Below are 115,343 nucleotides of genomic sequence, written 5' to 3'. Positions count from 1 at the left end.
CCATCTGCCCCATCGAGGACAACAACCAGCCCTTTTGGGATCATGCGGCGGCAAACCTGCTGTCGTGTCTTATCGCCTACGTCACCGAACAGCTACCCGCCGACGAGCAGACGATCAGCTCGGTCATCAAGCTGATCGAGCACCTGCAGGACGGTGCCACGGGTCGATTGTTTGACGACCTGATCACGACCGACCCCCAAAGCTATGCCCTCTCGCTATGGCGGCGCTACGCCATTACGCAAAATGCCGAGCGCATGCACGCGAGCATCGTCGGCATCCTTGCCGAAAAGGTCATGTGTCTGGGATTCGACGGTGCGGCACAGCTCTATCGTGAGTGCCATCAGGTGGACTTCGCTTCCATGGGACACACCCCCTGCGCCCTGTTTGTAACCGTGAGCGATATTGACCGCAATCTCGATCCGCTGACCGGCCTCTTTATTTCGCAGGCGTTTATGGGCCTCATTCGTGAGGCCGATAGGCAACCCGGCGGCAGCCTGCCCGTGCCCGTGCGCTTTATGCTCGATGACTTCGCAAATCTGCAGATCCCCCAGATCGACAACGTGCTCTCGATTATCCGAAGCCGCAACATCTGGGCAACGCTGCTGCTGCAGTCGACCAACCAGCTCGATGCGCTCTATGGCGAGGCACGCGCACGCTCCATCATGGGCAACTGCGACACGCATCTGGTGCTGGCGTTCCAGGATCCCGAGAGCGCCCGGGTGTTTTCCGACCGCACCGACGCACTGCCCAGCACGCTCATGGCGACGCCGATCGATCGCTCGTGGCTCTTTGTGCGCGGCCACACTCCCGAACAGGTCGAGCGCTTTAGGCTCGAAGACCATCCGCTCTACGGGGAGCTGCCCGAGGCGCAGCGAGACCATGCGGAGGCCGAGCTCTAGACGCAGGGCCCTCGCAGCACGCGACGCTCCGGCGAAGATCCTTAAAGGCCGTGCGCCCCGGGGCCACGGCAAAGCAAAGGGGCCCGCATCCGATGGGATACGGGCCCCTGGCTATAAGGCGCGATGCGTTAACAGCAGCGACTACTTGCGATGCGCGCGATAGAACTCGATAAGCGCTTGAGTCGAAGCGTCTTGCTCGGCCTTGGCGGCGTCGTCGTGGAAGGCAGGGGTGATCTGCTTGGCAAGCTGTTTGCCCAGCTCAACGCCCCACTGGTCGTAAGAGTCGATGCCCCAGACCGTGCCCTCGACAAATACGATGTGCTCGTACAGGGCGATGAGCTCGCCGAGCGCAAACGGGGTCAGCGTGTCGCCGAAGATCGAGGTCGTCGGGCGGTTGCCCTCAAAGCAACGGGCCGGGACGATCTGTTCGGGCGTGCCCTCGGCACGAACCTCGTCGGCTGTCTTGCCAAAGGCGAGTGCCTTGGTCTGGGCCAGGAAGTTGCCCAGGAACAGCTCGTGCACGTCCTGACCGCTATCGGTCGCAGGGTTGGCGGTATTGGCGAAGGCGATGAAGTCGGCCGGAACCACCACAGTGCCCTGGTGCAGCAGCTGGTAGAAGGCGTGCTGACCGTTGGTGCCGGGCTCGCCCCAGAAGATCTCACCGGTATCGGAGGTCACAGCGCTGCCGTCCCAGCGGACGTGCTTGCCGTTAGACTCCATGGTGAGCTGCTGCAGGTAAGCCGGGAAGCGGTGCAGATACTGGCAGTACGGAAGCACGGCGTGGCTCTTGGAGCCGAAGAAGTTGACGTACCAGACATTGAACAGGCCCATCAGCGCGACGGCATTGTTCTCGAGCGGCGTATTGCAGAAGTACTCGTCGATGGCGTGGAAGCCCTCGAGGAACTGCTGGAAACGCTCGGGGCCGAGCACGACGATCAGCGACAGGCCCACGGCGGAGTCGACGGAGTAGCGGCCGCCGACCCAATTCCAGAAACCAAAGGCGTTAGCGGGGTCGATGCCGAAGGCCTCGACCTTCTCGAGTGCGGTGGAAACGGCGACGAAGTGCTTGGCCACGGCCTCGGCGTTCTGCTCATCGGAGCCATCGATGGCGCCCTGAGCCTTGAGCTGCTCGAGCATCCAGGTCTTGACCTCGCGGGCGTTGGTGAGGGTCTCGAGCGTGGTGAAAGTCTTGGAAACGATGATCACGAGCGTGGTCTCGGGATCGAGGCCCTTGAGCTTCTCTGCCTGATCGTTGGGGTCAATGTTGGAGATGTAACGGCAGTCGATACCGGCGTCGGCGTAGGGACGCAGGGCCTCGTAGGCCATGACCGGGCCCAGGTCGGAGCCACCGATGCCGATGGACACCAGGTGCTCGATCTTTTTGCCGGTAACACCCTTCCACTCACCGGAGCGCACGCGCTCGGCGAAGGCATACATGCGGTCGAGGACCTCGTGCACGTCGGCGACGACATCCTGGCCGTCAACGATGAGCTGGCCCTTCTCGCTTGCCGGGCGGCGCAGCGCGGTGTGCAGGACGGCGCGGTCCTCGGTGGTGTTGATGTGCTCGCCGGAGAACATGGCGTCGCGGCGCTCCTCGAGCTTCACCTCGCGGGCAAGATCGCACAGCAGCTTGACGGTCTCATCGGTCACCAGGTTCTTCGACAGATCGAAGTGCAGGTCACCGGCGTCAAAGCTCAGCTTGTTCACGCGCTCGGCATCGGCGGCGAACCAGGCCTTGAGGTCGATACCTTCGGCCTCGAGCTTCTCTTGATGAGCCTCGAGTGCCTTCCAAGCGGCAGTCGACGTAGCATCGATAGGTGCGGCAACAGTTGCCATAGAGTCCTCCTCAGCATACGGGCGCACGCCTCCATGCGCCCGGACATTCAGATGCCACTATTCTAGCGCAGGTCAAGACTATAATCAGCGAGCGTTGCCAATCGGCCCCCAAACGGCAACCGACCAAAAAGGGACAGGTTTATTTTGGCAGGTCAAACGCTTTACCAACCAAAAATAACCCATCCCTTTATGCCAAATACTAGGCCGCGGCGCACACGCTGCCGAGCAACTCACGCAGAGGAGACCCAATGCCCTCCAGCAGTTCGGGCGCGATGATGGCAAAAACGGGAACCTCGCCGACGCCCACGACAGCAGGCACCTTGCCCTCCGAGACAATGCATCCATAAGGGACAAAACCGTCTTCGCCGGCATCGAGCGCCGCCATGCGACGCGCGAGTTCGCGCGCAAAGCCGGCAGTATCGGCATCGCCAATCGCTAGGACAAAGTCCACGCCTTCGTCGGTCGCCAGGGCCACGGCTTCGTCGATCAGCTCGTCTCCCCCGTCGCCCTCAACCGAGCCGCAGCGGAAAAGCACGCGCTCGAGCAGAGCTCGATCAAGCGAGCCGAGTGCCGCCGAGACAAGCTCATCACGCGTGTGCTTGTCGCCTCCCAGCACGACCAGTGCCTTAGTGCCGCCATAGTGGGCAACCAATCGCCCGCACCAGCGAGCCACATCCCCATCCGCAACCAAGCGTGTCGGCATACCAAACCCATAATTGACCATCTTTCCCACAACCCTTCCGTGCGTATAGGCGGTATCGATTGTTAGGCTCATGCTACAAAGCAAGGTTTTCCGAGCTGTTTCGCACTCTTTAGAGCTGCGTTAAAAACCCGATGCAGCCGAACGACCATACCTACCAAAAAGGGACAGGTTTTGACGATGTCCGGACGAGCGGGTATTATCGAACAAGTATTCGATAAGAACATGTGTTTGATGGGAGGACGCGTGGGACACGAGCGTCACACCTATATCTGCATCGACCTCAAGACGTTCTACGCCAGCGTCGAGTGCGTCGACCGCGGGCTCGACCCGCTCACCACCAACCTGGTCGTTGCCGACGAATCGCGCGGGCGCACGACCATCTGCCTTGCCATCACACAGGCCATGAAAGACCTCGGAATCCATAACCGCTGTCGCCTGTTCGAGATTCCCGACGGTATCGACTACATCAAGGCCGTACCGCGCATGCAGCACTACATGGAGGTGTCGGCGCAAATCTACGGTATCTATCTGGAATTCGTCAGCCCACAGGACGTGCACGTCTACTCCATCGACGAATGCTTTATCGACGTGACGCCCTATCTGGACCTCTATCACACCGACGCTGAAGGCTTCGCCTGCATGTTGCGCGACGAGGTCCTGGCGCGCACCGGCATCACGGCAACGGTTGGCATCGGCCCCAACCTATTCCAGGCCAAGGTGGCACTCGACATTACCGCCAAGCACGTACCCAGCCGCATCGGCATACTCGATGACGAGACCTTTCGCAAGGAGATCTGGCCCCATCGCCCCATCACCGACATCTGGGGCATTGGGCCCGGCGTGGCAGCACGACTCGAAAAATACGGCGTCTACGATCTGATGGGCGTCGCGGCGCTCGACGAAAACCTGCTCTACGACGAGCTCGGCGTCAATGCCGAGTATCTTATCGACCACGCCTTTGGGCGCGAGCCGACAACTATCTCCGATATTCAGGCCTATAGCCCGCAGGCAACCTCAACTACCACAGGACAGGTGCTCTCGAAAGGCTATGCCTATGAACAGGCCTACACCGTCTTGCGCGAGATGGTCGACAACGCTGTGCTGGACTTAGTCGATAAGCACGTGGTGTGCAACAGCATCTCGCTCTTTGTAGGCTACGCGAGCGAGCGCGCCGACATACGCCGCCTCGACGCCAGCGGCACAGCACAATATGTAGACGGATGCGGGCATTTGCGTTCGAGCACGTCGAGCATCGAACCCGCCGCAACCGACGGCCCCGAGCTCGCGCCCCGCGCGCCCAAGCCCGTCCAACGCGACGACGAACGCCGACGTTTGGTGCGAGAGGCACAGGCGATTGACGGCATCTTTGTGGGCGAACACGGCGGCAAGCCGCGTGGTGGCTATGCCGCGCTCTTTGCGCACTCCAACGCCTCGCGCAAGCTGCCCGAGCGCACCAATTCGTTTAAGAAGATCATGGGCTATTTCGATGAGCTCTGGGCGCAGACTGTCGATCCCAAACGACCGGTCAAGCGCATCAACCTGGGATTTGGCAACCTCATGCCCGAGGAATTTACCACTATCGACCTGTTCAGCGATGTTAAGGCCGATGAGCGCGAGCGCGACCTGGCGCGCGCCGTCCTGGCCGTGAAGGGCAAGTACGGCAAGAACGCGCTCGTCAAGGGATTAAGCTTCACCGCCGGCGCCACCGCACGCGAACGCAACGATCAGGTAGGAGGACATCGTGCCTAAGTCCCAACAACAGCCGATGCGGCCACCGACGCCTTTTGAACGTCTAGCGGACCCCGAGGGAAGACGTCGATCCGCCGACCCCAAGCTCACCGCCAACGGCGCCGTCCGCGCCGGCCGTGCCGCGCAGTTTATGCCCTTTGCCGCCCTCACGGGATACTACGAGCTCGTGCGCAAACAAGAGATCACTGTTGAGCCCAAATGCGAACTCACGGAAGAAAAAGCCCTCGAGCTTTCAAAAAAGCTCGAGGGCCTCAAACGCGGCGACCTGGTGCGCGTCACCTATTACGATATGTACGGCTATCGTAGCCGCACGGGCATTCTCGACGAAGTGTTACCCGCATTCAAGCTGCTCAAACTCAGGGATATCGCCATCAACTTCGACGATATCCAAGGCATCGAGCTGCGTGGTCGAGCCTAGCAACGAGAACGCTTGCGCAAGACGAGAGCAATGCCAAGCACTGCGGCAGCTGCAACCAGCAATCCCAAGACCAGCGTGAGGGTCGAGTCGCCAGCGTGAGGCAGCGAGCCGTCCTTCGGAGTCTTCTTAGTGGTCGTCGAAACGGTCATCGCGGTGCTGCTCGACTGGTCGTTGCCCCCCGTCTGGCTGCCACCAGGCTGATTGCCGCCACCCGGCTGCGAAGGATCGGTGGGTTTCGTCGGATCCGGAGTACCGGGATCAATCGGATTCTCCGAATTCTCCTTGCGCTGGATCCAAACCTGGCAACCATAGAACGGGTTGGCGGTACCAAGGCACAGACCCTGGTTGGTCACCGCAAAGGTGCGCAGACCATGGTTATACGGATCGTTAAAGCCGTTAGTCGTCAGCGTCGTAAAGTTCACGCCGTCCTCGGTCACATACATATCAAAGCCGCGCTCGGCATCGCGCAGGTAGTACATGCACGTAAGGACACTCTGCAACTTCTTGAGGTTCTCCGCACTCAGCAGCTTATCGAGCGCATCCTGAATATCACCCGGCAGCTCGGTGCCATAGGCATCCTCGTACTGCTGCTTCAGGCTCTCATAGCTATCGAGCATGTCCTGATACTGATCGGCAAAGGACTTGAAGTACGCAATCTCGCCATCGATCTTCTGGACATAAGCGGCATCGTCCTCAACGTCCTGGGACATCGTCGCGGCCTGATCGCAAAGGTCGCCCGCGGCATCCTCCAGCGCATCGCTCAGATCGCCAAAGCCCTTAGCAACCTCGGTCTTCTCGTCATCGACCTCGACGGCCTCAGCCTTCTCGTCATCGACCTCGACGGCCTCGTTTGAATCATCGTCCGCAAGCGTGTTCACGGGAACGATGGGGTCGTCAGGCGATTTCTTGTCGAGCAGGTGATTGAGCAGGTCCCTAAGGCGCTGAACCTGAGAGGCCCACTCCTCGGGCGTCATATCGATAATGTCACCATTAGAGAACTGGCCGATCGGCTCAAGCAGGCTCGCGGTATCAAAGGTACCGATATACAGCTTGCCGTCGAACTTCTGCATGCGCCAAATGTACTGGTTCTCGTTTCGGCCAAAGCCCGAAGTCAGGCCGGAAATACCGCCCTCGGGGAACATGTCGGTGCGATCGCCAACGACGAGCTCCATGTTCTCGTCCTTGTCCATGCGATAGATGTTGACCGACTGCTCAAGATTGGCATTCACAAACGAGCAGTCAACGCCGCCCATGCTGCTCTTGCCGCTCTCGTCAGAATTGGACTTATTAAAGAGAATGCGCTCGAGGGCGATCTCCTCGTCGTTATATTCACCGATATAGAGGTAGTCGTTGTAGACGATGAGGTTGGCAGCACCAGAACGGGTGCGGGCAGGATCGATGCCAAAGCAATACTTTGCACCGTCCGCCTCCTGGTCACCGACGATCGGAGTCCACGAATAGCTGCCGTCGGCGTTCTTGTCGCCACGGACCATGGCAAACGACTGCATGGAATTATCATCGGGGGCATTCTCGGGCGTACCGGTGCAGATGGTCGCATAGAGATGGCTATTGTACGAGACCATATCCCAAATGGCGCCGCCGTAGATGCTGTCCTGATAGCGAATCGCCGGATAGTTAAACAGCGTCTCCGAGTTGGCTATCTCGGTGAAGCTCTCCTGGCCCTTCGAGGGGTCAGACGACGTCAGGATTGTCGACACAAACTTACCGGCCGCGTCTTTACCCACGTTGCTGATGACGAGCTGGCCATCATGGACGCACATACCGCGGATACCGGTTGAGATGCCCTGCTTGTAGGCAGCGCCGTAATCCTGCATGCTCGAAAGACCCTGATAGACGACCTTGTACTCATCCGTCTTAGGATCGATCTCATATACAGCAGGCAGACCGCTTTTGCCGCCATTGGTCCTAACGCTGCCGCAGAAATAGAGTTTGCCCTTATAGCTCACGGCATTGCGGAACAAAGGAGCGACGCCGTTGAGCGAATCAGAGAGCAGCAGCTTGGTCTCACCGGTCTTGGTATTGATCTTGACCAAGATGCCGCCGCTGTCCTTGTCGGCCGTGCCGTCCTCCTTCTGCTGTCCATAGAAGAAGGTGCCGTTAAACATGGCCTCCAGCGTCAGGCGCATGGTCTCGGCATCAAAGGAATCGCCCAGCGTGCCGTTCATGAGCGTCAGCGTGTTGCCCATCGCCGCATAGCAGGTGCCCACATAAAGCCAGTCACCATAGCTCGCAGCCGCCCAAGTGTAGCTCTGGCCGCGATCGCCTTCATTGTTGGCCGTGTTACCATCGGCGCCCGGAACGGCAACGGCACCGTTACCCTGGTAGTCGACGATGCCATCCGGCTGCGACGTTCCTACCGTAGGATGCGAGAGCTTCTCAAAGGAATACCCATTTCCCGCATTGTAGGTAACGGCACCCGAAGCATCTTCGGCGTGCGCCGGCAGCGGCGATACCAAGATAGCGGCAAGCGCTGCCACCAAGCCAAGTGTTCCCACTCGTCTCATAAGGCTATAACCTCCCCTGTCCTAAAGCCCAGCTTTAGCATTCTTCATTTCTGTCCACGGTTAATTGCAATCTGAGCACAGCAATAATCATCGTATAAATATACACCTGTAATTTTTTGGACGGGTTAATAGATGCTCGATTGGTAGCGAATTCCGCGCAAACCGTCACCAAACTCCACTTTTGCCGCATCTAAAGGTTATTTTTTGCGCAAACTTTTGGATGCCGATAGTCACAATGAGCAGGAGTCCGGTATCCACCGGAGAGGGCAACGCCTACATTTTCATAACGTAATAGCCCGCGCCCCTCACCGCCGTCTCGAGTGTGTCGCGATCAACCGGGAGCTTCGAGCGTACGCGTGCTGTGTGGTCCGCGTACGTTACCGTTGCCCACACGCCGTCCAGCGCATTGAGGGCATTGGCTACATTCTGAGCGCAGCCGTCACAGCTCATGCCGCCGATAAGCAGCTCATCGCAATAGGGGTAGTGAGACTCGACAGTGTCTGCCACCACAACCCTCTTGGCTTTCTTTCCGCTTGCGCCATCACTGCAGCAACTCTTCCCATGCGTCGACGCCGCAATACGGCGCAGCCCAAAGAACATACCAATAGCAATCACGCCCAGCACGATGATATTTGCTGGGTTGAGCAAGTCGCTCATACGCTCCCCTTCCTTACGATCCATTTCAGAGATACCCCCGTGGGGTGTCCCATCTTACTCCAAACTCATGTCAGTTCAGTCAATTAGTTTCCCTCTTCAAACTTTTTAGTTGACCTAGGCTTACTTTCGTGTATAAGTTTTCCTAGGCTAACAAATGAGGACTCGAAAGGGGCAACGTGACTCGAACCATTGACATCCCAACATATCAAACGGCTGTCGTACGCAACTGCTCCCCTACGCTCGCAGGTATCAAGCCGGCTTCGCTCTTTACCTATCCCGGCGTTTACGCCAACCAAAACGGAAAACTCGGCGTCGCTCAAATCGAAGAGCGACGCTCTTGCCTGCTCGCCGTCATAGCCCAATGCAACCGCGAGGTCCAATCGCTCGGAATCCATATGAGCGTTTTGGTCTGGCGCCCCTGCGGAGCGCTCATCTATGTGTGCCGCCCTGCGAACCTCATGCGATATCTCTCCGACCCCCGCGCCGCGACGGCGCTTGCCGCGGAAGGCTACGACGTCCGCGACCTGCCCGCGTCCCTTATGCATCTCGCTGCGCGCATCACGCTGGCAAGCAGCAATGCCGCAGAAAGCGCCTATGACGGCAACGTGTGCACGCTCGCGCGGAATAGACACTGCGATACGGGTTGCACCTGTGAGTTCCCGCACGAAATAGGCTACTTCCTGGGGTACCCCTACGACGACGTATACGAGTTCATCGCCCAACATGGCGAGAACTACAAGATTTTTGGAGCCTGGAAGGTCTATACGAATGTCGAGCAGGCGCTTGCGACGTTTGATGCGTACCGAGCCTGCACCCAACACCTCACCTTTATCTATCAGCAGGGCTGCAGCTTGGCGCAACTTGCCCAGGCGACCCGATAGAACGCACAAACCGCGGCCGCACGCCGCACAACCGAAAGGACTCAACATGAGCAAGATCGCCGTCGTCTATTGGAGCGGCACAGGCAATACCGAGGCCATGGCAAACTTTGTCGCCGAAGGCACCACGTCCGCGGGCGCCGAGGCCGAAGTCATCTCCTGCGCCGATTTCTCTGCCGACAAGATCGCCGGCTATGATGCCTTCGCCTTCGGCTGCCCCGCCATGGGCTCCGAGGAGCTCGAGTACGATGAGTTCCAGCCGATGTGGGACGAAGTCAAGGAGACCCTCGGCGATAAGAAGGTCGTCCTCTTTGGCTCCTATTCGTGGGCCGAGGGCGAGTGGATGGACAACTGGAAGGCCGACGCCGACGAGGCAGGCGTCAACGTGGTCGATTCCGTCATCTGCTACGATGCACCCGACGATGAGGGCGAGGCGGCCTGCCGCGCCCTTGGAGCCGAGCTCGTCTAGCGGCAATGAGCTCCGCCCGTAACACGCTCTGCACCAAAACACATTCGCGTCCCAACAAAAACGGGAGCCGGATCACATCCGGCTCCCGTTTTCTGCTATGTCAGTCATATAAAGCGGCTACGAGATATTGCCCAAAAACGCCTTGGTGCGTTCGCTCTTGGGATGGTCGAAGACCTCGCTCGGCGTACCCTCTTCCACGATAACGCCACCGTCCATAAAGACGACGCGGTCGGCGACGTCGCGGGCAAAGCCCATCTCGTGCGTCACCACAATCATGGTCATACCGTCACGTGCCAGGTCGCGCATGACGCCCAATACATCGCGGACGAGCTCGGGGTCAAGCGCCGACGTGGCCTCGTCAAAGAGCATGACGTGAGGGTTCATCGACAGGGCGCGAGCGATGGCCACGCGCTGCTGTTGACCGCCCGAAAGCTGACTCGGCATAAAATCGATGCGCTCGGCCAGGCCGACCTTGGTCAGCTCCTCGACGGCAATCTTCTCGGCCTCTTCCTTGCTGCGCTTGAGCACCTTTTGCTGCGCAAGCATGACGTTCTTTTTGACCGACAGGTGCGGGAATAGATTGAACTGCTGAAACACCATGCCCAAGTGCGTGCGTACCTTATTGAGGTCGACGCCCTTGGCACACACATCCACGCCCTCAACGACAATCGAGCCGCTCGTAGGTTGCTCCAGACGATTGATGCAGCGAAGCATCGTCGACTTACCCGAGCCCGAGGGACCTAGGACTACGACGACCTCGCCCTTATGCACATCAAGATCGATGTCGCGCAGGACCACGTTGTCGCCAAAGGCCTTCTGGAGATTCTTGATGCTGACAACGACCTCGTTCGAGTTATTGGTTTCGCTCATGATAGAACCTCCTTACAGGCCGGCGATATGATCGGCGGGCGTCGCGACAACCTGTCCGGCGCTCTTGGCGGGACGCTTCTTTTTGGTTTCGGCCGTCCCCAGAAGCCTCGCCTCAAGACCGCTCACCAAGCGCGCAAGCGGCAGTGTAATGACCAGATAGAACAGGGCGGCAACCACATACGGCGTAATGGAACCCGTCGTGGCCACGATGGTGCGGGCGTTCATGACGATCTCGACCACACCAACGGCGGCTAGCAGTGACGTGTCCTTGTAGAGCAGGATGAACTCACTGGTCAACGTAGGCAGAACATTGCGGAACGTCTGCGGAATCATAACGTAGAGCAGTGTCTGGAAGGCATTCATGCCCAGAGAGCGAGCAGCCTCATTTTGGCCCTTGGGGATCGATTGAATACCGGCACGGAAGATCTCACACAGGTACGCAGACGAGTTCATGGCCATGACGATAACGCCCAAGACATAGTCGTCCACCTTGACGCCGGCCAACGGCAGACCAAAGAACGCGATATAGATCTGCAGGAACGCCGGCGTACCGCGGATGATATTCACATAGATGCCGGCAAGGCAACGCAGAATGCGCGACTTGGAGATGCGCATGAGCGACAAGGCAAAGGCAAAGGGAATTGCCAGCGGAAACGCCACGAGCACGATCGAGAGCGACATAAGGAAGCCTTTGAAGACGATCGGCAGGCTCTGGACCAAAATGACCGGGTTCAGGAACAGACGAAGGAACATGTTGGAATTCCATGCCTCGACCCACGGCTGCTCTTTAAGATCGGCCAGGAAGTTATCGAATGCCGTCACGCCCTTAATCTCCACCGACGGAATCTTGGAGATCTTCTTGGTCGAGCCATCGGCCAAAGTGTAGGTGCCGCTAAAGGCCTCATCGCCACCCTCGACGGGGAAGGTCACGCCGTAAACCTCGACACGGAAAAAGCCGCCGGCAGGCGCCGTCTCGCCAAAGTCAATCTTGAGCGTCTGGCCGTCAGCCTTGCACGTGGGCTTCATGGGCGTACGATCCATGAGGTCCTCGCCCGAGAGCATCGTCAATCGCGTGTCATCGGTACCAAACGTCGTGCCGTCGACAAACGTCAGCGAAAGACCGCTCAGCTCCTCATCGGCATCGGCCTGGACCTCCCAGGTAATGCGCGTCTCGGTACCGCCGACCACAGCGCTGCCCGAACCGGTGTTGGGTCGGGCGGTAATCTTTGCGGTCTCAAGCGCCTGGGCGGTCGTAGGCGCATATGCCCCCGCGCACACCAGCGCGAGCGCCACGGCCATGACGCAGACTAGCTTTTGGAGCAAGGCGGGCAGTGGAAAACGCTGCTCCGCGGCCCCTTTGTTCAGTCGAGACAAGGTGGCTCCTATCGTAGAAGTTGCCGGCAAAACGAGACGGAAATGCTCTCCGTCAAGAGAAGCGCAAAGGCCCTCTCCGCCAAAACGGAAAGGGCCCGCGCGCAATCAAGTAGCTATTTTACTTGATGTTGTACTTAGCCATGAGGGCGTCGACGGTACCGTCGTCGGTCAGGTCCTTGATGGCCTGGTTGATATCGTCCTTGAGCTTGGTGTTGCCCTGGTTGATGGCGATGGCGTACTCCTCGCCGGTGCTGATCTGCTTAATGGTCTGGCAGGTGTTGAACTGCTCGGCGGTCAGCTGGCTGGCAACGGAGCGGTTGGTGACTACGGCGTCGCCCTTATCGGACTGCAGGGCGCTGAAGCACTCGGTGGCGTCCTTGTAGGGGACAATCTTGGCCTTGGGGAAGTTCTCCTGGGCAAAGGACTCGGCGGTCGAGCCAGACTGGACGATGATGGTAGCGTCGGCGTTGTTGAGCTTCTCGCTGTAGTTATCGGCCGTGATGTCGGTGTTATCGACCTTGGTCACGATAGCCTGATCGTCCATGTAGTAGGAATCGGAGAAAGTGACTTCCTTCTCACGCTCGGGCGTGTCGGTGATAGCCGCGATGGAGACGTCATACTTGGCGCCCGAAGCGACGCCCGGAACCAGCGTGTCAAAGTCGTTATTGACGTACTCGACATCCAGGCCCAACTTGTCGCCGATAGCCTTGATGAGCTCAAGGTCAAAGCCCTGATAATCGCCGTTGTCATCCTTGTACTCAAACGGAGCGTACTCGGCAGAGGTGCCGACGGTCAGCGTACCGTCCTTGACGAGCGCGTACTCCTTGGAGCCGTCGACCTTCTCGACCTTAGCGTCGTCAGAGCTGCTGGAGCCGGCATCAGAACCAGAGGTGGCGTTGGACGAGCCGCAACCCGTCAGTGCGAGGGCGAGCGCCATGGCGCCCGTGGCGGCAAATGCGCCAAGCTTCTTGATCTTCATAATCAGTCTCCTTCCGGTGACCCCGTTTGATTCAGAGGTCTGCAAAAACTGTTGGCTATTATGCACCCGTAAGTGCGAATCTGCAATTAGAAAACTGATTGAAACAAACCCATAACGTGAATGGAGCACTCCACTTTATGACAGTCATTACTGCTGCAACGACCTTAACAGTTTGATTTCAGCCGCATAACCTGCAAGTTCGTTCGGTGTCTCCAAAATAAACGGCAGCGAACGCAAGCGACCATTCGATACAATATTCTGCATAACCTGCATACCGCCGCCAAACTCTTCACTACCCAGGTAGCCCTTGCCGATGCACTCGTGGCGATCCTTATGGGCGCCGCAGGGATTCTTGGAGTCATTGATATGCACGGCGCGCAAGCGCTCGATACCCACCACACCATCGAACTCGTCGAGTACGCCGTCCAGATCATGGATGATGTCGTAGCCAGCATCGCTCACATGGCAGGTGTCCAGACACACGCCCAGCTTGTCCGATAGCTCTGGGCGTCTGGCAGCTACACCCTCGATAATGCGCGCCAGCTCTTCAAAGCTACGGCCCACCTCGGTACCCTTTCCCGCCATGGTCTCGAGCAGCACCGTCGTCTGCTGGCCCTCAAACATCACCTGGCACAGGGTGTCGACGATCATCTGAATGCCGGCATCAGTCCCCTGCCCCACATGCGCGCCGGGGTGGAAGTTGTAATAGTTGCCGGGCAGTGCTTCCAGACGCTGCAAGTCCTCGGCCATTGCCTCCAGGGCAAACTCGCGCGCCCGCTCTTTGGCAGAACAGGGATTGTAGGTATAGGGGGCATGAGCCACGAGTGGGCCAAAATCATTTTGCGCCATAAGGTCACGCAGGGCCGCCACATCATCCATGTCAAGGTCTTTCGCCTTGCCGCCGCGCGGGTTGCGCGTAAAGAATGCAAAGGTATCGGCGCCAATGGATAGCGCCGTCTCCCCCATTGCCCGATAGCCCTTCGTCGTCGAAAGATGACACCCAATCGTCAGCATCTCCAGCTCCCCCTCATCAGTTGCGGTGGAATAGTTCCTGTCGATGCCTTATTCTGCCGCAAACAGGAACTATTCCACCGCAACTTATAAAAGGGGCATCAGAGATGCTGGCCACCAAGCACCACGGTCGCCGGCGTCATGATCCCCTACGTGCCAGCGCCAAGTCCTAGAGGGCTAGACGGATTGCATCGATAATACGCGCGCAGCGCTGTGTGGCGGTAAGGGACATAACGGGACTCTCGAGTTTCCCCGCCCGGATGAGCTGGGTCGCATGCTGGATTTCGCCGTAGAAATCATCGACCTCAAACGGGGCATTTATTTCGAGCATTCGTCCATCGGAGTACTTCACATGGGCGAGCTCGGGGCGATGGAGACGCTCGATTTCCAACGAGCCCCGCTCACAGGCAATCGTTAAGCGGCTTTCATATGCTGCTTTGCCGTCGCACGCCATATGAATGGGTATACCGCCGACACTCATATGGATCTCATCGGCCCAATCCACGCGGCCGCCCGATACGCCACGCCAGCGAACTTCACGAGACGAAACCTCGCACGCGCCCGCGAGTAAATCCTCAAACCAACCGACCGCATAGCAGCCCATGTCATATAGACAGCCGCCCTGCAACGGATCAAGCAGATAGCCCGAAGGAGACTCGCCGTAATCGAGTTTTTGCACGCTTTCGATCGAGACGATGCGGCCGAGGTCGCCCGACGCAAGCAAGTCCTTCACGCGAGCATGCATCGGACAAAACCGATTTTTCATCGCCTCCATAAACGGCACACCGCACTCGCGGGAAACGGAGGTGATCGCACGGGCCTCTTCTTCATTCAAAACGGCCGGCTTTTCGCACAGCACGGCCTTTCCCGCGCGCAGCGCCCGACAGACCCAATGCGCATGCATGCCATGTGGAAGAGCCAAGTAGATTGCGTCGACATCGGGGTCGGCAATCAGCGTATCATAAGCCGCATCGCCGCTATCGTCAGCCGTGGCATAACTGTGCGCGGCATCAATCGAAAACGCACTGCAAAACTCCTCAACATGCGAAGGAGTGCGACCGGCGGCAGCCACAAGCCGTGCCCCGTCCACCTCCTTGAGCGACGCTGCAAATCGATGCGAAATGTTCCCAGCGCCCAAAACGCCCCAACGAACCTCACGTAAATCATCACATGAATCCCGATGGCCCACGACAGCCCCCTTCAGTTGCGGTGGAATAGTTCCTGCTTGGCCCCTATTCTGCCGCAAACAAGAACTATTCCACCGCAAGTTATAAAAGGGGCATCAGGAGCGCGTTTTGCAAAAGGCTTTAAGCGCGGCCGTTACGGGGCCAGGCTGGAAACGTCGGCGCACATCATCGAGACGCTCGGGAATATCGATGTGCTGTGGGCAGTGACGTGCGCATTTACCGCACTTGACGCAATTGCTCACCAGCTTGGGCTCGTTCGTCCGCACCGCGCTCGCCGTAAAGTATTGAGACAGCCCCGTAAACCAACTATGCGCGTAGCTCGCGTTGTAGGCACCAAAGCAGCCGGGAATATTGATGCCCTTGGGGCACGGCATGCAGTAGCCGCACCCCGTACAGGGCACGCGATTCGATTTCTCAAACTCTCCCAGCACACGTGCGATGGTATCGAGCTGCTCTGTCGTCATCGAATCCGGCAGTGCGCGATCCGCCAATGCCGCGTTCTCGTCCACCTGCGCGGTATCGGTCATGCCCGAAAGCAGCATCGTGACTTGAGGATGGTTCCATACCCACGAAAGACCCCAAGCAGCCGGCGTCTTCAGGTACGGATCGCGTACGCCATCGAGCACGGCGCGGGCCCGCGGAGGCAGCTTGCCCGCCAGGCGTCCACCCAAAAGCGGTTCCATCACAAACACCGCGAGCCCGCGCTCGGCCGCTGCCATGAGTCCCGCCGTTCCCGCTTGATAGCGCTCTCCAGCGTAGTTGTACTGGATCTGGCAAAAGTCCCAGTCATACGCGTCAAGCATCGTGAGGAAATCCGCCGCGCCGCCGTGATACGAAAAACCAATCTGGCGAATACGCCCCGCAGCCTTTTGACGCGCGATCCAGTCCTCGATGCCCAACGCCACCACACGTTCCCACTGGGCGGGCGAGGTGATGTTGTGCATGAGGTAGTAGTCGATATGGTCAGTCCGCAAACGGCGCAGCTGCTCGTCGAAGAACCGATCGAAATCCTCCGCGCATTTGCACGAAGCATGTGGCAGCTTGGTCGCGAGCAAAACCTGGTCGCGTAGGCCTAGGCGCTCAAGCGAAGCGCCCACGCAAGCCTCGTTGCCGGGATAGAGATAGGCCGTATCCAGATAATTAATCCCCTGCTCCACCGCACGAGAAATAATCGCATCGGCTGTCTTCGCATCCGGATGTCCCGGCGCACCGGGAAACCTCATGCAGCCCAGACCCAGAGCAGATATTCGGTTACCGCTTTTGGGGTCAACGCGGTATTGCACGGACCCTCCCTTCGCCATCAGCGCCCCGACAAGGCGAAACCCAACGGTCACGCCATCGAAACACATTGGAATCGCAATCGAGAACGTATCGTAACGCAGCAGAAATCGAGCTGTCACGGCACCGCTTTAACATCAGCAAAAAGTCCGATGAAAGGAGGAGAGCGTGACCACGCGTGAGGACACCTACCCCCTACCCCGGCGAGCAGTACATCCTCTCGGTCGACCGCTATCAGATCGAGGTCATGGACCATCTGGACGAGCTTCCCGCCACAGGCGCTGTCATCTTCTGCACCTTCCCCAAGGTGCGCGATGGCGTCGGATACCCTGCGCGCGTTTTTGCGGTCTGTCCCGCGGCATAAGTTCCCATGAGTTTGTTCTTCTAAATTCCGCCTCCGGTGCACGCCACATGCTCCAGCGGCATACAATCCACCAGGCGCCCCTCATGCGGGCGCCTTTTAGTGGGGAGATGATTCACATGCAGATCAACAAGGTCGCCTTTATCGGCAAGGGCGGCGTCGGCCTGCTCTACGGCAGCATGATTGCCACGGCCCTCGGCAATGACGCCGTCGAATACGTTATGGATGACGCCCGTTTTGAGCGTCACGTGGGCGATGCGCTCACCGTCAACGGCAAGCCCTGTGCGCTCAAGTCCATCCGCGCCAGTGAGGCAACGCCCGCCGATCTGGTCATTCTCACGGTCAAGACGACGGGACTCAACCAAGCGCTCAAGACTATGGAGCGCGTCGTGGGGCCCAACACGCTCATCGCCTCGCTGTGCAACGGCATTACGAGCGAGCAAAAGATTGCCGAGCGCTTTGGCTGGAAGCATACCGTTCTTGGTATTTGCCAAGGCATGGACGCCGTGTTCCTCAACGGAGAGCTCACCTTTACCAATGCGGGCGAAATCCGCTTTGGCGCGGCGGCCGGTACGGACCCCGCAGCCATCACCGCCATCGACGAGCTCTACACACGCTGCGGCATCGCCCATACCGTCGAGAGCGACATTGCACACCGCATGTGGGCCAAACTCATGCTCAACGACGGCATCAACCAGACCTGTATGGCCTACGGCGGGACCTACGGAAGCGCCACGGAGCCGGGCTCCGAGCAGCGTCGCTGCTTTGTTTCCGCCATGCGCGAAACGCTTGCGGTCGCCAACGCCGAGGGCATTGAGCTGACCGAGGCAGACCTGACGCAGATGGTGCACCTCATCGAGGGAATCGACCCCGCCGGTATGCCCTCGATGGCTCAAGACCGCGTCGCAAGGCGCAAAACCGAGGTTGATGAGTTCGCGGGCACCATCTGCCGCCTCGCAGCCAAACACGATATCCAGGTGCCGCAAAACGATTGGCTCTATCGACGCATCCGCGATATCGAGAAAAGCTGGTAGCGCCAACGCACCGCATTCAACAGCCTTAACAGCAAAGCCGCCGCAAGGAAACCGTTCCCCCTGCGGCGGCTTTCATCTTCGTCTATGACCAGCGGCCAATCTCACAACAGTTAGCGTTGCGACTCCGGCACCTCGTCCTCGTCATCGCGGCAAAGCAGCACGCCGGCGCTTCCCAGCAGCGCCACTGCGATCAGCGCGCCAACCACGATTGGAGTAGCCCCGCATGCCCCCTGCATGCCCGCAACGAGCGCGGCCGTAGGACCAAGGCAGCCAAGCACCAATGCGACGGCGGCAACGGCGATATCTCGAGCGTTCACAAGACCACTTCCTCCAAGAGAAAGACCTTAATTCTCAAGAACCAGTGTGCCCCGCGCCCATATGCGCGGCGTACTGCCACGGTAAGCGCTCTGTTAGCTCAAGCATGCACAAAAAACGGACGCCCTTACGTTGCCCAAAGGCTCGGTAAAGACGCCCGCCCGTCATGTCCTATTGGCTTATAGCAGATTACCAACCGGTATAGTAGTCGGTGGTTCCGGCTGCGCAGCCGGAGTCATAGACCTTGCACTCGCCCTTGGAACCGGTAAACGTGGAGCCCTGAGCCTTATCGCCCGCGGCAACGACGTAGTAACCATCGGAATCGCGCCAAAAGCCCTCGGAATCCTGAGTCCACTCGCCCGTGCGGTGATGGTAGAGCACGTTGCTGCTGTAATAGGTCTCACGACGACCGTTATAGTTATTGACGCCGCTCGAGCGCGTCAGGCCCGAGCCGTTCGCGTAATACGCAGCAGACGCGTAAGACGAGCCGGAGCCGGCGTTGTAATACAAAGCCTGAACGGCCTCAGCGGCCTCGGCTTCGGCGGCCGCAGCCTCGAGCGCCTCACGCTTGGCATCCTCAAGCGTCGTGCGCAGCTCATCGAGCTCGGTCGATTTGGCGTCGACCTCCTCCATCGTCAAAAGACCGCCCGCACCATCGATACAACCTTGCAGTACAGCGCGCTCGTCATCGGTGGCATAGTCACCGTACATGTTCATGATGATCTGGGCGCGGACCTCCAGGGAATCGCGCTTGGCCCCCATAGAGGCGTTCCACTCCTGCATGGAGCCAAAGCCGTCGCCGCGATAGTCGACGGGCTGCATCAGCGTCGCCTCGGACGGCGTGGATCCGACCGTGTCGGACAGTGTTGCCGCGTGGGCATCGGTTGCGCCGGCGCCCGCTAAAAGTGCCACGGTCAGAGCGGCGGAAAGGGCGGCGGCTTTCGGTTTTCGTGAATCAATCCTCATGTAGCTGGAAACCTCCGTAGTGCGTTTTTGCTGCGTTTGAGCTGCGTGTGATTCGATCGCGCTGCATAGTACCCCGAGCAAATCGCGACCTGCGGTTTTTCTCAAAAGGTGCACGTCATTTGCGTAAAACTCACATCCTCTCAACAGGAGTTTTCCACATCTCGATTGCATAAAGCATGTCAAAAACCCTGTAATAGCGCCCTTCCTATGCAAAAAAGGCGCCTGCGCAACCATTGCTTGCGCAGGCGCCTTGAGCAGGCATTTTATGCAGTTATACCTATCGAGTCGCAAGGGGTCCTTGCACAAGTCGCCCTACTCGTCCAGTGCGGCAAAGGCCTGCTTCAGGTCCCAAATGATGTCCTCAGCGTTCTCGGTACCGATGGAAAGACGGATCGTGGAGGGCGTGATGTTCTGCTCGGCGAGCTCCTCGGCAGAGAGCTGGGAGTGCGTAGTCGTAGCCGGGTGCACGACGAGCGACTTGACGTCGGCCACGTTGGCGAGCAGCGAGAACACCTGCAAGTGGTCGATGAACTTCCATGCAGCCTCCTGGCCGCCCTTAATCTCAAAGGTAAAGATCGAGGCACCACCGTTGGGGAAATACTGCTTGTAGAGCTCATGGTCGGGGTGCTCAGGCAGGCTCGGGTGGTTCACCTTGGCGACGTGGCTGTCACAAGCCAGGAACTCAACGACCTTCTTGGTGTTCTCGACATGGCGGTCGACGCGCAGCGACAGGGTCTCGGTGCCCTGGAGCAGGATCCAGGCGTTAAACGGGCTAATGCAAGCGCCCTCGTCACGCAGCAGGATGGCGCGGACATAGGTCGCGAAGGCGGCAGGGCCGGCAGCCTCGGCAAACGAGACGCCATGATAGGAGGGATTGGGCTCGGCGATCTGCGCATACTTGCCACTCGCCTTCCAATCGAAGTTACCGCCGTCGACGATCACACCGCCCAGCGAGGTGCCGTGGCCGCCGATAAACTTGGTTGCGGAGTGGACGACGATGTTGGCACCATGCTCCAGCGGACGGAACAGATACGGGGTGCCGAAGGTGTTGTCGACGACAACCGGCAGACCATGCTTCTTGGCGATCTCGGAGATGGCGTCGATGTTGGGGATGTCGGAGTTGGGGTTACCGAGCGTCTCGAGATAGATGACCGTGGTGTTGTCCTTGATGGCGCCCTCGACCTCGTCCAGGTTATGGGCATCGACGAAGGTGGTCTCGACACCAAACTGGGAGAGCGTGTGCTCCAGCAGGTTGTAGGAACCGCCGTAGATGGTCTTCTGGGCGACCACGTGGTCACCAGCCTGGGCAAGTGCCTGCAGGGTATAGGTGATGGCAGCGGCACCGGAGGCGACGGCAAGACCGGCCACGCCACCCTCGAGCGCGGCGATACGGTCCTCGAAGACGCCCTGGGTGGAGTTGGTCAGACGGCCGTAGATGTTACCGGCGTCGGCAAGACCAAAGCGGTCGGCGGCGTGCTGGGAGTTGCGGAACACATAGCTCGTGGTCTGGTAGATAGGCACGGCACGGGAGTCGGATGCAGGATCGGCGCTCTCCTGGCCAACGTGCAGCTGCAGGGTATCGAAACCAAAGGTGTGCTCGGGGTTGTTGATAAACTGGCTCATGATGATCTCCTTGATCGAACAAAAGTAATAAGAGTAAGAGAAGTAAGTCGCTGTCTCCTGATCACGCCGACGGGCGCAAACAGGAGCCCGGCATTCGTCTTGGTAAGCAATTCATATGCGGGCCTCCTTTCGCATCCCTGTTCCGTGGTCGGCTTAATTACCTACTGCCTTTGTGTGTTTTGAATAGTACGAGCATTGTTTCCCTCGGTCAATCACTTAAAAGCGCTAATCTGTTATCTGTTTTATAGATAGCAATCGAGAGGATGGCGTCGATGACCCTTCAGCAGCTTCGTTTTCTGATTGCCGTGGCAGAGTCCGGCTCAATCAACGCTGCAGCTCAGCGCCTCTATACCGCTCAGTCCAACATCTCAAACGCCGTCAAAAGCCTGGAACAGGAGCTCCATCTGGAGATCTTTACGCGCTCCAGCCGCGGCGTCACGCTCACCAACGACGGCACCGAGCTTTTGGGCTATGCGCGCCAGGTCGTAGAGCAGGCCGACATGCTCGAGGCACGCTACGAGGACGGCGGCACACCCCAGGCGCGCCTTGCCGTCTCGGCCCAGCACTACGCGTTTTCGGTTGAGGCCTTTGTCAACGTCGTCGAGCGCTGCCGCGACAGTAAGTTTGAGTTCATCATGCGCGAGACCACCACCTCGCAGATCATCGACGACGTCCGCGCATTTCGCAGCGATATCGGCATTCTGTACCTGGATGACTTTAACGCCCGCGTTCTGCAGAAGGCCTTCGCCGATGCCCGCGCAAGCTTCCATCCCCTCTTCGACGCGACGGTCCACGTCTTCGTTAGCGAACGCCACCCGCTCGCACGCCGCCCTCAGCTGTCCCTTGCCGACCTCACGCCCTATACGCGCTACAGCTTTGAGCAGGGAACCTCAAACTCCTTCTATTACGCCGAGGAACCTTTTAGCTATATCCCTTGCGACCGCAACATACGAATCTCGGACCGCGGAACACTTACTAACTTACTTATCACGTCGAACGGTTACACCCTGTCGACCGGTGTCCTTTCCAATGAAATGCAGTGGGGTATGGCATCGATCCCGTTAGCAGACGCCCCAACGATGCACGTAGGATATATCATGCACGACGAGCGCAAGCCCTCTCCTCTCTTGCGGCAATACCTCGACGAGCTCAACCGCATCATCCATGCCGACCAGCTGTCGGAAGACGGGGTAGAAATCGTAGATTGCTAGCCCGCGGCGGGCATGGCGCTACAATGGTCACTCACACGAAGCGTACCCAACGAAAGGAACCATGTGAAGGTCATCATCTATACCGACGGCTCGGCCCGATCAAATCCGGGACGCGGCGGCTACGGCGCCGTGCTCAAGTACACCAACCCCGCCGGCAAGACCTTCACCTCCGAGCTTTCGCGCGGCTACGCCAAGACCACTAACAACCGCATGGAGCTCATGGCGGTCATCGTGGCGCTCGAGGCACTTAACCGCCCCTGCGAGGTCGAGGTCCATTCCGATTCGCAATACGTCGTCAACGCCTTCAACAAGCACTGGATCGACGGCTGGAAAAAGCGCGGGTGGAAAACTGCCAACAAGCAGCCCGTCAAGAACCGCGACCTGTGGGAGCGTCTGCTTGCCGCAAAGAGCAAGCATAAGGTGGAGTTCATCTGGGTTAAGGGGCATGCCGGCCACGAGCTCAATGAGCGCTGCGACGAGCTCGCCACCACCGCGGCCGACGGAGCCAACCTCGATATCGACGCCGGCTTTAGCGAGAGCGACCTGTAACGGCGTTTTCGCACGCCATTTCTTGCCCTCTCGCGCTACACTCATCCTGTAAACCGAACGGCACGAGGGGGATACATGCTGCGTATAGCGACCATCGGCACATCCATGATTACCAACGACTTTATCCAGGTCGTCAACGCCAACGACCAAGCTGCGTTTGTGGGTACGCTCTCGCGCGATGCCGATCGCGGTACCGCCTTTACCGCCGAGCGCGGTGGCGAGCGAAACTTCACCGCGCTTGACGAGCTTGCGTCCGCCGACGACGTCGACGCCGTCTACATCGGCAGTCCCAATGCGCTCCACTACGAGCAAGCGCTCGCCTGCATCGCCGGTGGCAAGCATGTCATCGTCGAGAAGCCCTTCTGCGCCACCGAAGCGCAGGCGTTGGAAGTCTTCCGCGCTGCCGAGGCAGCAGGTGTCGTGGCCCTCGAGGCCATGCGTCCCCTCCACGATCCCGCCTTCCACGCCATCGAGGATGCCCTGGGCGAGATCGCCCCCATCCGTCGCGCCTCATTGCGCTTTGGCAAGTATTCTTCGCGCTACAACGAAGTTCTCGCGGGGCGCGCCACCAATATCTTCGACTGCAATATGGCATCGGGTTCCCTCATGGACATTGGCGTCTACGCCGTCGAGCCCATGGTCGAGATTTTCGGCATGCCCTCCGGCCTTACGAGCATGACTACTCTGCTCGACCCCACCACGCGACAGCTCACGCACGGCCCCATCGATGGCTGCGGTTCCATCCTCGCCAGCTACGGCGGTGGCCGTATCTCCGTCGAGCTCGCGCACTCCAAAATTACGAATGACCTGCTGCCCTCGCAGATCGAAGGCGAGCGTGGCACTATCCAGATTGACCATCTGTCCACGCCCCGCAACGTCCGCATCGACTATCGCGGCGACGTCGTACGCGGCTCGGCGACCGAGGCACCGCGCGAACAGGGCGACAACGGCCGCGTGCTCGACCTGCCCAAATCGAGCAACACTATGGAATACGAACTCACAGACTTTATCACCGCTATCGACGGCGTTCATCACGTTAAAGATGAGATTTGGGAAACACCGGCTGGGCGCCATGAGCTTGGCCACTATCGCGATGTCACGCTTGTCTCACTGCGCATCATGGATGCCGTGCGTCAGCAGGCCGGCATTACCTTCCCCGCCGATTCAGTCAAGCAGGCCTAGCGATGGGCTTTTTTGACAAGTTCTTCTCCGGCGGCAGTCGAGAGCCTCAAAAACCATCAAACGTTGAGCTCGAGCTGCGCCGCAGGCTTACTGTGCTCGCAAGCGACGAGGCCACTCAAGACACCCCCCTGCGCTACTTCCTGCGCTGGGCGGGGCAAGTCCAGGGCGTTGGTTTTCGCTTTACCAACACCAACCTCGCGCAGGCACGCGCACTCACCGGCTGGGTGTGTAACATGGAAGACGGTTCGGTCGAAATGGAGGTACAAGGCGCGCCCGCGGATATCCTGTCTCACCTCGAAGCGCTCCATGCCTCCTATGAGCGCATGGGAACGCGCTTTCGCCTCGTAGACGCCCAAGTCCGAGCCCCACTTGCCAATGAAGACGGTTTCAGTCCTCATTATTAGTATTGTGTGCTAAATACGGTATCATTTACCTACGACCGTTGATAGAAAAGAGGCGAGGCGCATGGCGATGCAAAGAAGAAACACCAAGCAGCGGAAGCTGGTTCTTGATGCCGTGCGCCAAAGCTACAACCATCCCACCGCCGATGAGATCTACAACGCCGTGCGCGAACAGGACGACAGAATCAGCCGCGGTACGGTCTACCGCAACCTCAATCTCTTGGCCGATGCCGGGGAGATTCTCTCGATCAAGACGCCGGGCGGCAGCCGCTTCGATCGCACCGTCGAGCCGCATGCGCATATTATCTGCACCTCGTGCAACCGCGTCATCGATGTGCCGCTCCCCTTCGACGCCCGGCTCGATGCCAAGGCGTCCGAGCAAATCGGTTGGAACGTCACCTCGCACTACACCATCTTCGAGGGCCTCTGCCCCAACTGTAGGTAGATTTTGGGACATGCCTACTCGGCAAGCAGGCGACGCAGTTCTTCTTCGACCGTGTGCACATAGCGGACGCGGTCATTAATGCCGCGCATGCTGGGATTGCAGCTTTCCATCAGATAGGGATGGCCCACCACGTTGAGCATGTCGCGGTCGTTTTCGTTATCGCCAAACGCCATCATCTCATCGGGCGAAATTCCCAGGGCACGACCGTAATCGGCAAGCGCGGACCCCTTGCCCGAATCAAAGCCGATAAAGTCGGTCCATTCGGTTCCCGACGTCATCACATCGACCCGGTCGCTAAAGCGACGCACAAAATACTCCAGCGCCGCCGGCTGCTCTGTCTCGGGCGTTTGAAACGCAATCTTAATGACATCCTCGTCAATGTCCTCGGGACGGTCGACCACCGCCACATCGCAATGGACCTCGTAACGCAAATGGTCGACGAACGCATCGTTGCCGCTTATGGTGTAGAGGTGCCCCTCGCAGGAAAGGGTTACATCGGCATGGGGGTAGGCGACTACGGCATTCGCGATATCCATCGCCAGGTCACGCCCCATAGAGCGCTTGACAACGGCACGCCCCTCGCTCATGACCAGGGCGCCGTTTTCGCACACATAGACAAGCTCGTCTGCCACCGGGGCAAACAGGTAGCGCAAACTCGCATATTGACGGCCACTCGCCGGCATAAACACAATGCCGCGACGGTGCAGCTCGTCGATGAGCTCAAATGCCTCGGGGCGTGGCTCGCGCTCCCCCGGATGCAGCAACGTGCCATCCAAATCGCAGGCGATCAGCTTGATTCCCTCAAGACCCATATGTTCCCCCAAAGCATCCCATCAACAGCAAGACGGACTTTGAATAGTTGCCTCTCAAAGTCCGTCTTACGCATACGCACGTTAGCCGCGCGCCTTCTTTACGATCGTAAAGTCTGGAGCCATACTCACAACAACATCCGCCGTGCTCGATGCAAAGCGTCGACTGGCATCGAGCTCGCGTGTGACCACCGAGAGCCGAACGCCCTCGATGCCCCGGAGCATGCGACCCAAAACCGGTTGCACCGGCGTATACATGCGCACGGTATGCTCGTCCGAGTCACCCCGGAAGAGCGGCGCGTGCATATTGCCGATCTCCCAGCACGCATGCGCGAGCGCAATCGGATCCATGCGGTCGACTTCGACCAAATAGACCTCGGCACTGCGCAGGCGCACGACAACCACTACGGGCACCGTGCCCGTGCGGTCGATAGCGAGCACGTCGCCGTCGGCAAGGCGTTCGCCATCAGCGGCATCCAGCCGGACATTCACCGTGCGCCCCAGCTCCGTCACGCCCACAAACGTGCGCGTATCAGCCTGGTCCCAATCGAGTAGCAGCTCGTCAACCTCAAAAATGCCACCCATCTCCCGACGAAGCAGGAGTTCATAGGACGGGTCGTTGAGATTTCCCAAGCGCTCCGTAGCTACCAGGTCCCCGGACATCAACTAGTCCTCGACCTCGACGAGCTCGATATCAAAGTTGAGATCCTTGCCGGCGAGCTCGTGATTGGCGTCAAGCGTCACGGCCTCGGGCGTCACGTCGATGACGACGGCGGGGACAGGCATGCCGCTCGGCGTGGACAGGAAGAGCTTCATGCCCTTCTCGATCTGCTCGATGTTGGGAACCTGCTCGGCCGGGAAGGTGATAACCATCTCGGGATTGTGCTCACCGTAGGCATCGGCCGCAGGAATGTGTACGGACTTCTTCTCGCCCACCTGCATATCGATAACGGCGGCGTCGAAGCCCTTGATCATCTGACCGGCACCGCAGGTGAACTCCAGCGGCTCGCCGCGATCGTAGGAGCTATCGAACTGCGTGCCGTCGTCGAGCGTGCCACGATAATGGGTCTTGACCTTCTTGCCCTGGTTGGACATGGTAACCTCCGTAATAAGGGCGGCGCACAACGCGGGCCGCCGTGAACATATGGCGCTAACTATACCCTAGTCATACAATTCAAAGACAGTTTGCAAAGAAACGCTGCAACCGGAGGAACCATGGCATATCCCGTATTTGACTTACATTGCGACACTGCCGACCGCATCGGCTGGACCACGCTCGATCTCGACCTGCGCTTTACCGCGGGCACCGACGGCTATTTCCCCGGCGACGAGACGCATCCGCAGGATTTCGACCTTATCGAGGGCAACGCCTGCGCCATCTCGCTCGCAAAGATCGGCAAAACTCCTTGGGCACAGTGCTTCGCCACGTTTGTCCCCGACGAGATTCCCACCGCCCACGCCGCGCGCTTCCAGGCGCAAATCATGGCGCATATGAGCGGCCAGGCCATGCTCAACCACGACCGCATGGTCAATGTGCGCAGCGCCGCAGACATTCGCCCCGCGCTCAAAGACGGCAAGGTCGCCTGCATCCACACCATCGAAAACGCCACGTTCTTTGCCGAGGACCCCGCGCTGATCGAGGTACTCAAGAGCCTGGGCGTACTCATGTCATCGCTCAGCTGGAACGCGCAGGGACCGCTCGCGAGCGGCCACGACACCCACGCCGGCCTCACCGCCGCTGGCATCGAGGCGCTTACGCAGATGGAGCACGCCGGCATGGTGCTCGACGTCTCCCACCTCAACGATGAGTGCTTTGACGAGGTTGTCGCCCACGCCACGCGCCCCTTCGTCGCCAGCCACTCCAACTCCCGTGCGGTTTGCGGCGTCAAACGCAACCTCACCGACGACCAGTTCCGCACCATTCGCGACATGGGCGGCATCGTCGGCCTCAACTACTGCAGCGAGTTCCTTTCCAACGACGCAACCGACAAGACCGCCGCAGACGTCACCTTCGACCAGCTGGCGGCACATATCGAGCATTGGCTCGACCTGGGCGGCGAAAATGTCATCGCGCTCGGCGGCGACTGGGACGGCGCCACGGTACCCGCTTTCCTCTCCGATGCCAGCATGATGCCCGAGTTCCAGAACATGCTCTCCAAGCACTTTGGCAAGACCGTGATGCAAAAGCTCTGCAGCGACAACGCGCTTGCCTTCTTTGAGCGTTATTAATTTCACATCCCTTGAGCGGGCCGGCATGTCAAGCGATCGACATGCCGGCCCATCCCCAATCTGAAGGATCACTTTTGACGCAGCAGTTTACGATTTCCGTATCCCGACCGGATGGCACATCCATCCCCGTCGTCGTTACCAAAAAGCGCGTCAAGAACTTCAACCTACGCGTCACATCGAGCGGTGAGGTCCACGCCAGCGCACCGCTCGGCGCCAGCCGCGAGCGTATCGAAGCGTTTGTGAAGCGCAACAGCGCCTGGATTATCGGCAGACTTGCCCAGCGCGAGCAACGTCAGGCGACGGCGAGAGAGCCGCTCAGTCCCTCGTCCATCATTGCACTTTGGGGCAAGCCCATCACGGTACAGGATGCGCTCGACCACAACTTTGCATCACCCGCACCGCGACCCAAGCAGGCTACCTTCGCAAGTTTTATGGGTACCGATGAGCCAAGTGGGCGCACGCAGGCAAAGCAGCTCACGGCTCTCGACGGCCTAACGTCCGATGAGCTCCAAGCCCACATCGACCAGCTCTATATGTCCGAGGTCACATCAGCGCTGCGCGATATGGTGCACGCATACGAAATCGCAATGGGTGTCACCGTTTCCCGCGTTTCCGTACGCAGCATGAAAACGCGCTGGGGCTCGTGCACGCCCAAAACCGGTGCCATTCGCATCGCACGCGAACTTGCCGCCTACCCCGTCGAATGCCTCGACATGGTTGTCGCCCACGAGCTCGTCCACTTGCTCGAGCCAAGCCACAATCAGCGGTTCCACGCCCTCCTCGACACGTACTGCCCCAACAACAGAGCTCTGTCGCAGCGGCTCAAAAAACCGCCCATAGAGACGTATTAGAACCGGTTAGCGCACGCGCTCGATCTCGACGCCGCAGCTTGCCAGGGGAAGACCGACGGGCGCCCAAGGCTTATCGAGCTTAACACGCACGCCAAGCAGCAAGGGGTAACGACGTAGTAGCATCGAGGCCACACCCTCGGCCGCGGCCTCGATGAGCTTAAACGTATGCTCGCGCAGATAGCCGTCGACATCGTGGCACACCGAGCCGTAATCAATCGAGGCATCCAGGTTATCGTGCTCCCCTGCCGCGCGCAGGTCGGCATAGAGCACCAAGGACACGACAAACTTCTGCCCCAGGGCGTTCTCCTCGGGATACACGCCGTGGTTGGCAAAGACCTCGAGACCGTCGATAGTAATGCGGTCGGCATGGCGCAGGTCGTCATAGCTCACATGAGGCACTGCCGTTGCGGTGGAAATCTCGCCCCTGCCACGACGGGCGAGCTCGGCGCCCTCGGTCTTGGTTGCATTCTCAGGTAGCTTTTTGTTAGTCATCGCGATCGTCTCCTTCGTTCAGAACCCCGACCGCGCATACCGACTACACGCGAATCGACAGGTTCTTTTTATCATCGCTCCAGTTGCAGGCATTGCGCGCAGGGCATGCAAAGCAGGCGCGCGACGCTTTGTCGGCTGCATAAAGCAGACGCTCAAGCGGCTGGCTGTTCACGCGCAGCTTTCGATGACCCAGAATGGCCGTCTTAATGGCTGCGGCATCTGCCGGCTCAAACGCCACGTCTTCGGGCATGCCGCCGAGAATCGCATCAGCGACGCGTTCGCTTGCAACATCATGGGATATACCCGATTCATACTGTTCATCTTTGCCGATATCGTGAAGAAGTGCCGTGGCATAGATGACCTCGCGGTCAAATTCGAGTTGCTCCTCAAGATTCTTGATCCACATAATGCGCGCGACATCCAGCAGATGGTCAATACCGTGGCGGCAAAAGATGCGCCCCGATTCCAACTGCGCAATGTTGCCCAGATGCCGCCGGAACAGCCCGTTGGCACAGATGTAGTCAATGCGAGGCATGGCACCAAAGGGGGTCAGGCCCGAAGCCATAAAGCCACGACGCGGCGTTCCCTCATCGGTCTTCGATGCAAAGTCGTTGACGACCCTCATGGTTAGCGGCCCAGCATCCTAAAGAATCGCTCCTCGAGCGACGGATCAGTCTCAAAGACACCGCGACGAGCAAGCGTTACGGTCTTGGTGCCGGGCTTTTGCACGCCGCGCATGGTCATGCACATATGCTCAGCTTCCATCATCACAATCGCTCCTTGGGGAGCAAGATATTCCATGAGGGCATCAGCAACCTGTGCACACAGCTTCTCCTGCAGCTGCAGGCGACGGGCATAGACCTCAACCGTGCGAGCGAGCTTAGAGAGTCCGGCAACGCGACCGTTAGGGATATAGCCGATCGCAGCCTTGCCGTAAAACGGCAGCAGATGGTGTTCGCACAGCGAGTAAAACGTAATGTCGCGCTCGACAACCAAATCGTTCGAAGCGACGGCAAAGGTTTTGGACAGGTGCTCCTCGGCGCTCTGGTCCATGCCGCCGGCAATCTCACCATACATGCGGGCGACGCGCGCCGGCGTCTCCAGCAGGCCCTCACGAGTTGGGTCCTCGCCCATGCCCTCAAGCAACAGCCTTATGGCGGCCTCGACTTTTTCCTGATTGACCATCTGGGCCTCACTTTTCCGATTTTGCGTTCGCGCTATGGTACCACGCCCTCCGACATCGGCCGCAAGCTACATAGTATGGGTCGAATAGACCGGATCGTCCCGCCAAAGCTCCACAGCATCGCAAAGCGCAACGCCCTCACGCGCGGCACGAGCGCGCGTGGCGTTCATGTCGATCACCCGCTGATTACTCGAACCCCTAAAGCGCAACGAGATATCGTACAGGTCTTGAACAAACGGGCCGTCCACCAGCATGTCGAGGCAGGCAAGGATACGGTCCGTCACCTCGGTATGGTGACAACCGCCCGGCATAAGCTCCTCGAGCACGTCGCCGGTAAAGCACCAAATGGTCTTCCCCGACTCCACAGGATAGGCAGCACGCACGCGTTCGATAAATTCAACGAGACCCGCCTGATTCTCGGGCTCCATCGGCTCCCCGCCCAGAATCGTCAGTCCATCAATAAAGGGATGGTCGAGACTCTCGATAATCTTATCCTCGACGGCGCGATCGAATGGCTCGCCCGCGGCAAAGTCCCACGCGACGGAGTTAAAGCAGTTCTTGCACCCACGACGGCACCCACTCACAAACAGAGAAGTACGAACACCTTCCCCATCAGCAATGTCGAAATACTTAATGTTCGCGTAGTTCATAGATAACTCTCCCGGGAAGCCGGGACATATCATCCCGTCCTCAAACATTCTCGGCCTGCGGCCTGCGAAACTGCGGGCGGGACGATATGTCCCGGCCTCATGCAAAGGGTAACTCAATGAACGAAGCGAACATCGAGTATAGGGTTCGAGGTCTAATAAAAACTTTGTTGCAGCTCAACCGTCATCACAAGCAAAGCGTTGTTGCAAGTCAACTCATTTCCGCTAAGAACTTCGAGGGGTGAGCAGGCCGCATACTGCATCTCAGCTACATCAACTTGGCTGAACCGAGAGGGCCGCTTGGGCTTTTGCTCGATATGAGTTCCGCACGCAAAGAAGGCCACTTAATGTGGCCTTCGTCTTGCGCAGGACTGTCCGAAATAGCGAGCAAATGCCCAAGCGGCCCTCTCGGCTCAGCCCCGGAGCGGTATTAGAGATGCAGCACGCGGTCGCGGATCTCCTCGGTTCGACCCTGGTTCCAGAATTGGGTACCGATGTAGCCGCACGTGCGACGGGCGACGTTCATCTTCTCCTGATCGCGGTTGCCGCAGTTGGGGCACTCCCACACCAGCTTGCCGTCATCCTCGACAATCTTGATCTCGCCGTCATAGCCGCACACCTGGCAGTAATCGCTCTTGGTGTTGAGCTCGGCATACATGATGTTGTCGTAGATGTACTGCATCACGCGAATGACAGCCTTAAGGTTGTCCTGCATGTTAGGAACCTCGACGTAGGAGATGGCACCGCCCGGCGAAAGCTGCTGGAACATGCCCTCAAACTTGAGCTTATCGAAAGCATCAATCTCCTCGGACACATGGACGTGGTAGCTGTTGGTAATGTAGCCCTTGTCCGTCACACCCGGAATAATGCCAAAACGGCGCTGCAGGCACTTGGCGAACTTGTAGGTCGTCGACTCAAGCGGGGTGCCGTACAGCGAGAAGTCGATATCGCTTTCGGCCTTCCACTCGGCGCATTTGTCGTTCATGTGCTGCATGACGGCCATGGCAAACGGCGTGCCTTCCTTCTCGGTGTGGCTGTGGCCCGTCATGTACTTGACGCACTCATACAGACCGGCATACCCCAGGCTGATGGTGGAATAGCCGCCCACGAGCAGTTTGTCGATCGTCTCGCCCTTCTTAAGGCGCGCCAGGGCGCCGTACTGCCACAGAATCGGTGCGGCATCCGAAAGCGTGCCCATCAGGCGCTCATGACGGCACAGCAGGGCACGATGGCACAGCTCAAGGCGCTCGTCGAAGATCTTCCAGAACTTGTCCATGTCCTGATGCGAGCTCAGTGCGACATCGGGCAGGTTGATGGTCACAACACCCTGGTTAAAGCGGCCATAGTACTTAGGTTTGGTCGGGTCATAGTTCAGCGCGTTGGCAACATTGTTAAAGCCGTTGCCCGAACGGTCGGGCGTCAGGAAGCTGCGGCAACCCATGCAGGTGTAGCAATCGCCATTGCCGGCGGTCTCACCCTTAGACAGCTTGAGCTCACGCATCTTCTTCTCAGAGATGTAGTCGGGCACCATGCGCTTGGCGGTGCACTTGGCAGCCAGCTGGGTCAGGTAGAAGTACGGGGAATTCTCGTGAACGTTATCGTCCTCGAGCACGTAGATAAGCTTGGGGAATGCCGGGGTAATCCACACGCCAGCCTCGTTCTTAACGCCCTCGTAGCGCTGACGAAGCGTCTCCTCCACGATCATGGCAAGGTCGTGCTTCTCCTGAGGCGTACGGGCCTCGTTGAGATACATAAAGACCGTCACGAACGGCGCCTGGCCATTCGTGGTCATAAGGGTCACGACCTGATACTGAATCGTCTGGACGCCGCGACGGATCTCGTCACGCAGACGGTCCTCAACGACCTCACGGACCTTCTCGGCAGACGCAGAGACGCCAAGCTCCTCGAGCTCGCGGGCAACCTCGCCGCGAATCTTCTGACGGCTCACCTCGACAAACGGAGCCAGGTGGGTCAGCGAAATCGACTGACCGCCATACTGGGAAGAGGCGACCTGGGCGATAATCTGCGTCGCGATATTGCAAGCAGTCGAGAAGCTGTGCGGCTTCTCGATCAGCGTGCCCGAGATAACGGTGCCGTTCTGGAGCATATCCTCCAGGTTCACCAGGTCACAGTTATGCATGTGCTGGGCAAAGTAGTCCGAATCGTGGAAGTGAATCAGACCCTCGTTGTGAGCATCCACGATCTCCTGGGGCAGCAGCACGCGCTGCGTCAGGTCCTTGGAAATCTCGCCGGCCATGTAGTCGCGCTGAACGGAGTTGACGGTCGGGTTCTTGTTAGAGTTCTCCTGCTTGACCTCTTCGTTGTTGCATTCGATCAGCGACAGGATTTTGTCGTCGGTCGTGTTCTTTTGGCGCTTCAAGCTCTGAACATAGCGATAGATGATGTAGTGGCGGGCAACCTCGTAGCAGTCGAGACGCATAATCTCGTCCTCGACCAGATCCTGAATCTCCTCGACCGATACGGTGTGGCCGGCATTCTCACATGCCTCGGCGACGTTTTGCGCCGCATAGATCACCTGGCGGTCGGTAAGGCGAGAGCCTTCCTCGACCTCCAAGTTTGCGGCGCGGATCGCATTGACGATCTTATCGATGTCAAAGGTAACCTCGGTGCCGCTGCGCTTGATGATCTTCATCCTCTTGCCTCTTTCGCATCGTAGCCTCATTGCGCTTCAGAGCCAAACGATGCCCGGCAGGGCTTACCCTGTCTTGCGGCGCCGTCGCGCAATCTGTGTTTTCGATAACCATAGGCCCTCATGCGGACAATCCTCGCAGCCAATCAAGGGGCTCAAAGATCCATCCAAATGGGGCGAATAAGGTCCTCGTTCTCTGTCCGTCATCTATCATACGACAAAGAGGCATCTATATCCTGTATTCTTTTTTTAGGTCAAACACAACATATAGTGTTTCAGCAGGTCAAAGCAATTGGTCAATTTGCAGACGCATTATAAATGAAGACCTCTTGGCAGGCTGCTAAAACGTTATCAACCCAACTACCTGCACAGCAGTTTTGAAACCCCCTCAACCGTGCCGCCGCCAAATAGCACCAAAACCAAGCCGCTCACGCCAAAAGAATCCAAAAGATTATGCTTGACCAACATGTTGCGGTCATGATGGGCCAGGACACATGCAATCTGCCGGCACCCCTACGGGATGCGAAGACCATCGCGTACGGACCTTGGATCAATATTTGATGACTTATTTGGCGGCGTGCTTGGTGGCAAAAAACAAAACAGCCCAGAGGACATAGCCTCTGAGCTGCGAACATTTGGTGGGCGTTAGAAGATTTGAACTTCTGACCTCTTCCGTGTCAGGGAAGCGCTCTCCCCCTGAGCTAAACGCCCAAATGGAGCGGACAACGGGGCTCGAACCCGCGACCCCAACCTTGGCAAGGTTGTGCTCTACCAACTGAGCCATGTCCGCTTACGAGGATTAATCTTACGTGATGCCCGCATCCTATGCAAGAACTTTTTTTGAAAAGTTTTGCGACGCCCTCGCGAACCTCGCGAAGACATCAGCCACCACGGAAGGCGCAGGCAAACGCAAACTCGCCGCAAGAGGCCCTTACATCTCACCGAGCATGATCCAGGCAGAGCTGTCCTGCGCGAGTCTGCCGTCTGCAAGCGCTGATGAGGTGAGCAGGACCCTGCCCGCCGGCAGCTCCACGGGTGCTGCACCGAAGTTCGTCACGCACGCCCAGCCGTTATCGCGGCGATAGGCGATGACGCCGCCCTCAGCGCCCTCGGCACCATCCGCAAGACCGGTGCGCCCGTCAAGATCGAGCCACGCAAGATCGTTGGCGCACCCGCGCAGCTTGCGCCGCAGCCAGAGGGCGTCACGATAGAGCGCAAGCATCGATGTCGGGTCCGTTTCTTCCCTATCGGCAGCATAATCGGAAAACCATGCAGGCTGCGGCAGATGGGGCGCCGCATCAGCGTCCGCCGGCGAAAACCCAAACGATCCGCCCTGCGCGGGATCGTCCGCCGCTACCCACGGCAGGGGCACACGACAGCCGTCGCGCCCCTTCTCGCGCTTCGGTCCGCGCGTATTGGTTGCACTGGGATCTTCGAGTGCAGTCCACGGGATATCAGCCACCTCAAAAAGACCGAGCTCCTCACCCTGATACACGTATGCCGAGCCCGGAAGCGCCAGTTCAAGCAAAAGAGCCGCCCGCGCGCGGCGCTCGCCGAGTTCACGGTCCTCGTCATAAGACGACCCGTCGCGTAAGAGCCAGTCGAGCGCAATCTGGTGGTAGCGCGTCGCCTTGATTTGCGGCAGGGCATAGCGCGTCGCCACGCGCGGCACGTCGTGGTTGGAGAGTACCCAGGTCGAGGCGGAATCGGATTCGATAGCTGCCTTCAAGCCCTCCTCGATTGCAGCGTGCATGTCATCATAGGTCCAAGTGGCCTTGGCAAACTCAAAGTTGAATGTCTGGCCAAGCTCGCTGGGACGCGCATAGAGATACTGGCGCTCAGGCAGCACCCACGCCTCGGCAACGGCGCTGCGCGGCGGATTATAGCGGTCGAACACGCGGCGCCACTCGCGATAGATCTCGTGGACCTCGTTGCGGTCCCACAGCGGATGGGCGCCGTCGTCAACCATGTCATCGCCCTCGGCGAGATGCCACCGGTCGAGGTCATCGCGGTCGAGATCCTTGGCGAGACCGTGCGCCACATCGATGCGAAAGCCATCGACGCCTCGATCGCTCCAAAACGCCAGGACGTCGCAAAAGAACGCGTGAACCTCGGGGCATGACCAGTCAAAGTCCGGCTGCTCGGGCGTAAACATGTGCAGATACCATTGACCGTCCGCAACACGCGTCCAGGCGGGGCCGCCAAAGTTGGCATTCCAATTGGTGGGAGGCAGCTCGCCATGCTCGCCGCGACCATCGCGGAAGATATAACGGGCGCGCTCGGGCGATCCGGGGCCGGCGGCAAGAGCGGCTTTGAACCAGGGGTGCTGGTTGGATGAATGGTTGGGCACGATATCGACGATGACCTTGATGCCGCGCGCGTGAGCCGCAGCGATCATGTCATCGAAGTCGTCAAGCGAGCCGAGACGTGGGTCGACATCGCAGTAGTCCGCCACATCATAGCCGCCATCGACAAGAGGCGAAGGGTAAAACGGGCTCAGCCAGATGGCCTCGATGCCCAGCCGCTCAAGATAGTCCATCTGCTGGGTAATGCCCGCGATATCGCCCAGACCCGAACCGGTCGAATCCTTAAACGAACGCGGGTAGATCTGATAGATCGCGGCATCGGACATCCATGAGCGCGAAGAGGACTTTTCTGCAGCCATGGGGTGAGCCTCCCTTGCAACGAGGTTTTGCGAGATGCCCACGATGATACGCCCAAAGCTGTCATTCGAGGCAAACAACGCCACAGCCACACCCCAAAACGCTCGCTCCCTCTCGGGCTCGAGCCTCCTGGGACGAATCGATCGATTAGTGAAAAGAACGGAAGACTCACTCCCCCGGCCACAACAGCGAGCGGGCTCCGGGTGCCCCAGGTTGCCGCGAAAGAGGAGGGAAGCGTACTTTATGTACGCGACCGACGATTGAGGGGGCAAGATGGGGTGCCCGGGGCTCGCGCAGCGTCAACAAAAAACGCGGTTCGTTAGAACCGCGTAAGATAGTTGGAGCGGACAACGGGGCTCGAACCCGCGACCCCAACCTTGGCAAGGTTGTGCTCTACCAACTGAGCCATGTCCGCATATGTAAAACAAAACGGGCGCCGGAGCGCCCGGATGTTGCCTGGAGGCGAAGCCCGGATTCGAACCGGGGGTAAAGGCTTTGCAGGCCTCTGCCTTACCACTTGGCCACTTCGCCGAAAAAGGACCGCCTAAACGGTCCGGAAATGCAATGGAGCGGACAACGGGGCTCGAACCCGCGACCCCAACCTTGGCAAGGTTGTGCTCTACCAACTGAGCCATGTCCGCTTGCGGGTTATTAATTTACGCGAGTTATCCAAAAGACGCAAGTACTTTTTTCAAAAAAGTTGCCGGCCGCGTGTTCTTGATGGCTAAACGCGCTAAAGCGATTGGCTAGGCACGCGATTCCAGTGCTCCGCTAAATAGCTTCACCATCTGCACGCGCGTGCCGGTGCCGTCTGTGCGACGAGCAACCTCCACGTTATCGACAAGCATACGCATAAGCTTGATACCACGGCCGCGTTCCTCAGATGCGACCGGTTCGCTCGCTCCATCGATAGAATAGCCGGCACCCCGATCAAGCACCTCAACCACGACGCGATCGCCATAGGCCTGAACCGTCAGGACGCACCCGATACCGCCCGCATGGTCATAGGCATTACCCAGCGCCTCCCCCGACGCCAACGCGACATCGTAGCGCTCGTCGCGGCGCAACGGAAGCGATTCAAGGAGTTCGGCGATGCGATGTCGATAGTATGGAAGATTCTCGATACCCTGTCGGACCTCGACGCTCTTGCTCCATCGTGGCAACTCTCCCACCGGAATAGCGGGAATCGACTCACGCGCCGGACCCGCAACATGAAGGATGTCGACAAGTCGGGCAATCTCCAAAAAGCGAATGACCTCATCGGAGGCGTTAACGAGCGAAAGCAGGCCCTCTCGCCTCATGAGCTCTCTGGCACGTGTAAGCAAAAACGCCAAACCCGTCGAGTCGATAAAGCCCACGGCCTGGCAATTGATGACAACGCGACGCACGCCCCGGTCGATCAGATTATCCAACCGTGGACGCAGCACGGACACCGAGGCGATGTCGACATCACCCGGTGGCGTCAAAACCGCTATGTCATTCCACTCATTCATACGACCATGGTTCCCCAAAAGAGCTCGCTCGATGCATACATATCTGCAGCTGCGCAGATTTTGCCCGTCAAGTATCGCGGTCTACGATCGACCCCGTAAAAACTCAAGGGAAACCAGCGCAATGTCATCGTCCAGCGCCGACTCGGTAAAGCGGTCAAGCTCTCCCAAGACCTTACCGCAGATTCCCGATACACCCTCACCCGAGACAGAGAGCAAAAGGTCACGAAGGCGCTGCTCGCCAAAGAAAGCACCCGAGCGATCACGTGCTTCGATTGCTCCGTCGGTATACATGAATAGCATGTCACCAGGAGCGAACGTAAACACGCCTGTCTCGTACACCATGCTCTCAAAGGCACCGATCACGCCCGATTGGCACCCAAGGAGCTCCACTTCTCCCCCTCGGGTTTCTCCGCCGCCAAGCGGCGTCGACGACGGTCTAATGACCATAGTGGGAGGATGTCCCGCAGAGCAGTAGGTAGCGCGACCCGCTTTAAGATCAATCTTGGCGATAAACGCCGTCACGAACGTCTCGACCCTCGAAAAGCCCATGAGCATGCTATTGAGCGAGCGGGCCATACGGGCGGGCCCAGCACCCTCCCAGGCATAGGCCGTCAGCGCCGTCTTGACGAGCGCTGACATCGACGCCGCCTCGATTCCTTTGCCGGATACATCGCCCAAAATCATAACGGCGCAATCGTCGGGAAGACGGACAAGAGTATAGAAGTCGCCGCCAACCAACGCCGAATTCGTTGCCGAAAGGTATACCGAATCGGTCGCGATACCCGGAACGTCACCAAGCGAATTTCTCATGCCAATCTGGAGGGTCTGAGCGATATGGCGCTCCTCGCGCTTTTGAGATTCGCCTTCGTAGATCAGTTCAAAGTCATGCGCCAAGTGCACCAAGTAGTCATATTCAAGGTCATCAATTGGCTCTTGACTACCGTCACGAAGCAGCAGCGCGCGCGTCGTCGGGCCCTTCGCAACAGAAGCAGGAACGATCGCGTCGTTGCTGTGCCTGCCATCACCCTCAGAGCGCGGGCGCCCCGCCTCGATGCCAGTGTCGACGTAGAGACCCTGGCAAGGCAGACCATGCGCCCTAAGCCAGCCTCCCATAGGCATCGATTCGTCAACGCGAGTTATACGGACATGTTTAAGGTCCTCAGCACTCGTACCGCCCAAAACAGATGCCTCAAAGCCAGCGGGGCCAGCCCCCAGACGTGCCGCTGGCGCCGTCGTGGAAAAGAAAAGCTTCTCGGGATCGTCCGGCAAAGCAACGCGACTGCCGCCTTCAAAATCTATGACGTAGGAGTCCAGACTGGCATCATACTCAACAGGGCAAAAATGGCAGTTGAGCATATTGCAAATCTCGGACGATACCGCCTGGGTAGCCGCGGCGGAGTCGTCTAGAAAGGTAAACAACTCATCACGTAAGACATTGAGCGAGCGGCCAAGCTCGGCCGTGCGACGAGAACGAAGGCTCGATGCCATGCCGACCAGCTGGATAGACAGGTAATCGCAAATGACCTCGAGTACATTAACGTCATAGGCAAGCGGTGCCTGAGGGCGCTTCCAACCAACTTCCAGCACGCCAAGGATCTGCGTACCGTAAAAAACGGGAAGACAGATCTCGCTGCGGTACGGAGGCATATCCTGCACGCGCAACAGGTGCTTAGAACGATTGTCCAGGTCCATGAACATACCGGAGGCGGCCCTATCGCCCTCAAGGTCCTGTTGAATCGATAAGCGACAGGCACGCGACTCGCGAAGAACATACGTCGGAATGCCAGCGCCATACGGCAAAAACTCGGGCAGGTAGCTGTTGTGCAGCTCCTTGGAGACACCGCGAAGCTTAAAACCGCCGCTCTCAGAAAAATAGATAGCGGCACCCGAAGCATCGAGCGTTCCTACAAGCTGGTTCAAAACGATATCTAACAAACTGGGCAGCTCATCGGAGCCCACCGTGCTCATAATGACCGACAATGTACCCGAGAGACGCTTATTCGCCACTCTAAGCTCCGAAAGCGCACGCTTGAGCTGGCGGTCGTGCGAGTACTGCTCTTCGATGCTATGAAGCGCCACCAGAACACGCGGCGCGCGACGCCCAAAAATACGAGGCGGTGTAACCGAGCCGGCACAAACCAAGACGGGAATAAAGGAGCCGTCACTCAGCTTGAGCATCAACTCGCTCTCGGTTCCATTGGTCTCAAAAGGAAGACGATGCTCTGACGCGCGTTCAAATGCTGATGAGTACAAGAGGTCTTTAACGTCCCCGTTGATCACATCGGAACGCTCCTCGCACATCAAGTCGAGCAAGCGGTTATTCACATGCAGAATGGTTCCGTCGAGCTCACAAATGATGACAGCATCGCTCGTGATCTCGACCAGTTGGGCAACGTCCGCCCACTCGTTGCGCTCAAGCGTTTCCATCGTGAACCTCACCGTCTATCGGTAACAAAAAAGCCTCCGAAGAGGCTTCTCAAATGCGATGGTGTCGGAGGCGGGACTTGAACCCGCATGACCAAAAAGCGGTCACTAGCACCTCAAGCTAGCGCGTCTGCCAATTCCGCCACTCCGACATGCTATGTTGTTGATTCGCGGTTCGTTTTGTTGGACCCGCGCGTTCAACGAGGAAGATAATAACCTATGTTTCGAGAACTGCGCAAGCACTTTTTTGAAAAAAGTTTACGAATTTGTAAATGCGCAGGTAGACTGACCTGTTCGGGCAGGAATGAGGTTGCTTTCCAACGCGTCCTCGGGCATGCGGCATTATTTTGATCCGCGCTTCGCGCTACAAAATAATACCGCCCCCTGCGGAATGCGTTGGAAAGCAACCTCATTCCTGCCCTAGGGGCACGTACTCCAGGCACCGTTCTCAAACATGTTTTGAGGGCTGATGCAAATTTAGTGGCTCTGCTTTGCCGAGCCCTTATATGGGGAGGCCGGAGCCAAGGCTCCGGCCTCACACAATTCCCTATCAGATTAAGCGAGCGATCAGGGAATCGCACTCCCCCTGCCGAGTTAACGTAGGGCCCGCCCTGGTGTTACTTTTCAGAACACTCCGCAGGACGCAAGAAACCCCCGCCGCACGAAGTGCGCAGCGGGGGTTTCTTGCATGTCCGAGGACGTTCTGAAAAGTAACAACAGGGCGGGCCCGGACGAGAACAAACAACTACAGGTCGATGTGCGATTCCTTGATCGGGAACGGCTCCGCGAAGTGACAGGCGCAGCAGTGGCCCGGGGCAACTTCCTTAAACTCAGGAAGCTTCTCGGAACAGATGCCCTGCGCGATCGGGCAGCGCGTGTGGAAACGGCAACCGGTCGGCGGATCCAGCGGTGACGGCGGATCACCGGCAAGGATGATGCGCTTACGGGTCTTCTGGATATCCGGATCGGGAACCGGCACGGCAGACAGCAGCGACTGCGTGTACGGATGGTGAGGCTCGCTATAGAGCGTCTTCCAGTCCGAAACCTCGACCATCTTACCCAGATACATAACGGCAACGCGATCGGAGATGTGCTGTACGACGGACAGGTCGTGTGCGATAAACAGATACGCGGTACCGAACTTGTCCTGCAGTTCCTTGAGCAGGTTCAGAACCTGGGCCTGAATGGACACATCCAGAGCGGATACCGGCTCGTCACAGATAATCAGCTTGGGCTTCAGCGCAAAAGCGCGGGCAATACCGACACGCTGACGCTGGCCGCCCGAGAACTCATGCGGATAGCGGTTGATGTGCTCGGGGTTCAGTCCAACGACGTCGAGAAGCTCACGGACGCGCTCAATGCGCTCCTCCTTGGTGCCCACGCCGTGAATGGTCATGGGCTCGGAGACAATCTCACCGATGGTCATACGAGGGTTGAGCGAAGCATAAGGATCCTGGAAGATAAACTGCATCTCACGACGCATGTCCTTGATCTCATGCTTGCTCATCTCGGCAACATCTTTGCCCTGGAAGAACACCTTGCCGGCGGTCGGCTTGGTCAGACGCATGATAGTGCGGCCCGTGGTGGATTTACCGCAACCAGACTCGCCAACCAGACCAAAGGTCTCGCCAGGATAAATCTCAAAAGAGATGTCGTTTACAGCAGAGACGACGCGCTTGGAAAAACGCTTGGCGAACATGCCGGACTCTGCGGGAAACTCCTTGGAGAGGTGCTCGACCTTCAGCAGTGGAGTGCGCTCGTTATTGTCTGCCATTTACGCCTCGCCTCCCTTCTTGGAATCCTTGCGCGTACGGGACGTCTCAGGAGCGTTCTTGAGGAACTCGGGGTCACTGGAATAGTGGCACGCAGAATAGTGACCGGACTCGGTGACAACGCGCTCAGGGCGCTGCTTGCGGCACTTGTCCGTCGCGTAGGGGCAACGAGGAGAGAAGACGCAGCCCTCAGGCAGGTTCATGAGCGAAGGCGGGTTGCCGTGAATCGGCGTCAGCGGCTTCTTCTCTTCGATTGCCTGCTCCGGGATGGAGCGGATAAGACCCCAGGTGTAGGGGTGGCGGCTCTCGTAGAAGATTTCCTCAGCAGTACCGAACTCAACGGGGCGGCCGGCGTACATAACCATGATCTTATCGGCCATATCGGCGACAACACCCAGGTCATGGGTAATCATGATGATGGCGTTGCCGTTCTTCTCCTGCATCTCCTGCATGAGCTCGATAATCTGAGCCTGGATGGTAACGTCCAGGGCAGTCGTGGGCTCGTCGGCAATCAGAATATCGGGATCGCAGGCAAGGGCCATGGCAATCATGACTCGCTGACGCATACCGCCAGAGAACTGGTGCGGATACTCATTGACGCGCTTCTCGGGCTCGGGGATACCCACGAGGTCCAAAAGCTCGGTGGCACGCTTGAGCGCCTCCTGCTTGGAGTAGCCACGGTGCAGACGAAGACCCTCGCCCACCTGCCTGCCGATCTTATAGACCGGGTTCAAGGAGGTCATAGGATCCTGGAAGATCATCGCGATATCGTTGCCGCGAATGTGCTGCATCTCTTCCTCGGTCATTTCGAGGATGGAGCGGCCGCGATAGCGAACGTCACCGCCCTCGATCTTTCCCGGAGGCATCGAGATGAGGCCCATGATGGTCATGGCGGTCACGGACTTACCGGAGCCGGACTCACCGACGACGCCCAGGGTCTCGCCGCGATCGAGCGTGTAGGAGACACCGTCGACAGCGCGAACAACGCCATCCTCGGTGTGGAAATACATCTTAAGGTCATCGACCTCGAGCAGATGCTGGCCCTCAGGAACCGGCTGGTCCTTCAGGTCCACATAGTTCTTGTTCTTCTTCATCCTTATGCGTCCTTCATCTTGACGTCGAGGGCGTCGCGCAGACCGTCACCCAGCAGGGTGAAGGCGAGCACCGTCGAGAGAATTGCCAGACCGGGCATGATCATCATCCAGGGAGCGGTCAGAAGATACTGCTGACCGTCCTGAATCATGGAGCCCCACGAAGGCGTAGGCGGAATAACGCCCATGCCGAGGAAGGACAGAGCGGACTCGGTCAGAATGGCGCCACCAATGTTCATGGTCGCGTAGACCACGATGGAGGCGACGGAGTTCGGGAAGATGTGACGCACGACGATACGAGCATCAGATGCACCCATCGCGCGCGCTGCATCAACATAGTCGTTTTCCTTGACCGTCAAGATTGCAGAGCGGAAGACGCGCGCAATCGAAGGCCAGCCAAGAATGCCGATGGCGATAAAGACGTTCTGAAGACCACGGCCGATAACGGCGATCATGGCGACAACGAACAGCACGTACGGGAACGCCAGGAAGATGTCCGCACAGCGCATGATGATCGTATCCCAAATGCCGCCGTAGAAACCGGCCAGGGCGCCCATGACCAGACCGATCAATGTGGAGATGGCGGTGGCCATGATACCGACAGAAAGCGAAACGCGTGCACCGTAGATAACGCGGACGAGAATGTCGCGACCGAGGGCATCGGTGCCAAACGGGTGCTCGGCACACGGAGCCAGTAGCGATGTCTCGGCCATGGTGGTCGAATCGGAAGCCGTCGGCGAACCGAGCCAGGGCTTAGCCCACAGATCTGCGGTCAGGGCAACCACAACGACGATGATGATCCAGCAGACACCGATAACGGCGAGCTTGTTCTTACGAAGACGCTTAAAAGCGTCGCCCCACAGCGTGCGGGACTTGGCGGGAGCAGATGCGACCTTGGTGGCGGTAGCCTGCTCCTGAGACTGAGAATCAGTTTCCTGCATGAGACGTACCTCCCTTAGGCCTTATCCGACGGACCGCCAAGGCGGATGCGCGGGTCGAGGAATGCATAGCTAATGTCGACGAGCAGGTTGATCACCATGACGACGACAACGATGAGCGTAACGCCGCCCATAACGATGGGCCAGTCACGCATGCTAATGGCGCGATAGACCTCATAGCCGATACCGGGCCAGTTGAAGACCGTCTCGGTCAGGATGGCGCCCGAAAGCATGCCGCCAAAGTCGACACCAATATAGGTAACGACGGGGATGAGTGCATTCTTAAGCGCATGCTTGACGATGATCGCACGATTGGAGAGACCCTTGGCCTTTGCCGTACGGATGTAATCCTGGTTCATGACGTCAAGCAGCTGCGAGCGCATAATGCGCGCAGCATAAGCGGTCGAAACCGAAGCCAGCGTAATGGTCGGAAGCACATAGTGCATCCAATCCTGATACTGAGAGCTGGAACCGCCGGCACCCGAGATCGGCATGGAGATTGCACCGCCCGTGGCGTCCTTGAGGATGACGCCAAAGAACAGCTGCAGCAACATACCGAGCCAGAAGGCCGGGACCGCAACGAGGATCGACGTGGTGAGCGTTACCAAAATATCCCAGAAGGAATAACGCTTTACCGCCGAAATGATACCCGCACCGATACCCATAATTGCCTCGAGCACGATGGCGCACGCGGCAAGTTTGACCGTATACGGATACTTCTGGGCAAAGATTTCCGTAACCGGCAGCTTGCGCTGATACGAATTGCCCAGATCGCCATGAAGCAGGCCGTTCATGTAATACAAGTAACGGTCCACGAGCGACGTTTGAACGGGGTCGCCGTTCTCGTCAAGGATCGCGTTGCCGTCCTCGTCCGTCTGGACCAGGTGATAGCGAACGCGAAGCTGAAGCTCCACCTCGGGGGACAGAGCCTTGTCTCCACCGATCAGCTTGATCGGATCTCCCGGCACGATATTCTGGAGGGCGAACAGAATCAGCGTAACGCCCAAAAACACCGGGATGAACTGAAGCACACGTTTAACGATGTACTTACCCATACCACTCCCCTATCTAGGGATTAACCTAAATGGGATGCCGATCGCCAGACCGGCATCCCAAAATTACCATCAGCCAGTTTACCCCAGGTTAGGGAGAACTGTATGTTTCCCATGAGGTCTACGTAAATACTTGACCCTCACGGAAGCTGCAAACTCTTAGGCGAGCTCAGCGGTACCCAGATCGGCGTGCTTCTGCGGATCGACATAGAGGTGCTTGATGCGATCGGAGCCGGCGACAGTGTGCGTGTAGAACATAATCGGGATGACCGGGCAGTCGGCAGCGACCATTGCGTCGGCCTCCTGCATCTTGGCGACGCGCTCCTCATCGTCAACAATAGTACGAGCCTCGTCGACCTTGGCGTCGAACTCGGGGTTGCTGTAACCAGAGCGGTTGTCGCCACCGAGGGAGTCGGAGTGGAACAGCGGATACAGGAAGTTGTCCATGATCGGGTAGTCGGCAATCCAACCCAGACGACCGAACTGATAGTTAAAGTTCTGATACTGCTCGAGCAGGGCAGACCACTCGGGGGTATCGGAGACAGCGGTAACACCAACCTTGGCGAGGTCGCCGATGATGGACTCCATGATCTCCTTGTGACCGCCGTCCTGGTTGTAGGAAAGGGTCACGCTAATGCCACGATCGCCGTTAGCGCCAGCGGGAGCAACCTTGTCGAGGTACTCGTTAGCCTTGTCGACATCGTAGGCGCAGAACTCCCATGCGCCCTCCTTGTAGCCATCGATGCCCGGAGGAACAATGCCGTCGGCAGGGGTACGGGTACCCTTGAAGATGGTCTTGCAGATGGCCTCACGGTTGATGGCCAGGGAGATACCCCTACGCAGGTCGGCGTTGTTGAACGGCTCGGCCGTGGTGTTGCAGGTCAGATAGTACGTGGAAGGCTCGGCGCCGAGCAGCATGCGCTCGCCGTCTCCCATGGTGTAGCCGTCCTTGGACACGCCGCGATCCTTCTTGGCGGCATCAATCTGAGCGACGGGAACGTCGCAGACATCGAGGTTACCCGCCTGGAACTCCTTGTAAGCGGTCTCCATGTCCTTGATGACCTGGAAGTGGATGCCATCGATCTTGGCCTTGTCGCCATAGTAATCGTCGAACTTCTTGACGTTGATCTCCTGGCCATCCTCCCACTTGCCGTCCATCATGAACGGGCCGTTACCGACCGGGGCAAGGTAGAAGCTCTTGACATCGGACTCGGCGCACTCGGGAACCGGGGCCAGAGCCGGGTGAGAGGCGACGAAGGGGAAGTCGGCGTAAGCGGAAGCCAGCTTGACGACGAGGGTCTCATCGTCGGGGCAGGTAACACCGCTGAGCTCGGTAGCGTTACCGGCAAGCAGATCGTCATAGCCCTCGACCATGGAGAGGTGATAGGAGACCTCGGAAGGGCCGTACTCGGTAGCGACAGCCGACTTGGTGTTGACCAGACGCTCCCAACCGAGCTTGAAGGACTTGGAGGTAACGTCGTCACCGTTGTGGAACTTGGCCTTCTTGATCTTGAAGGTAAACTCGGTGGCGTCGTCGTTGGACTCAAAGGACTCGCAAGCCAGCGGAACGATCTCGCCCTTCTCGGCGTCGTAAGAGGTCAGAGCATCAAAGAGCTGGTACTCGACCTGAGTGCCCTGGTCCTCCTGGACATTGTAGGGGTCGATGCAGACCGGGTTGTTGATGTAGAAGTTCAGCTTCGAACCGGACTCAGAACCGGAAGCGTCGCCGCCCTTCTTGCCGCATGCGGCAAGAAAAGCCATGGAGCTCGCAGCAAGGGTACCGCCGACAAAGGCGCGACGACCCATAACGGGCTGGTGGAACATAGAATCAGCCATGCCATCCTCCTTATGAGATAGGACAAAGAAATGTTCAGTCGGACACATGTCGAGACAATCCGATCCGAACCATCAAAACGCCGCCCGTTGCTATGGCTGGTTATGCACAACGAACCAACGTTTCGCAATACAGTAGCGCATTTTATGCACGATTTGGGGCTAATTCCGGTCAACGGTCGAGAATTTCTTTAGTTGGGCGAAGTATGTGGGGATATTTTGGCTCTGTTACAAATATGTAAACAAAAAGGGTCCCGCACTTGCGGAACCCTTTTCAAGTATTTATGTGGCTCGTGCTTAGTAGCCGACGATACCCTGCGGGAAGAAGAACATGCACAGGACGACACACACGGCAAAAACGACGGCCATAATTACCGTCAGGCGATCGAGGTTCTGCTCCATGACGCCCGTGGCAGAGCTGGAGTTATACAGCGAGCTAGCGATCATATCCGAAACGCCGGTGCCCTTACCAGAGTGCATCAGGACGAGAATCGTCAGCGCCACGGCAGAGACAGCCCAAACGACAAACAGAAGAATCTGAAACGGACCCATAGATAAGCTCCTTAATAGAACAATTCAAACTCCAGTACTGTACCACAACCCCCAGCACTCCCCCATCAGCCATTTGGTGACGAGGTAGAAATAGCGCAAAAAAGAGGGTTGTCCGGTTGTGGACAACCCCCTTACTAGAAAACGGTATTTGTTTTCTATTAGGCCTCGGTGGCGAGTACGCGACCCGTCATCTCGGCGGAAGGTTCAATACCAGCCATGGTGAGCATAGTCGGAGCGATATCGGAGAGACGGCCGTCCTCGATACCGGTAAGCTGTGCCTTCTCATCAACGATGATGAACGGCACGCGGTTGGTGGTGTGAGCCGTGAACGGATGCTTGGAACCGTCGGAAGCGACGTCAAACATGTGATCGGCGTTGCCGTGGTCGGCGGTGATCAGCGCAAAGCCGCCCTTGGCGAGAATCGCCGGGACAACCTTGGACAGGGCATCGTCAACGGCCTCGACAGCCTTAACGGCAGCGTCGAACACGCCGGTATGGCCAACCATGTCGCAGTTTGCGAAGTTCACGATGTAGAAATCAGCGCGATCCTCGTTGATGGCGGCGACAAGCTTCTCGGTAACCTCAGGAGCGCTCATCTCAGGTTGCAGATCGTAGGTAGCGACCTTGGGGGAAGCGACGAGCACGCGCTCCTCGCCCTCCTTGGGCTCCTCGATGCCACCGTTGAGGAAGAACGTCACGTGAGCGTACTTCTCGGTCTCGGCGGTGTGCAGCTGCTTCAGGCCATTGTCTGCGATGACGTCGGCCAGGACGTTCTCGGGGAACGTCTTGGCGAAGGCAACCTCGACGTCAAACGTCGGATCGTACTCGGTCATCGTCACAAAGTGCGAGAGCTTGATCTGCTCGCGCTCAAAGCCGTCGAACTCCTTGTCCGTGAACGCACGAGTCATCTGACGGGCACGGTCGGGACGGAAGTTGAAGAAGATGGCCGCGTCGCCCTCGTGGATGCCCTCATTGTGGGCAGCAAAGGGCTCGACGAACTCATCGCCGCGCGGATCCTTCTCGTAGTAGGCCTTGATACCGGCAACGGGGTCGGTATCGGCATCGGACGCATTGACCATGACATCGTAGGCGCGCTGGATACGCTCCCAACGGTTGTCGCGGTCCATGGCCCAATAACGGCCCGAGACGGTAGCAACGCGAGCGTCGCAACCGGTCTCCTCAGAGATCTTGGCCAGGAAGGCGCAGAACTCACTCATGTAACCGGCACCGGACTGCGGGTCGACGTCGCGGCCGTCCATAAAGGCGTGGACGCGAACGGTCTTGACACCGTGCTCGGCAGCCATCTTGACCAGAGCCTCGACGTGGTTCATGTGAGAATGAACACCGCCAGGACTCATAAGGCCCATAAGGTGAAGGGTCTTACCCTCGGCCTTGACATCGTCCATAGCCTTGACGAAAACCTCGTTCTTGGCGATGGAGCCGTCCTTGATGGCATTGTTGATGCGCGAAAGCTCCTGGAACACGATGCGACCGGCACCGATGTTGAGGTGACCCACCTCGGAGTTGCCCATCTGACCGTCGGGAAGGCCCACGTCCTCGCCCGAAGCACCGAGCGTGGTGTGAGGATACTTCTCGTACAGGCTATCAAGGAAGGGCGTCTTAGCAGCGGCGACGGCGTTCTCGCCATCGGCCGGAGCCAGGCCACAGCCGTCCATGATGATCAGGAGTGCAGGAAGATGACGTTGTGCCATATGTCCTACTCGCCTGCCTTGACGACCATAGAGGCGAAGTCGGCAGCCTTGAGCGAAGCGCCGCCCACGAGGGCGCCGTCGACGTCGGGCTTGGCGACGAGCTCGGCGATGTTGCCGGGCTTGGCAGAGCCACCATAGAGAACGCGGATGCCGTTAGCGAGCTCCTCGCCGAACATCTCCTTGAGGGTCTCACGGATAGCGCCGCAGACCTCCTGAGCGTCCTCGGCGGTAGCGGTCTTGCCGGTGCCGATAGCCCAGATGGGCTCGTAGGCGACGACGACCTGCTTGGAGCAAGTGATCTCGAGACCCTCGAGACCTGCCTTGACCTGGTTGCAGACGAAGTCGACATAGGTGCCGGCCTCGCGAACCTCCTCGGGCTCACCGCAGCAGAAGACGGGAACGATGCCAGCGGCAACGAGGGCCTTGGCCTTCTTGTTCATATCCTCGTCGGTCTCGTGGAAATATCCACGACGCTCGGAGTGACCGATGATGCAGTAAGTGCAGCCAGCGGACTTGAGCATATCGCAGGAGGACTCGCCGGTGTAGGCACCCTTTGCCTCCCAGTACACGTTCTGTGCACCGAGAGCGATGGGGGCAGCCTGCATGCGGGCGTGAACGGTGGTGATGTCGATGGTCGGCGGGCAGACGAGGACCTCAACGCCCTCGGGAACTTCGGGCAGAGCCTCGGCGAGCTCGTCAGCGAGCTTAGCGGCAGCGGCAACGTCGTTGTTCATTTTCCAGTTGCCGGCGATGAGTTTAGTGCGATTAGGCATCGAGAAGCGCCTCCACTCCGGGGAGAGCCTTGCCCTCGACGAGCTCCATGGAAGCGCCGCCACCGGTGGAGATCCAGCTCATCTTGTCGGCAAGATCGAACTTGTTGACGGCTGCGACGGAGTCGCCACCGCCGATGATGGAGGTGCCGCCGTTGGCCTTGAGCTCGGCAACAGCCTCGGCAACGGCCTTGGTGCCGTGCGCGAAGTTATCGAACTCGAAAACGCCCATGGGGCCGTTCCAGAAGACGGTCTTGGCGCCCTTGATGGCCTCGGCGTAAAGGGCCTCGGTCTTGGGGCCGATGTCCATGCCCATGCGATCCTCGGGGATGGCGTCGGAAGCGACGACCTCGCCCGTAGCGTCCTCGCCGAAGTGGTCGGCAACGAGGTTATCGATCGGGAGCAGGATCTTGACGCCCTTGTCCTCAGCCTTCTTGAGCATCTCTGCAGCGCGCTCGACCCAGTCCTCCTCTTTGAGGGAGGTACCGACGGTCTTGTAGCCCTTGGCCAGGAAGAAGGTGTAGGCCATGCCGCCACCGATGATCAGGGTGTCGGCGGAATCGATCAGATGATCGAGGACACCGATTTTGGAGGAAACCTTGGAACCGCCGACGATGGCGACGAAAGGACGCTCAGGATCAGCGAAGATGCTGGTCAGCGTGTCGACCTCCTTCTCAAGTAGGAAGCCTGCGACAGCGGGGAGATAGGCGGCCGGGCCCACGACGGAACCCTGTGCGCGGTGAGCGGTGCCGAAGGCGTCGAGAACGAAGATGTCGCCGTAGGAAGCGAGCTTCTTGGCGATCTCGGGATCGTTCTTCTTCTCGCGCTTATCGAAACGGACGTTCTCGAGAACGAGGACCTTGCCCGGCTCGACAGCCTCGACGGCCTTGGCGGCCTCCTCGCCGTAGGTGTCCTGGACGAAGCTGACGTCGAGACCGGAAAGCTCGGCGAGCTTGGCGGCAACCGGCTTGAGCGAAAGCTCGGGCTCGAAACCAGTGCCGGCAGGACGGCCAAGGTGGCTCATGAGGATGACGCGAGCGTTGTGCTCGACGAGATACTTGATGGTGGGAAGGGCAGCCTTGATGCGGGTGGTATCGCCCACGACGCCGTCCTTGATAGGCACATTGAAGTCAACGCGAACGAGAACGCGCTTGCCGTCGACATCGATGTCGCGGACGGTCTTCTTGGTAAAGGCCATGTTTGCTTCTACCTTTCGTACATGTGTGCACGTATGTGCGCACGGTTTCCAATAAAAAAGGACGCGACCCCAGAGCATAAGCCCTTAAAGGCCGCGCCCTTCTTTAGACGCTCAACGAGCTATTCGCTAAAAGCTAAATTAAGCAACGAACTTCTCGAAGTACTTGATGGTGCGGACCATCTGAGAGGTGTAGGAGTTCTCGTTGTCGTACCAAGAGGTGACCTGAACGAGGGTCTGGCCGTTGCCGAGATCAGAGCACATGGTCTGGGTGGCGTCGAAGATGGAGCCGTGGGTCTCGCCGACGATGTCGCGGGAGACGATCTGGTCCTCGTTGTAAGCGAAGGTATCGGGGATGGTCTCGGCGTAGGCCTTCATGGCAGCGTTGACCTCGTCGACGGTGACCTTCTTGTCAACGACGGCGTAGAGGTTGGTCAGCGAGCCGGTCGGCGTCGGGACGCGCTGGGCGGCACCGATGAGCTTGCCGTTGAGCTCGGGGAGAACCAGGCCGATGGCCTTGGCAGCGCCCGTGGTGTTCGGGACGATGTTCTCGGAGCAGGCGCGGGAGCGACGGAAGTTGCCCTTGCGCTGCGGGCCGTCGAGCGGCATCTGGTCGCCGGTGAAGGCGTGGATGGTGGTCATGATGCCGGAGACGATGGGAGCGAAGTCGTTCAGGCCCTTGGCCATCGGGGCGAGGCAGTTGGTGGTGCAGGAAGCAGCGGAGATGATGTTGTCCTCAGCGGTCAGCGTCTCATGGTTGACGTTGTACACGATGGTGGGCAGATCGCTGCCGGCCGGAGCGGAGATGACGACCTTCTTGGCGCCAGCGTTGATGTGGGCCTGAGCCTTAGCCTTGCTGGTGTAGAAGCCGGTGCACTCGAGAACGACGTCGACGTCGAGGTCGCCCCAAGGCAGGTTGTTGGCGTCGGCCTCCTTGTAGATCTTGATCTCCTTGCCGTCAACGGTGATGGAATCCTCGCCAGCGACGACCTCGTGATCGCGAGCATAGTTGCCCTGCGTGGAGTCGTACTTCAACAGGTAAGCGAGCATATCGGGAGAGGTGAGGTCGTTGATAGCGACGATCTCGGAGCCCTCATGACCGAACATCTGACGGAAGGCCAGACGACCGATGCGACCGAAGCCGTTAATAGCAACCTTTACTGCCATTGTGTCTCCTTTCGTAAGGCCCCCGCAAGCTACAGCGCCTGCCGTTGAGGCCCACAAACTAACCACTCGCCTAATATACCTTTTTTTTGGCTTGAATTTCACGAGAATGCTCGAAATTGAAAATCAAATTTGCGTTAAAACGCTTTAACGTATAAAACAGCAGTTAAACCACCATAAAAGCTATTGCGTTAAACTACCCGCTTGCTTCAATGAGCTTTTCAAGGCGCAAAACACGGTGATACAAGGCCGACTTCGACAAAGGAGGGTCGGCCATTTCCCCCAAATCTCGCAGTGAGAGATCGGGGTAACGCTCGCGTAAGTCACAAAAAACTGCCAGAGCGTCCGGCAGCGTTTCGCGCAAACCGCGCCGATCAAGCTCATCGATGAGCGCAAGCTGATGTTGGGCGGCACCGGCACTTCTGGTCTGGTTGGCAAGCTCTGCGTTCACGCGACGATTCACGTCGTTCTTCACCAGCTTAACCGCGCGGGCCTCTTCAATCTCGGCAACGCTGCGCTTGGCGCCAATCAGCTGTAACAGACGTTTAATCTCCTCGGCACTCTTGATGTACACGGCATACGAGCCGCGACGCGCATTGACGCGGGCGTGAACTCCAATCTGCTCCAGAAGGTCGCAAAGTCCCTTTGCATACTCCTCGCCCTGAACCGCGATCTCCAAATGAAAATCGCCACGCGGGTCGGCAACAAAGCCTCCGGCAATCAGCGCACCGCGAATATAGGCGAGCCTGCAGCAAGGACGGGCGACGATGTGGCGCGGCACACCCGCGACGAGCCCTCCCCTACGGTCGAGAATGCCCAGCAGCACCAGAGCCTTATCCAAATCGGGCTGATCGGGCAAGGTGATGAGATAGTTTCGTACCTTGTGCAGAACCGACTTACGAACCGTGAATTCGGTCTTGAGCTTAAGGATACGATGCGTCAGCGCAATCATCGTGCGCGCCACAGCACCCGTCTCGGTCGCGACCGTCAAGCGGTACCGTCCCGAGCCCGCCAGCGAAAGCGTGCCGCTCACACGCGTTAGCGCAGCAAGCGTCGACAAATCGCAGTATTCGCATTCTGGTTCGCAGCGCGCAAGCTCGTCACGCACCTCAGCGGTAAACGACATGTAAACCTATGCCTTCGTGTTGGCACGCGACAGGTCACGGTGGGAGATGCTCACATGATACTGAGCACCCTCCAGGTAGCGGGCCGTGGCCTCAGCAATGGCGACGCTACGGTGCTGTCCGCCTGTGCAGCCGATAGCAATGGAAAGCTGCGGCTTGCCCTCTGCGATATAACCCGGCATGACCGTATCGAGCAGCTGGGTCCAGGCCTTCCAGAACTCCTGGGTCTTGGGGTGGTCCAAGACAAAATCGGAGACCTTCTTATCGAGACCGGTCATGGTGCGCATCTCGGGATCGTAGAAAGGATTGGGCAAGAAGCGAACATCGATCATGATATCCGCCTCGACGGGCATGCCATGCTTAAAGCCAAACGAGAACACGTGGACATCCATAAGCTGCTGGTCGGACAGCTCGGAAAAAGCCATGCGCAGCTTGTTGCGCAAGGCAGAAGTGCGCAAGCGGCTCGTGTCGATAATCATATCCGCTCGATCGCGAACGCCCTGCAGCTGCAGACGTTCACGCTGAATAGCGTCGGCCGTGGTCTCCCCCGGCTTTGCAATGGGATGGCGACGACGGTTTTCGCTATACCGGCGAATCAGCACCTCGTCAGACGCCTCGAGAAACACAATGTCGCAGCTCATCTCGCGCTCTTCCAGTGCGGCAACAGCATCGAGCAGTTCATCGAACAAGCCCTGGCTACGCAGGTCGCAGGTAACGGCAAGGTGCCTGCCCACGCCCGTATTGATGCCAACGAGCTCAGCAAGCTGGGCAATCAGGCGTGGGGGCAGGTTGTCGATACAAAAATAGCCCATGTCCTCAAACACATGCATGGCTTGCGTTCGGCCCGAGCCGGACATTCCGGTGATGATGACGATATCGGGGATACGCTCCGAGCGCTCCGCCGCATCCATGGCATCTCCCTTTTGCATGTGTGCCTCCTAAAATAAGCGCGGGACCCGGCCAGCGGATCCCGCGCGATCAATTGCCTTTATTGAGTATACCGCCCCAAGCGGATACAAGGCCCGTCTTACGCCTCAAGCGCAGCCTTGAACCAACTTGTAATACTCGTGGGGTGCGTGATAGCGGTGCCGACGACAACGGCCCACGCGCCGGCGTCGATTGCAGCGCGAGCCTCCTCGGGCGTATGCACGCGACCCTCGCAAATGATGGGAAGGCCGGGAAATTCCTCGGTCGCCTGACGCAGGAGCGGCAGGTCGGGGCCATCGGCCATGGTGCAGTCGATGGCGGCGACACCGTGAGAGAGTGTGGTGGATACCAGGTCGAAGCCCATATCAACCGCACGGCGAATGTCCTCGATGGTGGCACAATCCGCCATCAGGAGCACACCCTCCTCATGCAGCGGGCGGAAAGTATCCTCGACCGTCTTACCATCGGGGCGCGGACGATCGGTGGCGTCGATCGCCACGATATCGGCACCGGCAGCAACGCAGGCGCGAGCGTGACGCAGCGTCGGCGTGATGTAAACGCCCTCGTGCCCATCCTTCCACAGGCCGATAACAGGAACCTCACAGCGGCCCTTAATGGCGGCAATGTCGGCAAGGCCCTGGCAGCGAATGGCGGCGGCGCCGCCAAGCTCGCAAGCACGGGACATTTGAGCCATGGTCTCGGGTGTACGAAGCGGCTCGCCCATATACGCCTGAACGCTCACGACGAGCTTACCCTTCAGGGACTGGATCAAAGGATCGACGGTCATGTTCGACTCAACCTTTCTCAAAACAGCCTTCTGAGACACCGCACCTTGACGTTCAAACCGTCGCTCGCGTACCGAAGTACGCTTCGCTCCTCTTTCACGTCAATCTGCGGCACCTCAGAAGGCGCACTTGGTAGTTATATTTACTTCAACGACGCAAGAAGGTGTTCGGCAGCACCGATGAGCGGCGCGTCGCCCTCCAGAGAGCCGATGAGAATCGGCGTGTCCTGAAGCGGGTCGAGCGCCTGGCTGGCATAGCCCTCGTGCACCGAGTCCTTCCACGTCTGTGAACGCCAATCGGGACCTTGGTGAATCACGCCGCCCGAAAGCACGATGACCTCAGGGTCCAGGATGTTAGCGAGCGAGCCCAGGCTGGCGCCCAGCGCAAAGCCGGCGTCATGAATGACCTCGGTCGCCTTTGTGTCGCCTGCGCGGCACAGGTCGTTCACGTCACGGCCGACCGAAGGACGGCTGGGGTCGACGCGGCCAAAACGCTCATCGTACATGCGCCCGATTGATGTTCCGGAAGCAACCGACTCCAGATGGCCGGAACGCCCGCAGGCGCAGGGAATGCCAGCGGCAGCCGAGCACTCGATGTGGCCCATATGGCCGGCAGCACCATGGAAGCCCTGCATCACGCGGCCGTTCTCGACATATGCGCCACCGATGCCCGTACCGATGCCCAAACACAAGACGGAGAACTTGCCCTTGCCGACGCCCCAGTGGGCCTCGCCCAGAGCATGAGCCTGCACGTCGCCTACAACGGCAACGGGAAGGCCGAGGTCCTCGCGCAGACGCGGCCCCAACTGAACGCCGGACCAGCCGGGCATAATCTCATTGGCATACGCGATGGCGCCCGTCTTGGGGTCGACGACACCGGCAGCGCCGATGCCAACTCCGAGGACCTCGACATCGGGATTTGCTTCAAGAGCTGCCATGATAGACGCCTCGATGCGCTGGAAGACCGCTTCGCCACCCTCCTGGGCCTCGGTGGGAACCTCAGCCTCAAAAACGGGATGGGGCACACCGCCGTCAGCCGGGTACTCCATGATGGCAGTCGCGATCTTAGTTCCGCCGATATCGACAGAGCAGACGTACTTGTTCTCCATGTCGTTCTCCTTCGGAGACAAAACAACTACAGGAAATGCGCCGTCAGGCTAGCCGTCACAGCGCGGTAAAGGTTTTTCAGGTGCCCGAGATCGCCGAGAAACCGTGCGGCCATTGGCCTAATGGGTCATGGCCGCACGGTTGAACGGCGAGGTCGGGTGCCTGGGAAAGCCTTAAAGGAGACCGTTGTCCTGGAGGACCTTGCGAATCGCCTCGACGTTCTCACCGGTCATGGCCTTCACCGGGCGCGGCATGGTCGGGCTGTCGAAGATGCCCATGAGGTTCATAGCGGTCTTGAAGGCGCCGACGCCACCGGCATAGCCCTGGACGCCCGAGGTGACATCCCAGATGTGCGAAATCTCATTGAGGCGATCCTGCTCGGCCTTGACGGTAGCCCAGTCACCAGCCTGAGCGGCCTTCCACTGACGAACGTAGCCCTCGGGCTCAACGTTGGCGAGGCCCGGAACGGAACCGTCGGCGCCACCGAGATAGGCACCGTCGACGACGACCTCATGGCCGGTAAGGATGCTCATCGGATGGCCGTTCTTCTCGTTCTCCTGAATGAGGTAGCGGAACGAGATGTCATCGCCCGAGGAATCCTTGACGCCAGCCAGGACGCCCTCGGCGCCGAGCTTAGCAAGGAGCTTCCAGGGGAGCTTGGTGTGGACGCACACGGGGATGTCGTAGGCGAAGATGGGCAGGTCGAGTTCCTCGTGAAGGATGCGGAAGTGCTCCTCGACCTCGGTCATGCCCTGCAGGGCATAGAACGGGCAGGTGGCGACGAGCGCATCGGCGCCCAGCTCCTGAGCGACCTTGCCGTGCTCGATCATGCGCTCGGTCTCGGTGTCGATGATGCCGACCAGAACGGGAACGCGGTGGTCGACGATACGGACGGCCTCTGCGACAATCTGGCGACGGCGCTCGTCGGTGGAGAAGACGACCTCGCCCGAGGAGCCCAGGAAGAACAGGCCATCGACGCCGGCATCGATCATGCGGTTGATGCTGCGCTCAAAGGAGGCAACGTCGAGCTGGTGGTCTTCGGTATCGGGAACAACGACGGGAGGGATAACGCCGGTGAATTTCTGAGTTGCCACAAGAATCTCCTTAGTTGTCTGGCGAGCGGCCCTATGCCACCCACTCTTGTTGGCAGTGTCCAGGCCGTCTAGGCCAAAGAACACGGGTAGAACGTTTGGTTAAAGAAGTCGACGACTTCGTTTTCGAACGCATTGATGCGCTCGTGAGCGTATTTGGCATAGATGATATGCCTCCGGTCACACTCAAGACCGTTGAATACGGCAAACTGTCCCTTGGGGTCGCTCACGGTATCCATAAGCGATGTGCCTATGAGCGCCGATCCGCGCGCCCGAGACGACAGCGCCTCGAGACCGCTGGGAAGCGGATTGGCAAGCGCCGTGCAGGCAAGGCCCCGCTCGTCCAGAGCAGAAACCGCCAGCGCAACTCCGCCGCCAAGACCCTCGCCCCATGCAAAAATGCGGTCGGGGTCCACGCCATCAAGATTGCGCGCGACCTTCGCCAACGCGCAGCCCCAACGGACGCGCTCGACAAAAGCGGGCGAGGTAATCCCCTGCTGCAGATCGTCCGCACCAGCAACATCGTCATCCAGCGCGAGAACGGCATACCCCATGGCGGCAAATCTCGTCATGTGATGCCAGCCACGCACAGGCCGATCGATGTCGTGAAACATCAGGCACAGTGGCACGCGCTCAGATACTCGGGCACGACCAACTGGCTCAATCAAACGAGCGTGGACCGCATTGTCACCGAGTTCAAAGGAAACCTCCGAGTAACGGGCGCAGGGGTTAACAAAGTCAATCGCCGTAATGGCCAGGCCTTGAATCTCAAGATTCGAAGCGCATGCCTCTAAATCAGAAATATCTGCTTGGGCATCACCGTGCCAGTCCCGATATTCTGCGAGCCTTGACGAAACCGTTCCAGGAATTCCCACGAGCCCGGGGACTATCAGCTCGTCAACATTGCTCTCGCACTTAGACATGAGCCTCCCCTCCCTCGCAGAAAAACGAAATGATCAGATCATCAAAGTCCTGAATCTCCTCGTGGCCAAAACCTTCAAAGAACTCATGACGCTTTTCACAGGTCAGGTTGTTGTAGACCGCAAACTGCGTCGCCGGCGGACAGACGATATCGGCTGTGCCCGTGCCAAACAGAACGGGACATTTGACCATGGGGGCAAAGTTCTTGGAATCGAAGTACGCCAGTTTGGCATAGGCTTCCTCGATACGAGTCGAGTCCTCGTCAAACCAACGCGACCAATAGCGCAGACCCTCGTAGGCAATATCGTCGGCGTCCAGATCCCAAACCAGGCGGAAGTCCGATAAGAAGGGATAGAGGATGGCCGCGCGATTGATAAGCTCGCTGTTAAGCGCGCAGGTCGCAATACCCAAACCGCCACCCTGCGATGCGCCGTTCACATACACGCGGGTAAGATCGATGCCCCCGAGCTCGCGAACGATGCGGCACAGAATGCGGATATCCTGATGTAGGCGGACATAATAGAGGTTGGCCGGGTCGCCGTCGATACCGGCAACGATATGGCCCGCGACCGTCGTGCCCTCAAATCCACCAATGTCCTCGGAGGGGCCTCCTTGGCCGGGACAATCGAGAGCAATGAGCGCCATGCCCATGCCCGCAAACGACGCCTGCTCAAACCAGCTGCGGCTCGCACCCGGATATCCATGGAACTGAAGCACCAGCGGCACGGGCTCCTCCGAGACCGGCTTGAGGTACTTGGCATGCAGGCGTGCACCACACATGCCGGTATACCAGAGATCGAAAAACCGACAGGTCGCGGAATCCGCAACCGAAGCCGCCTCGATCGCGTAGTCGAGCTCGACGGCCTCGGCCTCGGCCATGCGGTCCTTCCAAAAGAGATCGAAATCCGATGGACGGGGCATAGCGCCTCGATATTCACCAAATTGCTGTTGTAGCTCCTGAGCACTTGGCATGGCTCGTGAACCCAGCCTTTCGAAATCGCAACGGAGGTGCGCCCGGCAAGGGAACCGGGCGCACGGGAGGGAAAGCGAGGCTACTCGCCGAGCTTGGGATGCAGCAGCGACGGCGCAGCGCCGAGCAGCATCTTGGTGTAGGGGTCCTGAGGGTGCTGGAAGACCTGCTTGGCCTCGCCCTGCTCGACGATCTTGCCGCCATTCATAACGATGATGTCGTCAGAGATATAGCGGACCGTCTGGATGTCATGGCTGATGAACACCATGGCCAGGCCGAGCTCCTTCTTAAGGTCGGTCAGCAGGTTCAGAATCTGCGCGCGGACCGAAACGTCCAGAGCCGAGGTGGGCTCGTCGGCGATGATGGCATCGGGGTTCAGCGACAGGGCACGGGCAATTGCGACGCGCTGGCGCTGGCCGCCCGAAAGCTGGCCGGGAAGAACCTCGGCGGCGGAGCTGGGCAGACCGGTGAGCTCCAAGAGCTCCTTGACGCGCTTCTCCTGCTCGGCCTCGGTGCCCAGGTTGTGGACGCGCATGGGGTCGAGCAGTTGCTCGCGAACGACCATGCGGGGGTTGAGCGCCGTGGCCGGGTTCTGGAACACGACCGAGATGACGCGACCCATGTGGCGACGGTCCTCGGCGGTACGTTTGGTAACGTCCTTACCCTTAAAGTAGACCTTGCCGCTCGTGGGGGCCTGCAGGCCGCACATGACGTTGGCGGTGGTGGACTTTCCGCAACCGGACTCGCCGACGATGCCGATAGTCTGTCCGGGCATGAGCTTAATCGTTACACCCTGGACGGCGTGAACCAGGTTGGGGTGCAGAATCGAGCCGGTACGGGTCCTAAAGGTGACGTGGACGTCATCAAGGAAGATGATCGGCTCGACGCCGTTGACTGCGGTCTCGCTCATCTACATCACCTCCGCGTGAGGGGTCAAACCATTTGCCTTGAGCACCTCATCGGGGAGCTCGGAATAGAAGTGCTCGGTGCCGGGCACGCGCTTGAAGACCGGACGGGTGTCCAGGCCAATGCGCGGATGGCTCGAGCGGGGTGCGAAGCGATCGCCCTTGGGGAAATCGCGCGGGCTCGGAACGGCGCCGGGCACCTGGTGCAGGCGGCCCGAACCGCTCTCGATGGACAGGACGGAACCCAGAAGACCGCGAGTGTACTCGTGGATCGGGTTGGTGAGCAGCTCCTTGGTGGGCGCCTGCTCGATAACCTGACCGGCGTACATAACCGTGATGTTATGAGCGACCTCGGCGACCAGTGCCAGGTCGTGCGAAACGAAGATCATGGCAAAGCCGAGCTTGGCCTGAAGGTCGTTAAGCAGCTTGATGACCTGCTTCTGGACGGTAACGTCCAGAGCGGTCGTGGGCTCGTCGCAGATGACCAGCTTGGGGTCGCGGGTAAGGGCCATAGCGATCAGAACGCGCTGACGCTGACCACCGGAAAGCTCATGCGGATAGCTCTCGAGCGTACGCTTGGGGTCGAGACCCACGAGCTCCAGGAGCTCCTCGGCGCTTCGGGTGCCGCCGCGCTTGGTGAGCTGCTTCATCTGGGCGGAAATGAGCATGGAGGGGTTGAGCGAGGACAGGGCGTCCTGATAGACCATGGCGATATCGGTACCGCGCAGGCCGAACCACTCCTTCTTGCTCATCTTGAGCAGGTCGCGGCCCTCCCAGAGAACCTCGCCGGAGAGATGCTCGTCATCGTCGGTCAGGCCCATGATGGCCAGCGTGGTGATGGACTTACCGCAGCCGGACTCACCGACCAGGCCCATGGTCTGGCCGGGACGGACATCAAAGTTGACGTGGTCGACGACGTTGATATCACCGTGGTGCTCAAACTGGATGCAGAAATCACGGACCGAAAGGATCGGCTCAACGGACTCATCGGGCACATGGCGGTCGTTACGCTTGAGCTCGACATCGCGCAGGGCGCCAAGACGGGCGGACAGGGACTGAGCCTGCTCCTTGTAAGCGCGAACGGGGTCGGAGACCAGCAGGTCGGCCTCGCGGCGCTTGGAGGAGTCGGTCGGATCCAGGGCGGCAGAGGGAGCAGCGGCCATGGCGTCGGTAATGCCCTCGGAGAGGATGTTGAGCGCCAGGCAGGTGATCATGATGGCCAGGCCCGGGAACAGTGCCTGCCACCAACGGCCAGCGAGCACGCCGCCGCGGGCGTCGGCGAGGATGTTGCCCCAGGTAGCGGTGGGCTCCTGGATACCAGCGCCGATAAAGGTCAGCGAGGCCTCGAAGATGATGGCGTCGGCGACCAGGGTAACGGTGAAGACCATGATCGGGGCGATGCAGTTACGCAGAACATGCTTGATCAAAATCCACGGAGCCTTGGCGCCGGAAACGATGACCGCGCGGACATAGTCCTCGCCGTACTCGGACACGATGTTGGCGCGCACGATACGGGCAATCTGCGGAGTGTACATAAAGCCGATGGCGAAGATGATCGACGGCACGGAATTGCCCAGGATGGAGACGAAGACGGCAGCGAGAGCGATGCCCGGGATGGACATGATGATGTCCAGGATGCGCATGATCGCCTCGGAAACGGACTTGCGCGAAACCGCCGCGAGGGCGCCCACGACCGAGCCGCAGACCAGAGCCATGGCAGTAGCACCGAAGCCGATGATCAGCGAGTAACGGCCACCGTAAAGCATACGCGACAGGATGTCGCGGCCCTTATCGTCGGTACCGAAGATAAATCCATTGCCGGGAGCCTGGCGAGCAGTGAAAATCTCGACCGGGCTATAGGGGGCAAGAAGGGGCGCCAGAATCGCGGTCAGGGCGACCAGTGCCAGCACGACGGCGGCAATCTTAGAAGACAGCGTCATCTTCTTCCAGCCACCGAGCTTGAGCCCCTTGGAGGCAGCTTTCTCGAGCTGCTCGGTTTGCTTCTCTCGAATCTTTACCATAATCTACACCGTCCTGATGCGCGGGTTGATGAGCAGGTAGAGCATGTCAACCACGATGTTGATGATGATGAAGGCAAGAGCAACGACGATGACGACGCCCTGAACCAGGTTCGCCTCGTTGCCCTGAACGCCCTGCAGAATCGCAGTACCCATGCCGGGGAGGTTGAAGATGACCTCGATGACGACGGCGCCGCCCATAAGGTAACCGATCTTAAGACCGAGGGTGGTGACCGGGGTGATCAGCGCGTTGCGCAAAACGTTGATGCCGACGACGACCTTCTCGGGAACGCCGGCGCCACGGGCCATGCGGACGTAGTCCTTATCGAGCTCCTCAACCATGGCCGTACGCACGATACGAGTCATCTGGCCCGTCAGCGGGAATGCCAGGGCGATAGCGGGCATGATCATACGTCCCAGATAGCCAGCCGGGTTGGTGGTGAAGTGAGGCAGAGCACCGGACGCCGGGAGCACCTTAAGGTAGGAAGAGAACAGCAGGATCAACAGGACGGCAAGCCAGAACGACGGGGTTGCCAAGCCGGCGATGGAGAAGACGCGGATCACTTGGTCCGGCCATTTATCGCGATACAGTGCCGCGATGACGCCGAGCAAAAACGAGACGACCGCGCCGATGGCAAGACCGATGAAGGTCAGCTGCATCGTGACGGGCAGGGCCGTGGAGATGCGCTTGGCAACGGAGTTGCGAGCAGCACCATAGGTGCCCATGTCACCATGGATCAAATCGCCCATATAGCGCACGTACCGCACGGGCCAGGGGTCGTCCAGACCATACTTCTCATGGTACTCGGCAACCGCCTCGGGCGAGGCACCGTCACCCAACGCCGTATAGGCGGGGTCGGTCTTGGAGAACGACATAAGGAAGAACACCAGGACGGTGACGCCCAATGCCATGATCGGCAGCGCCACGAGACGCCTTCCAATCAAACGTAGAAAGTTGTTCACGTTCTCTCCCCTTTCTTTTGTCGGTAGGACCAACTGGTATATGAGTATGGATACTCATTACAAGACCCGAGCGACATCGAGGCCGCCCGGGTCTTTGTTTCAACTATGAGGACGTTGCCTTACGACCGACGCCCCACATATGACTCAAGCGAGTCTTAGGCCTTGACGGTCGCGACGCCCCTGAAGGACATGCTCGTCGTGCCGATGCCCTTGAAGCCATCGAGGGCCTCGCCGTTGGGCGCGGTGGACGGATCGTCCCAGGAAGCGGAGACGGTCTTGACGTGGACAACGGGGTACAGAACGGCGTTGTCGGCGATGATGTCGAAGCACTCGTTCCACTTCTTCTGCTGCTCGTCGCCCTCGGCGGCAAGAGCCTCGTCCATGAGACCGTGGAGCTTCGCCCACTCAGCGGAATCCTTCCACGGGCAACGGGTCTGCATCCAGACGTTGTCGCCATACCACCAGTTGAGCAGCAGGTCGGGATCGGCGCCGAAGCAGGACGGATCGCCAGGAGCGAGAAGGATATCGTAGGCCTCGCCGCCGTCGATGGCAGCGTAGGTGGCCGGCGAGGTATCGGTCTGGATGGTCACATCGAAGCCGAGGGCGTCGAGGTCGTTCTTGACCTGAGCGGCCATACCCTTGATCTGCTCGTTGTCGGTGGTGCGCAGGGTGATGGCGCCCGGGGTGATGCCAGACTCTTCGATGAGCTTCTTGGCCTTCTTGGCGTCAGTCTTGTACACCGTGGAAGCCTCATGATAGTTGGTGAAGCTCTTGGGCAGGTAGCAGCTGGCAGCGGTGGCAAGGCCGGCGAAGGTGTTGGTGATCATCTTCTCGGTGTCGAGCGCGTACATGACGGCCTGACGGACCTTGACGTTGTTCCAAGGCTCCTTGGCGACGTTGAACATGATGAAGCGGGTGCCGAAACCCTGAACGTTATCGATCTTGCAGCCAGCGCTCTCGAGCTGGTCGACGGCGTCAGCGGTGACGAGCTCCATAACGAGCGTGGAGCCCTCCTGCTGAGCGGTAACGCGAGCGGTGGGGTCGGTCAGGATGCTGTACTGGATCTTCTTATCCTCGGCAGCATACTCACCGTTGTACTCGGGGTTGGGAACCAGGGTGATCTCGGTATCGGAGATAGAGTCGTACATCCAGGGGCCGGAACCGATCGGCTGCTTGGCGCGATCCTCCTCGGCCTGGGTAGCCGGGGTAACGCGGATGATGGCCAGACGATCCTTGAGCAGGGAGAAGTTGGGGACCTTGGTCTTGACCGTTACAGTGCTGGCGTCCTTGGCCTCGATGGACTCGAAGGGCTGGAAGAACGGAGCATAGGTAGCAGAAGCGGCGCAAGCGGTGTAGGAGGCAACGACGTCGTCAGCAGTGACCTCGGTGCCATCGGAGAACTTGGCACCCTTGCGGATGGTGACCTCGAAGGTAGTGTCGTCCACAGACTTGGGATCGTCGGTGGCGAGCTCGTTGAAGGTGCTGTAGTCGTGGTAATCGATGCCGTAAAGGCCCTCGACGACATGCCAGTTAGCGCCCAGGCCAACAGCGGAGCCGGTGCTGGCGGGGTCGAAGCTGGACGGAGCGTAAGCGGAACCAGCGGTGATCACGCCGCCGCCACGGTTGGCGGAATCGGTGGAACCGGAAGCGGAACCCTCGTCGCTGGAGCTGCCACCGCAGCCGGTGAGACCAAGGCCGGCGACAGCAGCGACGCTGCCGGTGAGGCCGAGGAACGAACGCCTGGACATACCCTTGTTGATGATGGCCATGTCTTCTCCTATCAATAGAGAATCTTACCCGGGAGCACCTAGACTTGCCCCCGCGCAACTTGCGGACGATATATACCTTACCTACCGACAAACCCAACTTGGGTGCCGCGCTCGGCGACCGATACATACATACGCTTGAACGGTATTTACTACCGTTCACCGAATTCATTGACAAACGATTCGACAGACAGTATGTATCGACGAGGTGAGATATCAGTCTTCGTCAACCCGCAGGATAGCAGGGTTATTCACCATGGCTAGTCAAACGTTTTAGCGTTAATAAAACCCGAAATCAGCAGGTAATCGCCGCGAAATAAATGATTGAAAATCAACCAATCATGTATATCAGTTGTTTAGAAGAGCGTTTAGTTTTCGGAACGGCTGGCCGATGCCTGGGCGCGCTCGGCATTCCATGCAACAAGTGCCTCGTGGACCGCTTTGGCGACATCGGCCGGAACGCCTCGAACTTCCGCAATCTCCTGCTCGCTTGCCGCGCGCAAACGCTTCATCGAGCCAAAATGGCGCATAATGGCACGTTTTCTGGTGGGTCCCACGCCCGGAACGTCGTCAAGCACCGAAACCGTCATAGCCTTATCGCGCAACTCGCGATGGAACGTAATCGCAAATCGGTGGGATTCATCGCGAACCTGCTTGATCAGATAAAGCGAAGCGGAGCCGGTCGGCAGCACGACGGGGGTCTCGTCCCATGGCACGAAAACTTCCTCATCGGCCTTTGCCAAGCCACAAACTGGTATATCGAGGCCAAGCGCCTCAAGTTGCTTAATTGCAGCGGTCAATTGCGGCTTGCCGCCATCGACAACGAGCAAATCGGGGCGCGAGCCAAAGCGCTCGTCCGCCATGCGCTCGGGAGCATAGCGACGCCCCAGAACCTCGGACATCGATACGAAGTCGTTCGCCTCGTCCAATTCGGCCTGAATTTTAAAGCGACGATACTGGCCCTTGTCGGCACGGCCGTTGGTAAATACCACCATCGAAGCGACGGTAAAGGTGCCGTGCAACGTCGAGATATCGAAGCACTCGATGCGCAACGGCGGCGCAGGCAGCGCCAGCGCGCTTTCGAGCTCCAGGAGCGCCTGATTAGTGCGATCGTCAGCATACCCCGTGCGCATCATGTAGCGCATGAGGGCATGGCGCGCATTTTTGGAAGCCATATCGAGCAGGCGGTGCTTTTCGCCGCGCTGCGGCCTATGGAGATGGCAAGAGCGTTCGCGCTTGCCCGCAAGCCACTCCCCCAACGCTTCGGCGTCCTCAAGCTCGACAGAGAGATTGATCTCGGCTGGAATATCAGCCGTCTCGTCGTAATAGCGCTTAAGAAAGCCCGATTGAAGCTCTTCCTCGTCGACATCCAGGCCTTTATCGAGGATGAACTCACAAGTTCGAACCGTTCGGCCCTCGCGAACGACAAAGACACAGGCGGCAGAAATAGTCTCTTCGCGATAGAAGCCGATGACGTCGATATCGACGCTCGATGGAAAAACGACCTGTTGGCGATCGTCCAGGCCCCTAATGACTTCCAGGCGACGCTTGACGCGCGCCGCACGCTCAAAATCGAGCGTCTCGGCTGCCTCCGTCATCTCGGACGTAAGCTCGTCAACGACATCCTTGCGATGGCCCGACAAGAAACGTTCGACACGTTTGACGTTCTTGGCATAGTCGGCAGGGGAAATCGCGCCGACGCATGCGCCCGGCCCGCGCCCGACATGGTAGTCAAAGCAAGGACGCCCGTTTTGCGCGCAAATCATATTGACGATGTCTTCTTCGCCCTTATGAGATTCGACGATGCGGCGGCAGCGGCGCCATTCCGCACAGGATGCCGAGCAAATAGGAATAACCTTGCGTAGCGTATCGATGGTCTCACGCGCCGCACGGCTATCGGTATAGGGGCCAAAATAGCGCGTTCCCGGTTTATGACGCTCTCGCGTGTATTTAATAGCCGGAAACAAGTCGCTCTTGGTAATGGCGATAAAGGGATAGCTTTTATCGTCTTTGAGATCGACGTTAAAGTACGGATGGTACTGGCCAATCAGATTGCGCTCGAGCACCAATGCCTCGTGCTCGGTCTCCACCACGATATAGTCGAAGCTCGCCACCAGCTGCATCATGAGCGGGATCTTTTGACGCTCGTCCTGCAGCGTCACGTATTGACGCATACGGGCACGCAGGTTTTTTGCCTTGCCCACATAGATGACATCACCCTTGGCATCTTTCCAAAGGTAGCAGCCGGGTTGCGTGGGAACGCGCGAAACCTGCTCGGCAAGTGTTGGAATGTTGTCGTGACCTGCCACGCGCACCTACTTGCGACGAAGCAGCGCCGAGACCTCGGGCATCTTAAAGACGAAGGCAAGACCAAAAGTTACAGCGAGCGAGACGACACCTGCAACACAAACGTAGCCCAGGGTAATTAGGATCGAGCTGCCAAGCGCTCCGACAAAGTGCTCAAGTGCCCACAGGACGCCGGCGCCCGCGGCAGCGCCCAAGCCACCGAACAGTAGGCCGAAGAAACCGCCATGCAGGATAGACTTGACCCGAAGGCCATGCAGACGACGGCGCAGCCACCACAGTGAGCATCCGACCAAGACCACGTAGTCAACGACGTACGAAAGCGCAATTGCCGGCATACCGTAGCCCAGCACCACGCCAAACAGCAGCACCGAACCGGCCTGACCGATAGCGGAGTACAGGCAATAGCGGCTATAAGGTTTCATATCGAGCAGGGCCGAGAAGCTCTTCTGCATCAGCACGACCACGCCGTAGAGCGGCAGGGAAAGTGCCAGATAGATAAGGAACTCCGACACCAGCGCCACACCGGATTCATCGAACTTGCCGGCGCAGTAGATCATGTTGAGCGGACGGGCGAAGACGATCAGAAACATCGCAAACGGAATCAGGAAGAAGAGCATCTGGGCGACACCGCGCGAAATGCCCGTGCGGACGCTGTCGTAATCCTTCTCCTGCGCATCGTGAGAGAGTTCGGTATAGAGTGCCGTCGAAAGCGAGGCGGCGATCAGCGCATAGGGCAATGTGTACCACAGGCGCGCATATGCGATGACGGAAGGGCCGGTCTCGGGCTGCACCACCAGCGCGGCGGCATTGGTAATGGAGGTCGAGACAAACATGCACACCGTGGCGAGCAGCGTCGGGATACCAAGCGCGATCGTCTGTCGCAGCGCGGGATCCTTAAAGTCGATATGGATATGAGGATGCACGCCATGCTTGCCAAGCGCGGGAATCTGGCAGGCCATCTGGACAAAGACGCCGAGGGTCGTACCAGCTGCGATCAAGATAATACCGGCCTGCTCGCCAAATTGTGCAGACACGGGAGCAAAGCCCATAAAGCTGGCGATGACGATGACATTGTTGAGAACCGGGGCAAACGTCGACCAGAAATAGTCGCGGTGTGCGTTGAGAACGCCCGAGAACACCGAGCCCAAGCCATAAAACAGAATTTGAATAGCAAAGAAGCGGAACATGAACGCAGCGGTATCCATGCTGCCGCCATCGCCCGAAAGGAACGACTGCGTCCAAATAAAGCCGGGAGCAAACACGGTGCCCAGCAGCGAGATACCGCCCAGCAGCAGAAGCAGAATACCGAGCAGGTTGCCGACATACTCGTTCGATGCCTCGCGACCCTGCTCGCGCCTCACACCCATATACACTGGCAAAAACGCCGTAACGAGCATGCCGCCCATCACGAGCTCGTAGAGCATGTTGGGCAGGTTGTTGGCAACCTGATAGGAGGACGAGAGCAGCGACATACCGATGGCGGCCGCCATGGCCCACGTGCGGATAAACCCGGTGACACGCGACACGATGGTCAGCACGGTCATAAGGCCAGCAGAACGACCAACCGTGGAGTAGTCCGACGAACCCATATCGTCTACGTCGTCCTGAGAGTCCTCATAAACCTCATCTTGTGGCGGCAAATCGTCCACGACGGCAAAGGAGCCGGTTATCGCAAAGGGATCGTCAACCAAAACGGCGTCATCAGCAGGTGCGGCGTCATCGCTGTTCGGCATGTTGTTACCGGATACGGCATCATCATCGAATATGGCATGGTTGCCAAACACCGTGTCAACTTCATTGGCGGCGACGGTTCGGGCAGAAAACGACAGAGGGTCCCAGTCGTCATCACCGTCGATGGCCACGCCCTCGACGGGATCGGTCGAACCAAGCGGCGACCATTCGTCATCCGAAAAAAGCGGTTCGCCATCATCATGAGCCGTGGGCTTGGCGGAACGAGCGGCAGGAGCGCTCTGCGGTGTGCTCTTTCCCTGGGCTGCCATCAAAAACACCGCCGTCTCATCGGGACGCGGCGCACGAGGAGCCTCGGAGGCGATCGGCATCACGCTGGCGCTCGATTGAGCGGCGGCCAAAAAGACAGCCGTCTCATCGGGACGAGCCGAAGAAAGAACCGTACGGGGAAGTGCCGTGCCGGCACCGGCGGCACGCAAGTACACGGCCGTCTCGCCCGGGTCAGCGACAGCGGACCAGGCGTTTCGAATCTCGTTATCGAACGAAGCGGCCTCGGGCGCGGGCGTCTGAGGAGCCGACCCTTTTGCAAAGTGAGCTCCGCGCTTTGATTCTTCCTGCGGCATCGCTCAGTCCTCTCTCGTGATCGGGGCAACCGTCGCCCCGCAAAATGCAACTAAGTCATCGGGAGCAAGCTCAAGCTGATAGCCGCGCTTGCCACCCGAGATAAAAATGGTATCCCAAAGGACGCATGTCTCATCGATCAGAGTCCGGAAGCGTTTTTTCATACCGACCGGACTGCAACCGCCGCGGACATACCCCGTCGCGGCAAGCAAATCTTTGACATGCATCATGGTCAGCGACTTTTCGCCTGCGGCGCGCGCGGCGGCCTTGAGGTCGAGCTCGTCGGCAACGGGAATGCAGCATACGACATGGTCGTTGGACGGCGTCGTGCAGACCAGGGTCTTAAATCCCTGACCGGGCTCCTCGCCAAGCTGCTCGGAAATCGCGACGCCCAGCCCCGACGATTCGTCGTCATCGTCTTCGTACGTATGGAGAACATAGGGGATGCCGGCGCTTTCCAGCTCACGCATGGCGTTGGTCTTTGGCGTCTTCACGGCCTTCGGCATGGCATATCCTTTCCCTCATATAAGAACGCAATTTTTAAGTATATGTCCATTTGCGCGGCATACGCTATCTCGACAAAGAGAGCGCCACCGAATCGCAAGGAATCGGCGGCGCTCATGTTTCAAAAACACCTATGTATTAGGCATCGAGTTGCGCTTGACGCTCCTTATCGCGTTTGAGCAACGGCGCCAAGAACTTGCCGGTATAGCTCTGCGGGCATGCCGCAACCTGCTCTGGCGTACCCGAGACCACGACAGTTCCGCCACCGTTGCCACCCTCGGGACCCATATCGATCAGACGGTCGGCGACCTTGATGACATCGAGGTTGTGCTCGATCACCAACACCGTATTGCCCGCATCGACTAGACGCTGCAACACATCAAGTAACTGGCGAACGTCCTCAAAATGAAGACCGGTCGTAGGCTCGTCCAAAATATAGAACGTCTTACCCGTCTGACGGCGATGAAGCTCCTTGGCGAGCTTTACGCGCTGCGCCTCACCACCCGAGAGCGTCGTGGCGGGCTGGCCCAAGCTCACATAACCTAGGCCGACGTCATACAGGGTTTGAAGCTTTCGTTTGATCTGCGGAATATTCCCAAAGAAAGCCAGTGCCTCGGCCACGCTCATGTCAAGTACGTCCGAGATAGTCTTGCCACGATAGGTAACCTCGAGCGTCTCGCGGTTATAGCGCTTGCCGCCACAAGCCTCGCAGGGAACATAAATATCGGGAAGAAAGTGCATCTCAATCTTGATCTGGCCGTCGCCCTTGCACGCCTCGCAGCGTCCGCCGCTCACATTAAAGGAGAAGCGTCCCGGCGAGTAGCCACGCGCCTTCGACTCCGGCGTGCTCGCAAACAGCGCACGCAGGTCGTCCCACAAACCAATATAGGTAGCGGGATTCGACCGCGGCGTACGGCCGATTGGCGACTGATCAATATCGATCACCTTATCGATGCACTCGATACCGTCGATTTTTTTGAACGGGCCCACGGGACGCGTAGAGCGATGGATAGCGTTGGTGAGGGCAGGCGCAATCGTATCGGTGACCAAGGAACTCTTTCCCGATCCCGATACGCCGGTTACGACGGTAAGCGTGCCAAACTCAATCTTGGCGGTAACGTTTTTGAGGTTGTTGGCACATGCTCCCGTAATCTTAAGACAGCCACGTCCGGGGTTGCGGCGTTCATTGGGAACTCGAATCATTCGCTTGCCGGTCAGATAGGCACCCGTCATTGATTCGGGGCACGCCATGATGTCAGCGGGCGTTCCCGCGGCGACCACGTGCCCGCCGTTGACGCCCGCGCCTGGCCCCATATCGATCACATAGTCGGCAGCGCGAATCGTGTCCTCATCGTGTTCAACGACGATAACGGTGTTGCCGATATCGCGCAGGCGCTCGAGTGTCTTAATCAGCCGCTCGTTGTCGCGCTGGTGAAGACCAATCGAAGGCTCGTCCAGAATATAGAGAACGCCCATGAGGCCCGCACCGATCTGCGTAGCCAGGCGAATGCGCTGCGCCTCACCGCCGGAAAGCGTCGCCGAAGCACGATCGAGCGTCAGATAATCAAGGCCGACATCAACCAGAAAACGCAAGCGTTCCAGGATTTCCTTGACGATACGACCGCCGATGAATTGTTGACGCTCGGTGAGCTCAAGGTCCTCAAAAAACTCGAGCGACTCGCGGCACGACAGGCAGCAAACCTCATAAATGGACTTGCCGCCCACGGTGACGGCGAGCATCTCGGGGCGCAGGCGAGCACCATGGCAGCTCGAACACGGCTCCTCGCGAATGTACTTCTCCAGGCGCGCCTTAGTGTTCTCGTTGGTCGTCTCGGTATAGCGCTCGTACAGGATATTGCGCACGCCCGAAAACTTGGTGTCCCACTGGCTGCGACGACCGTCGAGCTTTTGATAGTCCACCGAAATCTTCTTGTCGCCCATGCCATCCAAAAATGCACGGCGCACTCGCGGAGGTAGGTCTTCCCACGGTGTATCCGCGCTCACCTTAAAGTGCTTACAGACCGCGGCGAAGATCTGGGGGTAGTAGTTCGAATTGCCGAACAGGCTTCCAAAGACCCCATCGGCAATCGACTTCGACGGGTCCTCAATCAGCGCCTCGGCATCGACCGTTTTCTTAAAGCCCAGACCATCGCACTCGGGACACGCACCATAGGGCGCGTTGAACGAAAAGTCGCGGGGTTGTAGGTCGTCGATGGAGTGTCCGTGCTCCGGGCACGCCAGAGCCAACGAATACTCCAGCAGCTCGCCCTCGGTTCCCTCGGGAGCATCGCGATCGGGCAGCATGTACACGTTCACATTGCCGTGTGCCAAGGCAGTCGCCTGTTCAACCGACTCGGCGATACGGCCCAGAGAGTTTTCCCGAATCACGATGCGGTCGACTACGACCTCGATATCGTGCTTGAACTTTTTGTCCAGATCGATGGGGTCGTCGAGCGAGCGTACTTCGCCGTCGACACGCACGCGGCTAAAGCCCTCAGCCCGAAGATCCTCGAACAATTTTGCGTACTCGCCTTTGCGCCCGCGCACCACCGGTGCCAGCACAAACGCACGACGACCCTCTCCCGCTGCCAGGACCTTATCGGCGACCTGATCGGTGGTCTGGCGTTCGATAACGCGACCGCACTCGGGGCAGTGCGGCGTGCCCACGCGTGCAAAAAGCAAGCGAAGGTAGTCATAAATCTCAGTTACAGTACCCACCGTCGAGCGCGGATTCTTGGACGTCGTCTTCTGATCGATCGAGACGGCCGGCGAAAGGCCGTCGATCGAGTCTAGATCGGGCTTGTCCATCTGGCCTAAAAACTGGCGCGCATAACTCGACAGGCTCTCCACGTAGCGACGCTGACCCTCGGCATAGATCGTGTCAAACGCCAGCGAGCTCTTGCCCGAGCCCGAAAGACCGGTAATGACCACGAGCTCGTCGCGCGGGATGGAAACATCGATATTGCGCAGGTTGTGTTCGCGCGCACCACGGATAACGATAGAAGAATCAGACATGGAAGCTCCTTGCCTCCTATAACCTCAAATCACACTGTCGATGAGTTTAACGCACTCAACGCGCACAGATGTTCGTAATACAAGATTCGCAGACCTTTTGCTTTGCGTGTCGGGTGCTTTGTTTCTCGAAATGCTGTGGAAAGGTTAGAGTAATCTAAAACTGAACTTAATTTGCTGTAACAGAGGAACGTCCATGACCGAAGATATCCCCCTTGAAATCACTTCGAGTGGCATGGCCAATCTGCCCATATTCATCGCCGTCCTTATCGTGGCCGCCGTCGTCGTGCGCGTGTATTTTTCAATCAAACACAACGAAAAACCGCCCATTGCCCGCGTCTTTTGGTGCGCGATGCTCCTCATCCCGCTCGGCATGGTAGCTGCATGGATTACGAATCAATTGCTCGTAAATGAGGACTGTTCCCTATGGGTCCTTTCTTATTCGGCGCTCGGTGCTGCCGCCGTCATACTTCTTGTCGAGCCCTTGGTTTCGGGACTTATCGACCAAACCGATCTTGCGACGGGAACGGTTGCCTGTATTTGCCGCGACATCCTTGTCGTCGCCGCTGTTTCAGCGCCCTCGTTCGTTTCACTCGAAATTGCCTGCAACGAAACGTTCTATCGCATTCCCGCCAACTCATTCGGGTTTTCCGTTGGGCTGCTCGCGACGGTTCTGCTCTCCCTTTATTTGCTGGGACAGCGTCATGGAGGAGTCATGGCCCTCGTGCCCGTCGTCTGTTGTACCCTTGGCATTGCCGAGCACTTCGTCATAACGTTTAAAGGCGAGGCCATCCTGCCGAGCGACATTTTGGCATTGGGCACCGCAATGGAAGTAAGTGAGGGATATGAGTTCACCTTCACTGCAGGAATCGTAACCTCACTCGCCCTGCTGGAGATTTCCCTGGGGCTTCTTTCGCTTATCCGACCGCGAAAGCTCCGTACGCCCGCCCATGTCTTCCCCGCAATCGCCGCTAACCTCTGCGCTTTTCTGCTAGTGACCGTTGTGGGGCTCTTGGGCTTTTCCAACATCGACTTGGAGCAGTCGCTGGATTTTGGATTTGACCGTTGGCAGCCCATCACCACGTATGCGTCTCAGGGTTTTATCACTTCGTTCACCGAAATGGTCAACGAGTTGCCCATTGAAAAGCCCGAAGACTATACGCCCGATGAGGCGCAGAGCATCGAGCAGGAGCTCGCCGCCGCCTACGACAGCACGTATGGCTCGAGCGAGCAGCGCGCGGCGGCCGTTGCCCAGTTCAATGAAATCAAGCCGACGATTGTTGCCGTCATGAACGAGAGTTTTAGCGACCTTTCGTGCTTTGAGCAGCTCCAGGCGGCCGGGTACACCGGTCCCGCATTCTACAACTCGCTTCCCGACACACTTGTTCGCGGCACCATGCTCGCTTCGGTCACCGGTGGCGGAACGGCGAACTCCGAATTCGAATTTTTGACCGGAGCGACAACGGCCTTTGTCGGATTAGGCAAAATCCCCTATCAGCTGTATCAGATGAATGGCGTCAACAGCCTGGCAAAGGACCTTAAAGAGCTCGGGTATACCACTACCGCTATGCACCCGCAAAACCCCGTCAACTACCATCGAGATAAAATCTATCAGCAGCTGGGTTTTGGAGACTTTCTTTCAATCGGCGATTTCGAAGGTGCGCCCTATTACCATGCCGGCGTATGCGACTACGCCACCTACGACAAGATACTCGACCTGCTCAGAACCGACGAAGCCCCGCAGTTCATCTTTGACGTCACGATGCAAAATCACGGCGGCTACGACTATGGCACCGTTCCCGCCGAAGAGCTGACAAACTATTGGGTCGAGGGAGCCAGCGAGGGCGCCAATAGCGCGCTCAATACCTATCTCACCTGCATCAATGCATCCGACCGGGACCTCGAGTACTTTATCAACGAGCTCCGCAATATCGGCAGACCGGTTGTTCTTGTCTTTTTTGGCGACCATCAGCCGAGCGCCGCAACGACTCTCAACGACGAGCTGTACCCTCAGGAAGATACGGCAAGCCACGCTTTCCGTATCTATCAGTCGACCTATTTCGTCTGGGCTAACTATGAAATCGCCGGCAATACCGAGCTCAACGTCTACGACACCGTCGGGGCAAACGAGATTGCAGCTATTACCCTTAATAAGATCGGCGCCCCGCTCACTGGCTATCAAAAGGCCCTGCTTGCAACAAGGTCAGATGTGCCCACCATCAATGTCGCCGGCTATCTTGGTGCCGACGGGCTGCGCTACGACTTGGAATCTGAAGACAGCCCATACGCCTCGACGATCGACAAGCTGCAGCGCATGCAATACCTCGAGTTCGCCAGCAAAGTTCAATAAGCCCGCCCATTCGCTTGGACCCATCGTATTGCAAGCACGCTCGGCCCAAATGCATCGCAAATGACTCCCGCTCGCAAACGAGGGTACAATGACGCTCGTGTCACATCGCGGGGCCCCGGCCCCAACATATACAAAGGAGTCATACATGGGTTGCGAGCACGCACAAGCAGCCGGCGGACAATCAACGCCGTCGCAATTTGAAGAGAATACGCTGTCGGAGGTCAAGCGCGTTATCGCTGTGCTTTCCGGCAAGGGAGGCGTCGGCAAGTCGTTTGTGACGGGCGCCATCGCAACCGAGCTCGCCCGCCGCGGCAACAAGGTTGGCATTCTCGACGCCGACATCACCGGCCCCTCCATCCCCAAAATGTTCGGCATGAGCGGACGCCATGTCCATGCCCTCGGCAACCTCATGCTGCCCGAGATCTCCGAGCACGGCGTCAAGGTCATGAGCTCCAACCTGCTGCTTCAAAACGAGACCGATCCCGTCCTCTGGCGTGGTCCGGTCATCGCCGGCGCCATCAGGCAATTCTGGAGCGAAACCTCTTGGGGCCCCATCGACTATCTGCTGGTCGATATGCCCCCGGGAACGGGGGATGTCGCACTCACCGTCTTCCAGTCACTGCCCGTCGATGGCATCGTCATCGTCACGAGCCCGCAAGACTTAGTCTCGATGATTGTCGCCAAGGCGGTCAACATGGCCGAGAAGATGAACGTTCCGATTCTGGGCATTGTCGAGAACATGAGCTATATCGAATGCCCCGACTGCGGCAAGAAGATCGAGGTCTTCGGCAAGAGCAATCTTCCCGAGGTCGCCGAGACCTATCATCTCGACATCCTTGGTCAGCTGCCCATCGATCCCGCGCTCGCCGAAGCCTGCGACAAGGGAGAAGTCGAAACCGCGCTGCCCGCCGGCATGCTGCCCCAAGCCGTCTCCGCCGTTGAGGCCATCGCCCCGCACAAGACAGACGAGGCCTAAGTGAACGCAAGCGCCTTCTATGACGTCTTGGTGATCGGCGGCGGGGCCTCGGGCCTCGCCGCCGCCATTACGGCGGCGCGTGTCGACAAAAGCGTCTGCGTCGTCGAGCGCGACGTCGCCTGCGGTCTCAAGCTGCTTGCAACCGGAAACGGCCGCTGCAACCTCTCAAACGAATCCATCGACATTCGGCGATATAACCACCCCGCCTTTGTCGAATCCATCATGGGCCCCCAACCCGAGCAAGATCTCGAGAGTTTTTTCTCCTCGCTGGGCATCATGACGATCCGTGAGGAAGGCCGCCTATACCCGCGCTCCCTTCGCGCCGAGTCGGTTCGCGATGCACTCCTCAATGCATGCGAGCGTTTGGGCATCACCCTACTCTGCGGGACTAACGTCATTGCGGCTCATAAGGCTTCCGAAGGCTGGACGCTTCAGATCGACCGTCCCGCTCATGTACTCAAACCCAAAAAGCACGGCGACCGAAAGACGGAGCTCCGTTCGCTTCGAAAGGCGTTAGCCGATACTCCTCGCACGAGCGATGCCCTGCAGGCAAGGGCCGTGGTTATCGCTACGGGCGGCAACCCCACCGGCATCGCCGAGGTGTTTAGCCTTCCCTTGACGCCCCTGCGCCCCGTCCTGTGCCCCGTATCGGCATCAGTCGTCGGCGACCGGACGGCACTCGGAACTCTGGATGGTCTGCGCGTCCGAGCCCGCTTAACGCTCTCGCGCAGCCACGAAGAGCTCTGGCGAGAAGATGGCGAAGTGCTGTTCCGTGCCTTCGGCATCTCAGGCGTCGCCGCCTTCAATCTCTCTCGCCGTATCAACCAGGGCGACACTGTTCTGATCGACTTCTTTCCAGATTTCTCCAAAGATGAGCTGCTCGATACGCTCGAGCAGCGTGTCAACGTGCTCGGCGATTTTTCGCCCCGAAACTCCCACTGGCTTGACGGCATGCTCGCCCCGCAGCTCTCACACGTCGTCTGTACGGCATTCGAGCGGTGCCATCCCGGCTCGCGCGATGTCATCCACCTGGTCTCAATCCTCAAGCACTTTAAACTGTCCGTCGAAGGGACGGCAGAGGAGCGCTCAGCACAGGTCACGCGTGGCGGCATATCTATCGAGTGCGTCTCGACACCCAATCTTTACGTGAACAGCACCACAGGCGCCCCGCTTTACGTCTGCGGAGAAGCGCTCGACATCGACGCCGATTGCGGAGGCTTTAACCTTGCGTGGGCCTGGCTCTCGGGCATTCGCGCTGCAAGCAGCCTGTAGCCGCGCAGTCTATAATCAAAAACGCATTCGGGCCGTCTGGGATACCGGACGGCCTCTTTCTTGCCTCTAAGGAGACCTCGATGATCGAAATCACCCAAGTCAACGCGTCGCTCGATGAAGCCGGCGATGAGAATGCCTGTCTCATTGTTGGCAAGCGAGTCGCCAAGCGCGTCCTACGTTGCAAGGACTCCGAGATCAAGTCCATCGAGCTCCACCGAAAGTCAATCGACGCTCGCAAAAAACGAGACGTCCATTTTATCCTGAGCTTTCGTGTTGAGCTGACTAGTCCCCACCTCGAGCGAGAAGCGGTCGACAGCGTTGCCGAGCGTGACCGCTCGCGTGTACGCGCGATAGAAGACGATGAACCTTCATTCCCCTCCCCCGTCTCCGACGCACCTCAAGAACGCCCTGTCGTTGTCGGTGCCGGCTGCGCCGGCCTTTTCGCTGCGCTTACGCTCGCCGAAGCAGGTCTTAAGCCCTTGCTCATCGAGCGCGGCGACCCGGCATTTCGCCGCTCGCATGCGATCGACCTCTTTCTAAAGGAGCGCATCCTCGACCCCGAGAGTAATATCCAGTTTGGTCTGGGCGGCGCGGGGACCTTCTCGGACGGCAAGCTCAATACGGGAACAAAAAATCCCGCCCATCGCCTTATCCTCGAAACCTTCGTCGAGGCGGGTGCGCCCCGCGATATTCTGTGGGATGCCAAGCCGCACATTGGCTCCGACATCCTTCCCACAGTTGTCACCGCTATATCCCAGCGCATCGAGCAGCTCGGAGGTGTCGTCCGTTATCGAACGAAGCTCGTCGACATTCGCATCGACGCGTCTGGCACCATTGTCGGTATCGACATCCAGTCGTCCCACGACGCGACAAGCGAGTCAATCAACACAAAGCATCTCATCCTTGCTTGCGGTCATTCTGCCCGCGACGTATTCGAGGTTCTCAAAACCCATCATGTCGCCCTCGCTCAAAAGACGTTTGCCATGGGCGTTCGCATCGAACACCCGCAGCGTGATATCGATCGGGCGCAATATGGCCCCGCAGCGGGTCATCCCGCGCTCGGAGCAGCCCCCTATAAGCTCGTTGCCCATCTTCCCAACGGCCGCAGTGTGTTCTCATTCTGCATGTGTCCCGGCGGACAGGTTGTCGCCGCCTCTTCAGAGCCCGGCCATCTGTGCGTCAACGGCGCCAGTCTCAACGCCCGCGCCGGCCGCAACGCAAACGCCGCTCTCCTCGTTAACGTCACGCCCGATGATCTCCCCAGCGATGATCCTCTTGCAGGCGTAGAACTCCAGCGCATTTGCGAGCGGGCTGCCTATCGCCTTGGCGGCTCCAACTGGAACGCACCGGCACAGCTCGTCGGCGATTTCCTTGCAGAACGCGCCAGCACGACATGCGGCAAGGTAAAGCCCACCTATCCGCTCGGCGTGACTTGGACAGCAATCGATGAGTCATTGCCGCAACATATCATCGAGTCGCTTCGTCTGGGAATTCCCTTGCTCGGCAAAAAACTGCGTGGCTACGACCATCCCGATGCCGTCCTCACCGGTGTTGAAACACGCTCGAGCTCTCCGGTCACCGTTACTCGAGACCGGCAATGCCATGCTGTATCGACCCCGGGGCTCTACCCTTGCGGCGAGGGAGCCGGATATGCCGGAGGAATCATGAGCGCCGCTACCGATGGCATCCGTTGCGCCGAAGCCCTGATCGCAGACCTCTAGCGCACGAATTCCAGCACGCAAAAGACACAGGCCCCGAGCTCCACAGGGAACTCGGGGCCTGTTCGCTATTTCTTAAACCGTGCACCCTGGCGTTTTCTGCCCGATGCGAACGTGGAACCCTTGCGGGCCTGCGAACGTAAGCGCTCGATCGTCTCGTCCTCAGACGCACCCTCGAGCATCGCCCGAATCTGAACGACAGCATCGCGCAGGCGCGCCGCCTCCTCAAAGTCCATGGCGGCAGAAGCGTTGCGCATATCCTCTTCCATGGTTTCGACGATCCGCACAAGCTCGTCATGCGGCAGTTCTTCCAACTGCTCCGCAAGTGTCTGCTCGGGCGCCACCGTCTCCGGCGCGGCGCCCTCGCCGTTTTCGTCAGGCGTATAGAACGCACCGTGACCCAGCGAATCGCCTCTCGAGCGTCCCTTCGAGCCCACAGTCTTTTCGGCCTCGGCAATAAAGCTCGAAATGTCGTTAATGGCCTTGCGGACCGTCTTGGGAACAATGCCATGCTCTTCGTTATATGCCATCTGAATCTCGCGACGGCGCTGCGTCTCCTCGATGGCTTCTTTCATCGAATCGGTCACAACGTCTGCATACATGATGACCTCGCCGTCGGCATTACGGGCCGCACGGCCAATCGTCTGAATCAACGAACGGCGATTGCGCAAGAAGCCTTCCTTGTCAGCGTCGAGAATTGCCACCAGCGAGACCTCAGGAAGGTCTAGACCCTCGCGGAGCAGGTTGATGCCAACGAGAACATCGATCTTTCCCTCGCGCAGCGTTCGCAGGATCTCGACACGGTCCATCGTCGCCGTATCGGAGTGCATGTAATTGACCTTAATGCCGGCATCAAGCAGATGGTCGGTCAGGTCCTCGGCCATGCGCTTGGTGAGCGTGGTCACCAGCACGCGCTCCTTGCGCGCCACGCGCTCGCGAATCTCGTCCTCAAGATCGTCAATCTGCCCACGAACCGGACGAACGTCGATCTTGGGGTCGAGCAGACCGGTCGGACGAATAATCTGCTCAACGTCGTTCTGGCTAACCCGCAGCTCATAGTCGCCCGGCGTGGCCGAAACGTAGATGAACTGGGGAATCCTCGCCTCAAACTCATCAAAACGAAGCGGGCGGTTATCGAGTGCCGAAGGCAGACGAAAACCATGCTCCACCAGCGTCACCTTACGCGAGCGGTCGCCTTCGTGCATGCCGCGGATCTGCGGCACCGTCACATGACTCTCGTCGATGATGCAGAGCATATCCTTGGGAAAGTAATCGATTAGGGTAAACGGCGGCTCACCCGGCTTGCGACCGTCCAGATGACGCGAGTAGTTCTCGATGCCGTTGCAAAAGCCCATCGTCTCGAGCATCTCAAGATCATAATCGGTGCGCTGCTGCAAACGCTGCGCCTCGAGCAACTTGTCGGTCGCCTTGAGCTCCGCCACGCGCTTCTCGCACTCTTCGCTGATCGATTTCAGAGCCGCCTTGACCTTCGGCTTCTCGGTCACGTAGTGCGATGCCGGCCATACGGGGATGGCCTCGTACTCACGAAGCATCTCACCGGTGACCTCATCGATCTCGGCAATCAGCTCGACCTCGTCGCCAAAGAACTCAAACCGCAACGGATGCTCGGCATAAGGCGGATACACGTCGACAACATCGCCGCGCACGCGGAACGTGCCGCGTGCCAGGTCATAGTCATTGCGGTCATATTGAATGTCGATAAGTGCATGGATAAAGTCATCGCGCTCGAGCGGCACCTTCTTGTCGACGTTTGGAGCCAGACCCGCATAGTCCTCAGGAGAGCCAATGCCATAGATACACGAGACCGATGCGACAACGATTACATCGCGTCGAGAGAGCAGTGACGCGGTCGCCTGATGGCGCAGCATCTCGACCTCTTCGTTAATCGAGGAGTCTTTCTCGATATATGTATCGCTTTGCGGCACATACGCCTCGGGCTGATAGTAGTCGTAATACGAGACGAAGTAGACCACAGCATTATTGGGAAAGAACTCTTTGAGCTCGCTTGCAAGCTGAGCGGCGAGCGTTTTATTCGGAGCCATGACCAGCGTCGGCTTTCCCAGGGCCTCAATAGTCTTTGCCATCGTGAAGGTCTTGCCCGAACCAGTCACACCCAGCAAAACCTGATAGCGGTCTCCGTCCCTCACACCCTGCACAAGCGACTCAATGGCCTTGGGCTGGGAACCGGCAGGCTCATAGGGAGAAACGACTTCAAACGGCACCTCAGCGCCCTCAACGCCAAAGCGCTTAAGTTCACCGCCAACGCGTTCTACTTCAAATTCCGCCATGGATACTCCTAACTCATACATCTGCAGTATACGCAGGCGGTGGGCTTAGTCCTATACGAACCGATCAGGATAGAGAGTCTTATAGCGAACCCAGGCATTATTGACGCGAATCAGATAAGCCTGCGTCTCGGGAAAGGTGATCGCGTTGTGAAGCGATGTGTCCTGCTGCGCCCAACCGTCCACATTACCCATGCCGGCGTTATATGCAGCAATAGCGCTGTCCGTCGACCCGTTAAAATACGTTAGAAGATACGAAAAATACGCACAGCCAAACTCGATGTTCGTAGCGGGATCGTTAAGGTTGTCGGCTGAATACTCACTACCATCGACAAGACCCAAGGCAATCATATCCTGGGCAGTCTCAGGCATCAGCTGCATCAATCCCCGAGCGCCTTGAGTCGACTCAGCCTCGGGATCCCAATTCGATTCAGACTTTATAACAGCACACACCAGATACGGATCAAGATTGTGCGAAATGCTCGATTGCTTTACATACGCCTCGTAGTCAATCGGATACAAAGGCTTAAAGAAGGCGGCAGGAGCATACGAGTAGACGAGCGAAATAAGGCCGAAGACGAACACAACGGCAAGTGGCGCCACGCGATACCACGCAAAGAAACGTGTCTTAGGCATCGGCATCCTCCTTATCCGCAGTGTCTATAAACCCATGGCATGCAAGCCATGAGTCAAGCTGCTCAAAGAGCGAATTATCGCCTGAGGCATTATCAATCACCGTTGTAGCGAGATTGCACAGCGCAGACTCATCGGGCTGACAAGCAGAACGGGCATCGAAATCAGATGGCTCCATGCCACGTTGAATAGCGCGCTCGCGACGAACTGACAAAGGGGCGCTGATGACCAGAATTTCATCAGCCAAGCCAAATGCATCCTCAAAACCAGTCGGAGCAGAAACCTCGACCACCGCAAAGGGATAACGGGGAGATGAAACCGTGCAGCAAACCGGATCGAGAATCCTAAGCGAAAGCTGTTCAATGAGAACGGGATGCACAATGCCATTGAGCCGCGCGACCGAATCAGGAGAAGCAAAAGCTCGAGAAGCGAGGATGCTGCGACGAACGCCGCCATCCTCATCCAAAATGTCCCAACCGAATTCATCCGCGAGTGCATTGACGATATCAGAGCCCGGCACATACAGCGATTTTGCAAGCTCATCCAGATCGATTAGCATAGCGCCACGAGATTCGAAATAGCGGCAGGCAGTCGACTTACCCGAAGCAATATTGCCCAAGACAAATACGGTAAACATCAAGCCCTCCCTAACGCCAATTCGAGTAATTATCGCTCAAATACACTAGAAGGACTCAAAATACAGCCAAACAGTAAGAGCGCATACGGGGGAGCTAGATTCCAAAGTACAACGTGTATATAACGCAAAAAAGGGGGAGGCCGCGAGGCCTCCCCCTTCTTCAAGTCGATGACGGCTCGGTGCCGTCCACCGGTCAGCGGCGCCCTGGCCTCCCACGGGCTGACCCCGCAGTACTCTCGGCGCGATGGGGCTTAGCTTCCGGGTTCGGAACGGGACCGGGCGTGCCCCCCATGCTCTGGCCGCTGACCGGTGGGCGGCGCCCACCGTTCTCGGTGTCCGGTATCGCGTACACGTGCCCTGGGGGCCGCATGGCGCATAGGAAAGATGACTCGGGGGCATCCTCGTGCCCGGACCGCGCATGAGCGCTTGTCCCGCGGGCCGCGAGGTGCGGTTCCGGAAGAGCTCGGGCGATTAGTGCGGCTCGGCTGAGGACGTCGCCGTCCTTGCACCTGCCGTCTATCGACCAGGTAGTCTACCTGGGCCCTTACCGGAAGGAGAACTAATCCCTGGAACGGCTTCCCGCTTAGATGCCTTCAGCGGTTATCCGCGCCGCACGCGGCTACCCGGCCGTGCCGTTGGTCGACAACCGGTTCACCGGAGGTGCGTCCACCCCGGTCCTCTCGTACTGGGGGCAGCCTCCATCGATTCTCCTGCGCCCACGGAGGATAGGGACCGAACTGTCTCACGACGTTCTGAACCCAGCTCGCGTACCGCTTTAAACGGCGAACAGCCGTACCCTTGGGACCTGCTCCAGCCCCAGGATGCGATGAGCCGACATCGAGGTGCCAAACCTTGCCGTCGATGTGGACTCTTGGGCAAGATCAGCCTGTTATCCCCGGAGTACCTTTTATCCGTTGAGCGACGGCCCACCCACTCGGGGCCGCCGGATCACTAGAGCCTGCTTTCGCACCTGCTCGGCTTGTGGGCCTCGCAGTCAAGCCCGCTTGTACTCTTGCATTCAAAAGGACGGTTGCCGACCGTCCCGAGCGGACCTTCGCGCGCCTCCGTTACCCTTTAGGAGGCGACCGCCCCAGTCAAACTGCCCGCCTGGCACGGTCCCCGAGCCGGTTGACGGCCTCGGGTTAGGACGCCGGTCGCGCGAGGGCAGTATTCCAAGGGCGGCTCCCCGGGGGCTGGCGCCTCCGGATCTTCGCCTCCTGCCTATCCTCTACACGCGGGACCAGCGGCCAATGCCAAGCTGCAGTGAAGGTTCACGGGGTCTTTCCGTCCTTCCGCGGGTAAGTCGCATCTTCACGACCAGTGCAATTTCACCGGGTCCATGGTCGAGACAGCGCCCAAGTCGTTGCGCCTTTCGTGCAGGTCGGAACTTACCCGACAAGGAATTTCGCTACCTTAGGACCGTTATAGTTACGGCCGCCGTTTACCGGGGCTTGGCTTCGGGGCCTCGCCTTGCGGCTAACCCCTCCGCGTGACCTTCCGGCACCGGGCAGGCGTCAGACCCTATACGTCGCCTTGCGGCTTCTGCAGAGTCCTGTGTTTTTGGTAAACAGTCGCTTGGGCCTCTCCACTGCGGCCCGCCTCCGCTCCCGGAGCAAGTCCGTTCACGTACGCGCGGGCACCCCTTCTCCCGAAGTTACGGGGCCATTGTGCCGAGTTCCTTGACCATGGTTGACCCGATCGCCTCGGTATGTTCTACCCACCCACCTGTGTCGGTTTGCGGTACGGGCGCGCACGCGCCTGCCTAGGGGTTTTTCTAGGGACCTCGGGCTCACTCGCTTCGCTCAGTCGCTTCGTCCGGAGCCTCGCCCTGTGTGCGGACCGGATTTCCCTGGTCCGCGGGCCGCGCTCCATCACGGGGACGTCCAGAACCCCGCCGAGCCACCCCCATCCGTCGCCCCGTCGGTCGTAGCGCCGCGTGCGCGGTGCAGGAATGTCTGCCTGCTGCGCGTCGGCTACGCCTCCCGGCCTCGCCTTAGCCCCCGACTGACCCTGGGAGGATTAGCCTTGCCCAGGAAACCTCGGGTTCACGGCGGACGAGTTACTCTCTCGTCTCTCGCTACTCATGCCAGCATTCTCACTCCCATGCGCTCCACCGTCGGTCGCCCTGACGGCTTCTCCGCCCATGGGAAGCTCCCCTACCGATTCTAATGAATTAAAATCCCGCCGCTTCGGTGTCCAGCTTAGCCCCGTGTATTGTCGGCGCATGTCCACTCGACCAGTGAGCTGTTACGCACTCTTTGAATGGATGGCTGCTTCTAAGCCAACATCCTGGTTGTCTGGGCGGACGCACATCCTTTGCCACTCGGCTGGAACTTGGGGACCTTAGCGGGCGGTCCGGGCTGTTTCCCTCTCGAGCACACAGCTTAGCCCACATGCTCTGACTGCCGCGCTCTGGGCCGCCGGCATTCGGAGTTCGGTTGGATTCGGTAGGCGGCGAAGCCCCCTCGTCCATCCGGTGCTCTACCTCCGGCGGTGAACGCGCGACGCTAGCCCTAAAGCTATTTCGGGGAGAACGAGATATCTCCGGGTTTGATTGGCCTTTCACCCCTATCCGCAGGTCATCGCCGCCGTTTTCAACCGACGTGCGTTCGGCCCTCCACGGGGTCTTACCCCCGCTTCAGCCTGCCCACGGATAGCTCACCCGGCTTCGCGTCCGCGGCGCGGGACTCAAGTCGCCCTGTTAAGGCTCGCTTTCGCTCCGGCTCCCTTTCGGTTAACCTCGCCCCGCGCCAGCGACTCGCTGGCTCATTCTACAAAAGGCACGCCGTCACACCATAAAGGTGCTCCGACTGCTCGTGGGCGCACGGTTTCAGGTACTGTTTCACTCCCCTCCCGGGGTGCTTTTCACCTTTCCCTCACGGTACTGGTGCGCTATCGGTCACAGGGTAGTACTCAGGCTTGGATGGTGGTCCACCCAGGTTCGGACCGGGTTTCACGTGCCCGGCCCTACTCAGGGACCGCGTCGCGCCGTCCGGTCTGGGTTCGCGTACGGGGCTGTCACCCGCTGCGGCCGGCCCTCCCATGCCGTTCCGCTCCCCAGCCGGACCTGCGCCCGGGGGCGGCAGCCCCCGGATGCGCGGCCCTGCAACCCCGTCGGCGGAACCCCTGCCGGGTATGCCCGCTCGACGGTTTGGCCATCGGTCCCCTTTCGCTCGCCGCTACTCGGGGAGTCTCGAGATTGATTTCCTCTCCTCCGGGTACTTAGATGTTTCAGTTCCCCGGGTTGTCCTCCCCACCCCTATGCGTTCGGGGTGGGGATATCCACACTGCTGTGGATGGGTTCGCCCATTCGGAGACCCCCGGGTCGAAGGATGTGTGCTCCTCGCCGGGGATTATCGCAGCTTGCCGCGTCCTTCATCGGCTCCCTGTGCCAAGGCATCCGCCGTGCGCCCGTGGTATCTTGCGGGACCGCTCTCGGGCCCGCGGGATATCCACGTGTCGCTAACTAATCTAATTAATCGATATCATGAATAGCGCTCGTATGTCGCAATTCGGGTATCTCATACCGCGGCACAGTGTATGTACTGTGCTCGCGATCAGATGCTCCTCACTCATATATAAGTGAATTCTTCTTGTTTGGATCGGATGAATGATTGCTATCATTCTCTGTTTAAATCGCAGAAAAGAATCGAGTCTGGAAGAAGATTCTTCCATCTCTCTCCTATCGCTATGCGGCTCTCAAGGTACGCGGGTGCGACCCCGGGGACCGGGTGCTGCGGGGACGTACCGGGAAGACATCTGCCGGACGGGCTCCTGCCCTCTATTCGAGTTAAGTTGATCTCTCTAGAAGATTTATCTCCCTAGAAAGGAGGTGATCCAGCCGCACCTTCCGGTACGGCTACCTTGTTACGACTTCACCCCCCTCACCCTCCACACCTTCGGCGCCTCCCCCCTCTCGGTTGGGCCGGCGACTTCGGGTGCAGACGACTCGGGTGGTGTGACGGGCGGTGTGTACAAGGCCCGGGAACGCATTCACCGCGGCATGCTGATCCGCGATTACTAGCAACTCCGACTTCATGGGGGCGGGTTGCAGCCCCCAATCCGAACTGGGGCCGGCTTTCCGGGATCCGCTCCCCCTCGCGGGGTGGCATCCCTCTGTACCGGCCATTGTAGCACGTGTGCAGCCCAGGGCATAAGGGGCATGATGACTTGACGTCGTCCCCGCCCTCCTCCGCCTTGACGGCGGCGGTCCCGCGTGGGTTCCCGGCATCACCCGATGGCAACACGCGGCGGGGGTTGCGCTCGTTGCGGGACTTAACCCAACATCTCACGACACGAGCTGACGACAGCCATGCACCACCTGTATGGGCTCCTCTCGGCCACGGGGTCTCCCCCGCTTCACCCATATGTCAAGCCCTGGTAAGGTTCTTCGCGTTGCTTCGAATTAAGCCACATGCTCCGCTGCTTGTGCGGGCCCCCGTCAATTCCTTTGAGTTTTAGCCTTGCGGCCGTACTCCCCAGGCGGGACGCTTAATGCGTTGGCTGCGGCACGGGGGGATCGTCCCCCCACACCTAGCGTCCATCGTTTACGGCTGGGACTACCAGGGTATCTAATCCTGTTCGCTCCCCCAGCTTTCGCGCCTCAGCGTCGGTCTCGGCCCAGAGGGCCGCCTTCGCCACCGGTGTTCCACCCGATATCTGCGCATTCCACCGCTACACCGGGTGTTCCACCCTCCCCTACCGGACCCAAGCCGCGGAGGTTCCGGGGGCTTCGGGGGGTTGAGCCCCCCGCTTCGACCCCCGGCCTGCCGGGCCGCCTACGCGCGCTTTACGCCCAATGAATCCGGATAACGCTCGCCCCCTACGTATTACCGCGGCTGCTGGCACGTAGTTAGCCGGGGCTTCTTCTGCAGGTACAGTCTTGACTCTTCCCTGCTGAAAGCGGTTTACGACCCGAAGGCCTCCGTCCCGCACGCGGCGTCGCTGCGTCAGGGTTCCCCCCATTGCGCAAGATTCCCCACTGCTGCCTCCCGTAGGAGTCTGGGCCGTGTCTCAGTCCCAATCTGGCCGGTCGGTCTCTCAACCCGGCTACCCGTTGTCGGCACGGTGGGCCGTCACCCCGCCGTCTACCTGATGGGCCGCGGAGCCATCCCCTCCCGTCGGGGCTTTAGCCGGGGTGCCATGCGGCACCCCGGGGTATCCGGTATTACCCGTCCTTTCGGGCGGCTATCCCGGGGGAGGGGGCAGGTTCTCCACGTGTTACTCAGCCGTTCGCCACTCGCTTCCACCCGAGGGTGGGTGCCGTTCGACTTGCATGTGTTAGGCGCGCCGCCAGCGTTCATCCTGAGCCAGGATCGAACTCTCCGTCCAAAATATTCTGGGCTTCGAGCCCGTCCGGTCCTCTCAGTTCATCGCTGATCGGTTCCGTTCGATTCATATGGTTCTAGTATAGGAAAAGGAATTTCTCGGGGCCGCCTCTCGGCGGCCTTGCGAAAAACAAATCCAAGTTAGACCATTTCAAATGGTTCGATGTCTGCCCGGATGCGACACTGAAGTAAGTGTCCATCCTCGCAGTATCCGGTTCTCAAGGTGCACGCCTGCGCGGTCCATCCGGTTCGACCGGGCCGCGCGGCAAGGAGATATATTGCCAGACCGCGAAGCGATGTGGGACGTCAATTCCACTCTTCACAAGTCCTACACAATACATCGCTTCCTATATTGGAAGTAGAAAGTCGAGTGCAGCAAGACCGCACGTATCAGATGATGACCCTTCGGTTAAGAGACATATAAAGATCGGTCACCTGTAAGTGTTTTTCTACCCGCGCTTTTTGCTTTGTAAACCAGCGCTTTCGATAAAAAAGAGGGAGTGTCGCGCACAGTGCGACACTCCCCTAGCGATTCAACAGAATCTATTAGGCCTCGAGAGCCTTCTTGGCAATGGCAGCCAGCTCGTTGAAGGACTCGATGTCCTCGTAGGCCATCTGAGCCAGGACCTTGCGGTCGAGCTCGATGCCGGCAACCTTCAGGCCGTGCATGAACTGAGAATAAGAGATGTCGTTCAGGCGAGCTGCAGCGTTGATGCGGGTGATCCAGAGAGAGCGGATCTCGCGCTTCTTGTTGCGGCGATCACGGTACTGATACTGCAGAGAGTGCTGGACCTGCTCTTTAGCATGCTTGTAAGTACGCGAAGCGGCACCGTAGTAACCCTTCGCACGGTGCATAACGGTACGGCGCTTCTTCTTGGCGGCAACAGCGCGCTTAATACGTGCCATGTTCTATCAACTCCTAGACGGTAAAACGAAAAACGGGAACGCGAACTTAGGCGAGACGCGACTTGATGACCTTGCGGTCGGCAGCGGCGATCTCGGTCTCCTGACGGAAGCCACGCTTACGCTTGGTGGACTTCTTGCTCAGGATGTGGCTCTTGAAAGCCTTGGCGCGCATAAGCTTGCCGGTACCAGTCTTGCGGAAACGCTTCTTGGTGCCGCTGTGGGACTTCATCTTAGGCATGAAATACTCCTTAATCGGTTACAGAACACTAGTTACTTGGTATCGCTTGCCGCTTTATCCTCATCAAAGGCGCCCTTAATCGGGGCGAGCAGCATAAGCATGTTACGGCCTTCCATCTTAGGCTTGGACTCGACCGTAGCGTAAGGCTTGAGATCCTCGGCGAGACGCTCGAGAACGTTAAGACCCTGCTCCGGGTGAGCCATCTCACGGCCGCGGAACATGATGGTGATCTTAACGCGCGCGCCCTTCTTGAGGAAACGCAGAACGTGGCCCTTCTTGGTCTCGTAATCGCCAACGTCGATCTTGGGTCGGAACTTCATTTCCTTGACCTCGACCTTGGACTGATTCTTACGAGCGGCCTTGGCCTTCATGGCCTGCTGGTACTTGAACTTACCGTAGTCCATGACCTTGCAGACCGGCGGCTCCGCGTTGGGAGCGATCTCGACCAGGTCGAGACCCTGATCGTCAGCGACGCGCTGGGCATCGCGGATGGCGAACAGGCCGAGCTGAGAGCCATCGACGCCAATCAAACGGCACGAAGATGCAGTGATCTCGTCGTTGATGCGGGTGTCATCAGACTTAGCTATTTTCCCTACCTCCATTCATAAAAAAATAACCCGGCGCTTCTTTGCAACCAGGTCGTACACATAGACATCCTCGGTATGAGGAAGGGAATCTAGGTTGTATGACCAGTCAGCTGCTCATTGGCGCCAAAAGGTGGGAACCCTCGGGTTCCTCTTTAGGGCATTGCGGGAACAACGCCTTGCGAATGATAACACGTACCGCGCGTTATCACATTACGTACACGAAAAAGCGGGCCTCGACCCCCTTGAACGCTCGCTTGCATGTATGGTGCCCGAGGCGAGACTCGAAGGGTCTTCGCTTCGCGAAGCCCCGGGCTTCGGGCGCACGGCGCCCTCGCCACGCTCCGCTACAAACAGGCCACAGGCCTGTTTGCTTAACGCTCCGCGCGCTCACGCGAGTTCGGCACGAAAAAGGGGGCCTCGACCCCCTTGAACGCTCGCTTGCATGTATGGTGCCCGAGGCGAGACTCGAACTCGCACGTTGTTGCCAACGGTGGATTTTGAGTCCACTGCGTCTGCCAATTCCGCCACTCGGGCACGTAATGCGTGAGTTAGTTTATCACAGCTTTCTGTTGATTAGTCCGAAAATGGAACTTCGAGCATTTCGATGAGTTCGACCGTGCGGAGCATCTCGCGCCGACGGCATCCGCGTCCGTTAACCGAGACTTCGCCCATCTGGTTGTCATAGGGATCCTCGCGCATACCATCGAAAGCAGGCACAAATTCAGCCTGGAATCGGTTGTTGGCCACCATACGCCACGGGTCGAGATTGCCAAAGTAGTGACGACGGCGCCACTCCTCCCCCATCCTGCGAGCAGAAGATCCAAATGACACGTCGGCGTTGAGCCAACCGGTCTGCGGCGTATAGAACTCAGCCCAATCGTGCGGCCCCACCGAATCGGGCGCAACATACAGGCCGCTCTGCCAACGGGCAGGAACGCCCGCAATGCGGCACATGGTGATAAACGTGAGCGCCATAACACCGCAATCGCCGCGGAGCGAGTGTGCACAGTCATCGGCAATAGATCCCAAAAGCAGGTACGGTGGCTGATAGCGATAGTCGATATGCTGTGTCAGGTAATCATAGATAGCACGAGCGCAATCGAGCGGATCCTCGAGCCCGTCAATAACACGCTCCGTCAGCTGTCGCAGGTACGGCGTAAACGCAATGTGCGGACGGTCCTCGGAGGTGTCCTCGGGCAGGGGCGCGTCCATACAGGGATGCGATGGGAGCGCGCCACCATAAATATCGCAATAGGCGGCATCAATGTGATAGCGATAGGTCACCGAGAATGAATGTTCAGTCGAAGATGCCCAAGAGGCAGTACGAGCCGAAACGTTTTCAGAGGCAACATTCCCCTCCGACGTCATATCGAGAACCTCGATATGAGACTGCTGGCGGCAGGCGGCGGCAACGGGTAGCCACGCGCGAACAGCCTCTCCCTCCAGAGCACCGGGGACAGACACGGATGCCTTAAGCATGATGACGCGAGCCAACCCGTTTTGCGACTCCATCTCCCTGAGCATCTGGTTACGCAGCGCGACGCCGTCCGTAGAATCGGGGCGCAGACCCGGAACCTCCTTGGGATACACACGCAAAGAATCAAGGAAGTTGTCGAGAACGAACAGTTCACCATCGATTAAGCGCCAATCGATACGCTTGCGGTCAATCAGGTCGTCAAACTGCTCGTCGGTAAACTCGGGCCACTCCTCGCGAATCATCTTGATAGCCCGATCGCGCGACACCGAAAAATGAAGCGGCGTCTCGATCATGCGATACCGCTCGGCGCGAACGCAGGCAGCCAGCGAAGGCTCAGGATTCTGCCCCAAAAGGCGATCGCAGGCAGCAACAGCCTGCGTCAAATACCCGGCATCCTTAAGACGAAGAATCTCGGGCGGCAGTCCAATATCGAGATGACGAAAGTCATCACAGCAAACATCAACAGAGCAACCAACAGGACCCTCGTCAATAACCTTCCCATCCGAAGGCAGCACATTAATAACAGCCATACCAAACTCCAAGTCATTAGAACTCTCGAAGCCCATTGTAGCGAGATAAAAAAGAAAGCCCCAATAGAGGAGCCCTCAACACTGATAAACGGTACCTATAAAAATGAATTCAGCCCAGTAACCCTGCGGCGTTAAACGAAGGAAGCCCCGTCCCCCGGAACTGTTTCCTTGGGGCGACATCTGGCGAAGCCAGGGCAAATTATTTAGCCCAGTAACCCTGTAGCGAGTTAACAAAGGAGGCCCCGTTTCCCCGGAGCTGATTCCGTCGCGCGACTTCTGGCGAAGCCAGGTGAGCGCGAGGGAAACAGCGTAGGGGAAACGGGGCCTCCGGCGGGAAGTTAAACCGCTACTTACGCCTTGTTGACGGAGCCAAACTCCTCCATGAGCTCCTTGGTGCGGGCAACGATGTTGTCGCGGCCAGGCTTGAGGAGCTTGCGGGGGTCAAAGCCCTTGCCCTGCTGATCCTTGCCAGCCTCGATGTACTCGCGGACGCCCTTGGCGAAGACGAGCTGCAGGTCGGTGTTGACGTTGATCTTGGAGATGCCCAGGGAGATGGCCTTCTTGATCTGATCCTCGGGGATGCCGGTGCCACCGTGCAGGACGAGGGGCAGGTCGCCGGTCTGAGCCTTGATCTCGCCCAGACGCTCGAAGGAAAGGCCAGCCCAGTCGGCGGGATACACGCCGTGGATGTTGCCGATGCCGCAGGCGAGGAAGTCGACGCCCAGGTCAGCGATCTGCTTGCACTCAGCAGGGTCAGCGAGCTCACCGTTGGAGGTCACGCCGTCCTCGGTGCCGCCGATGCCGCCGACCTCGGCCTCGATGGACATGCCCTTGGAGTGGGCAAGCTCAACGAGCTCCTTGGTGCGGTCGAGGTTAAGCTGGAAGGTCTCCTCGTGAGAGCCGTCATACATGATGGACGTGAAGCCGGCCTCGATGCACTTGAAGCAGTCCTCGTAAGAACCGTGATCGAGGTGAAGGGCGACGGGAACGGTAACGCCCGTGGCCTCGACGGCAGCCTTGACCATGTCGGCGCAGACCTTGAAACCGCCCATCCACTTAGCGGCACCAGCGGTGCACTGAAGGATCAGCGGAGACTTGGTCTCCTCGGCAGCCTGGAGAATAGCCAGGGTCCACTCGAGGTTGTTGGTGTTGAAGGCACCGAGACCGTACTTGCCGGCCTCGGCCTTCTTGAGCATGTCTGCTGCGTTGACGAGCATAAAAGAAACCTCCTGTAAGGTTGCTCCGATAACGCCTGTGATTTTACCACGGCGTATCCGAGCATAAACGTTCGTTTGTTCACGAATATCGTCCAAACAGACTTTTTTTGACCGTTTGCCCTACGGAATCGACCCGTTGGGGAAAATATCTTGACGTTTGGACGCTTCTCGTGCTTCAGAAGCTGACTACAAAGCTACATCTGCATGAAAGGGTTCCGCATAAGCTCGCGTGCCACAGTGGTCGAATCGCCATGGCCGGTTAGGCATACGGTATCGGGCGGGAGAAGCCGGGCGAGCTTGGAAAGCGAGCGCAGAATCGCCGCCTCATCTCCTCCAGAAAGATCGGTGCGGCCGTGGCTGCCCGGGAATAGCGTGTCGCCCACAAAGGCAATGTTCCCCTGCTCGGTGGCAGCAAACAAGACAATGCCACCCGGCGTATGCCCGGGCACCTCGATAACCTGCAGGCAGATATCGCCCGCCTCGATAGCATCGCCTTCGGCGAGCAGGCGCGTCGGCTCCCCGGGGTCAGGCGTCTCAATGCCCCACATAGCTCGCTGTTCCTCGATATTCGCATGCGGCACAGCTGCGTCCTTGCCGCACAGTTCGTACAGGGCGTCAGCGCCAACGGCGGCACGAACTCCAGCGACACCGCCAACATGGTCGGCATGACCATGCGTGCAGACGGAACCGAGCACTTGTACATCGGGGCGTTCGGCTCGGATATGCGCAACGAGGCTTTCGCCTTCCCAAGCGGGATCGATAATCAAGCATTCGCCACTCGAAATAACGGCGTAACTGTTGGTCTGGATGGGGCCGTTTACAAGCGCCTCAATCGAAGCCGTACCCCGAGGGGTTAAGTCCAAAGCCGCAGCGTCCATGCGTGCGCCCTCCTTCTATAAACGTCGAGGCACCAAACGATGCCTCGAACGTAGCCAATATCATTACTGTCGCGCGCTCGTTACGCCTATACGCGACGCTTGAGCTGAGCCCCACCCTCGCCAGGCATCAAACGACGTGCGTCATAGACCGAGTCGACGCTGCTAATGGATGCCAGTAGCGGATCCAGGCCGCTCGCATCCGAAATCTCGACCATAAAGCGCAGGGTTGCAATACCCTCGCGGTTAGTCGAGGTGGCGGCGGAAAGAATATTGCCGCCTGCATCGCCAATGGCGATGGTGACGTCCTTGAGCAGGCCCATGCGGTCCAGGCACTCGACCACAATCTCGACCTGGAAAAGCGTATCAGCAGCACCATCCCACTCTACGTCAATCATGCGCTCGGGATGTTCCATAAGGCCCTTGACGTTGGGGCAGTTGGCGCGATGCACCGAAACGCCACGACCGCGCGTGATGAAGCCGACGATGTCGTCGCCCGTCACGGGGTTGCAGCAATGAGCCAGACGGACCAGCAGGCCGCTGTTGCTCTCGCCCTTGACGATAATGCCGTTACTGGCGCTCTTACCGCGCTTTTGCGGCTTGCGGTTGGAGCCGCGAGCGGGCTGCTTTACGACCTCGGCGATAGCCTCGGCCTTGGTGAGCTGTTCCTCGGGCTTGGGGTCCAAGATTTGCTCGACCTTATTGCCCACAGCGCGCGGGGCGACCTTGCCCGCGCCAACGGCTGCAAAAAGGTCCTCGAGCTGCTTGAAGTTAAACTGCTCCGCCACGGCGTTGAGCGCACGCGTGGATCGTGGCGTAGAGATGCCATACCCGCGCTTACGCAGGTCCTTGGCCAGTATATCGCGGCCGGCGGCAGCGTCGTCATCCTTGGTCGCGGCGGCGAAATAACGGCGAATCTTTGACTTGGCCGAAGGTGTCTTGACGATCTTGAGCCAATCGCGCGACGGCTTAGAGCTCTTGTTAGTCAGAATCTCGACACGGTCACCCGTCTTGATCTCGTGCGTGAGCGGCGCCACCGCACCGTTGATTTTGGCGCCGACACAGTGGTTACCGACCTCGGTATGAACGGCGTAGGCAAAGTCGAGCGGTGTAGAGCCGGCACGAAGCGCCATGACCTCGCCCTTGGGCGTAAAGACAAAAATTTCCTGGTCGAACAAGTCGACCTTCAGCGAATGCAGGTATTCCTTGGCATCGGTGATCTCGTCAGACGCCGCCCAGTCGAGTGAGTGCTTGAGCCAGTTGATCTGGTCGTCCAGACGCTGCGCATCGTTAGTCTTGGAGGCAGACGATCCGCCCGACTTCTTATACAGCCAGTGGGCAGCGATGCCATACTCGGCCTGCTCGTGCATTTCGTAGGTTCGAATCTGAATCTCGAGCGGACGGGCCGTGGGGCCGATAACCGTCGTGTGAAGCGATTGGTAGTTATTGACCTTGGGCATGGCGATATAGTCTTTAAAACGACCGGGCATGGGATGCCACAGGGTATGCACGGCACCAAGCGTGGAATAGCAATCGCGCACCGAATGAGTGATGACGCGCAGCGCCACCAGGTCGTAAATCTCGGAGAACTCCTTGCCCTTGCGCTTCATCTTTTGATAGATGGACCAATAGTGCTTGGAACGACCGTTGATCTGAAAGCCCTCAAGACCAATGCGATTGAGCTCATCGGTGAGCGTCTTGATGGTCTCGGCCAGATAACGCTCGCGAACCTCGCGCGACTCGGATACCATGCGCGCGATGCGCTGGTAGGCATCGGGCTCCAAGTAGAAAAAGGACAGGTCCTCGAGCTCCCACTTGATTGAACTCATGCCCAGGCGGTCGGCCAAAGGCGCGTACACGTCCATGGTCTCGCGTGCCTTAAACAGGCGGCGGTCCTCGCGCAGAGCGGCAAGCGTGCGCATGTTATGCAGGCGGTCGGCGAGCTTGACGATGATGACGCGGATGTCCTTGGACATGGCGAGGAACATCTTGCGCAGCGTAAGCGCCTGCTTCTCGTCCATGCTGTCGACTTCAATGTTGGTGAGCTTGGTCACGCCGTCGACGAGCCCTGCCACGGTTTCGCCAAACAGACCCGAAACATCGGCAAGCGAGGTCTCGGTGTCCTCGACGGTATCGTGCAGCAACGCGGCGCACACCACATCGCAGTCCATCTTGAGGTCAGCCAGAATGATAGCTACCTCGACGGGATGGTTAATGTACATCTCACCCGAGCGCCGCTTTTGGTTGCAGTGCTTCTCGGCAGCAAAGCAGTAGGCCTGCTCCACATTGGAGAAGTCGTCCTCGTTCATATATTTGAGGCACAGACGCTCCAGCTTGTCGTAGCTGTCCGCCATAATCTCGGGCGGCAGCTCATCGGCATGCTTATAGTGCTCCATCTCCGAAAACGGCTGGAGGGTGGAATCATGGGCGGTACGGGCTGCGGCGTCCATCGAGGTCCCCTTCCCCTAGGCCCGCGGTACGATCGGGCGGTTAACTTTGGCTAGCATATCAGAAGCGCACGAATCGAGTGCCCAGCTCCGAAAAGCCGTGAACTCCATGCGCGAGCGCAAGCCCTCCAAATAGCGAATTGACCTGCTTAATTGCACGCGACCGGGGTTTTCCGCCATCGCGATGCGACGCGTATCGTCAAACCCCGAAACGCGGCAGAAACCGAGTTCTTCGAAGATTCCCAGGCCGCTTTCCACCGAGCGCTCGTCGACCGGCGTGCGGGCATCGATGGCAAGACACATCTGCGCAATGTCGATATCGCTCGCGCAGAATGAATCGTCCCCCGTCTTGCCACGGTTGGAGCGCCACATGGTCTGCAGCGCTCGATAGAGCGTGACAAGCTCATCGCGCTCGGGCGCGTAACAATCGAGCAGGCGCTCATTAATACGAGCGTCACGCGACGAATAGAGCAGGTGAATCACGGCGGGCTGTCCATCGCGGCCGGCACGGCCACTCATCTGGTTAAACTCAATCGCACCAAACGGCATGTGGTAGAGCACGACATGGCGGATATCGGGCAGGTTGACGCCCTCACCAAAGGCAGAGGTCGAAACGATGCAACTGAGGCTTCCGTCGCGAAACGCTTCCTCGACACGGCGGCGATCGGAGCGCGCGAGCCCGGCGTTATAGAACGCAATATGGGTCGCGCAGTCGGGCACGCGTTTGCGCAACGTCTTGGCAAGCGCCACGGACTGGTCGCGCGAGTTGACGTAGATGACGGTCTTCTCCCCCGTCGCCACGATTGACACCAGGCGATTTTCGCGGCTCGCAAGGTCACGGTCGTCCTCGAGTTGCAGGTTCTCGCGAACGGTCTCGTCGACCACCGTCCTGGTAATCGGCAATACACGAGCAAGCTCCGCCACGACCGGGGCCGTCGCGGTAGCCGTTGCCGCCATGACAACGGGGTCGCCCAGGGCTTTGAGAATATCGGGCATGTCGAGGTAGGCGCTCCGGTCGCCGCCTTTGGCAAGACCGGCATGGTGTGCCTCATCGATAACGACAAAGCCAATACGTCCAGAACGTGCAAAGCGATCGCGATGGATAGACAGAAACTCCGGCGTCGTGAGAACGATGCCGGTGCGGCCCGAAGCCAGGCCGGCAAACACGTCATCGCGCGCCGCCTCCACGGTCTCGCCGGTCAGCACGCCAACGCCAATGCCGAGCGCGGCCATCGTCGAGGAAAGGTGATAGGCCTGGTCGGCAACGAGTGCGCGCAGCGGATAGACAAAGATACTCGCACGCCCGCGAAGAACCGCCTCGCGTGCGGCATGTACATGAAAGATGAGCGACTTGCCGCGACCCGTTCCCATAACGGCCAAAACGCTCTGGTGGTCGGCCAGGGCGTCAAGCGCCTCGACCTGTGCGCGGTGCGGCTGGTTCGATCCGATAAAGCTGTGAATGAGCGAGCGCGTGAGCTCGGTATAGGAAAGCTGAGCAAGCGTTTCGCGTTTACGCGACTCCAGGCGCAGGCCAGAATCCGCCGGTTGTACGCCGCGGCGAAGCTCACATGCCGGATCGTCGATATTGGGCGCCGTGGCATCGCGCACCAAGACATCTTTGATCATGAGTTTGGGCTTCACGCGCCCCTGCCAATGCTCGGCAACGGCCTCGAACACCAAGTCGACGGCGCTGTCGCAATTGATAAACCTGTCGATCTGCGGTACGCGAAACATGATTGCCGGCACGCTCGCGGCTCCATCCGTCGCCACGAAGCGCATGTGCTCGCCAGTCTTACCCACCACGGCGCGATCACACATCGTCACGCCCTCGGCAGCCAGCAGCGGCACCTTATTACCCTGGCCAAACGGCTCAAGGCGGGAAATCTGCTCGATGGTCTCGATATTCAATTCGGAAAGGTCGACCGTGGCGGCAACCTCGTCGGTGTCCTCAAAGTCCTCGGCGGGAAGCTCGGACAACACGGCGGAAAGACGTCGACGAAACTCATCGAGCTTAGATGCCTCGATGGTCACGCCCACCGCACCGGCATGCCCGCCGCGGCGAATCAGCAGGTCGGAGCAGCGCTCGACGGCTTCGAACAGGTTAACCTTGCCTACCGAGCGGCCCGAGCCACGTGCTATACCGTCCTCGATAGAGAAAAGCAGCGCCGGCACGTGATATCGGTTGGTAAGGCGGCTCGCCACGATGCCCTTAACGCCCTCGTGCCAACCTTCGCCGCCCACGACGATTGCGCGCCCGCCGTCATAAGTCTCCTCGACCTTTGCCATGGCATCGCGCGTGAGCTCCGCCTCGATCTCGCGACGCTGTCGGTTGATCTCCTCGAGCTCGGCCGCCAGCGCGCTTGCCTCGATAGGATCGCGGGCAAGCAGCAAGTCGAGCGCCAGCTTGGGATCGGCCATGCGGCCGGCGGCGTTTAAGCGGGGAATGAGCGAGAACGATAGACCGTCCGCCGTAATGGTAGAAAGGTCGGCCTTGGCGAGCGCTGCAAGCGCAATGTAGCCGGGACGAGCCGTCACGCGCATCTGTTGGATGCCCTCAGCGACCAGCGCGCGGTTCTCGGGCGTCAACGGCATCATGTCGGACACGGTGCCCAGCGCCGCAACCTCAATCAGCGAACGCCAATACGACGGCTTGCCCAGACGCTCGCCCAAAACCTGCACCAGCTTGAGCGCCACGCCAGCACCGGCAAGTTCACGCGAGGGCCCCTCATCCTCGAGTTTAGGGTCGGTCAGGGGCACGCCCTGCGGCACCTGGTCGGACGGCTCATGATGGTCCGTAACCACCAGATCGATTCCCAGGCTCTCCAGATAGGAGACCTCTTCCTTGGCCGCGATACCGTTATCGACGGTCACGATCAGATTGGGTTGGGCGAGCTTGTTGACGCGGTCGAGTGCCGCGCGCGAAAGGCCATATCCCTCGTCAAAGCGGTGCGGGATGAATGGTGTGACATCGGCGCCAAACGTCCGCAGCGCCTCGGTCAACAGACAAGTCGACGTAATGCCGTCGACGTCAAAATCGCCAAAGACGGCGATACGCTCGTGGTTGCGAATAGCACGCTCAACGCGGTCGGCGACGACCGCCATGCCCGGAATAACAAGCGGGTCCGCCCAGTCGCGATCGAGCGAAGGCGTCAAAAACAGCTGGCCTTCCTCGATGGATGTAATGCCGTGCGCAACCATAATGCGCGCCACCAGCCCGGGTATGCCCAGACCAGCCGAAAGCTCCTTTTCGAGCTCGGGATTTTGCTGAGCGACCGCCCAGCGATGCGTCGTCTTAAGCGATGACATAGGCGCCCACCCCCGATAGGGGCAGGTCGCCGCGATACCTCTCACGGTTCATAGCGATGAGTCCTCTGTGTATGCCCGCTTCGGCAGGCAGATCTGTTGAACGGATTTATTATACCGTGCGGCACGGACGCAGAGCCTCGCGGCACGCCCTGGTTTCGGTAAACGAGGCCGGTAATAGCCTCGAAATAATCGAGCGTTTCTGACGCACGGACGCATGCGAGCGTCTAGCATATCCATTCAAACGAGTTCGCGGATAAAGGGAGTCACGGGGCATATGAAGCAATGGGTTGGACTGGGAAAGTTCCTCGCGGGGCATATGCAGGTCATCGTTCCGATTTGCGTAACGCTCGGCGTGCTCTTTCCCCAGCAGATCGGCGTACTTAAGCCCATCGTTCCCGCCCTCTTCGCCTTTATGACGTTCCAAGGTGCGCTCAGCAACACCTTCCACCAGGTCGCTGAGGTGTTCCGCCGTCCCCTGCACCTGATTTTGGCGCTGCTCGTCTCGGCGGTGCTTATTCCCATAGCAGCCTATGCCATGGGATCGCTGTTCTTTGGCTCCAACCCCAACCTTGTCTGCGGCATCGTGCTCGAATACAGCGTACCCGTGGCGGTCACTGCCTTTATGTGGATTAGCATGTTCGGCGGCAACGGCCCGCTCGCGCTCACCATCATCCTGACGTCCTCGGTTATCTCCCCTGTGACGATTCCGCTCACGCTTAAGCTCTTGCTGGGTGCCACTGTCTCGATCGATGTGCCAAGCATGATGCAAGACATGGCCTTTATGATCGCCATCCCCGCCGTGCTCGGCATCGTGATCAACGAGCTCACACGTGGATGGGGACACGAGAAGCTCTCTCCCGCGCTCTCGCCCGCCTGCAAGTTCATGATGATGGGCGTTATCGCCTCCAACTCCACCGCCATGAGTGAGTACGTTCTGCGCATGAACGCGATGCGCCTGGAAGTCGCCCTCTTTATTTTGACCTTCGCCATCAGCGGCTTTATCGTCGGTTTTCTGATCGCCCGTGCGCTGCATCTGCCATATAGCGAGACGACTACCATGTGCTTTACCTGCGGCATGCGTAACATCTCTTCGGGCGCCGTCATCGCCACGCAGTACTTTCCGGGCGAAGTCGTGTTTCCCATCATGTGCGGAACGCTGTTTCAGCAGGTACTCGCCTCGTTTATCGGGCATCTCTTTGAGCGTCTAACCGGCGAGGAGCGCGCCGCCCAGCGCAAGCGCGTCGAGGCCGGCCGCGACGCCATGGCACGCTAGACCGTCCGCATTACGCGGGTGTTAGTCTTGCTATACAAGCGTTTCCAGGTGCGCACGCAGGCGCTCGGCATCGATATCGAGCGTTGTATCGGCATTGACCTGGGCCAAACGATAGCCGACAAAGTAGGGCGAAACCACCCAACGCGGCAGTGCCTTGGCAATGGTCCGACCGCCCAGGTGATAGAAGAACAAGTTGTACGACTCTGCGCGACCACCGTGGTGGTCGTTCAGGATATAGCGCAGAGCTACCTGGATCGCATCGGCGAAGAGATCCGTCTCGGCTTGATCTCGCATGTCATCGCTGGCGGCGATTCCCTGCGGGGCTGAAACATTGACCTCAAAGAATCCCATGATCGGTTCGGTTGAGATGTTGACCGCGATTCTCCCCTGTTGCCAGACATTGATGCCTTCGAAATTGGCGGAAGTCAGCGAAGCATAGCCGTCTTCCTGCTCCAAACCCACAATCTGCATGTGCGGATGAACGAGACTGCCGCCCGAGAGCGGACCCCTGTTCTTGTACATGAGCACGCTTCGATACTGCTGTGAATCGATCATCTGCTGCCAGCAACCCAGGGCAAACCTCATTACATGGTGGAGTTCATCCAACTCATAGGTCACCAGGTCTGCGTCGTGGTCGGCCGACTCGATCAGCACGGTTTGACGGGTGGCGCGCAGGGTTTTGAACTTATTCTCGAGCCAGATGCAGTCACCGTCGCGCCGAATGATATTGGCGAGCCCCTCGGTATCGCAAAAGGGGCACGCGGTGCCAGGGCGCCGGTTGTCGTCGGGCTTACCGCTCGCCTGCTGAACGTCAAATACCAGCGCCACGGGTTACGCCTCCAGCGGCACGATCTTGGTGCCATGGAGCTCGGAGACGCCCAATGCCGCCGCCACGGTATCGCGGTTGGCCGTGGAAATGCCGCCGCCAGGAAGGATGGTCAGGCGGTCGCCCGCATACTCGACAAGACGCGATAGGTGCTCCAGATTGTCCTCGATCGGCGTTCCGGCAGCACCACCATGCGTCAGGATACGCGTGATGCCGCAGTCGGCGAGCGTATCAATGGCATCCAACTGAGCCTCAGGCGAGAGCTGGTCAAACGCCATGTGGAAGGTAATATCGATAGGTCCGCGCTTGCACTCCTCGGTCGCGCAGCCCGCGGCCATCACGAGGGCGCCCAACGTAAGCTCGTCGAGCGCCCATCCGCCGGCACAAGGCTTGCAACAGCCAAAGACCAAGCCGTCGGCGCCGGCGCTCACGGCAAGGCCCAGGTCCATCTCCATCATGCGCAGCTCGTCCTGGTTGTAGTGAAAGTCACCGCCACGCGGGCGAATCATGCACATCACTCGCGCGTCATGCTCGTGAGCATAGCTGACCGTAGCGCTGATAACACCAGCCGAGGGCGTAGTGCCACCGACGGCAAGGTTGTCGCACAGCTCGATGCGCCTTGCACCGGCATCGATAGCCGCCGGCACCCGCTCAAAGTTCTCGGCACAAAACTCGTACAGCATAGATAGACCCCCAGACGAACTTCTATTTCCACACGGCATTGTCGCACTTTAAATACCAACCCGCACAATGATCCCTTGGGGACGGAGGAAAACGGATCGCCCAGTGAGTCGATTTGACCCGGCGATCCGTTTTCCTCCGTCCCCAAGGGATCATTTAAAAAGGGGCGCCGACCGGGATAGTCAGCGCCCCTTCGTTGAATGAATTAACCACCAAGATATGCTTTACGCACGTTGTCGTCGTGCAGCAGCTCTTGACCGGTGCCGGTCATAGTGATCTTGCCGGTCTCGAGCACGTAGCCGCGTGTGGCGATGGAAAGAGCCATCTGTGCGTTTTGCTCGACCAGGAGCACCGTGGTGCCGGCCTTATGCAGATCCTCGACAATTTGGAAGATCTGCTCAATCAGAATCGGTGCCAAGCCCATAGAGGGCTCATCGAGCATGAGCAGCTTAGGGTTACTCATAAGGGCGCGGCCCATAACGAGCATCTGCTGCTCGCCGCCCGAAAGGGTACCGGCGACCTGGCGACGACGCTCCTTCAGGCGCGGGAACTGCTCGTAGACGCGCTCGAGGCCCGGAGCCACCGTTGACTTGGGCTGCGTATAGGCACCCATTTCCAGGTTCTCCTCGACCGTCATCTGCAAAAAGGCACGACGACCCTCGGGCACCTGAGCCAGGCCCTTACCAACCAGCTTGTCGGCGGGCGTATGGGTAATATCCTCGCCCATAAACTTGATGGAGCCGGTCTTGGAGCGTAGCAGGCCCGAGACGGTCTTGAGCGTCGTGGACTTACCGGCACCGTTCGCGCCGATCAGAGCCACGATCTCGCCCTCGTTAACGTTAAAGGAGATGTCCTTGATGGCGTGGATGGCGCCGTACCAGACGTTGATGTTGTAGACGGAAAGCATCGGCTCTGCCATTTAGTTCTCCCCCTTATCCTGCTTGCCCAGATACGCCTCGATAACGGCATCGTTATTCTGGATTTCCTCTGCCGTGCCCTTGGCGATGACCTTACCAAAGTTGAGCACGCAGATGCCCTCGCAGATGTTCATAACGAGCGACATATCATGCTCGATAAGCATGATGGCAATGCCAAAGGTGTCGCGAATCTTGACGATGTTCTCCATAAGCTCCGCGGTCTCGGACGGGTTCATGCCGGCGGCAGGCTCGTCGAGCAGCAGCAGTTTGGGGTTGGTGGCAAGCGCGCGGACGATCTCCAGACGGCGCTGAGCGCCGTAAGGCAACGATCCGGCCTGCTCGTTTGCCAGATGCTCCATATCAAAGATGGACAGCAGCTCCATGGCGCGCTCGTGAGCAGCCTTCTCGTGCTTCCAATACGTCGGCAGGCGCAGCACGCCCTCAAAGCCGGAGTAGCGCTCCTGGTTATGCAGGCCGACCTTAACGTTATCCTCCACCGTCATGGTGTTGAACAGACGAATGTTCTGGAAGGTACGGGCAATACCCATGCGGTTGACCTGATAGACCGACTTGCCCGAGGTGTCCTCACCGTCGAGCAGGATGGTGCCGTGCGTGGGCTGATACACCTTGGTGAGCAGGTTGAAGACCGTGGTCTTACCGGCACCGTTGGGGCCGATCAGACCGGCGATCTCGGTCTTGCCGATAGTCAGACTAAAGTCGTCGACTGCCTTAAGGCCACCGAACTCGATGCCCAGGTGGATGCACTCGAGTGCCGGGCGCTCGCCCAGGTCGCGGTCGGGAACGATGGCGCCAGAAGGATACGGAACCATCTTGCCCTTGTTGAACTCAAACTTACTGGGCATCGGCTGCCACCTCCTTCTTAGAAGTAAAGCGGTCCTTAATGCGGCCGAAGAACGCTTTAAGCTGCGGGTTGTTGGTAAAGATCATGACCAGAATCAGCACAATGGCGTAGATGAGCATGCGGTAGTCCGAGAACTGACGGAGCAGCTCGGGGAGCACCGTGAGCAGCGCCGCGGCGATAACGGAGCCGCGCATGTTGCCCAGGCCGCCCAGGACCACGAACACCAGAATGAGGATGGACGTGTTGAAGTCGAACTTAGTGGCGGAAAGCTGCGAGAAATTACCGCCGAACAGGGCTCCGGCAGCACCGGCGAGGGCAGCGGAAACCACGAAGGCGATCATGCGGTACTGAGTGACGGAGATGCCCACGGACTCGGCTGCAATCTTGTTGTCGCGCACGGCAATAATGGCACGACCGGTACGGCTGCGAACCAGGTTGAGCACGATCACGAGTGCGACCATGACCAGGATGGCACCGGCGAGGAAGGTCGAGTACGTCGACACACCCGATGCGCCCTGCGCGCCCTTGATGATGGCGGTGCCGTCCTCGAGCAGATGCAGGTCGTCGATCGTGGAGTTGCCCGTGATGTTAAAGATCACGTGCAGGCCGCGGGAGTCGACGCCCACGATAAGGCAGGTGACGATTTCTTTGATGATCTCGCCAAAAGCCAGGGTCACGATGGCCAGATAGTCGCCGCTCAGGCGCAAGACCGGGATACCAATCAAGAAGCCCAAGATGGCAGCGGCGATAGCGCCGACCACAATGCTGATGATTAGACGCACCGGATCGGACGGAACGGCGCCCTCCAGCGCGACGGCGGTGACGATGCCCGTATAGGCGCCGACGCTCATAAAGCCCGCGTGGCCCAGCGACAGGTCGCCCGCGATGCCGACGACGAGGTTAAGGGAAATGGCCATGACGATATAGGCCGTGATGGGAACCAGCTGACCGGCGATCATGCGCGGAATCATGTGGTTAGACTGCATAAAGAACACGATGGCGAACGCCACAAGGCACATGGCGTACGTGACAAAGTCGTGACGCGTCTGCTTGTCTTTAAGAAACTTCATAACGCTCACCTACACCTTCTCGGGGACGTACTTGCCCAAGAGGCCGGCAGGCTTGACGAGCAGAACGATGATCAAAACACCAAAGACGATGGAGTTGGCAAGGCTCGTGGAAATGTAGGCCTGCGCCATCGCCTCGATGATGCCGATGAGAATACCACCGACAAAGGCGCCGGGGATGGAGCCGATGCCGCCGAAAACGGCAGCGTCGAAGGCCTTGATGCCAGGCATGGCACCCGTCGTGGGCTGCAGCACCGGCGAGTAGGAGCACAGCAGCACGCCGGCGATGGCGGCAAGGGCAGAGCCGATGGCAAACGTCATCGAGATGGTGCGGTTGACGTTGATGCCCATGAGCTGAGCGGCGGCCTTGTCCTCGGACACGGCGCGCATGGCTTTGCCCATCTTGGTCTTACCTGTAAAGAACATCAGGCCGGCCATGATAACCAGGCAGGCGACGATGGTGACGAGCGAGACGGCGCTTACGTTGAACTTGGCCAAGAACTCCGGCACCTGGAAGGTGACGAGCGAAGTGAAGTTCTTGGGCGTGGCGCCCCACAGAAGCTGCGCGGCGTTCTGCAGGAAGTAAGACACGCCGATAGCCGTGATCAGAACGGCCAGCGGGCCTGCTTGGCGCAGCGGCTTATAGGCCAGGCCCTCAATGAGAACACCGAGGACCGTGCAGGCCACGCAAGAGAGAACTACAGATGCCCAGCCCGGGAGGCCGAGATACGACGTGGCGCAGAACGAGACATAGGCACCGACCATGATGACATCGCCGTGAGCGAAGTTCAGCATCTTGGCGATACCGTAGACCATGGTGTAGCCCAACGCGATGATGGCGTAGACGCTGCCCATGGACAGGCCGTTGACCAGGTATTGGATAAAGACCGTCATGTTCCACATCCCCCTTTCGAATAGGTTTCCAGTTATTTCGAATAGGTTTCCAGTTAATGTATGAAACAGGGACGTTACATCGTCCCTAGATACCAAGCAAGCAGGGAAGGCCAAAACCTCCCCTGCTTGGGATCAAAACCGCTCTATGTAAGGCGGCCAATTAGGCCTGTACGTACTTGCCGTCGGTAATGACGTACGCCGTCGGGTCCTTCTGGACCTGGCCCTTGTCGTTCCAGGAGAGCTTGCCAGTCAGACCGTCAACGGTAATGTTGCGCATAGCCTCGGGAAGCTTCTCGGCAACCTCGGTCGGGTCGGCGTCGGCACCCAGGCCGGCTTCCTTGAGGGCCTCGACCACCGCATGCACGCCGTCGTAGGCGTCGGCGGCAAACTGGTCCGGAGTCTCGCCATACTTATCTTTGTAAGCGTTGACGAAGTCGGCGTTCTTCTCGTCGTCGGCGGAGAACGGGGTCATGAGCAGCAGACCCTCGGCAAGAGAGGTATCGAAGCCCTCAACGCCCAGGATACCGTCCATGCCGTCGCAGCCCATCATCTTGACGTCGTAGCCCATGTCCTTGGCGTTCTTGAGCAGGACGGACGCCGGTGTGTAGTAGATCGGCGCAAAGATCATGGTGGCGCCAGCCTGCTTGGCCTTGGTCAGCTGGTTGGTAAAGCTCGTGGCGGAGTCGTCCTTAAAGGTCTCCTCGTCAACAATCTCGAGCTTGGACTCAGCGGCCTGGGCCTTAAAGGAATCTGCGATGCCCGAAGAATAGGCGTCGCCGGAGTTATAGAACAGCACGAACTTCTCGTCCGCATACTTCTGTGCCAGGAACTTGGCAGCGTTGACACCCTGGTTGGGGTCGGTGAAGCAAACCTGGAAGACGCAATCCTTGCCCTTGGTAACGTCCTCGGAGGACGCGGACGGGGTAATCATGAACGTCTCGGGGTCGTTACCGCACTCAGCAGCAACGGCGACCGACGCACCCGTGGTGGTCGGACCGACAAGGGCCTGCATGCCCCAGTCGAGCAGGGTGTTGAAGGCGTTGACGGCCTTCTCACCGTCAGCCTGGTCGTCCTCGGCCTTGCTGACAAGCGGCAGCTCCTTAGTCGAGAAATCCTTGCAGCCAAGCTCGACAGCCTGTGTAACGGACTTGCCGTAGGACGCGTTGGCGCCGGTCAGCGGGCCGATGGTGCCGATCTTAAACGAAGCGTCGCCCGACGCGGAACCGCTGTCGCCGCCGTTGGAGGAGCAGCCAGCTAGAATGGACATCGCCCCCAGACCTGCTGCGCTCGCGATAACGCTCCTGCGATTCATAACAGGGTTCAATGACTTACCGGTGAGGCTCGACATGCGGCTCTCCTCTCAAATCTCGTCGGGTTTCGGTTACCCGACAGGCCATCCTTCGCCGTGTTCGGCGTTCGCAAAATAGTAGACGCTTTAGTTGAGAAAAGTGGCGATTATTTCAACTTTTCTTTTGTTTTGCCCATTTATCCATAATTCTGCGTATTCCTGTCGGTTTATGCAGTAATGCCACTTTATTGTGTGAAAGTAATGTTTCCGTTCTGTTACAGGCGTCCCTGCCCTGAATAAAACGGCCTCACCGGTCTCGTTATATGCACTTAGGCGGCGATGTACTTGCCGTCCTGAATCACATAGGCCGTAGAGGGCTTCTCGACTTGGCCCTCGTCGTTCCACGTCAGCTCACCCGTCAGGCCCTCGATCTTGATCTTGCGTATGGCCTTGGTCGGCTGGTTGATAAAGCTCGTGGAGGAGTCGTCCTTAAAGGTCACGGTATCGACGATGTCGAGCTTGGATGCCTTGGCCTGCTCGGCAAAGGCATCGGCGATCTCGCACGAGACGGCGACGGCGGCACCGGTGGTGACGGGGCCGACGAGCGCCTGCATGCCCCAGTCGCACAGGGCAAACCTTATGGTGTAAACGTTGACAGTTTGTTACGGAGTTCCGTTTGTAGCGAGCATGTTTCCAATGTTTCCGCAGCGTTTCGGGGGTGCCGTTTTGTGCGACTCCTGTTGCCTGGCGAGCACGCGCCCTCGGTTCACGCTAGAATGCACTCAACCTTTAAGCGGTTAATCCATCCATAAGATGCACGAAGGAGCTATCTATGAGCGAACCCCTGCGCACCGTGAACGTCGGTCTGATCGGTCTGGGAACCGTCGGAGGCGGCGTGGCCCGTCTGATCAAGAGCCACCACGATGAGTACCTGGCAGCCTACGGCATCGACCTTAAGCTGACCCGCGCCTGCGCGCTTGCCTGGGAGCAGGCCGAAGCAGCCGGTATTGAGCGCGAGGCCTTTACAAGTGACTGGCACGACGTCGTCACCGACCCCGCCGTCGACATCGTCGTCGAGCTGATCGGCGGCGAGCATCCCGCAACCGAGATCTTCACCACTGCCTTCGAGAACGGCAAGCATGTCGTCTCCGCCAACAAGGCTCTGCTGGGCCGTCACGTCGAGACGCTCGCCGAGAAGGCGCGCGCGTGCGGCGTGCAGATTAAGTGCGAGGCCAGCTGCGGCGGCGGCATCCCCATTGTCAGCACGCTTGAGCACGACCTGGTAGGCAACAAGATCCTGACCATCGCCGGCATTCTCAACGGCACCACCAACTATATCCTGTCGCGCATGGACGCCGAGGGCGCCGATTACGCCGACGTACTTGCCGACGCGCAGGCCAAGGGCTATGCCGAGGCCGACCCGTCCGCCGACGTCGACGGCTTCGACGCCGCCAGCAAGACGGCGATCCTCGCCTCCATCGGCTTTGGCACCCGCGTTACCACTGATGATGTGTACCAGCAGGGTATCCGTACCATCGGCGCCGAGGACATCGCCCAGGCCCGCGAGCTCGGTTACACCATTAAGCTGCTCGGTATCGCCCGCAACACCGACGCCGGCGTCGATGTTCGCGTGCACCCCACGCTGATCCCCGCCGACCACATGCTCGCCAAGGTCAACGACGCCATGAACGCCGTCTACGTGGTAGGCGACGCCGTAGGCGAGACCATGTTCTACGGTGCCGGAGCTGGCTCCTTCCCCACCGCGAGCGCCGTCGTGGGCGATATCCTGTCGCTCTCCGAGCAGATCAGCCGCGGCGTGGCTCCGCTGCCCGAGATTGAGCCCTATGGCCACAACCTCGCCTTTAAGCCCATGGACGAGATCCAGACCAAGTACTATGTGCGCCTGAAGGTCGCCGACCGCGTGGGCGCCCTGTCCGAGACGGTCGATATCTTTGCCAAGCACAACATCTCGATCTCGCTCATCAACCAGGTCGAGGACGGCAAGTCGGGCGTCAGCGATGCCTGCTCGGTCATCTTCCTGACGCACCGCGCGCTCGAGAAGGACGTCCAGGCTGCCGCCGCCGAGCTTGCCAGCGTCGACTGCGTGGCCGAGGTCGCCAACGTCCTGCGTATCGAGGACGTCGAGGCCTGGACCGAAGGCGTCATGGCCAACTAGCCTGATTCTCGGCAAATCAAATAACGCATGAGGGGCTCCCGTCCGATTGGATGGGAGCCCCTTTTAGTTGCATCTTTTGCACGAAGTGGTCGACTAACGTTTGAACAACTTGACCGTTCGTCAACAACCGTGGATACCGTTTACCGATATGCGGCGTCAGCTGTTTTTTGCCGCCACTATGCTGTGCTGCAAGTATCCATCCGCATAAGAGAGGAAGCGATATGCTGCTCGAGGGCAAGAAAGCAATCATCACCGGAGGCACGCGCGGTATCGGCTATGCCATCGCCTGCCGTTTTATCGAGGAAGGCGCCGCCGTCACCGTCTTTGGCTCGCGCCAGGAGACTGCCGACGCGGCCGTTGAGAAGCTGACAGCCGCCTATCCCGAGGCCAAGGTCTGGGGTCGCTCCTGCGACCTCACCTCGCTCGAAGCCGTAACCGAGGCCTTTACCCAGGCTGCCGCCGATATGGGCGGCTTGGACACGGTCGTCAACAACGCCGGCATCTCCCAGCGCTCGCCCCTTTTGGATTACACGGCAGAAGAGTTTGCAAAGGTCATGGACCTCAATGTCGTCGCCGTCTTTAATGGTCACCAGGCTGCCGCCAAGATCATGACCGAGGCCGGCCACGGCGGCACCATCACCACCACGAGTTCAATGGTCGCCAAGTATGGCCAGCCCTCCGGCGTCGGCTATCCTACGTCCAAGTTTGCCGTCAACGGCATGGTCCAGTCGCTCTCGCGCGAGCTCGCCCCCATGGGTATTCGCGTCAACGCCGTCGCGCCTGGCGTAACCAAGACCGATATGGTCGCCAACCTGCCCGAAGAGGTTATTAAGCCCATCATCGCCACCATTCCCCTGGGTCGCATGGGCGAGCCCGAGGACGTTGCCAACGCCTTCGTTTTCCTTGCGAGCGACATGTCCTCCTATGTCACGGGCGCCGTGCTCCCCGTCGACGGAGCCGCCCGTTCCTAAGGGGCCACAAGCCACGACTTCGAACCTCAACGAGGCCCAACGCAAAAGGCGCGCTGTCTGCATCAACCGCAGGCAGCGCGCCTTCTATTATTTGGACGGAACCCGTATCCCGGCATTCCTTACTACTTACCGTCGTCGTCCTGGGCTTCATCGCGCGCATAGAGCTCCAGCATGCGGCGGCGGTATTCGCGCACGGCGAGCTTGGCGCGCTCCAGGCGGCGACGCTCATGCGGAGTCAGCTCGGACGTGTCGATCTCGTCTCCATAGGTCTTATCGGCAAGCAGGTGCGCCGCGTCCACGATGCGGGCATCGATGTGGCCGCTCGCCGCCTCGGCGGAAAGACGCTCGGCAATCGTATCGAGCGTAGGCAGACCCTCGAATACGCGACCGTGACCATGCGAGGTCAGCAGCTCGTGCTCGCGTGCGAGCAGGCTCGCCAAATCGTGATGGGCACGCAGGATGTCGAGCGCATCGGATGGATGCTCGGCAACCTCTGCCACGGCGGCGACCGGTGCGGCATCGACCACGCGGTAGAAGAGCTGCGCGAGCAATGGCATCAAGAACACCGTAATGGCACCGGCGGCAACCATGACCGACGCAATATCTTGCGACAGCGCGCCCGCGTTGACGGCCACGCTTGTCACGGCAACGATGATCGGCAGCGCCGTGGTGCAGTAGAGCGCCACGGTGATGCGGCCATACGCCGACACATCGCGCGTCGCAGAACAAATGCTCATGGAAATAAGAATGGGCACCGCACGAATAATCAGCAGCGCCACGATAAAGCCCACGAGCAGCCCGGGGCGCGACACCACGGCCGTCAGATCGATCTTCGCGCCCGATACGGTAAAGAACACCGGAATCAAAAAGCCGTAGGCCAGGCCGTCGAGCTTGGTCTCGAGCGTATGGTTGCCCTCGGGGATGATGTAGCGCAGGACAAAGCCGGCGGCAAAAGCGCCCAACACGATATCGAGGCTAAAAATGGCGGAAAACGCCACGAGCGTGACCAAAATAAGCACCGTCAGGCGCACGAACGTCTGCGATGTGGTATCGGCGCGCTCCTGAATAAAGGCGAAAAAACGGCTGCCGATGCGTTTGGAGCGGCTGGGGACCACGGCCAGCAACACGCAGACCACAGCAAACAGGCCAAGGATCACAAGCGTCTCGATGCCCGTACGGGCAGACAGCAGCACCGACATGGCGAGCACGGGACCGAGCTCGCCCCAAGTACCATACGCGAGAATCGAGTCGCCCACACGCGTGCCGGTGAGCGAGCGCTCGCGCAAGATGGGCATGAGCGCTCCAAGCGCCGTCGAGGTCAAGGCGAGCGTCACGGCGATACCGTCGAAATGGCTGACCGAGAACCACGGGGTAAAGCGCACGGCAAGCCAGGCGATACAAAATGTGACAGCCCACGTGGCCATACCGTAGCGGCCTTCGACGCCCGTGATGTTCTTGGGATCGATCTCAAAGCCGGCAAGCAGGAACAAAAATGCCAGACCGAGCTCTGACACGAGCGAGACCTCGGCATCTACATGGATGACGCCAAGCATATGGGGTCCCAGCACCGCGCCGAACACGAGCAAAAAGACCGTTTCGGGAACGGGCTTTCCGGGAATCGCCGAGGCGATGAAGGGGCTTGCAAAGGCCACGAGCGCGATGATGGCGAGTGAAACGAATGCCATGTGATGCCTTTCTCTTGTTTGCGCATCACTGTAGCACCCTCGCCGTCCTCAACGCGCCGCGAGCTGTCGTATCATAGTGAGGTTTACAAACATGTGGCTCAAGGCGACCGCAGGGCAGACCCCGCAAACCGACCGCTGCCGCATACCGTACCGTACGCCCAACCGATCAGGAAGGCAGGAACCAATGGTCTCTCGTATCTACGTGGAGAAGAAACCCGGGTTCGACGTCGAGGCTCAGCAGCTCAAGGGCGAGCTGACCGAGATTCTCGGCATCAAGGGCATCGAGGCCCTGAGGATCATCAACCGCTACGACGTCGAGGGCATCGACGAGGAGCTTTTCCGCTCCTGCGTGCCGACCGTCTTTAGCGAGCCCCAGGTCGATGTGACCTACGACGAGCTCCCCGCAAGCGATAGCGCCGTCTTTGCCGTCGAATTCCTGCCTGGCCAGTTTGACCAGCGCGCCGACTCCGCCAGCGAGTGCGTGCAGCTCATCAGCCAGGGCGAGCGCCCCGCCGTGCGCTCCGCCAAGGTCTATATGATCTCGGGCGCTCTGGACGAAGCCGCCATCGAGGCCATCAAGCACTACGTGGTGAACCCCGTCGAGGCGCGCATCGCCTCGCTCGACTTGCCCGAGACGCTGTACATGGAGACGCCCGAGCCCCAACCCGTCGAGGTGCTCGACGGCTTCCGCGAGCTCGACGAGGCCGGCCTTGCCACCTTTATCGCCGATCGCGGCCTTGCTATGGACGAGGCGGACATTGCCTTCTGCCAGCAGTACTTCCGCGATGAGGATCGCGACCCCACCATCACCGAGATCCGCGTGATCGACACCTATTGGTCCGACCACTGCCGCCACACCACCTTCGGCACCGTCCTGGATGACGTGACGATCGACGACGCCGTGGTGCAGCAGGCCTTCGACCGCTACATGGAGATGCGCCACGAGCTCGGCCGCGACGCCAAGCCCGTCTGCCTCATGGACATGGGCACCATCGGCGCCAAGTACCTCAAGAAGACCGGCGTCATGACCGATGTCGATGAGTCCGAGGAGATCAACGCCTGCACCGTCAAGGTAAAGGTCGATGTCGATGGCGAGGACCAGGACTGGCTGTTCCTCTTTAAGAACGAGACCCATAACCACCCGACCGAGATCGAGCCCTTCGGCGGTGCCGCCACCTGCGTGGGCGGCGCCATCCGCGACCCGCTCTCGGGCCGCAGCTATGTGTACCAAGCCATGCGCGTCACCGGCGCCGGCGACCCCACCGTCCCGGTTTCCGAGACGCTCGAGGGCAAGCTGCCGCAGCGCAAGCTCGTAACCACCGCCGCCGCCGGCTACTCCAGCTACGGCAACCAGATCGGCCTTGCCACCGGCCAGGTCAACGAGCTCTATCACCCCGGCTACGTGGCCAAGCGCATGGAGGTCGGCGCCGTCGTGGGCGCTACCCCGGCAAACCACGTGCGTCGCGAGTGCCCCGCCCCCACCGACAAGATTATCCTGCTGGGCGGCCGCACCGGCCGTGACGGCATCGGTGGTGCCACCGGCTCCTCCAAGACCCAGAACACCGAGTCCATCGAGACCTCGGGCGCCGAGGTCCAGAAGGGCAACGCCCCGGTCGAGCGCAAGCTGCAGCGCCTCTTCCGCCGCGGCGACGCCTGTCGCCTGATCAAGCGCTGCAACGACTTTGGCGCCGGCGGCGTCTCGGTCGCCGTGGGCGAGCTTGCCGACGGCCTGTATGTCGACCTGGACACCGTGACCAAGAAGTACGACGGCCTGGACGGCACCGAGCTCGCCATCTCCGAGTCCCAGGAGCGTATGGCCTGCGCCGTCGCCGACGGTGACGTCGAGGAGTTCATGGGCTACGCCGCCGAGGAGAACCTGGAGGCGACCGTTATCGCCGAGGTTACCGCCGAGCCGCGCATGCGCATGGCCTGGAACGGTGTCGCCATCGTCGACCTATCCCGCGAGTTCCTCAACTCCAACGGCGCACCCAAGCACCAGGTCGCCCACGTGTGCGCCCGCAGCGTGTGGCAGCCCAGCTGGGCCGGCACCACACTTGCCGAGCGCATGACCTCGCTTGTCACCGACCTCAACGTTGCCTCCAACAAGGGCCTTTCCGAGCGCTTCGACTCCACCATCGGTGCCGCGACCGTGCTCATGCCTTTTGGCGGCAAGACGCAGCTCACCCCGAGCTCGGCCATGGTCGCCAAGTTCCCCGTGGACGGCGAGACCACCACGGCAAGCGCCATGGCATGGGGCTTCAACCCCTACCTGATGGAAGCCGACCAGTTTGCTGGCGCCTACCTGTCCGTGGTCGAGTCCATCGCCAAGCTCGTGGCTGCCGGCTTTGAGCACAAGCGCGCCTATCTCTCCTTCCAGGAGTACTTCGAGCGTCTGCGCACCGAGGCCGAACGCTGGGGCAAGCCCACGGCGGCCGTCCTGGGCGCCCTCATGGCCCAAGTCGACCTGGGTGCCGGCGCCATCGGTGGCAAGGATTCCATGAGCGGCTCGTTTGAGGACGAAGCCGGCGAGCTCAACGTTCCGCCGACTCTGATCAGCTTCGCTGTGGCCGTGGGCCGCGCGGCGCGCGCCGTCTCCCCTGAGTTCAAGGGCCTGACGCACCGCGTCGTCCGCATCGCCCCCGCTACCTACGGTGAGGACTACCGACCCGACGCCCAGCAGTTGCTCGCCGCATTTGACGCCGTCGAGGCGCTCACCGCCACTGGCGACGCCCTGGCCGTCTCCACGCCCGGC

General features: G+C 59.2%; 91 protein-coding genes, 7 tRNA genes and 3 rRNA genes (2 of these 101 cut by a window edge). 22 read left to right on the top strand and 79 right to left on the bottom strand.

The features are described from left to right. Positions 1 to 899: the 3' portion of a VirD4-like conjugal transfer protein, CD1115 family gene (locus ACKUUJ_RS07825; RefSeq protein ID WP_409065225.1), read on the top strand. Its footprint begins 406 nt before the window's first position; the window shows 899 of its 1,305 coding nt (coding positions 407-1,305); the start codon falls outside the window, past its left edge; it ends in the stop codon at positions 897 to 899. Positions 900 to 1,040: 141 nt separating this feature from the next. Here ACKUUJ_RS07825 and pgi read toward each other — a convergent pair whose 3' ends face one another. Together pgi and ACKUUJ_RS07815 are read right to left on the bottom strand one after the other, a co-directional pair. Beyond that, a complete protein-coding gene (pgi, locus tag ACKUUJ_RS07820) occupies positions 1,041 to 2,735 on the bottom strand; it encodes a glucose-6-phosphate isomerase (protein ID WP_409065224.1) in 1,695 nt (564 codons plus the stop codon). A gap of 199 nt (positions 2,736 to 2,934) precedes the next feature. Next, complete coding sequence (locus tag ACKUUJ_RS07815) at positions 2,935 to 3,459, bottom strand: iron-containing alcohol dehydrogenase (protein WP_225093393.1); 525 nt, start codon at positions 3,457 to 3,459, stop codon at positions 2,935 to 2,937. A gap of 201 nt (positions 3,460 to 3,660) precedes the next feature. Here ACKUUJ_RS07815 and ACKUUJ_RS07810 point away from each other — a divergent pair, with 201 nt between their 5' ends. Both ACKUUJ_RS07810 and ACKUUJ_RS07805 read left to right on the top strand, forming a co-directional pair. Further along, positions 3,661 to 5,187 (top strand): DNA repair protein, encoded by a 1,527-nt coding sequence (locus ACKUUJ_RS07810; protein WP_409065241.1) that lies wholly within the window; start codon positions 3,661 to 3,663, stop codon positions 5,185 to 5,187. Beyond that, positions 5,180 to 5,605, top strand: coding sequence for a hypothetical protein (locus tag ACKUUJ_RS07805; RefSeq protein ID WP_368143600.1), 426 nt, complete (start codon positions 5,180 to 5,182; stop codon positions 5,603 to 5,605). Before ACKUUJ_RS07810 ends, ACKUUJ_RS07805 begins: the two co-directional genes overlap by 8 nt. On the opposite strand, the gene ACKUUJ_RS07800 is transcribed toward ACKUUJ_RS07805, so the two are convergent. Together ACKUUJ_RS07800 and ACKUUJ_RS07795 are read right to left on the bottom strand one after the other, a co-directional pair. Next, positions 5,602 to 8,130 carry a hypothetical protein gene (locus ACKUUJ_RS07800; RefSeq protein ID WP_409065223.1) on the bottom strand — a complete coding sequence of 843 codons (2,529 nt, stop codon included), beginning with the start codon at positions 8,128 to 8,130 and terminating at the stop codon, positions 5,602 to 5,604. The genes ACKUUJ_RS07805 and ACKUUJ_RS07800 overlap by 4 nt on opposite strands. Before the next feature lie 273 nt (positions 8,131 to 8,403). Next, entirely contained in the window at positions 8,404 to 8,787 is a 384-nt protein-coding gene (locus ACKUUJ_RS07795; protein WP_409065222.1) for a heavy-metal-associated domain-containing protein, read from the bottom strand. A 176-nt stretch (positions 8,788 to 8,963) separates the two neighbouring features. On the opposite strand from ACKUUJ_RS07795, the gene ACKUUJ_RS07790 reads away from it, so the two are divergent. After that, a complete protein-coding gene (locus ACKUUJ_RS07790; protein ID WP_409065221.1) occupies positions 8,964 to 9,668 on the top strand; it encodes a DUF3793 family protein in 705 nt (234 codons plus the stop codon). 46 nt (positions 9,669 to 9,714) lie between these two features. Continuing rightward, positions 9,715 to 10,134, top strand: a complete 420-nt coding sequence (locus ACKUUJ_RS07785) for a flavodoxin (protein ID WP_409065220.1) — start codon at positions 9,715 to 9,717, stop codon at positions 10,132 to 10,134. Positions 10,135 to 10,251: 117 nt separating this feature from the next. Here the strand turns inward: ACKUUJ_RS07785 and ACKUUJ_RS07780 are convergent, their stop codons facing one another. The 6 genes from ACKUUJ_RS07780 to ACKUUJ_RS07755 form a co-directional block, all read right to left on the bottom strand. Next, positions 10,252 to 11,004 (bottom strand): amino acid ABC transporter ATP-binding protein, encoded by a 753-nt coding sequence (locus tag ACKUUJ_RS07780; protein ID WP_117786334.1) that lies wholly within the window; start codon positions 11,002 to 11,004, stop codon positions 10,252 to 10,254. A gap of 12 nt (positions 11,005 to 11,016) precedes the next feature. Next, the gene (locus tag ACKUUJ_RS07775) at positions 11,017 to 12,378 is read right to left on the bottom strand and encodes an ABC transporter permease subunit (protein WP_409065219.1); all 1,362 of its coding nucleotides are present in this window, start codon (positions 12,376 to 12,378) and stop codon (positions 11,017 to 11,019) included. 118 nt (positions 12,379 to 12,496) lie between these two features. Next, positions 12,497 to 13,357, bottom strand: coding sequence for an ABC transporter substrate-binding protein (locus ACKUUJ_RS07770; RefSeq protein ID WP_409065218.1), 861 nt, complete (start codon positions 13,355 to 13,357; stop codon positions 12,497 to 12,499). Positions 13,358 to 13,504: 147 nt separating this feature from the next. Continuing rightward, on the bottom strand, positions 13,505 to 14,371 hold the full coding sequence (locus ACKUUJ_RS07765) for a deoxyribonuclease IV (RefSeq protein ID WP_196025563.1): 867 nt from the start codon (positions 14,369 to 14,371) through the stop codon (positions 13,505 to 13,507). Positions 14,372 to 14,537: 166 nt separating this feature from the next. After that, on the bottom strand, positions 14,538 to 15,557 hold the full coding sequence (locus ACKUUJ_RS07760; protein ID WP_409065217.1) for a Gfo/Idh/MocA family protein: 1,020 nt from the start codon (positions 15,555 to 15,557) through the stop codon (positions 14,538 to 14,540). 93 nt (positions 15,558 to 15,650) lie between these two features. Next, a complete protein-coding gene (locus ACKUUJ_RS07755) occupies positions 15,651 to 16,838 on the bottom strand; it encodes an aldo/keto reductase (RefSeq protein WP_409065216.1) in 1,188 nt (395 codons plus the stop codon). A 173-nt stretch (positions 16,839 to 17,011) separates the two neighbouring features. Here ACKUUJ_RS07755 and ACKUUJ_RS07750 point away from each other — a divergent pair, with 173 nt between their 5' ends. Then, entirely contained in the window at positions 17,012 to 17,197 is a 186-nt protein-coding gene (locus ACKUUJ_RS07750) for a hypothetical protein (protein WP_409065215.1), read from the top strand. 116 nt (positions 17,198 to 17,313) lie between these two features. After that, on the top strand, positions 17,314 to 18,228 hold the full coding sequence (locus ACKUUJ_RS07745) for a ketopantoate reductase family protein (protein ID WP_409065214.1): 915 nt from the start codon (positions 17,314 to 17,316) through the stop codon (positions 18,226 to 18,228). A 110-nt stretch (positions 18,229 to 18,338) separates the two neighbouring features. Here ACKUUJ_RS07745 and ACKUUJ_RS07740 read toward each other — a convergent pair whose 3' ends face one another. From ACKUUJ_RS07740 to ACKUUJ_RS07730, 3 genes are all read right to left on the bottom strand, one after another. Further along, the gene (locus ACKUUJ_RS07740; protein WP_409065213.1) at positions 18,339 to 18,545 is read right to left on the bottom strand and encodes a hypothetical protein; all 207 of its coding nucleotides are present in this window, start codon (positions 18,543 to 18,545) and stop codon (positions 18,339 to 18,341) included. A gap of 187 nt (positions 18,546 to 18,732) precedes the next feature. After that, entirely contained in the window at positions 18,733 to 19,509 is a 777-nt protein-coding gene (locus tag ACKUUJ_RS07735; RefSeq protein WP_117800401.1) for a hypothetical protein, read from the bottom strand. 312 nt (positions 19,510 to 19,821) lie between these two features. Then, positions 19,822 to 21,132 (bottom strand): O-acetylhomoserine aminocarboxypropyltransferase/cysteine synthase family protein, encoded by a 1,311-nt coding sequence (locus ACKUUJ_RS07730; RefSeq protein ID WP_390449269.1) that lies wholly within the window; start codon positions 21,130 to 21,132, stop codon positions 19,822 to 19,824. Between the two features lie 272 nt (positions 21,133 to 21,404). Here ACKUUJ_RS07730 and ACKUUJ_RS07725 point away from each other — a divergent pair, with 272 nt between their 5' ends. From ACKUUJ_RS07725 to ACKUUJ_RS07705, 5 genes are all read left to right on the top strand, one after another. Further along, entirely contained in the window at positions 21,405 to 22,343 is a 939-nt protein-coding gene (locus ACKUUJ_RS07725; protein WP_409065212.1) for a LysR family transcriptional regulator, read from the top strand. A 12-nt stretch (positions 22,344 to 22,355) separates the two neighbouring features. After that, positions 22,356 to 22,892: a ribonuclease HI gene (gene rnhA / locus ACKUUJ_RS07720; RefSeq protein WP_409065211.1), complete on the top strand. Its 537-nt coding sequence runs from the start codon at positions 22,356 to 22,358 to the stop codon at positions 22,890 to 22,892. 75 nt (positions 22,893 to 22,967) lie between these two features. Beyond that, positions 22,968 to 24,074, top strand: a complete 1,107-nt coding sequence (locus ACKUUJ_RS07715; RefSeq protein ID WP_409065210.1) for a Gfo/Idh/MocA family protein — start codon at positions 22,968 to 22,970, stop codon at positions 24,072 to 24,074. A 2-nt stretch (positions 24,075 to 24,076) separates the two neighbouring features. Continuing rightward, a complete protein-coding gene (locus ACKUUJ_RS07710; protein WP_409065209.1) occupies positions 24,077 to 24,478 on the top strand; it encodes an acylphosphatase in 402 nt (133 codons plus the stop codon). Between the two features lie 61 nt (positions 24,479 to 24,539). Further along, positions 24,540 to 24,920, top strand: a complete 381-nt coding sequence (locus ACKUUJ_RS07705) for a Fur family transcriptional regulator (protein WP_409065208.1) — start codon at positions 24,540 to 24,542, stop codon at positions 24,918 to 24,920. A gap of 14 nt (positions 24,921 to 24,934) precedes the next feature. On the opposite strand, the gene ACKUUJ_RS07700 is transcribed toward ACKUUJ_RS07705, so the two are convergent. The 3 genes from ACKUUJ_RS07700 to ACKUUJ_RS07690 all read right to left on the bottom strand — a co-directional run bounded on the left by ACKUUJ_RS07700 (position 24,935) and on the right by ACKUUJ_RS07690 (position 26,824). Continuing rightward, positions 24,935 to 25,732, bottom strand: coding sequence for an HAD-IIB family hydrolase (locus ACKUUJ_RS07700; protein WP_409065207.1), 798 nt, complete (start codon positions 25,730 to 25,732; stop codon positions 24,935 to 24,937). Between the two features lie 81 nt (positions 25,733 to 25,813). Continuing rightward, entirely contained in the window at positions 25,814 to 26,392 is a 579-nt protein-coding gene (locus ACKUUJ_RS07695) for an urease accessory protein UreE (protein WP_409065206.1), read from the bottom strand. Positions 26,393 to 26,395: 3 nt separating this feature from the next. Further along, the gene (locus ACKUUJ_RS07690; RefSeq protein WP_195444484.1) at positions 26,396 to 26,824 is read right to left on the bottom strand and encodes a peptidylprolyl isomerase; all 429 of its coding nucleotides are present in this window, start codon (positions 26,822 to 26,824) and stop codon (positions 26,396 to 26,398) included. Between the two features lie 120 nt (positions 26,825 to 26,944). Between ACKUUJ_RS07690 and ACKUUJ_RS07685 the strand changes: the two genes are divergently transcribed. Together ACKUUJ_RS07685 and ACKUUJ_RS07680 are read left to right on the top strand one after the other, a co-directional pair. Next, the gene (locus ACKUUJ_RS07685) at positions 26,945 to 27,958 is read left to right on the top strand and encodes a dipeptidase (protein ID WP_409065205.1); all 1,014 of its coding nucleotides are present in this window, start codon (positions 26,945 to 26,947) and stop codon (positions 27,956 to 27,958) included. A gap of 74 nt (positions 27,959 to 28,032) precedes the next feature. Next, positions 28,033 to 28,809 (top strand): SprT family zinc-dependent metalloprotease, encoded by a 777-nt coding sequence (locus ACKUUJ_RS07680; protein ID WP_343001059.1) that lies wholly within the window; start codon positions 28,033 to 28,035, stop codon positions 28,807 to 28,809. A gap of 6 nt (positions 28,810 to 28,815) precedes the next feature. On the opposite strand, the gene folB is transcribed toward ACKUUJ_RS07680, so the two are convergent. The 39 genes from folB to uvrA all read right to left on the bottom strand — a co-directional run bounded on the left by folB (position 28,816) and on the right by uvrA (position 73,152). After that, positions 28,816 to 29,301, bottom strand: a complete 486-nt coding sequence (folB, locus tag ACKUUJ_RS07675; RefSeq protein WP_349115131.1) for a dihydroneopterin aldolase — start codon at positions 29,299 to 29,301, stop codon at positions 28,816 to 28,818. Between the two features lie 43 nt (positions 29,302 to 29,344). Further along, positions 29,345 to 29,926, bottom strand: coding sequence for an HD domain-containing protein (locus ACKUUJ_RS07670; protein ID WP_343001061.1), 582 nt, complete (start codon positions 29,924 to 29,926; stop codon positions 29,345 to 29,347). Between the two features lie 2 nt (positions 29,927 to 29,928). Beyond that, a complete protein-coding gene (gene folE / locus ACKUUJ_RS07665; RefSeq protein ID WP_349115132.1) occupies positions 29,929 to 30,486 on the bottom strand; it encodes a GTP cyclohydrolase I FolE in 558 nt (185 codons plus the stop codon). A gap of 66 nt (positions 30,487 to 30,552) precedes the next feature. Beyond that, positions 30,553 to 31,134 carry an anaerobic ribonucleoside-triphosphate reductase activating protein gene (nrdG, locus tag ACKUUJ_RS07660; protein ID WP_349115133.1) on the bottom strand — a complete coding sequence of 194 codons (582 nt, stop codon included), beginning with the start codon at positions 31,132 to 31,134 and terminating at the stop codon, positions 30,553 to 30,555. A 427-nt stretch (positions 31,135 to 31,561) separates the two neighbouring features. Next, a complete protein-coding gene (gene nrdD / locus ACKUUJ_RS07655) occupies positions 31,562 to 33,784 on the bottom strand; it encodes an anaerobic ribonucleoside-triphosphate reductase (protein WP_409065204.1) in 2,223 nt (740 codons plus the stop codon). Between the two features lie 633 nt (positions 33,785 to 34,417). Further along, positions 34,418 to 34,492: transfer RNA gene (locus ACKUUJ_RS07650), tRNA-Val, on the bottom strand. Between the two features lie 3 nt (positions 34,493 to 34,495). After that, positions 34,496 to 34,571: transfer RNA gene (locus ACKUUJ_RS07645), tRNA-Gly, on the bottom strand. A gap of 141 nt (positions 34,572 to 34,712) precedes the next feature. After that, a complete protein-coding gene (locus ACKUUJ_RS07640; protein WP_229107733.1) occupies positions 34,713 to 36,446 on the bottom strand; it encodes a glycoside hydrolase family 13 protein in 1,734 nt (577 codons plus the stop codon). A gap of 337 nt (positions 36,447 to 36,783) precedes the next feature. After that, positions 36,784 to 36,859 (bottom strand) — tRNA-Gly (locus ACKUUJ_RS07635). Between the two features lie 42 nt (positions 36,860 to 36,901). Continuing rightward, a tRNA-Cys gene (locus tag ACKUUJ_RS07630) sits at positions 36,902 to 36,975 on the bottom strand. Positions 36,976 to 37,009: 34 nt separating this feature from the next. Beyond that, positions 37,010 to 37,085: transfer RNA gene (locus ACKUUJ_RS07625), tRNA-Gly, on the bottom strand. A 105-nt stretch (positions 37,086 to 37,190) separates the two neighbouring features. Continuing rightward, positions 37,191 to 37,937, bottom strand: a complete 747-nt coding sequence (locus ACKUUJ_RS07620; protein ID WP_006234414.1) for an anti-sigma factor antagonist — start codon at positions 37,935 to 37,937, stop codon at positions 37,191 to 37,193. A gap of 81 nt (positions 37,938 to 38,018) precedes the next feature. Beyond that, entirely contained in the window at positions 38,019 to 40,364 is a 2,346-nt protein-coding gene (locus ACKUUJ_RS07615; RefSeq protein WP_409065203.1) for a SpoIIE family protein phosphatase, read from the bottom strand. Positions 40,365 to 40,423: 59 nt separating this feature from the next. Continuing rightward, a tRNA-Leu gene (locus tag ACKUUJ_RS07610) sits at positions 40,424 to 40,513 on the bottom strand. A 593-nt stretch (positions 40,514 to 41,106) separates the two neighbouring features. Next, positions 41,107 to 42,135 carry an ABC transporter ATP-binding protein gene (locus ACKUUJ_RS07605; protein ID WP_006236139.1) on the bottom strand — a complete coding sequence of 343 codons (1,029 nt, stop codon included), beginning with the start codon at positions 42,133 to 42,135 and terminating at the stop codon, positions 41,107 to 41,109. After that, entirely contained in the window at positions 42,136 to 43,227 is a 1,092-nt protein-coding gene (locus ACKUUJ_RS07600) for an ABC transporter ATP-binding protein (RefSeq protein ID WP_006236140.1), read from the bottom strand. Positions 43,228 to 43,229: 2 nt separating this feature from the next. Beyond that, positions 43,230 to 44,165, bottom strand: coding sequence for an ABC transporter permease (locus ACKUUJ_RS07595; protein WP_006236141.1), 936 nt, complete (start codon positions 44,163 to 44,165; stop codon positions 43,230 to 43,232). Between the two features lie 14 nt (positions 44,166 to 44,179). Continuing rightward, positions 44,180 to 45,217 (bottom strand): ABC transporter permease, encoded by a 1,038-nt coding sequence (locus tag ACKUUJ_RS07590; RefSeq protein WP_117746680.1) that lies wholly within the window; start codon positions 45,215 to 45,217, stop codon positions 44,180 to 44,182. A gap of 156 nt (positions 45,218 to 45,373) precedes the next feature. Further along, positions 45,374 to 47,050, bottom strand: a complete 1,677-nt coding sequence (locus ACKUUJ_RS07585) for an ABC transporter substrate-binding protein (RefSeq protein WP_409065202.1) — start codon at positions 47,048 to 47,050, stop codon at positions 45,374 to 45,376. A gap of 294 nt (positions 47,051 to 47,344) precedes the next feature. Beyond that, a complete protein-coding gene (gene secG / locus ACKUUJ_RS07580) occupies positions 47,345 to 47,599 on the bottom strand; it encodes a preprotein translocase subunit SecG (protein ID WP_006236144.1) in 255 nt (84 codons plus the stop codon). Positions 47,600 to 47,757: 158 nt separating this feature from the next. After that, positions 47,758 to 49,311, bottom strand: coding sequence for a 2,3-bisphosphoglycerate-independent phosphoglycerate mutase (gene gpmI / locus ACKUUJ_RS07575; RefSeq protein WP_409065201.1), 1,554 nt, complete (start codon positions 49,309 to 49,311; stop codon positions 47,758 to 47,760). A gap of 5 nt (positions 49,312 to 49,316) precedes the next feature. After that, the gene (gene tpiA / locus ACKUUJ_RS07570; protein ID WP_409065200.1) at positions 49,317 to 50,084 is read right to left on the bottom strand and encodes a triose-phosphate isomerase; all 768 of its coding nucleotides are present in this window, start codon (positions 50,082 to 50,084) and stop codon (positions 49,317 to 49,319) included. After that, on the bottom strand, positions 50,077 to 51,279 hold the full coding sequence (locus ACKUUJ_RS07565) for a phosphoglycerate kinase (protein WP_346963933.1): 1,203 nt from the start codon (positions 51,277 to 51,279) through the stop codon (positions 50,077 to 50,079). The genes tpiA and ACKUUJ_RS07565 overlap by 8 nt, the downstream gene beginning before the upstream one ends. A gap of 138 nt (positions 51,280 to 51,417) precedes the next feature. Then, on the bottom strand, positions 51,418 to 52,443 hold the full coding sequence (gene gap, locus ACKUUJ_RS07560; protein WP_006236151.1) for a type I glyceraldehyde-3-phosphate dehydrogenase: 1,026 nt from the start codon (positions 52,441 to 52,443) through the stop codon (positions 51,418 to 51,420). A 193-nt stretch (positions 52,444 to 52,636) separates the two neighbouring features. Then, on the bottom strand, positions 52,637 to 53,566 hold the full coding sequence (gene whiA, locus ACKUUJ_RS07555; RefSeq protein WP_006236152.1) for a DNA-binding protein WhiA: 930 nt from the start codon (positions 53,564 to 53,566) through the stop codon (positions 52,637 to 52,639). Between the two features lie 6 nt (positions 53,567 to 53,572). After that, complete coding sequence (gene rapZ / locus ACKUUJ_RS07550; RefSeq protein WP_022094878.1) at positions 53,573 to 54,493, bottom strand: RNase adapter RapZ; 921 nt, start codon at positions 54,491 to 54,493, stop codon at positions 53,573 to 53,575. A 98-nt stretch (positions 54,494 to 54,591) separates the two neighbouring features. Beyond that, positions 54,592 to 55,278, bottom strand: a complete 687-nt coding sequence (locus ACKUUJ_RS07545) for an N-acetylmannosamine-6-phosphate 2-epimerase (RefSeq protein WP_022094877.1) — start codon at positions 55,276 to 55,278, stop codon at positions 54,592 to 54,594. Positions 55,279 to 55,418: 140 nt separating this feature from the next. Further along, on the bottom strand, positions 55,419 to 56,384 hold the full coding sequence (locus ACKUUJ_RS07540; RefSeq protein WP_409065199.1) for an ROK family protein: 966 nt from the start codon (positions 56,382 to 56,384) through the stop codon (positions 55,419 to 55,421). Positions 56,385 to 56,555: 171 nt separating this feature from the next. Beyond that, positions 56,556 to 57,476: a dihydrodipicolinate synthase family protein gene (locus tag ACKUUJ_RS07535; RefSeq protein ID WP_196025586.1), complete on the bottom strand. Its 921-nt coding sequence runs from the start codon at positions 57,474 to 57,476 to the stop codon at positions 56,556 to 56,558. A gap of 68 nt (positions 57,477 to 57,544) precedes the next feature. Beyond that, a complete protein-coding gene (locus tag ACKUUJ_RS07530) occupies positions 57,545 to 58,396 on the bottom strand; it encodes an acetylxylan esterase (RefSeq protein ID WP_409065198.1) in 852 nt (283 codons plus the stop codon). Then, on the bottom strand, positions 58,389 to 59,366 hold the full coding sequence (locus ACKUUJ_RS07525; protein ID WP_409065197.1) for an acetylxylan esterase: 978 nt from the start codon (positions 59,364 to 59,366) through the stop codon (positions 58,389 to 58,391). The genes ACKUUJ_RS07530 and ACKUUJ_RS07525 overlap by 8 nt, the downstream gene beginning before the upstream one ends. An 80-nt stretch (positions 59,367 to 59,446) precedes the next feature. Next, positions 59,447 to 60,274, bottom strand: coding sequence for an ABC transporter ATP-binding protein (locus ACKUUJ_RS07520; protein WP_006236159.1), 828 nt, complete (start codon positions 60,272 to 60,274; stop codon positions 59,447 to 59,449). Continuing rightward, positions 60,275 to 62,290, bottom strand: a complete 2,016-nt coding sequence (locus ACKUUJ_RS07515) for a dipeptide/oligopeptide/nickel ABC transporter permease/ATP-binding protein (RefSeq protein WP_117848733.1) — start codon at positions 62,288 to 62,290, stop codon at positions 60,275 to 60,277. Positions 62,291 to 62,293: 3 nt separating this feature from the next. Further along, complete coding sequence (locus ACKUUJ_RS07510) at positions 62,294 to 63,250, bottom strand: ABC transporter permease (protein ID WP_022094871.1); 957 nt, start codon at positions 63,248 to 63,250, stop codon at positions 62,294 to 62,296. A gap of 155 nt (positions 63,251 to 63,405) precedes the next feature. Further along, entirely contained in the window at positions 63,406 to 65,019 is a 1,614-nt protein-coding gene (locus tag ACKUUJ_RS07505) for an ABC transporter substrate-binding protein (RefSeq protein WP_409065196.1), read from the bottom strand. 365 nt (positions 65,020 to 65,384) lie between these two features. Further along, the gene (uvrC, locus tag ACKUUJ_RS07500) at positions 65,385 to 67,325 is read right to left on the bottom strand and encodes an excinuclease ABC subunit UvrC (protein WP_305954489.1); all 1,941 of its coding nucleotides are present in this window, start codon (positions 67,323 to 67,325) and stop codon (positions 65,385 to 65,387) included. A 6-nt stretch (positions 67,326 to 67,331) separates the two neighbouring features. Beyond that, positions 67,332 to 69,635, bottom strand: coding sequence for a murein biosynthesis integral membrane protein MurJ (gene murJ, locus ACKUUJ_RS07495; protein ID WP_409065195.1), 2,304 nt, complete (start codon positions 69,633 to 69,635; stop codon positions 67,332 to 67,334). 3 nt (positions 69,636 to 69,638) lie between these two features. Next, positions 69,639 to 70,139: a Cys-tRNA(Pro) deacylase gene (gene ybaK / locus ACKUUJ_RS07490; RefSeq protein WP_118081932.1), complete on the bottom strand. Its 501-nt coding sequence runs from the start codon at positions 70,137 to 70,139 to the stop codon at positions 69,639 to 69,641. A gap of 136 nt (positions 70,140 to 70,275) precedes the next feature. After that, positions 70,276 to 73,152: an excinuclease ABC subunit UvrA gene (gene uvrA, locus ACKUUJ_RS07485; protein WP_409065194.1), complete on the bottom strand. Its 2,877-nt coding sequence runs from the start codon at positions 73,150 to 73,152 to the stop codon at positions 70,276 to 70,278. Between the two features lie 193 nt (positions 73,153 to 73,345). Here uvrA and ACKUUJ_RS07480 point away from each other — a divergent pair, with 193 nt between their 5' ends. The 4 genes from ACKUUJ_RS07480 (at position 73,346) to ACKUUJ_RS07465 (ending at position 79,468) form a co-directional block, all read left to right on the top strand. Beyond that, complete coding sequence (locus ACKUUJ_RS07480; protein ID WP_409065193.1) at positions 73,346 to 75,499, top strand: LTA synthase family protein; 2,154 nt, start codon at positions 73,346 to 73,348, stop codon at positions 75,497 to 75,499. Between the two features lie 145 nt (positions 75,500 to 75,644). Next, positions 75,645 to 76,475: an Mrp/NBP35 family ATP-binding protein gene (locus ACKUUJ_RS07475; protein ID WP_409065192.1), complete on the top strand. Its 831-nt coding sequence runs from the start codon at positions 75,645 to 75,647 to the stop codon at positions 76,473 to 76,475. Then, complete coding sequence (locus tag ACKUUJ_RS07470; RefSeq protein WP_409065191.1) at positions 76,476 to 77,747, top strand: NAD(P)/FAD-dependent oxidoreductase; 1,272 nt, start codon at positions 76,476 to 76,478, stop codon at positions 77,745 to 77,747. It begins immediately after the preceding gene. Positions 77,748 to 77,827: 80 nt separating this feature from the next. Then, positions 77,828 to 79,468, top strand: a complete 1,641-nt coding sequence (locus ACKUUJ_RS07465) for an NAD(P)/FAD-dependent oxidoreductase (protein ID WP_409065190.1) — start codon at positions 77,828 to 77,830, stop codon at positions 79,466 to 79,468. Between the two features lie 65 nt (positions 79,469 to 79,533). Here the strand turns inward: ACKUUJ_RS07465 and uvrB are convergent, their stop codons facing one another. The 15 genes from uvrB to recJ all read right to left on the bottom strand — a co-directional run bounded on the left by uvrB (position 79,534) and on the right by recJ (position 99,951). Beyond that, positions 79,534 to 81,774: an excinuclease ABC subunit UvrB gene (gene uvrB / locus ACKUUJ_RS07460; RefSeq protein WP_349125629.1), complete on the bottom strand. Its 2,241-nt coding sequence runs from the start codon at positions 81,772 to 81,774 to the stop codon at positions 79,534 to 79,536. Positions 81,775 to 81,825: 51 nt separating this feature from the next. Further along, entirely contained in the window at positions 81,826 to 82,407 is a 582-nt protein-coding gene (locus ACKUUJ_RS07455; protein WP_349125630.1) for a lytic transglycosylase domain-containing protein, read from the bottom strand. After that, positions 82,400 to 83,041, bottom strand: a complete 642-nt coding sequence (gene coaE / locus ACKUUJ_RS07450) for a dephospho-CoA kinase (protein WP_409065189.1) — start codon at positions 83,039 to 83,041, stop codon at positions 82,400 to 82,402. The genes ACKUUJ_RS07455 and coaE overlap by 8 nt, the downstream gene beginning before the upstream one ends. A 191-nt stretch (positions 83,042 to 83,232) precedes the next feature. Next, positions 83,233 to 83,348: ribosomal RNA gene (gene rrf, locus ACKUUJ_RS07445) — 5S ribosomal RNA — on the bottom strand. 144 nt (positions 83,349 to 83,492) lie between these two features. Further along, positions 83,493 to 86,468: ribosomal RNA gene (locus tag ACKUUJ_RS07440) — 23S ribosomal RNA — on the bottom strand. 398 nt (positions 86,469 to 86,866) lie between these two features. After that, positions 86,867 to 88,372: ribosomal RNA gene (locus tag ACKUUJ_RS07435) — 16S ribosomal RNA — on the bottom strand. Together the 16S, 23S and 5S rRNA genes form the textbook arrangement of a ribosomal RNA operon. Positions 88,373 to 88,914: 542 nt before the next feature. Then, complete coding sequence (gene rplT, locus ACKUUJ_RS07430) at positions 88,915 to 89,274, bottom strand: 50S ribosomal protein L20 (protein ID WP_022094123.1); 360 nt, start codon at positions 89,272 to 89,274, stop codon at positions 88,915 to 88,917. Between the two features lie 46 nt (positions 89,275 to 89,320). Further along, entirely contained in the window at positions 89,321 to 89,512 is a 192-nt protein-coding gene (gene rpmI, locus ACKUUJ_RS07425) for a 50S ribosomal protein L35 (RefSeq protein WP_006234422.1), read from the bottom strand. A 32-nt stretch (positions 89,513 to 89,544) separates the two neighbouring features. Further along, complete coding sequence (gene infC, locus ACKUUJ_RS07420) at positions 89,545 to 90,114, bottom strand: translation initiation factor IF-3 (protein ID WP_006234423.1); 570 nt, start codon at positions 90,112 to 90,114, stop codon at positions 89,545 to 89,547. Positions 90,115 to 90,546: 432 nt separating this feature from the next. After that, positions 90,547 to 90,633: transfer RNA gene (locus ACKUUJ_RS07415), tRNA-Leu, on the bottom strand. A 39-nt stretch (positions 90,634 to 90,672) separates the two neighbouring features. After that, a complete protein-coding gene (locus ACKUUJ_RS07410; RefSeq protein WP_409065188.1) occupies positions 90,673 to 92,106 on the bottom strand; it encodes a transglutaminase-like domain-containing protein in 1,434 nt (477 codons plus the stop codon). Between the two features lie 350 nt (positions 92,107 to 92,456). Beyond that, a complete protein-coding gene (fba, locus tag ACKUUJ_RS07405) occupies positions 92,457 to 93,323 on the bottom strand; it encodes a class II fructose-1,6-bisphosphate aldolase (RefSeq protein WP_409065187.1) in 867 nt (288 codons plus the stop codon). Positions 93,324 to 93,517: 194 nt separating this feature from the next. Further along, positions 93,518 to 94,201: an MBL fold metallo-hydrolase gene (locus ACKUUJ_RS07400; RefSeq protein WP_409065186.1), complete on the bottom strand. Its 684-nt coding sequence runs from the start codon at positions 94,199 to 94,201 to the stop codon at positions 93,518 to 93,520. 86 nt (positions 94,202 to 94,287) lie between these two features. Further along, positions 94,288 to 96,648 (bottom strand): bifunctional (p)ppGpp synthetase/guanosine-3',5'-bis(diphosphate) 3'-pyrophosphohydrolase, encoded by a 2,361-nt coding sequence (locus tag ACKUUJ_RS07395; RefSeq protein WP_055250618.1) that lies wholly within the window; start codon positions 96,646 to 96,648, stop codon positions 94,288 to 94,290. A gap of 15 nt (positions 96,649 to 96,663) precedes the next feature. Beyond that, positions 96,664 to 99,951 carry a single-stranded-DNA-specific exonuclease RecJ gene (gene recJ / locus ACKUUJ_RS07390; RefSeq protein ID WP_409065185.1) on the bottom strand — a complete coding sequence of 1,096 codons (3,288 nt, stop codon included), beginning with the start codon at positions 99,949 to 99,951 and terminating at the stop codon, positions 96,664 to 96,666. Positions 99,952 to 100,225: 274 nt separating this feature from the next. Here recJ and ACKUUJ_RS07385 point away from each other — a divergent pair, with 274 nt between their 5' ends. Further along, on the top strand, positions 100,226 to 101,224 hold the full coding sequence (locus ACKUUJ_RS07385) for a bile acid:sodium symporter family protein (RefSeq protein WP_409065184.1): 999 nt from the start codon (positions 100,226 to 100,228) through the stop codon (positions 101,222 to 101,224). A gap of 30 nt (positions 101,225 to 101,254) precedes the next feature. On the opposite strand, the gene ACKUUJ_RS07380 is transcribed toward ACKUUJ_RS07385, so the two are convergent. From ACKUUJ_RS07380 to ACKUUJ_RS07345, 8 genes are all read right to left on the bottom strand, one after another. Continuing rightward, the gene (locus ACKUUJ_RS07380; RefSeq protein ID WP_409065183.1) at positions 101,255 to 102,052 is read right to left on the bottom strand and encodes a DUF4931 domain-containing protein; all 798 of its coding nucleotides are present in this window, start codon (positions 102,050 to 102,052) and stop codon (positions 101,255 to 101,257) included. Positions 102,053 to 102,055: 3 nt separating this feature from the next. After that, positions 102,056 to 102,733 carry a copper homeostasis protein CutC gene (locus ACKUUJ_RS07375; RefSeq protein ID WP_409065182.1) on the bottom strand — a complete coding sequence of 226 codons (678 nt, stop codon included), beginning with the start codon at positions 102,731 to 102,733 and terminating at the stop codon, positions 102,056 to 102,058. A 203-nt stretch (positions 102,734 to 102,936) separates the two neighbouring features. Continuing rightward, positions 102,937 to 103,638: an ABC transporter ATP-binding protein gene (locus tag ACKUUJ_RS07370; protein WP_035137222.1), complete on the bottom strand. Its 702-nt coding sequence runs from the start codon at positions 103,636 to 103,638 to the stop codon at positions 102,937 to 102,939. Between the two features lie 12 nt (positions 103,639 to 103,650). After that, the gene (locus ACKUUJ_RS07365; protein WP_055287178.1) at positions 103,651 to 104,511 is read right to left on the bottom strand and encodes an ABC transporter ATP-binding protein; all 861 of its coding nucleotides are present in this window, start codon (positions 104,509 to 104,511) and stop codon (positions 103,651 to 103,653) included. Beyond that, positions 104,501 to 105,580, bottom strand: coding sequence for a branched-chain amino acid ABC transporter permease (locus tag ACKUUJ_RS07360; RefSeq protein ID WP_409065181.1), 1,080 nt, complete (start codon positions 105,578 to 105,580; stop codon positions 104,501 to 104,503). The genes ACKUUJ_RS07365 and ACKUUJ_RS07360 overlap by 11 nt, the downstream gene beginning before the upstream one ends. A gap of 9 nt (positions 105,581 to 105,589) precedes the next feature. Beyond that, complete coding sequence (locus tag ACKUUJ_RS07355) at positions 105,590 to 106,471, bottom strand: branched-chain amino acid ABC transporter permease (RefSeq protein ID WP_022095035.1); 882 nt, start codon at positions 106,469 to 106,471, stop codon at positions 105,590 to 105,592. Between the two features lie 160 nt (positions 106,472 to 106,631). Continuing rightward, positions 106,632 to 107,819: an ABC transporter substrate-binding protein gene (locus ACKUUJ_RS07350; protein ID WP_409065180.1), complete on the bottom strand. Its 1,188-nt coding sequence runs from the start codon at positions 107,817 to 107,819 to the stop codon at positions 106,632 to 106,634. Between the two features lie 269 nt (positions 107,820 to 108,088). Then, entirely contained in the window at positions 108,089 to 108,373 is a 285-nt protein-coding gene (locus ACKUUJ_RS07345; protein ID WP_409065179.1) for a hypothetical protein, read from the bottom strand. Positions 108,374 to 108,591: 218 nt separating this feature from the next. On the opposite strand from ACKUUJ_RS07345, the gene ACKUUJ_RS07340 reads away from it, so the two are divergent. Together ACKUUJ_RS07340 and ACKUUJ_RS07335 are read left to right on the top strand one after the other, a co-directional pair. Then, the gene (locus tag ACKUUJ_RS07340) at positions 108,592 to 109,935 is read left to right on the top strand and encodes a homoserine dehydrogenase (protein ID WP_409065178.1); all 1,344 of its coding nucleotides are present in this window, start codon (positions 108,592 to 108,594) and stop codon (positions 109,933 to 109,935) included. 221 nt (positions 109,936 to 110,156) lie between these two features. Beyond that, positions 110,157 to 110,906 (top strand): SDR family NAD(P)-dependent oxidoreductase, encoded by a 750-nt coding sequence (locus ACKUUJ_RS07335; protein ID WP_409065177.1) that lies wholly within the window; start codon positions 110,157 to 110,159, stop codon positions 110,904 to 110,906. Positions 110,907 to 111,028: 122 nt separating this feature from the next. On the opposite strand, the gene ACKUUJ_RS07330 is transcribed toward ACKUUJ_RS07335, so the two are convergent. Then, on the bottom strand, positions 111,029 to 112,591 hold the full coding sequence (locus ACKUUJ_RS07330; RefSeq protein ID WP_409065176.1) for a cation:proton antiporter: 1,563 nt from the start codon (positions 112,589 to 112,591) through the stop codon (positions 111,029 to 111,031). Between the two features lie 184 nt (positions 112,592 to 112,775). On the opposite strand from ACKUUJ_RS07330, the gene ACKUUJ_RS07325 reads away from it, so the two are divergent. Next, positions 112,776 to 115,343, top strand: partial view of a phosphoribosylformylglycinamidine synthase gene (locus ACKUUJ_RS07325; RefSeq protein ID WP_409065175.1) — the 5' portion only. Its footprint extends 1,179 nt past the window's final position; 2,568 of the gene's 3,747 nt are visible here — the first part of the coding sequence; it begins with the start codon at positions 112,776 to 112,778; the stop codon falls past the right edge of the window.

The organism is Collinsella sp. wc0583 (assembly GCF_046116915.1).
In the GTDB taxonomy this organism is placed as follows: domain Bacteria; phylum Actinomycetota; class Coriobacteriia; order Coriobacteriales; family Coriobacteriaceae; genus Collinsella.
The sequence above is the reverse complement of the archived record's forward strand: the minus strand, read 5'-3'. Positions and strand labels throughout refer to the sequence as shown.

Bases quoted from the DNA above. Each gene is read 5' to 3' on its own strand.
- ACKUUJ_RS07520 (WP_006236159.1), bottom strand. From the start codon at position 60,274: ATGAGCGAGACCGCAGTCAACGGCGTCGAGCCGATCATCTTCCTTGAT.
- ACKUUJ_RS07710 (WP_409065209.1), top strand. From the start codon at position 24,077: ATGGGCTTTTTTGACAAGTTCTTCTCCGGCGGCAGTCGAGAGCCTCAA.
- ACKUUJ_RS07685 (WP_409065205.1), top strand. From the start codon at position 26,945: ATGGCATATCCCGTATTTGACTTACATTGCGACACTGCCGACCGCATC.
- ACKUUJ_RS07330 (WP_409065176.1), bottom strand. From the start codon at position 112,591: ATGGCATTCGTTTCACTCGCCATCATCGCGCTCGTGGCCTTTGCAAGC.
- ACKUUJ_RS07700 (WP_409065207.1), bottom strand. From the start codon at position 25,732: ATGGGTCTTGAGGGAATCAAGCTGATCGCCTGCGATTTGGATGGCACG.
- ACKUUJ_RS07465 (WP_409065190.1), top strand. From the start codon at position 77,828: ATGATCGAAATCACCCAAGTCAACGCGTCGCTCGATGAAGCCGGCGAT.
- fba (WP_409065187.1), bottom strand. From the start codon at position 93,323: ATGCTCGTCAACGCAGCAGACATGCTCAAGAAGGCCGAGGCCGGCAAG.
- ACKUUJ_RS07385 (WP_409065184.1), top strand. From the start codon at position 100,226: ATGAAGCAATGGGTTGGACTGGGAAAGTTCCTCGCGGGGCATATGCAG.
- ACKUUJ_RS07765 (WP_196025563.1), bottom strand. From the start codon at position 14,371: ATGCTGACGATTGGGTGTCATCTTTCGACGACGAAGGGCTATCGGGCA.
- ACKUUJ_RS07530 (WP_409065198.1), bottom strand. From the start codon at position 58,396: ATGTCTAAGTGCGAGAGCAATGTTGACGAGCTGATAGTCCCCGGGCTC.
- rnhA (WP_409065211.1), top strand. From the start codon at position 22,356: ATGGCGCTACAATGGTCACTCACACGAAGCGTACCCAACGAAAGGAAC.
- ACKUUJ_RS07785 (WP_409065220.1), top strand. From the start codon at position 9,715: ATGAGCAAGATCGCCGTCGTCTATTGGAGCGGCACAGGCAATACCGAG.
- recJ (WP_409065185.1), bottom strand. From the start codon at position 99,951: ATGTCATCGCTTAAGACGACGCATCGCTGGGCGGTCGCTCAGCAAAAT.
- ACKUUJ_RS07505 (WP_409065196.1), bottom strand. From the start codon at position 65,019: ATGGCCATCATCAACAAGGGTATGTCCAGGCGTTCGTTCCTCGGCCTC.
- gpmI (WP_409065201.1), bottom strand. From the start codon at position 49,311: ATGGCACAACGTCATCTTCCTGCACTCCTGATCATCATGGACGGCTGT.
- ACKUUJ_RS07360 (WP_409065181.1), bottom strand. From the start codon at position 105,580: ATGAAGTTTCTTAAAGACAAGCAGACGCGTCACGACTTTGTCACGTAC.
- ACKUUJ_RS07350 (WP_409065180.1), bottom strand. From the start codon at position 107,819: ATGTCGAGCCTCACCGGTAAGTCATTGAACCCTGTTATGAATCGCAGG.
- ACKUUJ_RS07715 (WP_409065210.1), top strand. From the start codon at position 22,968: ATGCTGCGTATAGCGACCATCGGCACATCCATGATTACCAACGACTTT.
- ACKUUJ_RS07600 (WP_006236140.1), bottom strand. From the start codon at position 43,227: ATGAAGAAGAACAAGAACTATGTGGACCTGAAGGACCAGCCGGTTCCT.
- ACKUUJ_RS07695 (WP_409065206.1), bottom strand. From the start codon at position 26,392: ATGTCCGGGGACCTGGTAGCTACGGAGCGCTTGGGAAATCTCAACGAC.
- gap (WP_006236151.1), bottom strand. From the start codon at position 52,443: ATGGCAGTAAAGGTTGCTATTAACGGCTTCGGTCGCATCGGTCGTCTG.
- ACKUUJ_RS07540 (WP_409065199.1), bottom strand. From the start codon at position 56,384: ATGGAGAACAAGTACGTCTGCTCTGTCGATATCGGCGGAACTAAGATC.
- rplT (WP_022094123.1), bottom strand. From the start codon at position 89,274: ATGGCACGTATTAAGCGCGCTGTTGCCGCCAAGAAGAAGCGCCGTACC.
- ACKUUJ_RS07410 (WP_409065188.1), bottom strand. From the start codon at position 92,106: ATGGCTGTTATTAATGTGCTGCCTTCGGATGGGAAGGTTATTGACGAG.
- ACKUUJ_RS07705 (WP_409065208.1), top strand. From the start codon at position 24,540: ATGGCGATGCAAAGAAGAAACACCAAGCAGCGGAAGCTGGTTCTTGAT.
- ACKUUJ_RS07780 (WP_117786334.1), bottom strand. From the start codon at position 11,004: ATGAGCGAAACCAATAACTCGAACGAGGTCGTTGTCAGCATCAAGAAT.
- infC (WP_006234423.1), bottom strand. From the start codon at position 90,114: ATGGAGGTAGGGAAAATAGCTAAGTCTGATGACACCCGCATCAACGAC.
- rapZ (WP_022094878.1), bottom strand. From the start codon at position 54,493: ATGCAAAAGGGAGATGCCATGGATGCGGCGGAGCGCTCGGAGCGTATC.
- ACKUUJ_RS07340 (WP_409065178.1), top strand. From the start codon at position 108,592: ATGAGCGAACCCCTGCGCACCGTGAACGTCGGTCTGATCGGTCTGGGA.
- ACKUUJ_RS07335 (WP_409065177.1), top strand. From the start codon at position 110,157: ATGCTGCTCGAGGGCAAGAAAGCAATCATCACCGGAGGCACGCGCGGT.
- ACKUUJ_RS07395 (WP_055250618.1), bottom strand. From the start codon at position 96,648: ATGGACGCCGCAGCCCGTACCGCCCATGATTCCACCCTCCAGCCGTTT.
- ACKUUJ_RS07595 (WP_006236141.1), bottom strand. From the start codon at position 44,165: ATGCAGGAAACTGATTCTCAGTCTCAGGAGCAGGCTACCGCCACCAAG.
- ACKUUJ_RS07480 (WP_409065193.1), top strand. From the start codon at position 73,346: ATGACCGAAGATATCCCCCTTGAAATCACTTCGAGTGGCATGGCCAAT.
- ACKUUJ_RS07770 (WP_409065218.1), bottom strand. From the start codon at position 13,357: ATGAAGATCAAGAAGCTTGGCGCATTTGCCGCCACGGGCGCCATGGCG.
- uvrA (WP_409065194.1), bottom strand. From the start codon at position 73,152: ATGTCTGATTCTTCTATCGTTATCCGTGGTGCGCGCGAACACAACCTG.
- ACKUUJ_RS07730 (WP_390449269.1), bottom strand. From the start codon at position 21,132: ATGAGCCAGTTTATCAACAACCCCGAGCACACCTTTGGTTTCGATACC.
- ACKUUJ_RS07745 (WP_409065214.1), top strand. From the start codon at position 17,314: ATGCAGATCAACAAGGTCGCCTTTATCGGCAAGGGCGGCGTCGGCCTG.
- ACKUUJ_RS07355 (WP_022095035.1), bottom strand. From the start codon at position 106,471: ATGACGGTCTTTATCCAATACCTGGTCAACGGCCTGTCCATGGGCAGC.
- pgi (WP_409065224.1), bottom strand. From the start codon at position 2,735: ATGGCAACTGTTGCCGCACCTATCGATGCTACGTCGACTGCCGCTTGG.
- ACKUUJ_RS07565 (WP_346963933.1), bottom strand. From the start codon at position 51,279: ATGGCCTTTACCAAGAAGACCGTCCGCGACATCGATGTCGACGGCAAG.
- nrdD (WP_409065204.1), bottom strand. From the start codon at position 33,784: ATGAAGATCATCAAGCGCAGCGGCACCGAGGTTACCTTTGACATCGAT.
- murJ (WP_409065195.1), bottom strand. From the start codon at position 69,635: ATGCCGCAGGAAGAATCAAAGCGCGGAGCTCACTTTGCAAAAGGGTCG.
- folB (WP_349115131.1), bottom strand. From the start codon at position 29,301: ATGACTAACAAAAAGCTACCTGAGAATGCAACCAAGACCGAGGGCGCC.
- ACKUUJ_RS07370 (WP_035137222.1), bottom strand. From the start codon at position 103,638: ATGCTTTCCGTCTACAACATCAACGTCTGGTACGGCGCCATCCACGCC.
- ACKUUJ_RS07345 (WP_409065179.1), bottom strand. From the start codon at position 108,373: ATGCAGGCGCTCGTCGGCCCCGTCACCACCGGTGCCGCCGTCGCCGTC.
- ACKUUJ_RS07605 (WP_006236139.1), bottom strand. From the start codon at position 42,135: ATGGCAGACAATAACGAGCGCACTCCACTGCTGAAGGTCGAGCACCTC.
- ACKUUJ_RS07585 (WP_409065202.1), bottom strand. From the start codon at position 47,050: ATGGCTGATTCTATGTTCCACCAGCCCGTTATGGGTCGTCGCGCCTTT.
- ACKUUJ_RS07810 (WP_409065241.1), top strand. From the start codon at position 3,661: ATGTGTTTGATGGGAGGACGCGTGGGACACGAGCGTCACACCTATATC.
- ACKUUJ_RS07515 (WP_117848733.1), bottom strand. From the start codon at position 62,290: ATGGTAAAGATTCGAGAGAAGCAAACCGAGCAGCTCGAGAAAGCTGCC.
- ACKUUJ_RS07615 (WP_409065203.1), bottom strand. From the start codon at position 40,364: ATGGAAACGCTTGAGCGCAACGAGTGGGCGGACGTTGCCCAACTGGTC.
- ACKUUJ_RS07365 (WP_055287178.1), bottom strand. From the start codon at position 104,511: ATGCCCAGTAAGTTTGAGTTCAACAAGGGCAAGATGGTTCCGTATCCT.
- ACKUUJ_RS07795 (WP_409065222.1), bottom strand. From the start codon at position 8,787: ATGAGCGACTTGCTCAACCCAGCAAATATCATCGTGCTGGGCGTGATT.
- ACKUUJ_RS07375 (WP_409065182.1), bottom strand. From the start codon at position 102,733: ATGCTGTACGAGTTTTGTGCCGAGAACTTTGAGCGGGTGCCGGCGGCT.
- secG (WP_006236144.1), bottom strand. From the start codon at position 47,599: ATGGGTCCGTTTCAGATTCTTCTGTTTGTCGTTTGGGCTGTCTCTGCC.
- nrdG (WP_349115133.1), bottom strand. From the start codon at position 31,134: ATGAACTACGCGAACATTAAGTATTTCGACATTGCTGATGGGGAAGGT.
- ACKUUJ_RS07800 (WP_409065223.1), bottom strand. From the start codon at position 8,130: ATGAGACGAGTGGGAACACTTGGCTTGGTGGCAGCGCTTGCCGCTATC.
- ACKUUJ_RS07525 (WP_409065197.1), bottom strand. From the start codon at position 59,366: ATGCCAAGTGCTCAGGAGCTACAACAGCAATTTGGTGAATATCGAGGC.
- ACKUUJ_RS07735 (WP_117800401.1), bottom strand. From the start codon at position 19,509: ATGAGGATTGATTCACGAAAACCGAAAGCCGCCGCCCTTTCCGCCGCT.
- ACKUUJ_RS07475 (WP_409065192.1), top strand. From the start codon at position 75,645: ATGGGTTGCGAGCACGCACAAGCAGCCGGCGGACAATCAACGCCGTCG.
- folE (WP_349115132.1), bottom strand. From the start codon at position 30,486: ATGGTCAATCAGGAAAAAGTCGAGGCCGCCATAAGGCTGTTGCTTGAG.
- ACKUUJ_RS07545 (WP_022094877.1), bottom strand. From the start codon at position 55,278: ATGACCGTCGATCCTTTGATCCAGTCCCTGAAGGGTAAGCTCGTCGTG.
- ACKUUJ_RS07455 (WP_349125630.1), bottom strand. From the start codon at position 82,407: ATGCCTAAGACACGTTTCTTTGCGTGGTATCGCGTGGCGCCACTTGCC.
- ybaK (WP_118081932.1), bottom strand. From the start codon at position 70,139: ATGCCGAAGGCCGTGAAGACGCCAAAGACCAACGCCATGCGTGAGCTG.
- ACKUUJ_RS07620 (WP_006234414.1), bottom strand. From the start codon at position 37,937: ATGAATGAGTGGAATGACATAGCGGTTTTGACGCCACCGGGTGATGTC.
- ACKUUJ_RS07725 (WP_409065212.1), top strand. From the start codon at position 21,405: ATGACCCTTCAGCAGCTTCGTTTTCTGATTGCCGTGGCAGAGTCCGGC.
- ACKUUJ_RS07690 (WP_195444484.1), bottom strand. From the start codon at position 26,824: ATGTCCAACCAGGGCAAGAAGGTCAAGACCCATTATCGTGGCACGCTC.
- ACKUUJ_RS07400 (WP_409065186.1), bottom strand. From the start codon at position 94,201: ATGGACGCTGCGGCTTTGGACTTAACCCCTCGGGGTACGGCTTCGATT.
- whiA (WP_006236152.1), bottom strand. From the start codon at position 53,566: ATGTCGTTTACCGCTGAGGTGCGTGACGAGCTTGCGCGCTGCGAACCA.
- rpmI (WP_006234422.1), bottom strand. From the start codon at position 89,512: ATGCCTAAGATGAAGTCCCACAGCGGCACCAAGAAGCGTTTCCGCAAG.
- ACKUUJ_RS07670 (WP_343001061.1), bottom strand. From the start codon at position 29,926: ATGAGGGTCGTCAACGACTTTGCATCGAAGACCGATGAGGGAACGCCG.
- ACKUUJ_RS07590 (WP_117746680.1), bottom strand. From the start codon at position 45,217: ATGGGTAAGTACATCGTTAAACGTGTGCTTCAGTTCATCCCGGTGTTT.
- tpiA (WP_409065200.1), bottom strand. From the start codon at position 50,084: ATGCCTAATCGCACTAAACTCATCGCCGGCAACTGGAAAATGAACAAC.
- ACKUUJ_RS07640 (WP_229107733.1), bottom strand. From the start codon at position 36,446: ATGGCTGCAGAAAAGTCCTCTTCGCGCTCATGGATGTCCGATGCCGCG.
- uvrB (WP_349125629.1), bottom strand. From the start codon at position 81,774: ATGGCGGAATTTGAAGTAGAACGCGTTGGCGGTGAACTTAAGCGCTTT.
- coaE (WP_409065189.1), bottom strand. From the start codon at position 83,041: ATGTTTACCGTATTTGTCTTGGGCAATATTGCTTCGGGTAAGTCGACT.
- ACKUUJ_RS07815 (WP_225093393.1), bottom strand. From the start codon at position 3,459: ATGGTCAATTATGGGTTTGGTATGCCGACACGCTTGGTTGCGGATGGG.